This is a genomic window from Enterobacter sp. 186315 (genome assembly GCF_053290175.1).
Window position 1 is genome coordinate 57672 of the sequence record NZ_JBPTTK010000006.1, and the last position, 114573, is coordinate 172244.

General features: G+C 56.0%; 110 protein-coding genes (2 of these 110 running past the window's edge). 81 read left to right on the forward strand and 29 right to left on the reverse strand.

The features are described 5' to 3' along the window. From ACSVHP_RS08890 to ACSVHP_RS08915, 6 genes are all read left to right on the forward strand, one after another. Positions 1 to 35 carry the final stretch of a DUF2732 family protein gene (locus ACSVHP_RS08890; protein WP_447551692.1) on the forward strand. 199 nt of this gene lie to the left of the window's left edge, so only the last 35 of its 234 coding nucleotides appear in the window; the start codon falls outside the window, past its left edge; its stop codon occupies positions 33 to 35. After that, entirely contained in the window at positions 35 to 262 is a 228-nt protein-coding gene (locus ACSVHP_RS08895; protein WP_045355693.1) for a TraR/DksA family transcriptional regulator, read from the forward strand. The genes ACSVHP_RS08890 and ACSVHP_RS08895 overlap by 1 nt, the downstream gene beginning before the upstream one ends. Next, positions 259 to 1131 (forward strand): DNA adenine methylase, encoded by an 873-nt coding sequence (locus ACSVHP_RS08900; RefSeq protein WP_447551693.1) that lies wholly within the window; start codon positions 259 to 261, stop codon positions 1129 to 1131. Before ACSVHP_RS08895 ends, ACSVHP_RS08900 begins: the two co-directional genes overlap by 4 nt. A gap of 10 nt (positions 1132 to 1141) precedes the next feature. Beyond that, on the forward strand, positions 1142 to 3478 hold the full coding sequence (locus ACSVHP_RS08905; RefSeq protein ID WP_447551694.1) for a replication endonuclease: 2337 nt from the start codon (positions 1142 to 1144) through the stop codon (positions 3476 to 3478). Positions 3479 to 3863: 385 nt separating this feature from the next. Beyond that, positions 3864 to 4298: a hypothetical protein gene (locus ACSVHP_RS08910; RefSeq protein ID WP_447551695.1), complete on the forward strand. Its 435-nt coding sequence runs from the start codon at positions 3864 to 3866 to the stop codon at positions 4296 to 4298. 1 nt (position 4299) lies between these two features. After that, on the forward strand, positions 4300 to 5163 hold the full coding sequence (locus ACSVHP_RS08915) for an LPO_1073/Vpar_1526 family protein (RefSeq protein WP_447551696.1): 864 nt from the start codon (positions 4300 to 4302) through the stop codon (positions 5161 to 5163). A 22-nt stretch (positions 5164 to 5185) separates the two neighbouring features. On the opposite strand, the gene ACSVHP_RS08920 is transcribed toward ACSVHP_RS08915, so the two are convergent. Together ACSVHP_RS08920 and ACSVHP_RS08925 are read right to left on the reverse strand one after the other, a co-directional pair. Continuing rightward, positions 5186 to 6214, reverse strand: coding sequence for a phage portal protein (locus tag ACSVHP_RS08920; protein ID WP_447551697.1), 1029 nt, complete (start codon positions 6212 to 6214; stop codon positions 5186 to 5188). Continuing rightward, positions 6214 to 7980, reverse strand: coding sequence for a terminase ATPase subunit family protein (locus ACSVHP_RS08925; protein WP_447551698.1), 1767 nt, complete (start codon positions 7978 to 7980; stop codon positions 6214 to 6216). Before ACSVHP_RS08925 ends, ACSVHP_RS08920 begins: the two co-directional genes overlap by 1 nt. Before the next feature lie 140 nt (positions 7981 to 8120). On the opposite strand from ACSVHP_RS08925, the gene ACSVHP_RS08930 reads away from it, so the two are divergent. The 11 genes from ACSVHP_RS08930 to ACSVHP_RS08980 all read left to right on the forward strand — a co-directional run bounded on the left by ACSVHP_RS08930 (position 8121) and on the right by ACSVHP_RS08980 (position 13556). Continuing rightward, positions 8121 to 8954 (forward strand): GPO family capsid scaffolding protein, encoded by an 834-nt coding sequence (locus ACSVHP_RS08930; protein ID WP_251999870.1) that lies wholly within the window; start codon positions 8121 to 8123, stop codon positions 8952 to 8954. A gap of 15 nt (positions 8955 to 8969) precedes the next feature. Next, positions 8970 to 10034 carry a phage major capsid protein, P2 family gene (locus tag ACSVHP_RS08935; RefSeq protein ID WP_447551699.1) on the forward strand — a complete coding sequence of 355 codons (1065 nt, stop codon included), beginning with the start codon at positions 8970 to 8972 and terminating at the stop codon, positions 10032 to 10034. A 3-nt stretch (positions 10035 to 10037) separates the two neighbouring features. Continuing rightward, entirely contained in the window at positions 10038 to 10685 is a 648-nt protein-coding gene (gene gpM / locus ACSVHP_RS08940) for a phage terminase small subunit (protein WP_447551700.1), read from the forward strand. A 94-nt stretch (positions 10686 to 10779) separates the two neighbouring features. Beyond that, positions 10780 to 11244, forward strand: a complete 465-nt coding sequence (locus tag ACSVHP_RS08945; RefSeq protein WP_447551701.1) for a head completion/stabilization protein — start codon at positions 10780 to 10782, stop codon at positions 11242 to 11244. Continuing rightward, complete coding sequence (locus tag ACSVHP_RS08950) at positions 11244 to 11447, forward strand: tail protein X (RefSeq protein ID WP_447551702.1); 204 nt, start codon at positions 11244 to 11246, stop codon at positions 11445 to 11447. Before ACSVHP_RS08945 ends, ACSVHP_RS08950 begins: the two co-directional genes overlap by 1 nt. 3 nt (positions 11448 to 11450) lie before the next feature. Continuing rightward, positions 11451 to 11666 (forward strand): HP1 family phage holin, encoded by a 216-nt coding sequence (locus ACSVHP_RS08955; protein ID WP_214601210.1) that lies wholly within the window; start codon positions 11451 to 11453, stop codon positions 11664 to 11666. After that, the gene (locus tag ACSVHP_RS08960; protein ID WP_447551703.1) at positions 11647 to 12162 is read left to right on the forward strand and encodes a lysozyme; all 516 of its coding nucleotides are present in this window, start codon (positions 11647 to 11649) and stop codon (positions 12160 to 12162) included. Before ACSVHP_RS08955 ends, ACSVHP_RS08960 begins: the two co-directional genes overlap by 20 nt. Then, positions 12159 to 12587, forward strand: a complete 429-nt coding sequence (lysB, locus tag ACSVHP_RS08965; RefSeq protein ID WP_447551704.1) for an Rz-like lysis system protein LysB — start codon at positions 12159 to 12161, stop codon at positions 12585 to 12587. The genes ACSVHP_RS08960 and lysB overlap by 4 nt, the downstream gene beginning before the upstream one ends. Continuing rightward, positions 12472 to 12720, forward strand: coding sequence for an Rz1-like lysis system protein LysC (gene lysC / locus ACSVHP_RS08970; RefSeq protein ID WP_447551794.1), 249 nt, complete (start codon positions 12472 to 12474; stop codon positions 12718 to 12720). The genes lysB and lysC overlap by 116 nt, the downstream gene beginning before the upstream one ends. Next, a complete protein-coding gene (locus ACSVHP_RS08975; RefSeq protein WP_447551705.1) occupies positions 12683 to 13114 on the forward strand; it encodes a phage tail protein in 432 nt (143 codons plus the stop codon). Before lysC ends, ACSVHP_RS08975 begins: the two co-directional genes overlap by 38 nt. After that, positions 13107 to 13556 carry a phage virion morphogenesis protein gene (locus ACSVHP_RS08980; protein WP_447551706.1) on the forward strand — a complete coding sequence of 150 codons (450 nt, stop codon included), beginning with the start codon at positions 13107 to 13109 and terminating at the stop codon, positions 13554 to 13556. The genes ACSVHP_RS08975 and ACSVHP_RS08980 overlap by 8 nt, the downstream gene beginning before the upstream one ends. Here ACSVHP_RS08980 and ACSVHP_RS08985 read toward each other — a convergent pair. Next, on the reverse strand, positions 13542 to 14444 hold the full coding sequence (locus tag ACSVHP_RS08985; protein ID WP_447551707.1) for an FRG domain-containing protein: 903 nt from the start codon (positions 14442 to 14444) through the stop codon (positions 13542 to 13544). The genes ACSVHP_RS08980 and ACSVHP_RS08985 overlap by 15 nt on opposite strands. Positions 14445 to 14533: 89 nt before the next feature. Between ACSVHP_RS08985 and ACSVHP_RS08990 the strand changes: the two genes are divergently transcribed. From ACSVHP_RS08990 to ACSVHP_RS09055, 14 genes are all read left to right on the forward strand, one after another. Next, the gene (locus ACSVHP_RS08990; RefSeq protein WP_447551708.1) at positions 14534 to 15112 is read left to right on the forward strand and encodes a phage baseplate assembly protein V; all 579 of its coding nucleotides are present in this window, start codon (positions 14534 to 14536) and stop codon (positions 15110 to 15112) included. Then, positions 15109 to 15468, forward strand: a complete 360-nt coding sequence (locus tag ACSVHP_RS08995) for a GPW/gp25 family protein (protein ID WP_446492536.1) — start codon at positions 15109 to 15111, stop codon at positions 15466 to 15468. Before ACSVHP_RS08990 ends, ACSVHP_RS08995 begins: the two co-directional genes overlap by 4 nt. Beyond that, positions 15455 to 16363 (forward strand): baseplate assembly protein, encoded by a 909-nt coding sequence (locus tag ACSVHP_RS09000; RefSeq protein ID WP_447551795.1) that lies wholly within the window; start codon positions 15455 to 15457, stop codon positions 16361 to 16363. The genes ACSVHP_RS08995 and ACSVHP_RS09000 overlap by 14 nt, the downstream gene beginning before the upstream one ends. Further along, the gene (locus ACSVHP_RS09005) at positions 16356 to 16961 is read left to right on the forward strand and encodes a phage tail protein I (RefSeq protein WP_447551709.1); all 606 of its coding nucleotides are present in this window, start codon (positions 16356 to 16358) and stop codon (positions 16959 to 16961) included. The genes ACSVHP_RS09000 and ACSVHP_RS09005 overlap by 8 nt, the downstream gene beginning before the upstream one ends. Further along, positions 16958 to 18358, forward strand: coding sequence for a phage tail protein (locus tag ACSVHP_RS09010; protein WP_447551710.1), 1401 nt, complete (start codon positions 16958 to 16960; stop codon positions 18356 to 18358). The genes ACSVHP_RS09005 and ACSVHP_RS09010 overlap by 4 nt, the downstream gene beginning before the upstream one ends. A 2-nt stretch (positions 18359 to 18360) precedes the next feature. After that, complete coding sequence (locus ACSVHP_RS09015) at positions 18361 to 18795, forward strand: tail fiber assembly protein (protein ID WP_447551711.1); 435 nt, start codon at positions 18361 to 18363, stop codon at positions 18793 to 18795. Positions 18796 to 18926: 131 nt separating this feature from the next. Continuing rightward, positions 18927 to 20099 (forward strand): phage tail sheath protein, encoded by a 1173-nt coding sequence (locus tag ACSVHP_RS09020; RefSeq protein ID WP_447551712.1) that lies wholly within the window; start codon positions 18927 to 18929, stop codon positions 20097 to 20099. A 9-nt stretch (positions 20100 to 20108) separates the two neighbouring features. Further along, positions 20109 to 20624 (forward strand): phage major tail tube protein, encoded by a 516-nt coding sequence (locus tag ACSVHP_RS09025; protein ID WP_447551713.1) that lies wholly within the window; start codon positions 20109 to 20111, stop codon positions 20622 to 20624. A 54-nt stretch (positions 20625 to 20678) separates the two neighbouring features. Beyond that, positions 20679 to 20981, forward strand: a complete 303-nt coding sequence (locus ACSVHP_RS09030) for a phage tail assembly protein (RefSeq protein WP_063135363.1) — start codon at positions 20679 to 20681, stop codon at positions 20979 to 20981. A 14-nt stretch (positions 20982 to 20995) separates the two neighbouring features. Then, positions 20996 to 21115 carry a GpE family phage tail protein gene (locus ACSVHP_RS09035; protein ID WP_446492543.1) on the forward strand — a complete coding sequence of 40 codons (120 nt, stop codon included), beginning with the start codon at positions 20996 to 20998 and terminating at the stop codon, positions 21113 to 21115. Further along, positions 21108 to 24410, forward strand: coding sequence for a phage tail tape measure protein (locus tag ACSVHP_RS09040; protein WP_447551714.1), 3303 nt, complete (start codon positions 21108 to 21110; stop codon positions 24408 to 24410). Before ACSVHP_RS09035 ends, ACSVHP_RS09040 begins: the two co-directional genes overlap by 8 nt. Then, positions 24410 to 24895, forward strand: coding sequence for a phage tail protein (locus ACSVHP_RS09045; protein WP_045356110.1), 486 nt, complete (start codon positions 24410 to 24412; stop codon positions 24893 to 24895). Before ACSVHP_RS09040 ends, ACSVHP_RS09045 begins: the two co-directional genes overlap by 1 nt. Then, positions 24892 to 25992, forward strand: coding sequence for a phage late control D family protein (locus ACSVHP_RS09050; RefSeq protein WP_447551715.1), 1101 nt, complete (start codon positions 24892 to 24894; stop codon positions 25990 to 25992). The genes ACSVHP_RS09045 and ACSVHP_RS09050 overlap by 4 nt, the downstream gene beginning before the upstream one ends. Before the next feature lie 67 nt (positions 25993 to 26059). Beyond that, entirely contained in the window at positions 26060 to 26275 is a 216-nt protein-coding gene (locus tag ACSVHP_RS09055) for an ogr/Delta-like zinc finger family protein (protein ID WP_447551716.1), read from the forward strand. Positions 26276 to 26366: 91 nt separating this feature from the next. On the opposite strand, the gene ACSVHP_RS09060 is transcribed toward ACSVHP_RS09055, so the two are convergent. After that, positions 26367 to 26894 carry a hypothetical protein gene (locus ACSVHP_RS09060; protein WP_447551717.1) on the reverse strand — a complete coding sequence of 176 codons (528 nt, stop codon included), beginning with the start codon at positions 26892 to 26894 and terminating at the stop codon, positions 26367 to 26369. Positions 26895 to 27142: 248 nt separating this feature from the next. Next, positions 27143 to 28828, reverse strand: coding sequence for an aspartate:alanine antiporter (locus ACSVHP_RS09065; RefSeq protein ID WP_234674260.1), 1686 nt, complete (start codon positions 28826 to 28828; stop codon positions 27143 to 27145). Between the two features lie 275 nt (positions 28829 to 29103). Between ACSVHP_RS09065 and ACSVHP_RS09070 the strand changes: the two genes are divergently transcribed. Further along, on the forward strand, positions 29104 to 29478 hold the full coding sequence (locus ACSVHP_RS09070) for an inner membrane protein YbjM (protein ID WP_234674261.1): 375 nt from the start codon (positions 29104 to 29106) through the stop codon (positions 29476 to 29478). A 33-nt stretch (positions 29479 to 29511) separates the two neighbouring features. Here the strand turns inward: ACSVHP_RS09070 and ACSVHP_RS09075 are convergent, their stop codons facing one another. Further along, positions 29512 to 29781 (reverse strand): GrxA family glutaredoxin, encoded by a 270-nt coding sequence (locus ACSVHP_RS09075; protein ID WP_014069504.1) that lies wholly within the window; start codon positions 29779 to 29781, stop codon positions 29512 to 29514. Between the two features lie 187 nt (positions 29782 to 29968). Between ACSVHP_RS09075 and nfsA the strand changes: the two genes are divergently transcribed. The 20 genes from nfsA to ACSVHP_RS09175 all read left to right on the forward strand — a co-directional run bounded on the left by nfsA (position 29969) and on the right by ACSVHP_RS09175 (position 56102). Continuing rightward, entirely contained in the window at positions 29969 to 30691 is a 723-nt protein-coding gene (gene nfsA / locus ACSVHP_RS09080) for an oxygen-insensitive NADPH nitroreductase (protein ID WP_417313637.1), read from the forward strand. A gap of 51 nt (positions 30692 to 30742) precedes the next feature. Continuing rightward, complete coding sequence (rimK, locus tag ACSVHP_RS09085; protein WP_447551718.1) at positions 30743 to 31645, forward strand: 30S ribosomal protein S6--L-glutamate ligase; 903 nt, start codon at positions 30743 to 30745, stop codon at positions 31643 to 31645. A gap of 62 nt (positions 31646 to 31707) precedes the next feature. Further along, on the forward strand, positions 31708 to 32184 hold the full coding sequence (locus ACSVHP_RS09090; protein WP_234676392.1) for a YbjN domain-containing protein: 477 nt from the start codon (positions 31708 to 31710) through the stop codon (positions 32182 to 32184). 350 nt (positions 32185 to 32534) lie between these two features. Next, positions 32535 to 33647, forward strand: coding sequence for a spermidine/putrescine ABC transporter substrate-binding protein PotF (gene potF, locus ACSVHP_RS09095; protein ID WP_234676389.1), 1113 nt, complete (start codon positions 32535 to 32537; stop codon positions 33645 to 33647). A 142-nt stretch (positions 33648 to 33789) separates the two neighbouring features. Next, on the forward strand, positions 33790 to 34923 hold the full coding sequence (gene potG / locus ACSVHP_RS09100; RefSeq protein WP_447551719.1) for a putrescine ABC transporter ATP-binding subunit PotG: 1134 nt from the start codon (positions 33790 to 33792) through the stop codon (positions 34921 to 34923). A 9-nt stretch (positions 34924 to 34932) separates the two neighbouring features. Then, positions 34933 to 35886 (forward strand): putrescine ABC transporter permease PotH, encoded by a 954-nt coding sequence (gene potH, locus ACSVHP_RS09105; RefSeq protein ID WP_447551720.1) that lies wholly within the window; start codon positions 34933 to 34935, stop codon positions 35884 to 35886. Continuing rightward, the gene (gene potI / locus ACSVHP_RS09110) at positions 35883 to 36728 is read left to right on the forward strand and encodes a putrescine ABC transporter permease PotI (protein WP_022647574.1); all 846 of its coding nucleotides are present in this window, start codon (positions 35883 to 35885) and stop codon (positions 36726 to 36728) included. The genes potH and potI overlap by 4 nt, the downstream gene beginning before the upstream one ends. A gap of 42 nt (positions 36729 to 36770) precedes the next feature. Then, positions 36771 to 37268, forward strand: a complete 498-nt coding sequence (locus ACSVHP_RS09115) for a YbjO family protein (RefSeq protein WP_447551796.1) — start codon at positions 36771 to 36773, stop codon at positions 37266 to 37268. Between the two features lie 40 nt (positions 37269 to 37308). After that, positions 37309 to 38439: a 23S rRNA (uracil(747)-C(5))-methyltransferase RlmC gene (rlmC, locus tag ACSVHP_RS09120; protein ID WP_447551721.1), complete on the forward strand. Its 1131-nt coding sequence runs from the start codon at positions 37309 to 37311 to the stop codon at positions 38437 to 38439. A gap of 174 nt (positions 38440 to 38613) precedes the next feature. Then, positions 38614 to 39306 carry a response regulator transcription factor gene (locus ACSVHP_RS09125; RefSeq protein WP_234676381.1) on the forward strand — a complete coding sequence of 231 codons (693 nt, stop codon included), beginning with the start codon at positions 38614 to 38616 and terminating at the stop codon, positions 39304 to 39306. Then, on the forward strand, positions 39303 to 40772 hold the full coding sequence (locus tag ACSVHP_RS09130; protein WP_447551722.1) for a sensor histidine kinase: 1470 nt from the start codon (positions 39303 to 39305) through the stop codon (positions 40770 to 40772). Before ACSVHP_RS09125 ends, ACSVHP_RS09130 begins: the two co-directional genes overlap by 4 nt. A 538-nt stretch (positions 40773 to 41310) precedes the next feature. Next, positions 41311 to 45000 (forward strand): Ig-like domain-containing protein, encoded by a 3690-nt coding sequence (locus ACSVHP_RS09135; protein ID WP_447551723.1) that lies wholly within the window; start codon positions 41311 to 41313, stop codon positions 44998 to 45000. Positions 45001 to 45075: 75 nt separating this feature from the next. After that, entirely contained in the window at positions 45076 to 47178 is a 2103-nt protein-coding gene (locus ACSVHP_RS09140; protein ID WP_447551724.1) for a type I secretion system permease/ATPase, read from the forward strand. Further along, a complete protein-coding gene (locus ACSVHP_RS09145) occupies positions 47178 to 48422 on the forward strand; it encodes an HlyD family efflux transporter periplasmic adaptor subunit (protein ID WP_417316495.1) in 1245 nt (414 codons plus the stop codon). Before ACSVHP_RS09140 ends, ACSVHP_RS09145 begins: the two co-directional genes overlap by 1 nt. Beyond that, complete coding sequence (locus ACSVHP_RS09150; protein ID WP_447551725.1) at positions 48422 to 49927, forward strand: TolC family protein; 1506 nt, start codon at positions 48422 to 48424, stop codon at positions 49925 to 49927. Before ACSVHP_RS09145 ends, ACSVHP_RS09150 begins: the two co-directional genes overlap by 1 nt. 40 nt (positions 49928 to 49967) lie before the next feature. Beyond that, positions 49968 to 50570, forward strand: coding sequence for a LuxR C-terminal-related transcriptional regulator (locus tag ACSVHP_RS09155; RefSeq protein ID WP_447551726.1), 603 nt, complete (start codon positions 49968 to 49970; stop codon positions 50568 to 50570). A gap of 122 nt (positions 50571 to 50692) precedes the next feature. Continuing rightward, complete coding sequence (locus tag ACSVHP_RS09160) at positions 50693 to 51889, forward strand: HlyD family secretion protein (protein WP_447551727.1); 1197 nt, start codon at positions 50693 to 50695, stop codon at positions 51887 to 51889. Positions 51890 to 51900: 11 nt separating this feature from the next. After that, positions 51901 to 54066: a peptidase domain-containing ABC transporter gene (locus tag ACSVHP_RS09165; RefSeq protein WP_447551728.1), complete on the forward strand. Its 2166-nt coding sequence runs from the start codon at positions 51901 to 51903 to the stop codon at positions 54064 to 54066. Next, a complete protein-coding gene (locus ACSVHP_RS09170) occupies positions 54063 to 55613 on the forward strand; it encodes a TolC family protein (RefSeq protein WP_447551729.1) in 1551 nt (516 codons plus the stop codon). Before ACSVHP_RS09165 ends, ACSVHP_RS09170 begins: the two co-directional genes overlap by 4 nt. Positions 55614 to 55799: 186 nt before the next feature. Next, complete coding sequence (locus ACSVHP_RS09175) at positions 55800 to 56102, forward strand: hypothetical protein (protein ID WP_447551730.1); 303 nt, start codon at positions 55800 to 55802, stop codon at positions 56100 to 56102. A gap of 61 nt (positions 56103 to 56163) precedes the next feature. On the opposite strand, the gene artJ is transcribed toward ACSVHP_RS09175, so the two are convergent. The 6 genes from artJ to ACSVHP_RS09205 form a co-directional block, all read right to left on the reverse strand. Then, complete coding sequence (gene artJ, locus ACSVHP_RS09180) at positions 56164 to 56895, reverse strand: arginine ABC transporter substrate-binding protein ArtJ (RefSeq protein ID WP_447551731.1); 732 nt, start codon at positions 56893 to 56895, stop codon at positions 56164 to 56166. 179 nt (positions 56896 to 57074) lie between these two features. After that, positions 57075 to 57743, reverse strand: coding sequence for an arginine ABC transporter permease ArtM (gene artM / locus ACSVHP_RS09185; RefSeq protein ID WP_234674564.1), 669 nt, complete (start codon positions 57741 to 57743; stop codon positions 57075 to 57077). Beyond that, positions 57743 to 58459: an arginine ABC transporter permease ArtQ gene (gene artQ, locus ACSVHP_RS09190; protein ID WP_234674565.1), complete on the reverse strand. Its 717-nt coding sequence runs from the start codon at positions 58457 to 58459 to the stop codon at positions 57743 to 57745. Before artQ ends, artM begins: the two co-directional genes overlap by 1 nt. Before the next feature lie 6 nt (positions 58460 to 58465). Beyond that, on the reverse strand, positions 58466 to 59197 hold the full coding sequence (artI, locus tag ACSVHP_RS09195) for an arginine ABC transporter substrate-binding protein ArtI (RefSeq protein WP_234674566.1): 732 nt from the start codon (positions 59195 to 59197) through the stop codon (positions 58466 to 58468). A 19-nt stretch (positions 59198 to 59216) separates the two neighbouring features. After that, positions 59217 to 59945, reverse strand: coding sequence for an arginine ABC transporter ATP-binding protein ArtP (artP, locus tag ACSVHP_RS09200; protein WP_447551732.1), 729 nt, complete (start codon positions 59943 to 59945; stop codon positions 59217 to 59219). 226 nt (positions 59946 to 60171) lie between these two features. Continuing rightward, positions 60172 to 60690 (reverse strand): lipoprotein, encoded by a 519-nt coding sequence (locus tag ACSVHP_RS09205; RefSeq protein WP_447551733.1) that lies wholly within the window; start codon positions 60688 to 60690, stop codon positions 60172 to 60174. A 96-nt stretch (positions 60691 to 60786) separates the two neighbouring features. Here ACSVHP_RS09205 and ACSVHP_RS09210 point away from each other — a divergent pair, with 96 nt between their 5' ends. The 3 genes from ACSVHP_RS09210 to ACSVHP_RS09220 all read left to right on the forward strand — a co-directional run bounded on the left by ACSVHP_RS09210 (position 60787) and on the right by ACSVHP_RS09220 (position 62866). Further along, positions 60787 to 61110 carry a heavy metal-binding domain-containing protein gene (locus ACSVHP_RS09210; protein WP_006174327.1) on the forward strand — a complete coding sequence of 108 codons (324 nt, stop codon included), beginning with the start codon at positions 60787 to 60789 and terminating at the stop codon, positions 61108 to 61110. Continuing rightward, positions 61107 to 61937, forward strand: a complete 831-nt coding sequence (locus tag ACSVHP_RS09215) for an N-acetylmuramoyl-L-alanine amidase (protein ID WP_447551734.1) — start codon at positions 61107 to 61109, stop codon at positions 61935 to 61937. Before ACSVHP_RS09210 ends, ACSVHP_RS09215 begins: the two co-directional genes overlap by 4 nt. Positions 61938 to 62242: 305 nt before the next feature. Beyond that, positions 62243 to 62866 carry a helix-turn-helix domain-containing protein gene (locus ACSVHP_RS09220; protein WP_234674570.1) on the forward strand — a complete coding sequence of 208 codons (624 nt, stop codon included), beginning with the start codon at positions 62243 to 62245 and terminating at the stop codon, positions 62864 to 62866. Here the strand turns inward: ACSVHP_RS09220 and ACSVHP_RS09225 are convergent, their stop codons facing one another. Continuing rightward, entirely contained in the window at positions 62867 to 63547 is a 681-nt protein-coding gene (locus ACSVHP_RS09225; RefSeq protein ID WP_447551735.1) for a hypothetical protein, read from the reverse strand. Beyond that, positions 63547 to 65121, reverse strand: coding sequence for a peptidoglycan-binding protein (locus tag ACSVHP_RS09230; protein ID WP_447551736.1), 1575 nt, complete (start codon positions 65119 to 65121; stop codon positions 63547 to 63549). Before ACSVHP_RS09230 ends, ACSVHP_RS09225 begins: the two co-directional genes overlap by 1 nt. Positions 65122 to 65273: 152 nt before the next feature. Here ACSVHP_RS09230 and ACSVHP_RS09235 point away from each other — a divergent pair, with 152 nt between their 5' ends. From ACSVHP_RS09235 to ACSVHP_RS09310, 16 genes are all read left to right on the forward strand, one after another. Continuing rightward, positions 65274 to 65471: a hypothetical protein gene (locus ACSVHP_RS09235; RefSeq protein WP_234674573.1), complete on the forward strand. Its 198-nt coding sequence runs from the start codon at positions 65274 to 65276 to the stop codon at positions 65469 to 65471. Continuing rightward, a complete protein-coding gene (gene gspC / locus ACSVHP_RS09240; protein ID WP_417316318.1) occupies positions 65422 to 66153 on the forward strand; it encodes a type II secretion system protein GspC in 732 nt (243 codons plus the stop codon). The genes ACSVHP_RS09235 and gspC overlap by 50 nt, the downstream gene beginning before the upstream one ends. 13 nt (positions 66154 to 66166) lie before the next feature. Then, positions 66167 to 68101, forward strand: coding sequence for a type II secretion system secretin GspD (gspD, locus tag ACSVHP_RS09245; protein WP_234674575.1), 1935 nt, complete (start codon positions 66167 to 66169; stop codon positions 68099 to 68101). Between the two features lie 14 nt (positions 68102 to 68115). Beyond that, on the forward strand, positions 68116 to 69594 hold the full coding sequence (gene gspE / locus ACSVHP_RS09250) for a type II secretion system ATPase GspE (RefSeq protein ID WP_420536312.1): 1479 nt from the start codon (positions 68116 to 68118) through the stop codon (positions 69592 to 69594). After that, positions 69594 to 70802, forward strand: coding sequence for a type II secretion system inner membrane protein GspF (gene gspF, locus ACSVHP_RS09255; RefSeq protein WP_447551737.1), 1209 nt, complete (start codon positions 69594 to 69596; stop codon positions 70800 to 70802). The genes gspE and gspF overlap by 1 nt, the downstream gene beginning before the upstream one ends. A gap of 4 nt (positions 70803 to 70806) precedes the next feature. Beyond that, positions 70807 to 71256, forward strand: coding sequence for a type II secretion system major pseudopilin GspG (gene gspG / locus ACSVHP_RS09260; RefSeq protein WP_234674577.1), 450 nt, complete (start codon positions 70807 to 70809; stop codon positions 71254 to 71256). Further along, positions 71256 to 71741, forward strand: coding sequence for a type II secretion system minor pseudopilin GspH (gene gspH, locus ACSVHP_RS09265; RefSeq protein WP_234674578.1), 486 nt, complete (start codon positions 71256 to 71258; stop codon positions 71739 to 71741). The genes gspG and gspH overlap by 1 nt, the downstream gene beginning before the upstream one ends. After that, entirely contained in the window at positions 71734 to 72120 is a 387-nt protein-coding gene (gene gspI, locus ACSVHP_RS09270) for a type II secretion system minor pseudopilin GspI (RefSeq protein ID WP_447551738.1), read from the forward strand. The genes gspH and gspI overlap by 8 nt, the downstream gene beginning before the upstream one ends. After that, complete coding sequence (gene gspJ / locus ACSVHP_RS09275; RefSeq protein WP_234674580.1) at positions 72117 to 72794, forward strand: type II secretion system minor pseudopilin GspJ; 678 nt, start codon at positions 72117 to 72119, stop codon at positions 72792 to 72794. Before gspI ends, gspJ begins: the two co-directional genes overlap by 4 nt. Then, positions 72791 to 73801, forward strand: a complete 1011-nt coding sequence (gene gspK, locus ACSVHP_RS09280) for a type II secretion system minor pseudopilin GspK (RefSeq protein WP_447551739.1) — start codon at positions 72791 to 72793, stop codon at positions 73799 to 73801. Before gspJ ends, gspK begins: the two co-directional genes overlap by 4 nt. 15 nt (positions 73802 to 73816) lie before the next feature. After that, a complete protein-coding gene (gene gspL / locus ACSVHP_RS09285; RefSeq protein WP_447551740.1) occupies positions 73817 to 74962 on the forward strand; it encodes a type II secretion system protein GspL in 1146 nt (381 codons plus the stop codon). After that, the gene (gspM, locus tag ACSVHP_RS09290) at positions 74959 to 75444 is read left to right on the forward strand and encodes a type II secretion system protein GspM (protein WP_417316329.1); all 486 of its coding nucleotides are present in this window, start codon (positions 74959 to 74961) and stop codon (positions 75442 to 75444) included. The genes gspL and gspM overlap by 4 nt, the downstream gene beginning before the upstream one ends. Then, entirely contained in the window at positions 75441 to 76238 is a 798-nt protein-coding gene (locus ACSVHP_RS09295) for a prepilin peptidase (protein ID WP_234674584.1), read from the forward strand. Before gspM ends, ACSVHP_RS09295 begins: the two co-directional genes overlap by 4 nt. Positions 76239 to 76494: 256 nt before the next feature. Further along, on the forward strand, positions 76495 to 79236 hold the full coding sequence (locus ACSVHP_RS09300; RefSeq protein WP_447551741.1) for a glycosyl hydrolase family 18 protein: 2742 nt from the start codon (positions 76495 to 76497) through the stop codon (positions 79234 to 79236). 135 nt (positions 79237 to 79371) lie between these two features. Beyond that, positions 79372 to 79815, forward strand: coding sequence for a type III secretion system invasion protein IagB (gene iagB / locus ACSVHP_RS09305; RefSeq protein ID WP_234674586.1), 444 nt, complete (start codon positions 79372 to 79374; stop codon positions 79813 to 79815). Positions 79816 to 79958: 143 nt separating this feature from the next. Then, positions 79959 to 81800 (forward strand): glycoside hydrolase family 19 protein, encoded by a 1842-nt coding sequence (locus ACSVHP_RS09310; protein WP_447551742.1) that lies wholly within the window; start codon positions 79959 to 79961, stop codon positions 81798 to 81800. Positions 81801 to 81896: 96 nt separating this feature from the next. Here the strand turns inward: ACSVHP_RS09310 and ACSVHP_RS09315 are convergent, their stop codons facing one another. From ACSVHP_RS09315 to poxB, 4 genes are all read right to left on the reverse strand, one after another. Next, complete coding sequence (locus tag ACSVHP_RS09315) at positions 81897 to 82910, reverse strand: NAD-dependent epimerase/dehydratase family protein (protein ID WP_234674588.1); 1014 nt, start codon at positions 82908 to 82910, stop codon at positions 81897 to 81899. Between the two features lie 93 nt (positions 82911 to 83003). Then, the gene (locus tag ACSVHP_RS09320; RefSeq protein WP_447551743.1) at positions 83004 to 84440 is read right to left on the reverse strand and encodes a DUF2867 domain-containing protein; all 1437 of its coding nucleotides are present in this window, start codon (positions 84438 to 84440) and stop codon (positions 83004 to 83006) included. Positions 84441 to 84453: 13 nt separating this feature from the next. Then, the gene (ltaE, locus tag ACSVHP_RS09325) at positions 84454 to 85455 is read right to left on the reverse strand and encodes a low-specificity L-threonine aldolase (RefSeq protein WP_447551744.1); all 1002 of its coding nucleotides are present in this window, start codon (positions 85453 to 85455) and stop codon (positions 84454 to 84456) included. A gap of 38 nt (positions 85456 to 85493) precedes the next feature. Then, positions 85494 to 87212, reverse strand: a complete 1719-nt coding sequence (gene poxB, locus ACSVHP_RS09330) for a ubiquinone-dependent pyruvate dehydrogenase (protein ID WP_447551745.1) — start codon at positions 87210 to 87212, stop codon at positions 85494 to 85496. A 151-nt stretch (positions 87213 to 87363) separates the two neighbouring features. Between poxB and ACSVHP_RS09335 the strand changes: the two genes are divergently transcribed. Further along, positions 87364 to 87798, forward strand: coding sequence for a DoxX family protein (locus ACSVHP_RS09335; protein ID WP_234674592.1), 435 nt, complete (start codon positions 87364 to 87366; stop codon positions 87796 to 87798). A 97-nt stretch (positions 87799 to 87895) separates the two neighbouring features. Here ACSVHP_RS09335 and hcr read toward each other — a convergent pair whose 3' ends face one another. The 4 genes from hcr to aqpZ all read right to left on the reverse strand — a co-directional run bounded on the left by hcr (position 87896) and on the right by aqpZ (position 92419). Next, a complete protein-coding gene (hcr, locus tag ACSVHP_RS09340; protein ID WP_447551746.1) occupies positions 87896 to 88864 on the reverse strand; it encodes an NADH oxidoreductase in 969 nt (322 codons plus the stop codon). Between the two features lie 10 nt (positions 88865 to 88874). Further along, positions 88875 to 90527, reverse strand: a complete 1653-nt coding sequence (hcp, locus tag ACSVHP_RS09345; protein ID WP_447551747.1) for a hydroxylamine reductase — start codon at positions 90525 to 90527, stop codon at positions 88875 to 88877. A gap of 144 nt (positions 90528 to 90671) precedes the next feature. Next, entirely contained in the window at positions 90672 to 91571 is a 900-nt protein-coding gene (locus tag ACSVHP_RS09350; protein ID WP_417314871.1) for a lysine exporter LysO family protein, read from the reverse strand. A 152-nt stretch (positions 91572 to 91723) separates the two neighbouring features. Continuing rightward, the gene (gene aqpZ / locus ACSVHP_RS09355) at positions 91724 to 92419 is read right to left on the reverse strand and encodes an aquaporin Z (protein ID WP_234674596.1); all 696 of its coding nucleotides are present in this window, start codon (positions 92417 to 92419) and stop codon (positions 91724 to 91726) included. A gap of 373 nt (positions 92420 to 92792) precedes the next feature. On the opposite strand from aqpZ, the gene ACSVHP_RS09360 reads away from it, so the two are divergent. Then, positions 92793 to 94451 carry an ATP-dependent endonuclease gene (locus ACSVHP_RS09360; protein WP_447551748.1) on the forward strand — a complete coding sequence of 553 codons (1659 nt, stop codon included), beginning with the start codon at positions 92793 to 92795 and terminating at the stop codon, positions 94449 to 94451. On the opposite strand, the gene ACSVHP_RS09365 is transcribed toward ACSVHP_RS09360, so the two are convergent. Continuing rightward, complete coding sequence (locus ACSVHP_RS09365; RefSeq protein WP_447551749.1) at positions 94448 to 95404, reverse strand: VirK/YbjX family protein; 957 nt, start codon at positions 95402 to 95404, stop codon at positions 94448 to 94450. The genes ACSVHP_RS09360 and ACSVHP_RS09365 overlap by 4 nt on opposite strands. A 159-nt stretch (positions 95405 to 95563) precedes the next feature. Between ACSVHP_RS09365 and macA the strand changes: the two genes are divergently transcribed. Together macA and macB are read left to right on the forward strand one after the other, a co-directional pair. Further along, a complete protein-coding gene (gene macA, locus ACSVHP_RS09370; protein WP_447551750.1) occupies positions 95564 to 96679 on the forward strand; it encodes a macrolide transporter subunit MacA in 1116 nt (371 codons plus the stop codon). After that, complete coding sequence (macB, locus tag ACSVHP_RS09375; RefSeq protein ID WP_447551751.1) at positions 96676 to 98616, forward strand: macrolide ABC transporter ATP-binding protein/permease MacB; 1941 nt, start codon at positions 96676 to 96678, stop codon at positions 98614 to 98616. The genes macA and macB overlap by 4 nt, the downstream gene beginning before the upstream one ends. Positions 98617 to 98686: 70 nt before the next feature. On the opposite strand, the gene cspD is transcribed toward macB, so the two are convergent. Continuing rightward, on the reverse strand, positions 98687 to 98908 hold the full coding sequence (gene cspD, locus ACSVHP_RS09380) for a cold shock-like protein CspD (RefSeq protein ID WP_014069558.1): 222 nt from the start codon (positions 98906 to 98908) through the stop codon (positions 98687 to 98689). A 267-nt stretch (positions 98909 to 99175) separates the two neighbouring features. On the opposite strand from cspD, the gene clpS reads away from it, so the two are divergent. Continuing rightward, positions 99176 to 99496 (forward strand): ATP-dependent Clp protease adapter ClpS, encoded by a 321-nt coding sequence (gene clpS / locus ACSVHP_RS09385; RefSeq protein WP_417315232.1) that lies wholly within the window; start codon positions 99176 to 99178, stop codon positions 99494 to 99496. A gap of 27 nt (positions 99497 to 99523) precedes the next feature. Beyond that, positions 99524 to 101803 carry an ATP-dependent Clp protease ATP-binding subunit ClpA gene (gene clpA / locus ACSVHP_RS09390; RefSeq protein ID WP_234675599.1) on the forward strand — a complete coding sequence of 760 codons (2280 nt, stop codon included), beginning with the start codon at positions 99524 to 99526 and terminating at the stop codon, positions 101801 to 101803. A 134-nt stretch (positions 101804 to 101937) separates the two neighbouring features. On the opposite strand, the gene infA is transcribed toward clpA, so the two are convergent. The 5 genes from infA to trxB all read right to left on the reverse strand — a co-directional run bounded on the left by infA (position 101938) and on the right by trxB (position 107763). Next, complete coding sequence (gene infA, locus ACSVHP_RS09395; protein ID WP_002211347.1) at positions 101938 to 102156, reverse strand: translation initiation factor IF-1; 219 nt, start codon at positions 102154 to 102156, stop codon at positions 101938 to 101940. A gap of 286 nt (positions 102157 to 102442) precedes the next feature. After that, positions 102443 to 103147 carry a leucyl/phenylalanyl-tRNA--protein transferase gene (gene aat / locus ACSVHP_RS09400; RefSeq protein WP_234675598.1) on the reverse strand — a complete coding sequence of 235 codons (705 nt, stop codon included), beginning with the start codon at positions 103145 to 103147 and terminating at the stop codon, positions 102443 to 102445. A gap of 46 nt (positions 103148 to 103193) precedes the next feature. Next, on the reverse strand, positions 103194 to 104915 hold the full coding sequence (cydC, locus tag ACSVHP_RS09405) for a heme ABC transporter ATP-binding protein/permease CydC (protein WP_447551752.1): 1722 nt from the start codon (positions 104913 to 104915) through the stop codon (positions 103194 to 103196). Beyond that, a complete protein-coding gene (cydD, locus tag ACSVHP_RS09410; protein WP_447551753.1) occupies positions 104915 to 106681 on the reverse strand; it encodes a heme ABC transporter permease/ATP-binding protein CydD in 1767 nt (588 codons plus the stop codon). Before cydD ends, cydC begins: the two co-directional genes overlap by 1 nt. Positions 106682 to 106794: 113 nt before the next feature. Next, positions 106795 to 107763 carry a thioredoxin-disulfide reductase gene (gene trxB / locus ACSVHP_RS09415; protein ID WP_447551754.1) on the reverse strand — a complete coding sequence of 323 codons (969 nt, stop codon included), beginning with the start codon at positions 107761 to 107763 and terminating at the stop codon, positions 106795 to 106797. 542 nt (positions 107764 to 108305) lie between these two features. Here trxB and lrp point away from each other — a divergent pair. The 4 genes from lrp to rarA all read left to right on the forward strand — a co-directional run. Next, entirely contained in the window at positions 108306 to 108800 is a 495-nt protein-coding gene (gene lrp / locus ACSVHP_RS09420; protein ID WP_000228469.1) for a leucine-responsive transcriptional regulator Lrp, read from the forward strand. Positions 108801 to 108935: 135 nt separating this feature from the next. Then, positions 108936 to 112637: a DNA translocase FtsK 4TM domain-containing protein gene (locus ACSVHP_RS09425; RefSeq protein ID WP_447551755.1), complete on the forward strand. Its 3702-nt coding sequence runs from the start codon at positions 108936 to 108938 to the stop codon at positions 112635 to 112637. Between the two features lie 129 nt (positions 112638 to 112766). Further along, a complete protein-coding gene (gene lolA, locus ACSVHP_RS09430; protein WP_234673990.1) occupies positions 112767 to 113378 on the forward strand; it encodes an outer membrane lipoprotein chaperone LolA in 612 nt (203 codons plus the stop codon). Positions 113379 to 113387: 9 nt separating this feature from the next. Further along, positions 113388 to 114573: the 5' portion of a replication-associated recombination protein RarA gene (gene rarA / locus ACSVHP_RS09435; RefSeq protein ID WP_234673989.1), read on the forward strand. Its footprint extends 158 nt past the window's final position; the window shows 1186 of its 1344 coding nt (coding positions 1-1186); the start codon lies at positions 113388 to 113390; the stop codon falls past the right edge of the window.

Genomic DNA, 114573 nt, shown 5'->3' on the forward strand with positions numbered 1-114573 from the left:
AAACCATCCAGAACGAAGCACAGGAGATCCACTGATGGCTGATTCAATGGACCTTGTGCAGCAGCGCGTGGAAGAAGACCTCCAGCGCCACATCCACAACGCCCGCGCCAAAGTGCCAGGCGTTTCCCGTGTTCTCTGCATTGACTGCGACGCACCGATCCCACCAGCTCGCCGCCGCGCTATTCCCGGCGTGCAGTGCTGCATCACCTGTCAGGAAATCGCTGAACTGAAAGGCAAGCACTACAACGGAGGTGCTGTATGAGCACGATTCTGAAATGGGCGGGTAATAAAACCGCTGTCATGCCCGAGTTAATGAAGCATCTGCCTGCCGGTTCTCGCCTGGTTGAACCGTTCGCGGGTTCGTGTGCTGTAATGATGGCGACAAACTATCCTCAATATCTTGTCGCAGATATTAATGCCGACTTAATCAACCTTTACAAGAAAGCTGCCCAGCACACTGAAGAATTAATCGTATGTGCACTGGTATTTTTCAGAGAGGATAATAATGCTGAAAGCTATTATCAAAACCGTTTGCGATTCAATACCGATACGACTCTGACCGCGCTGGAGCGTGCTGCTCTGTTTTTGTATTTGAATCGTCACTGTTATCGCGGGCTGTGCCGGTACAATCTGAACGGGCAATTTAATGTTCCGTTTGGCAACTATAAAAAACCTTATTTTCCTCACGCCGAAATTCTCACCTTTGCAGAAAAGGCCCGCCGGGCCACGTTTATCTGCGCCAGCTATGACGAAACATTGGCAATGCTGCAGGCGGGTGATGTGGTGTACTGCGATCCACCTTATGACGGTACTTTTACGGCTTATCATACTGCAGGATTTACTGAGAGTGACCAGTATCACTTAGCCTCTATTCTTGAGCGTCGTTCATCTGAAGGGCATCCGGTTATTGTATCAAACAGCGATAGCTCGCTGATTAATTCCATTTATCATAATTTCACCCGTCACCGTATAACCACTAAGCGCAGCATGGGTATTGAGCCAGGTGAGGGGAAATCTGCAGACGAAATCATAGCTGTTTCTGAATGGGTTCCGCCTGTGCCTTTGTATGGACATGCCGCATCCTTCTATCAGCGCTTTAAAAAGCATGGTTTGCCACGTGGCAAAGTCTGATTGCTACGGTATGGCTTTTCCTTGGAATGCCGCAAGAAAAGCCATAAACCCATACCATGACCCGGCAGAAGTTGCGCCGGGTTCAGCACTTTCAAACCTGATCACTCTGTACGCTGCCGACAACGAGCAAGAGCAGCTGCGCCGCGAAGCGCTGAGTGATCAGGTCTGGGAGCGTTTCTTCTTCAATGAGTCTCGTGATCTTGTCCAGCGTGAAATGGAGCAGGATAATCTCATCAGCCGGGCAAAAATGGCTCGTGAGCAGCAGCGTGTTAATCCCGATCTGGTGATTATCGCTGACGTCAGCGCTGAACCGTCCCACATCAGCAAGCCATTGCTGGAACGCATTAAATACTTTCATGGCCTGGGCCGGGCAAAGGCTTATTCCCGTTATCTGCGCGAAACTATCAGACCATGCCTAGAGCGTCTGGCGCGTGTGCGTGACAGCCAGGTGTCTGCTTCCTTCCGGTTCATGGCAAGCCATGACGGTCTGGAGGGGCTGCTGGTTCTGACTGAAATGAGTCAGGACCAGGTAAAACGCCTGTCTACGCTGGTTGCGGCACACATGAGCATGTGCCTCGATGCGGCCTGCAGCGATCTGTTTGTGACTGATAACGTCAAGCCTGAGCAAATCCGCCATTCATGGGAAAAGGTAGCAGCAGAGGCCATGCGTCTTGATGTCATTCCGCCTGCCTTTGAACAGCTGCGCCGCAAGAAACGCCGTCGCAAGCCAGTGCCCTATGACCTTATTCCGGGTTCGCTGGCGCGAATGCTGTGTGCCGACTGGTGGTATCGCAAGCTGTGGCAGACGCGTTGCGAGTGGCGGGAGGAACAGCTGCGTGCTGTTTGCCTGGTCAACAAGAAAGCGTCCCCGTATGTCAGCTATGAAGCCGTGATCCACAAACGCGAGCAGCGGCGCAAATCGCTGGAGTTTTTCCAGTCGCACGAGCTGGTGAATGCCGACGGTGACACGCTGGATATGGAAGACGTGGTGAACGCCAGCAGCAGCAACCCGGCGCACCGGCGCAATGAAATGATGGCCTGTGTGAAAGGGCTGGAGCTGATCGCGGAAATGCGCGTCGACTGCGCTGTGTTCTATACCATCACCTGCCCGTCACGCTTCCACGCCACGCTCAACAACGGCAGACCTAATCCGAAGTGGACCAGCGAAACGGTCCGGCAGAGCAGTGATTATCTGGTTGATACTTTCGCCGCATTCCGCAAGGCCATGCACAAAGCCGGGCTGCGCTGGTATGGCGTGCGTGTTGCTGAGCCGCACCACGACGGCACCGTGCACTGGCATCTGCTGTGCTTCATGCGCAAGAAAGACCGCCGCACACTCACTGCGCTGCTGCGTAAATTCGCCATTCGCGAAGATCGCGCCGAGCTGGGCAACAACACCGGCCCGCGCTTCAAATCTGAGCTTATCAATCCGCGTAAAGGCACTCCGACCAGCTACATCGCCAAATATATCAGCAAGAACATCGACGGGCGCGGCCTGGCGAAAGAGATCAGCAAAGAAACCGGCAAATCACTGCGCGACAGCGCTGAGCATGTCAGCGCCTGGGCATCCCTGCACCGTGTCCAGCAGTTCCGTTTCTTCGGTATTCCAGGACGTCAGGCTTATCGCGAGTTGCGACTGCTGGCCGGGCAGGCCGCGAGAGCGCAGGGCGATAAAAAAGCCGGTGCACCGGTGCTGGAAAATCCGCGACTTGATGCGGTACTGGCTGCCGCTGATGTGGGCTGTTTTGCTACCTACATCATGAAGCAGGGCGGCGTGTTAGTTCCCCGCAAAAATCACCTTATCAGAACGGCCTACGAGCTTAACGACGAGCCGGGCACCTACGGCGATCACGGCATCCGTATCTATGGCATCTGGTCCCCGATAGTTGAGGGCAGGATCTGCACGCACGCGATGAAGTGGAAAATGGTTCGTAAGGCCGTTGATGTTCAGGAGGCGACAGCCGACCAGGGGGCAAGCGCCACTTGGACTCGTGGCAATAACTGTCCCCCTGTTGAAAAAACTTACCAGAAAGGGGGCGAATTACCGGGCAGTGAAGAGTCTGCCGCGCTGCCTGATTTCGAGAACATGAGCAAAAAAGAGCTGCGCGAGCTGACCGCGAGGTTGCGGCTGGTCAAACCGAAGCGCCGGAAAGGGTACAAACAGGAGATTACGGATCACCAGCGCCTGCAGCTCAATGCGGAGTTGCTGTCCAGAGGTTTTGACGCCAGCGAAACGGAAGTGGATCTGCTTCTGCGTGGCGGCAGCCTGCCATCTGGAGCCGGGCTGCGCCTGTTCTACCGGAACCAGCGCCTACAGGAGGATGACAAATGGCGTCAGTGGTACTGACGGCTCAGAGAAATGGCATATCTATTAATCAAAGAGTTAGCTGAGTAAAAAACTATTTCAGCTTTAAAATCATATGATGTACTGTATATATAAACAGTAATATTGGGAGGGAGTTGTGAACGATTTGTTCATGGAGTCACTTGCACTGCAGCGGATAGAACTTATGGCCCGGCTGGTTGCCAGCTCAGATTGTAGCGATGACGACAAGGAGGTTGCGATTTCGTGGCTGTCGGAGCTGACAAGCGATCTGGTTACCAGGCTGAATAAATATGGAGTAGGGCAGGATGAGAGTACGCATTAGTGATTCCGCACCATGGGAAACTCCCTCCCATATGGCATCCTGCGGTTTGAGAACGCAGTGCATGTCTATGGTGCATGGATTCGCATGATCCAAAAAGGATCGCAACGGGTCGGGGCCGCCAGAACTGGCGCGCTTTCCGGCCTGTCATGCACCTGCATGAAAACCACTACACAAAGCGGGCAGGCGTGGCGGGGATACGAGCGCGCGCAAATAGACAAAGTTGTAGTTGCACAAGCAATTAACCTTAGATATAAAAAGAATAAAATGGAGCATACCCATATGAAATTTTTGATTAAAATACTAGCTCTAATCTTACTAATTGCTTCAGGTGGCTGGTTTTGGTTTAAGCCTGGTTTCGACTCAGGAATAGCAGTCATTACCGCATTGATCATGTTATTGGGATTGTTTGTTTCAGATAAATTAAATGTTAATTCTCTGAAACAAAAAGTTTCACAAAACTCATGTGGAATACAGGCTGGAGGTAATGTCACTATCTCTACTGGAAAGGAGAAAGAATAAAATGGGAATTATCGGTAAAGATGCTAACCAATCTGTAAGTAATGGTTCGTTCGCATTACAGGCAGGTGGCAATATTCAAATCACCACTGGGTTGTCAGCAGCTGACGTGGTTCAGCTTTTTGACGTACTTTTTCAAAATCAGTTCCCTAGAATTCAGGAGATTGCAAAAGAGCAAGCAATTAGCAATCGAAGAGAGTTGGAAGCGCTTGTGATTAGCGATCTTCACAAGAACTCAGAAAAAATTATTATAGACAAGTTTAAGGATCCGGATATTCAGGCATTGTTAAATGATGCATTAATTTCTGCAGCAAGAAAGGGTAAAAAAGCACATCCGGATTTGTTATCAAAATTAATTGTAGAAAAAGTGTCTGGCGGTAACTCAGATTTGGCAGAAATTATACTAACTGAAGCTGTTAGTGTTGTTCCTAAACTCACTAAGTCTCAGGTCTCTTTGATTTGTGCGATTTTTGTCTTGAATGATGTCCATATAACAACGACTATGGGTGAGGCTATTTATACATTAGAGTCTTTCCATACCAAGCTTGAACATTATTTAGGTAGTGATTTTGATTTATCGGCTGCAAATTTAAGGCATGTTAGCTATACAGGTGCATGGATTTATAATGATTTTATGGGCCGTGAGACTGTTGAGGGTTATCTCCAAAAATATGCTTATTTTGGTGCAAGTAATGCTGGCGAAGCTAAGAAGAAACTGGGATTTATTTCTCCTGCAATATTACGCTTTCTTAATAAAATTAACGCCCCGCAAATAGGTGGCGTTAATTTGACAGGTGTAGGGCAAGCAATAGCTATCACGGCTCTTAAAGAAATAGCCCCTTTTGATTATGCCCAGTGGTTGAAGTAACAAATCATTATTGTTTATGTTTTTACTTTAAATCGTAGGATGTAAAATTCACTACATCCTCCTTCAACCAGTTATTCAGTTCCTGCAGTCGCTTCTGCAATGGCATCAGTTCATTTCTTACGAAGACGCAGCTCGCCTTCTCCACATCCCCAAACCCCCCAACATTGCTCGGCATAATTCCCATCATCTGCGGTGGAACGCGGTGAGCCGCCATCATGTCGTCCCGGCTCACGTTCTTGATATTCAGAAACTCATCTTTAGCCGCGACCTCTGACAGCGGAATGATCTGAATCCCGTCCTTTTTGCCGTTCGGCGAATACATAAACAGGTTGCGGAAGTTCCCCGGCCCTTTAGCGCTTTTCATAGCTTGGCGGATGTTGTTCACGTCCTCCTGGTTCTGCGCGGCGTCGGTCATGTACATGATGAATCCCGCATGGCTGCCGTTGATATAATACTTACGGCGGAACAGGGTGGCGGATTCGTTCAGCAGGGCGGAAGGGATAGCGGAAAGGTATTCCGGCAGGCCGTAAATTTCCTGGTTAAGATCCGGTTCCATCAGGTGAAAGATACTGCCTCTGGTGAATTCATACGGCTGCGTGGTCATGCCGTACTGCACAAACCAGTAAGTATCCAGATCCACACCGCGACGGGTGTATTTCGCCAGCGATGGCTCCAGTGAAAGAATGCCGCCGAGCCGGTTGGTGCGTTTCTCCAGATAGGCGTTACCAAACACAAGATAGTCCTGCACAAAACGGCTGAACGCCTGCTGGCTCAGCAGTGGATGCGGGATAAAGGTGCTGGTCAGAATGTTGCGCTTCACGGCAATCGGCGAGCTGTGGTGTACGGCGGCGCGGTAGGTGCGCGCGAGTCCGTCAAAACTGACCGGCGGCTCATACCAGCGGTCCATCTGCACGCATTCCACGTAATCCAGCAGCTCGCGGCGGTCCAGTACTGGGATCGGGTCGCCAAAGCTGAAGGCTTCTGCTCTTGTCGCGCCGCTGTGCTGAACGCTTTGCGCGGCTGCGGCACGGTTTTTCTTGCTCTTGCCCATCAAAAAATCTCCACAATATTGCTGGTATTGGCGGATTCGCCCTGCAGCGGTTCGTTAAACAGCGCGTGCATCGTCGCCCACGCCAGATCGGCATGGCTGGCTTCTTCACTGCGGCTGGCTTCGTAGGTTGGGCGGTTGCCGCTGGCGGTGGTGGTGCGGCGGATTGCCATAAAGGACTGCGCGATGTCGGTGTGCCCGGCGTCGAACTCCAGGCGGCGGTGGCTGATAATGTCGTACGCCTTGAGCACTAGGGCGTTTTTGACGTTGGGGTTGTAAACGAACTCGCGAACGGCAGGGAAGAACGCCTTCACATTCTCATACACACCGTGGCCGACGCCGGTGGAGTCGATGCCGATATAGGTCACGTTGTACTGCTGCGTCAGCTTTTTGATGGCGTCGGCCTGGGCGCGGAAGTCCATGCCGCGCCACTGGTGACGCTCCAGAATGCGGAACTTGCCTCCCGGCACCGTTGGCGGAGCCATGACCACGCAGCCCGCGCTGTCACCGTTCTGGGTGCCCTTCGCAGGGTCGTAGCCGATCCACACTTCGCGCCAGCCAAACGGACGCAACGCCAGCGCGTGAAAATCTGACCAGACTTCCCAGCTGTCCACCATGCACGCCTGCAGCTCGCTGAGCGGAAACACGGACGCCAGATCGTCGATAAACTCGCACATCAGCAGGTTCTGGTACTCGTCCGGGCTGTACTCCATGCGCAGCTGGTCGATGTCGAACAGGTTACACCCGCCGCGCACCGCATCTTCCACGGTGACAATCTGGCGATACTGCCCGTCCGGACACAGCAGGCCGGGGGCCAGGCTGCCGTGAGTCAGGTCGATATCCACCTTGTCCGCTTTCGCGCGGCCCCGGTTAAACAGCGCACCGGACCAGAACGGATACGCACTGTGCGTCAGGCTCGACGGCGTGGAGAAGTAGGTCTGCCGCCATTTTTTGTGAATGGCCATCCCGGATGCCACCTTGCGCAGCTCCTGGAATTTCGGTATCCAGAAGTATTCATCCAGGTACAGGTTGCCGTGGTAGCTCTGAGCCGTGCGGGCGTTGGTACCGAGGAAGTACAGGCACGCGCCGTTGCTGAGCGTCATCGGGTCGCCTTTCAGCTCCACATCGACCTCTTTAGCAAAGTCGATGATGTACTGCTTGAAGACGTGCGCCTGCGCCTTGCTGGCGGAGAGGAAAATCTGGTTGCGCCCGGTGGTGATGGCGTCAATAAGCGCCTCACGGGCAAAGAAAAAGGTCGCCCCAATCTGGCGAGACTTGAGCAGGTTGCGGATGCGGTGCCGGTTGCCTGCCTCCCACCAGTGGCGCTGGTAGGCAAACATTGAGTCGTGGAATACTGCCTGCAGCTTCTCGATCTGCTCGTCGGTGAACAGGTTCTTTTCCGGTTGCTTGCGCGGGCCTTTGTTGCGGTTCGCCACGTTGGGATTGAGGTCGGCTTCGTTGCCGCCGTCGTTGAATTTGCCGATCCGGGCGTGGCGCTCGGACTGGCGCGCCAGCAGGTCAATCTCCTTGAAGTCTTTCCCTTCTTTCTGCTCCTTCATGATGAGCTGGCAGTAGCGCGCGGCGGTGGTGAGCTGCATCTGATCCAGCGGCCCGTACTCGCCCCATTTGTCGCGCTTCTTCCAGCTGTGAACGGTTGCAACTTTCTCGCCCAGCATTTCAGCAATGCGGGCTACGCGGTATCCCTGAAAGTACAGCAGCATGGCCTGCCGACGGGGATCGAGGTCTGCGGGGGTCAGTGTCATATCCATGGCACAAGCCTACGGCCTTGACTGACCTCTTTCTCCGGCTTCGTTTTGTATGGCGAAAGGCACAAGCGCCGCGCGTTGTCTCACTCCCCCCATCCCCGCAACCATAAGGCTCCAGACAGTTTTCTAACGGAGCACAGCTCATGACAGTGAAAGCAAAGCGTTTCCGCATCGGGGTGGAAGGTGCCACCACCGACGGACGCGAAATCCAGCGTGAATGGCTGGAACAGATGGCAGCCAGCTACAACCCGACGGTCTATACCGCGCTGATTAACCTTGAGCACATCAAATCCTATTCCCCGGACAGCGCCTTTAACCGCTACGGCCAGGTGACGGCGCTGGTTGCCGAAGAAATCAAGGACGGTCCGCTTGCGGGCAAGATGGCGCTTTACGCTGACGTGGAGCCAACCACCTCCCTGGTCGAACTGGTCAAAAAGGGCCAGAAGCTGTTCACCTCAATGGAAGTCAGCCCGAAATTTGCCGATACCGGCAAAGCCTATCTTGTCGGCTTGGCTGCGACGGACGATCCGGCGAGTCTCGGTACAGAGATGCTGGCCTTCAGCGCCAGCGCCGCCCATAACCCGCTGGCGAACCGTAAGCAGAAACCGGACAACCTGTTTTCTGCCGCCGAAGAAACGCTGATCGAACTGGAAGAAATCCAGGACGACAAACCCTCCCTGTTTGCCCGCGTTACCGCGCTGTTCACCAAAAAAGAGCAGACCGACGACGCACGATTTTCCGACGTGCATCAGGCCGTGGAACTGGTCGCCACCGAGCAGCAGAACCTGAGCGAGCGCACCGCGAAATCCCTTTCTGAAAATGGCGAACGTCTGTCCGCGCTGGAATCTTCCCTGCAGGAGCAGCAGGCCGCCTTTGCCGAACTGGAGCAAAGGCTCAACCGCGAAGACAGCCGCAAGGATTACCGCCAGCGTGCTCCGGGCGGTGACGCCCCGGCAGGCACCGTGACCAATTGCTGAGGAGCAAACCAACACATGAAACAGAAAACTCGCTTTGCCTTTAATGCCTACCTGCAGCAGCTGGCGCGCCTGAACGGTGTGGCCGTGACCGAGCTTGCCAGTAAGTTCACCGTCGAACCGTCGGTATCCCAGACGCTGGAAGACGAAATTCAGCAGTCCACCGCGTTTCTGACGCTGATCAACGTGATGGGCGTGGCCGAACAGTCCGGCCAGCTGCTGGGGCTGGGCGTCGGCAGCACCATTGCAGGCACCACCGATACCACCACCAAAGAGCGCGAACCCACCGATCCAACCCTGATGGCGGACGTGGAATACAAGTGCGAGCAGACCAACTTTGACACGGTGCTGACCTACGCGAAGCTGGATCTGTGGGCGAAGTTCCAGGACTTCCAGGTGCGTATCCGCAACGCCATCGTCAAGCGCCAGGCGCTGGACCGCATCATGATCGGCTTCAACGGCGTGAAGCGCGCCAAAACGTCCAACCGTGGCGAGAACGTGCTGCTGCAGGACGTGAACAAAGGCTGGCTGCAGAAAATCCGCGAAGACGCGCCGGACAACGTGCTGGGCATTAAAACGGCAGACGACGGCACCGTAACCATCGAACCGGTGAAAGTGGGCAAGGGCGGTCTGTATGCCAATCTCGACGCGCTGGTGATGGATGCGGTCAACGAGCTTATCGATCCGATTTTCCAGGATGATGACGAGCTGGTTGTGGTCTGCGGGCGTGAGCTGTTATCCGACAAGTATTTCCCGCTGGTCAATAAGGAGCAGGAGAACAGCGAGAAAATCGCCGCCGATCTGATCATCAGCCAGAAACGCATGGGTGGCCTGCAGGCCGTGCGCGCGCCGTACTTCCCGGCAAACGCCGTGCTGATCACCCGCCTGGATAACCTGTCCATTTACTGGCAGGAAGAGACTCGCCGCCGCTCGGTTATCGACAACCCGAAACGTGACCGCATCGAAAACTTCGAGTCCGTCAACGAGGCCTACGTGGTGGAGGACTACCGCTGCGCGGCCCTGGTGGAGAACATCGAAATCGGTGATTTCAGCGCGTCAACTGCACCGGACGCCGGGGAGTAACGCATGAGCCTGAGTCCCGCACGGCAGCACCGCCTGCGCATTCAGGCTGAACAGGCCGCCCGCGAAGGCGGCAGTGTTCGCCATGCCTCGGGCTATGACCTGATGCTGCTCCAGTTGGCAGAAGATCGCCGCCGCCTTAAGGGCATCCAGTCCACGGTGAAAAAGGCGCAAATCAAGGTGGAGCTGCTGCCGAAATATTCCGCCTGGGTGGACGGCGTGCTGGCGGCCGGAGGCGCGCAGCAGGATGACGTCCTGATGTACGTGATGCTGTGGCGTATCGACGCCGGTGACTATGCCGGTGCGCTGGAAATAGGACGACATGCTCTGCGCCATGGCTGGGTGATGCCGCTCGGCAACCGCAACGTGCAGACCGTGCTGGCCGAGGAAATGGCCGATGCGGCGCAAAGCGCGATGCTGGCGGCGGCTCCTTTCGACGCCGACCTGCTGCTGCAGACGCTGGACCTGACCACAGGGCAGGATATGCCGGACCAGTCACGGGCGCGTCTGCATAAAGCCATCGGCGCGGTGCTGAGCGAGAACCATCCGGCATCGGCCCTCAATCACCTCACTCATGCGCTCCAGCTGGATTCCCGCTGCGGCGTGAAGAAAGACAAAGAGCGGCTGGAACGCAGACTGCGCAACGACCGCTGACGGAACGTGCCCCGCGCACGGGCGGCACGGGATGGCGACAGGCACTGCCTCATCAAAATCCCGTCCACCGCCCACTTATTCAGGAGAAGACCGCATGAAGTTTGTTGCGCCCGAACCGGCACCGGAACAGGCGGAGGTCATAAAAAATACGCCGTTCTGGCCGGATGTGGATGTGTCGAAGTTTCGCAGCGTGATGCGCACTGATGGCACGGTTACGCAGCCGCGCTTAAAGCAGGTGCTGCTGACCGCTATCTCCGAAGTGAACGCCGAGCTGTTCGACTTCCGCAACCGCCAGCGAATGCTGGGGTTTCAGGTACTGGCCGAGGTGCCTGCGGACGTGCTCGACGACAAAAACGAACGCATCCAGCACTACCACAACGCTGTCTATTGCTGGGCGCGCGCTGTGCTCAATGAGCGTTATCAGGACTATGACGCCACGGCGTCCGGCGTGAAACGTGGGGAAGAGCTGGCGGAGGCCAGCGGGGACCTGTGGCGGGATGCGCGCTGGGCCATCAGCCGGGTGCAGGATGCGCCGCACTGCACGGTGGAGCTTATCTGATGAAAGTGCGTGCGCACCAGTATGACACGGTGGACGCGTTGTGCTGGCGTCATTACGGGCGCACGCAAGGTGTCACGGAGCAAGTATTACGGGCCAATCCGGGGCTGGCTGAACATGGCCCTTTTTTACCGCACGGGCTGCAGGTGGAGCTGCCGGATCTCCCGACAGCGGCCACCGCGCAGACCGTCCAGCTATGGGATTGAATGATGACGCTTGAACGACTCAGCGCTTTTATCACTTACTGCATCGCCGTGCTGCTGGCATGGCTGGGCGATCTGTCGCTTAAGGATGCGTCAACGGTTGGCGGCGTGCTGATTGGTGTGCTGATGCTGGCAATCAACTGGTACTACAAACACCAGTCTTTCAAACTGCTGCGCGGCGGCAAAATTTCGCAGGGGGAATATGAATCCTTCAATCGTTAAACGCTGCCTGGTCGGGGCGGTGCTGGCTATCGCCGCCACGCTGCCCGGTTTTCAGTCGCTGCACACTTCTGTGGAGGGGCTGAAACTGATTGCCGATTATGAAGGCTGTCGCCTGCAGCCGTACCAGTGCAGCGCAGGCGTCTGGACCGACGGCATCGGCAACACGTCCGGCGTGACGCCTGGCAAAACCATCACCGAACGGCAGGCAGCTCAGGGGCTTATTACTAACGTGCTGCAGGTGGAGCGGGCGCTGGAGAAGTGCGTGGTGCCATCCGTGCCGCAAAAGGTCTATGACGCCGTGGTGTCGTTCGCCTTCAACGTCGGCACCGGCAATGCCTGCAGCTCCACGCTGGTGAAACTGCTGAACCAAAAGCGCTGGGCGGATGCCTGCCGACAGCTGCCGCGCTGGGTGTACGTAAAAGGCGTGTTTAATCAGGGGCTGGATAACCGCCGCACGCGGGAAATGGCCTGGTGCCTGAAAGGGGCAGGGGTATGACGCGCGCGCTGACGGTCATGCTCGCGTTTGTACTGGCGGCGCTGGTCTGGCAGTCGTGGCGGCTGAACACCGCCCGCCACGCCATCGAAACGCAAGGCGAACAGCTGGCGACTAAAGCGCAGGCACTGGCTAAGAAAAACAGCCAGCTGATCGGCCTGTCCATTCTGACCGAAACCAACAGCCGGGCGCAGATGCGACTTTATGCGGCGGTGGAGCAGACCACCGCGCTGCTGCGTCACCGGCAGCACCGGATTGAGGAACTGAAACGTGAAAACGAAGACTTGCGCCGCTGGGCTGACACTCCTTTGCCTGCTGACATTATCCGGCTGCGGAAACGTCCGGCCCTCACCGGAGGTGCAGCTTACCGTGAATGGCTGTCCAAGAGTGACGCCGTGCAGCCTGAACCCGTCAGCGCCGCGCACTAACGGTGACCTGAACACGATGCTGGATGAAACCGAGACCGCCTGGGCGGTCTGTGCCGACAAAGTGGACACGATTATTGCGTGTCAGGAGCGAAACAGTGAACAAGCCGCAGGCCTTACGCCGCGCCCTGAATAAGGCGGTGCCCTATGTGCACGATAACCCGGACAAACTGCATCTGTTCGTGGATAACGGTTCTCTCGTGGCAACTGGCGCGCACTCCATGTCTTGGGAATACCACTACACCCTCAACGTGGTGATCGAGGATTTCAGCGGCGACCAGAATCTGCTGATGGCCCCGGTGCTGCTGTGGCTGAAAGCCAGTCAGACGGATGCCATCAACAACCCGCAGCTGCGCGAAAAGCTGTTCACTTTTGAGGTCGATATTCTGCGCAACGACGTGTGTGATATCAGCCTGAACCTGCAGCTGACGGAGCGTGTGCTGGTCAGCTCCGATGGTGGTATCTCGACGGTTGAGGCGGAGCCAGAACCCGACGAGCCAGAAGAAATGTGGACGGTGAAACGTGGATAATCTGCACAAGGTCGATGAATGGTTGGCGGCACTGCTGGCGAATCTTGAGCCTGCTGCCCGTCAACGCATGATGCGGGAACTGGCGCAGGAACTGCGCTGGAACCAGCAACATAATATTCGGCTGCAACTCAACCCTGACGGCAGCGGCTACGAGCCGCGAAAGGTCAAAGCCAGAACTAAAAAAGGGCGAATTAAGCGGCAGATGTTTTCGAAGCTGCGCACGGCAAAGTACCTGAAAACTGCCGCCAGCGTGGATTCAGCTAGCGTGCAGTTTGCAGGAAAGGTGCAGCGGATTGCTCGGGTGCATCATTACGGTCTGCGTGATCGGGTTAGTCCTAGAGGTCCACACATTCTTTATCCAGAACGCCGTTTGTTGGGGGTATCTGATGAGATGAAATCGAACATTCGCGACTTTATAATTCAAAGATTAACCTTGCTTTAAATATACTATTTTTTCGAATTTAAGTGAGGCTTTGTCTTTATTAATTTCGTCCTGAATGGCTCGGCCTGCTCCATCAAATGTAGGGTAAATATCAGCAGCACTGTACCCTGCTTTATTTAGCAATTTAAAAGCGTTAAATACCTCCGATACAGGTAGTGTATATTTATAAAAGAGTGGGTGTGTATAATCTTCTGTTAATAGCTCAAGGCTTTGCACGGTTGCTTTTTCCCCTCTTTTCCCCAAGTGAGAATGAACTGTAAACAAACCATATTGAGCTGCAAGATGTGGACTTATTGACCCCGCGGCAGAGTGAACTTGTAGTTTTGGGTGTAAATTAATTGCGGTTTGATTAAAAGCCCAAATTGCTAGCTCGGATTCATTAATCCAAGAATTATAATTGGAAATACATGAGCTTACTGCGAAATAATATGCAATATATGGGATTTTAGACCAATCTAATAAGCGAGTGGGAACACCATGATGCTGTGCTAAAGCCATAAGATCTAAAATCTCAGGGTTAGGCCAGGATTCTGGGTTTTGAATCCACTTATCTTGATGTTCAATATCAAGATGTTGTTTCCTGAATGCCGGGCTATCTCCAGGAATGCGCATTCCAATTCTGTCACAATGTTTAACAAATGACATTAGTGATAATATTTCACTAGCAACAACATTTTGTGATTCTGGGCCAAGTTTAGTATTTAGGTATTCAGGTGCATTTCTTAAAGATGAAGGTATTAAATCCCAAGACGCATCACCTTGACCGCGAAAGATGATGTCATCTGGTAGATTCAAGTCTATTTTTTGTGTGGGTGACAATGCATCCCAAAGTTTTGATGCGCATGTAAACTTTCTAAGCTCAAATGCTGCATTTTGCCTTTCTTCCATTAGACTACCTATCCCAAAGTTGTTGTGTATCACATATCACACAATTTAGCACACTCCTTTCAATAAAGAGCTAATGGCAAAATAATGCCATGAACGCACAACTCACAGAAATCATGCGCCTTATCACCAATCTGATCCGCACCGGCACGGTGACCGAAGTGGACCGGGAAAACTGGCTGTGCCGGGTAAAGGTAGGCGAACTCGAAACCAACTGGATCAACTGGCTGACGCTGCGTGCAGGTGGTGCCCGCACATGGTGGTGCCCGTCGCCGGATGAGCAGGTGGTGGTTCTGAGCATGGGCGGCAATCTTGAAACTGCTTTTGCGCTTCCCGCTATTTATTCCAGCCAGTTTGCGCCGCCATCGGATTCCGTGGATGGCTGCGTGACGCAGTACCCGGACGGAGGCTCGTTTGAGTACGAACCCGCCTCAGGGCGTTGGCACGTCAGGGGTATCAAATCCATGGTGATTGAGGCGGCTGACCATATCACCCTCAAAACCTCTCAGTTTGTCGTAGAAGCCGACACCACGCGCATCAACAGTAACGTTGTAATCAACGGTGCAGTCACCCAGGGCGGCGGCCCGATGAGTTCCAACGGGATCGTGGTGGATGACCACGCGCACAACAAAGTTAAATCAGGCGGCGATAAGTCGGGAGGCCCGGTATGACGCTGTATATCGGTATGAGTCAGCGCAACGGCAAGACCATCACGGACACAGACCATCTTCGCCAGTCGGTACGCGATATTCTTGTTACCCCGCAGGGCAGCCGCATTGCCCGCCGGGAGTATGGTTCCCTGCTGTCCGTCCTGATTGACCAGCCGCAGAACCCGGCGCTGCGCCTACAGATCATGTCGGCGGTGTATATGGCCCTGAGCCGCTGGGAGCCACGCCTGACGCTGGACTCCATCACCATCAGCAGCAATTTTGACGGCTCCATGGTGGTTGACCTTACCGGGCTGCGTAACAACGGCGCGCCGGTTTCCCTTTCCGTATCAACAGGAGCAGACAATGGCGGTCATTGACCTTTCACAGCTCCCCGCGCCGCAGATTGTGGACGTGCCGGATTTTGAGACTCTGCTGGCCGAGCGCAAGGCTGCCTTTGTGACGCTGTATCCGGCGGATGAGCAGGCTGCCGTCACGCGCACGCTGGCGCTGGAGTCTGAACCCATCACTAAACAGCTGCAGGAAAGCACGTACCGCGAGGTACTCTTGCGCCAGCGTATCAACGAGGCCGCGCAGGCAGTCATGGTGGCGTATGCCCTCGGTGGCGATCTGGACCAACTCGCCGCCAATTACAACGTCAACCGCCTGACGGTTACGCCTGCCGATAGCGACGCGGTGCCACCGGTTGCTGCTGTGATGGAAAGCGACGACGCTCTGCGTCTACGTGTGCCTGCTGCATTTGAGGGGCTGTCGGTAGCCGGTCCGACGGCGGCGTATGAGTTTCACGCCAGAAGTGCGGACGGGCGCGTGGCGGATGCCAGTGCAACCAGCCCGGCCCCGGCGGAAGTGGTTCTGACTGTACTGAGCCGCGAGGGTGATGGTGCGGCAGAAAATGACCTGCTGGCAGTGGTCGAAAAGGCGCTGAACAACGAGAGCGTGCGACCGGTGGCGGATCGCCTGACGGTGCGTAGCGCCGAAATTATCCCGTACAGCGTGGAAGCAAACATCTTTCTCTATCCTGGACCGGAGGCTGAGCCGGTAATGGCGGCCGCAAAAGCCAGCCTGCAGAAATACATCGCCAGCCAGACACGGCTCGGACGCGATATCCGCCGCAGTGCCATCTATGCTGCGCTACATGTCGAAGGTGTGCAGCGTGTGGAGCTGGCATCCCCGATGAATGATGTGGTGCTGGACAAAACGCAGGCTGCATCCTGCACGCAGTGGAATGTGACTAACGGGGGCACGGATGAATAGCTTGCTGCCGCCTGGCTCAACACCGCTTGAGCGCCGACTGGCGCAGACCTGCAGCGGGATTTCCGATCTGCAGGTGCCGCTACGCGATTTGTGGAACCCGGCAACCTGTCCGGTCAGTTTCCTGCCGTATCTGGCGTGGGCGTTTTCTGTGGACCGCTGGGACGAGAGCTGGACGGAAAGCGTTAAGCGCCGGGTGGTGCAGGATGCGTTCTATATCCATCAGCACAAAGGGACAACCAGCGCGGTGCGTCGCGTGGTGGAGCCGTTCGGCTTCCTGATCCGCATTATCGAATGGTGGCAGACCGGCGAACAACCTGGCACGTTTCGTCTTGATATCGGCGTGCAGGACCAGGGCATCACGGAAGAAACCTATCTGGAGTTGGAGCGCCTCATCAGCGACGCCAAGCCCTGCAGCCGTCATCTGATCGGTATGTCCATCAACCTGCAGACCGGCGGGCCGTATTTCGTCGGCGCAGTCATCTACACCGGCGAAGAAATCACGATTTACCCGTATATCAACGACACCATTATTTCTGGCGGCAGCGCTTATGAAGGCGGTGCAGTCCATGTTATTGACACAATGAGAGTGAACCCATGAGCGCAAAATTTTATACCCTGCTGACGGATATCGGCGCGGCGAAACTGGCAAGCTCCGCCGCGCTCGGTGTGCCACTGAAAATTACCCAGATGGCTGTAGGGGATGGTGGCGGTGTGCTGCCAACACCAAACGCTCAACAGACAAAGCTGGTTGCCGAAAAGCGCCGCGCTGACCTCAACATGCTGTATATCGATCCGCAGAACAGCAGCCAGATTATTGCTGAACAGGTGATCCCCGAAACCGAGGGCGGTTGGTGGATTCGTGAGGTCGGTCTGTTCGATGAAACCGGCGCGCTGATTGCTGTGGGCAACTGCCCGGAGAGCTACAAGCCGCAGTTGGCGGAGGGGAGCGGTCGCACACAGACCGTGCGCGTGGTGCTGATTACCAGCAGTACCGATAGTATCACCCTGAAAATTGACCCTTCGGTTGTTCTGGCAACCCGCAAGTATGTCGATGACAAGGTGCTTGAGCTTAAGGTGTACGTGGATGACCTGATGGCGGCGCATATTGCTGCAGCTGATCCCCATACGCAGTATGCGCCAAAGGCAAGCCCGACGTTCACTGGTACGCCGAAAGCACCGACAGCGGCGGTAGGTAACAATACCACTCAGCTTGCTAACACTGCTTTTGTGCAGGCGGCGCTGGTTGCCCTGGTTGGTGGTGCGCCCGCTACACTGGACACTCTGAAAGAAATTTCAGCAGCAATCAGCAATGACCCCAATTTCAGCACCACCATTAATAACGCGCTGGCGCTGAAAGCACCACTGGCGAGCCCGGCCCTTACCGGAACGCCAACGGCACCTACTGCGTCACAGACGGTGAACAACACCCAGGTTGCCACCACGGCATTTGTTAAATCAGCCATCGCGGCGCTAGTAGCATCATCCCCGGCAGCGCTGGATACGCTGAATGAACTGGCTGCGGCGCTGGGTAACGATCCGAACTTTGCCACCACTGTGATGAATGCGCTGGCGGGAAAGCAGCCTCTGGATTCAACACTTACTGCTCTGGCGGGTAAGAACATTGCCGGACTTCTCGCCTATCTTGGTCTGACGGATATTGTGCAGTCCGGTGTAGGGACTGGCCTGCTTGGCCCGGCAGGCTATATCAAAATCCCGTTAATCATTGATGGCGGGAAACAGATATTTATTATGCAGTGGGGTTTAGTTACGGATGGCTCACAGGCAACCGTAAACTACCCGACAGCGTTCCCAACCAGGGTGGCTTTGGCTCTGGCTACCCCACTAACATCATTTACTGCCGGGGTTGCCTCCGTCTCGATGGCAAACGTGGATACTATTAGTCTGACGCAGTTAAACATCATTGTTGCCAGAACGGTGAGCGGATCGCAGGTAGCATTTCCCCGCTCTGTGTTATGGCTGGCTTTAGGATACTAACGATGAATGCATACTTTTTTAGCGCCTCTGCACCTGGGTTTTTCGCGCAGGATTTGAAAGATGTTTATGATTCTGCCGGAACCTGGCCTGACGATGCAGTGAGCATTGACAATGACACCTGGCGACAATTTATCTTCACGCAGCCCCCGGGAAAACAGCTGGGTGCGGACGCACAGGGGATGCCTGTCTGGATTGATAATCCTGAGCCTACGGCAGAAGAGCTTATAGCTGCTGCCAGTAAGGAAAAACAAGAGTGCATAGAGCAGGCGAATTTTTACATCAATAGCAGGCAGTGGCCTTCAAAGCTTTCATTGCAGCGCTTATCTGATGATGAAAAGGCGGCCTTTAATTCTTGGCTTGATTATCTTGATGCACTGGATGCCGTAGATATTTCAGCAGCGCCGAATATTCACTGGCCAGAAAAGCCCGCTGAGTAACCCGTCCCCGCAAATGCGGGGATTTTTATACCTTTCCATTGTGTCATTTTCCACACATCTTGCAGTACGTGCGCCACGCGCATATCACCCTGAACATAGGCGTATCCCATGTAAACCGGAGAGACTGCCTTATGGCTCAGGATTACCATCACGGAGTGCGCGTTGAAGAAATCAACGATGGCACCCGATCCATTACCACGGTTAGCACCGCTATCGTCGGCATGGTCTGCACCGGCGATGATGCCGATGCGTCCATGTTTCCCCTTAACAAACCGGTCCTGCTGACAGATGTACTAACCGCCAGCGGTAAAGCAGGCGAGTCCGGCACGCTGGCCCGCTCGCTGGATGCCATTGCTGACCAGGCTAAACCCTTGACTGTCGTTGTGCGCGTTGCACAGGGTGAAACCGAAGCGGAAACAACCTCCAACATTATCGGCGGCGTGACAGCCGACGGTAAAAAAACAGGCATGAAAGCACTGTTATCTGCGCAGTCCCAGCTCGGCGTTAAGCCGCGTATTCTTGGCGTGCCGGGGCACGACACGCAGGCGGTTGCCACTGAGCTGCTGAGCGTGGCGCAGAGTCTGCGCGGGTTCGCCTATCTGTCAGCCTACGGCTGCAAAACGGTAGAGGAGGCCATTGCCTACCGCGATAACTTCAGCCAGCGCGAGGGGATGCTGATCTGGCCTGATTTCATCAACTTTGACACGGTGCTTAACGCAGACGCGACTGCCTATGCATCCGCCCGTGCGCTTGGCCTGCGTGCCAAAATTGACGAGCAGACCGGCTGGCACAAAACCCTGTCCAACGTGGGTGTGAACGGCGTCACCGGCATTTCTGCTGATGTGTTCTGGGATTTGCAGGACCCGGCAACCGATGCGGGGCTGCTGAACCAGAACGATGTCACCACGCTGATCCGAAAAGACGGCTTCCGCTTCTGGGGTTCGCGCTGCCTCAGTGACGATCCGCTATTTGCCTTTGAGAACTACACTCGCACGGCGCAGGTGCTGGCTGACACCATCGCTGAAGCGCATATGTGGGCGGTGGATAAGCCGCTCAACCCTTCACTGGCCCGCGACATTATTGAAGGCATTCGCGCCAAAATTCGCAGCCTGGTGAGCCTGGGTTACCTCATTGGCGGTGACTGCTGGCTGGATGAGTCCGTGAATGATAAGGACACGCTCAAGGCCGGGAAGCTGCTGATCGATTACGACTACACGCCAGTACCACCGCTGGAAAATCTGCTGCTTCGCCAGCGTATCACCGATCAGTATCTGATTAATTTCGCCAGCCAGGTCAGCGCATAAGGGGGCAGCATGGCTTTACCACGCAAGTTAAAACACCTGAACCTGTTCAATGACGGGAACAACTGGCAGGGGATCATTGAATCTCTGACCCTGCCTAAATTCGGCCGAAAGTTTGAAAAGTATCGCGGCGGCGGTATGCCCGGTTCGGCGGATGTTGATCTGGGGCTGGATGATGGCGCGCTGGACACGGAATTTTCAATCGGTGGCACCGAACTGCTGTTATTCAAGCAGATGGGAAAAGCCACCGTCGATGGTATCCAGCTGCGTTTCACCGGCTCCATTCAGCGTGACGATACCGGCGAAGTGCAGGCCGTGGAGCTGGTTGTGCGCGGGCGACATAAAGAAGTCGATTCCGGCGAATGGAAAACCGGAGAGAGCAACACCACAAAAGTCAGCAGCACCAACAGCTACGCGAAGCTGACCATCAACGGCGAAGTGCTCTATGAGGTTGATGTAACCAACATGATTGAAATCGTTGATGGCGTGGACCTGATGGAAGAGCACCGCAACGCCCTGGGCCTCTGATCTACTTTAAAGGCGCGGGCAGCCGCGCCAGTCCATTATTAACAGGAAATGACAATGAGCGAACAACTGACTGAAAAAACCGTACAGCTGGACACCCCAATCAAGCGTGGTAAAACCGAAATTGCCGAAATTGTGCTGCGCAAGCCGCAGTCCGGCGCGCTGCGTGGCACCCGCCTGCAGGCGATCATGGATATGGACGTCGGCGCGATGATGACGATTATTCCCCGCATCTCCACGCCCGCGTTGACCGCTCAGGAGATGGCAGAACTGGACCCTGCCGATCTCACCGCATTGTCTGTAGAGGTGGTGACTTTTTTGTTGAAGAAGTCGGTGCTTGCCGGTTTGCCGACAGCCTGACGGTAGAAGATCTGGTGGCTGATATCGCCACCATTTTTCACTGGCCGCCGTCCGTCACTGACATTATGCCTCTGACTGAAGTGCTGGAGTGGCGGCACAAAGCGATACAGAGAAGCGGGGCCAGCGATGAGTGATAACAACCTGCGCCTGCAGGTAATTCTAAATGCGGTTGATAAGCTCACCCGTCCATTCCGAACAGCGCAGGCCAGTTCAAAAGAGCTGGCTACCGCCATTCAGCAAAGCCGCGCAAGATTAAAAGAACTGGACGCCCAGGCGGGTCGTATTGATGGCTTCCGCAAGGCAAGCGCGCAGCTGGCCGTCACCGGCAACAGTCTTAAAGCCGCACGCGAAGAAGCGGCGAAGCTTGCCACGCAGTTCTCGGCCACTAACCGCCCGACGGCGGCACAGGCTCGTCTGCTTGAGCAGGCAAAAAACCGCGTTAACGAGCTGCAGAGCAAATACAACGGCCTGCGTCAGTCGGTACAGCGTCAGCGTCTTGCGCTCAATGAGGCCGGACTGGACACCAAAAAGCTGAGCAGTGCGCAGCGGGAGCTGCGGCAGAATACCGACGAAACCCGGCAGGCGCTGGACCGACAGCAGAAATCCCTTAAGCGCCTGGGCGAGCAGCAGGCCCGAATGAACGCCATCCGCGATCAGTATTCGCGGCGCCTTGAGGTGCGGGATCGTATCGCGGGCGCCGGAGCAACGACTACTGCCGCCGGGCTGGCGATGGGCGCGCCGGTGATGGCTGCCGTTAAAAGCTATGCCAGCATGGAAGATGCGATGAAAGGCGTGGCAAAGCAGGTTAACGGGCTGCGGGACGACAACGGCAACCGCACAAAACAGTTTTACGACATGCAGGATGCCATCAAGGCCGCCAGTGAACAGCTGCCGATGGAGAATGGCGCCATCGACTATGCCGCGCTGGTTGAAGGTGGCGCCCGCATGGGCGTGACAAACCAGAACGATTCTTACGAAGACCAGAAGCGTGACCTGCTGGCCTTTGCATCCACTGCAGCAAAGGCCGCAACGGCATTCGAGCTGCCCGCTGATGAGCTGGCGGAGGGGCTGGGGAAAATCGCGCAGCTGTATAAAGTGCCGACCCGCAATATTGAACAGCTTGGCGATGCCCTGAATTACCTGGACGATAACGCCATGTCTAAGGGCGGCGATATCATCAATGTGCTGCAGCGCATGGGGGGCGTGGCAGACCGGCTTGATTTCCGAAAGGCTGCCGCGCTGGGTTCCACCTTCCTGTCTCTGGGCGCCGCGCCTGAAATCGCCGCCAGCGCATCAAATGCGATGGTGCGCGAACTGTCGATTGCGACCATGCAGAGCAAGCGGTTCATGGAAGGTATGGATCTGCTTAAACTCAATCCAGAAGAGATTGAAAAGCAGATGACAAAGGACGCAATGGGAACCATTCAGCGCGTGCTGGAGAAGGTCAACAAGCTGCCGCAGGATAAACGCCTGTCCGCCATGACGATGATATTTGGCAAAGAGTTTGGCGATGATGCAGCGAAGCTTGCAAACAACCTGCCGGAGCTGCAGCGACAGCTGAAACTCACCTCAGGCACTGAGGCTAACGGCTCCATGCAGAAAGAATCCGATATCAATAAGGATTCACTTTCCGCGCAGTGGTTGCTTGTTAAAACGGGCGCGCAGAACGCTTTCAGTAGCCTGGGGGAAACACTGCGCCAGCCGCTGATGGATATCATGGGGTACGTCAAAAACGTGACCGGGGCACTGCGTCGATGGGTTGAGGCTAACCCGCAGCTGGCGGGCACTCTGATGAAAGTGGCGGCGGCCACTGCCGCGATCACCGTTGTGCTCGGCACGCTGGCTGTGGCCGTGGCTGCCGTGCTGGGGCCACTGGCGGTGATCCGTTTAGGCCTGTCCGTACTGGGTGTAAAAACACTCCCGTCCGTTATGTCTGCAGTGACCCGCACCGGCGGCGCGCTGTCCTGGCTGGTAAATGCGCAGCTTTCCCTGTTGCGCCGTGGCATGGCGGCATCCAGCAGTAGCGCCGGATTGCTGGCATCTCCCCTTAACTCCCTTCGCCGTTCTGCCGGGCTGGCTGGCAATGCGCTGAAAGCGCTGGCCGGTGCTCCGGTTGCTGTCCTTCGCAGCGGAATGTCTGGTATTCGCAACATTATCGGCATGGTAATGAATCCGCTGGCCGCGTTGCGCGGGGGGTTATCCGCAGCCGGTGGCGTGCTTCGTTTTCTGGCGTCCGGCCCGCTGGCCCTCCTTCGCGTCGCGCTGTACGGGATTTCTGGATTGCTGGGCGCCCTGCTTAGTCCGATAGGGCTGGTTGTGGCGGCTCTGGCTGGCGTGGCGCTGGTTGTCTGGAAATACTGGCAGCCGATAAGCGCATTTTTAGGCGGAGTGGTTGAAGGGTTCAAAGCTGCAGCTGCGCCTGTCAGTGCGGCTTTTGAGCCACTGCAGCCTGTTTTCCAGTGGATAGGTGACAAGGTCCAGGCGTTGTGGGGCTGGTTTACTGATCTGCTGACGCCGGTTAAGTCCACATCTGCAGAGCTGCAAAGCGCGGCATCGATGGGGCGGCAGTTTGGCGAAGTGCTGGCAGAAGGGCTGAACATGGTTATGCACCCGCTTGATTCGCTTAAATCGGGCGTGTCCTGGCTGCTTGAAAAACTCGGCATTGTCAGCAAGGAGGCGGCCAAAGCGAAGCTTCCTGAGAAGGTCACGCGGCAGCAGCCAGCCACTGTAAACACAGACGGTAAAGTGGTGCTGCCGCCTGGCGGATTCCCGACGATGGGTTTTGCTGGCATGTACGACAGCGGCGGTACCATTCCGCGCGGCCAGTTCGGCATCGTGGGCGAGAATGGCCCTGAGATTGTTAACGGGCCTGCCAATGTCACCGGCAGGAAACGGACTGCTGACCTGGCAAGGGTGGCGGCAACTCTCAATCCTTCCCGAACGGAGCCAGCCAGCCCGGAGCAACGGCCTGAAAGCAGGTTAATACTGCCTCCTGAGATTGTTAACGCCCCGGTAAAACTTCCAGGTCGGGATCGTGCTGCGGAGCTGGCTGATATCGCTGCAGCTGTCATGCCAGCACCGGCCATTACGGAAATTACGGATAGGAGGGCTGACCCGATGGCTATGCGCCAGAAGATGTTCGCTTCCGTCGTCGCTGGGGTAATGGGCCTGGCGGCTGCCCCGGCAGAAGCCGCACCACTTCATCCGCACAGTGTACCTGTCAGGACGCAACCGGCGCCGTCGGCAAAGGCAGAGAGACAACCGCAGGTCATTAAGTACGAGATAAGCGCGCCAATTCATATCGTCGCCCAGCCAGGGCAAAGCGCACAGGATATCGCCCGCGAGGTGGCCCGGCAGCTTGATGAGCGAGAGCGCAGGGCCAGGGCAAAAACACGCAGTAATTTCAGTGATCGAGGGGGTTACGAATAATGATGATGGTGCTGGGGTTGTACGTATTCATGCTGCGAACCGTACCCTATCAGGAGCTGCAGTATCAGCGCAGCTGGCGGCACGCAGCAAACAGCCGGGTTAACCGGCGCCCGTCAACGCAGTTTCTTGGGCCGGATAACGATTCGCTTACTCTGTCCGGCGTCCTGCTGCCGGAGATAACCGGCGGCAGGCTATCTTTACTGGCGCTGGAGCAGATGGCGGAGCTGGGGAAAGCCTGGCCTTTGATTGAGGGGAGCGGGACGATTTACGGCATGTTTGTGATCGAGAGTCTGAGCCAGACAAAAACAGAATTTTTTGAGAGCGGTATGCCCCGGCGCATCGAATTTTCGCTGAGCCTGAAACGGGTGGATGAATCGCTGTCTGATATGTTTGGCAGCCTCAGCGATCAGCTCAGTAATTTGCAGGACTCCGCCACCGCTGCGATAGGCAATATGAAAAATACGGTTGGGGGGTTACTGCAGTGAATTTCAGCTCTGATCTCCTGAACCTGAACAGCAAAACCCCCGGTTTCAGCATCATCATTGAAGGTAAAGATGTGACTACCGTGCTGGATGCGCGCCTGATGAGTCTGACGCTGACCGATAACCGGGGCTTTGAAGCGGACCAGCTTGATCTGGAACTGGACGACTCGGACGGGCAAATCGTTCTGCCACGTCGGGGGGCCATTATTCAGTTTGCGCTGGGGTGGAAAGGTCAGCCGCTTTTTCCGAAAGGGGCCTTTACTGTCGATGAGATTGAGCACAGCGGCGCGCCTGACCGTCTCACAATTCGCGCGCGTAGCGCAGATTTCCGTGAAACCCTTAACACGCGGCGTGAAAAGTCCTGGCACCAGACAACGGTGGGCGAAGTCGTGAAGGAAATCGCGGCCAGGCATAAATTAAAGATGGCGCTGGGCCAGGACCTGATGGATAAGCCTGTGGATCATCTTGACCAGACTAACGAGAGCGATGCGAGTTTCCTGATGAAGCTGGCGCGGCAGTATGGAGCGATAGCCTCAGTTAAGGACGGCAATCTGTTGTTTATCCGTCAGGGGCAGGGCAGAACGGCAAGCGGTAAGCCGCTGCCGGTTATCACCATAACCCGCCAGGCCGGTGACGGTCATCGTTTTACCCTGGCCGATCGCGATGCCTATACGGGGGTAATTGCCAGCTGGCTGCATACCCGTGAGCCAAAGAAAAAAGAGACAGCAAAGGTTAAGCGCCGTCGAAAAAAAACCACTGCGGCAAAGGAGCCGGAAGCAAAACAGGGAGATTACCTGGTTGGAACGGATGAAAACGTGCTGGTACTCAACAGAACTTATGCGAACCGCAGTAATGCAGAGCGAGCGGCAAAGATGCAGTGGGAACGCCTGCAGCGCGGGGTTGCAACATTCTCCCTGCAGCTCGCAGAAGGCCGTGCAGATCTCTACACTGAAATGCCGGTGACGGTTAGCGGCTTCAAGCAGCCTATTGATGATGCGGAATGGACCATCACCACGCTAACGCATACCGTCAGCCCGGATAACGGATTTACGACCAGTCTGGATCTCGAAGTGAAAATAGATGAGTTCGAAATTGAATGATTAGTTCCAAATTGAGAACAATGATGTATCATTATTGCGAACTGGTTAAGAGTGAGGGCTAAACGAAATGATGAATTGTCCGATGTGTGGTCAGGCCGCGCATACACGCAGTAGCTTTCAGGTTTCCAGTGAAACCAAAGAACGATACAACCAGTGCACCAACATTGAGTGTGGGCATACGTTCGTGACGCATGAGACTTTCGTGCGATCTGTTTGCCGTCCGCAAAAAATCAGCGCCGCGCCGCCTCATCCCAAAGGTATGCAGGAGCAATTTGCTTACTGAAACAGACCTGCAGCTGGCGGGTTTTTTATAGTGACATCTCATAGATTCTTCCACTGGCAACATCTTGGCAAAGCGTCTGCTGTGTTGGAACCTATCGAACCTGACTCTTGCAACCGATTAACCCATAGGTAGTAAAACGTGGAAGACCTAATTCCCATGATATAGTCGGGTTGAATTTATGATCGTGGAGATAGAAAAAATCTAGTGTGTCGTCTTTTTCTCGGTAGGTGATTTTTGCAACACCAACGGGTATCCGATGAGACTCAACACCAGTATGTAGTGTCAATATTGCCGTTCCCCTATGGGTCAAATTACCAGCTATATGAAATGTTATTACATCTAAATCTCTATGGTGAGTATTGCAGTTGATTACTTCACCAACAAGTTTACCTGCATTGTCAATTTCATTGATGCGTATAACTAATGAGGGTTCAGGGAAACCATGACATACACCCAGATTGTTCCAACTTTTGCCTACTAAAATATTCGAATATCTTTCCCTTCGTAACCTTCTGGCTTCTCTGAGTTGCGGTAAGAAAAAAATAAGTGCGGGAATACCAAAAAGGATAGTCGCTGCAGTCCCGATGATTGTGATTATGTCACTAGAGGATAAAGTCATGTTCTTTCGTATGCTCTGTCGCCATTTTGTCGCCACTCTTGGAAAGAATGGATGATAAGTCATTATTTAAACTGGGATAATCTATCAGGCAACAAAAAACCCATCAACCTTGAACCAAAACGGCGGGGTTGATGGGCTCCACAAATTGGGGACATCAAAGAAAAGCAGTGGCACTAGTTATGACTGCCCCCTGCGTAAAAAGTTCTGCGCATATCAAAAATTTTTTCCGACATGCGCAAACTTGAGACTTATCCGAGTCCAGGCCAGATGATGATGATAAGCGTACCCGCAAGGGTCAGCAGGACGTTGGCGATGGCGTAGGTGCCCGCATAGCCCAGCGCGGGAATGTTGCTGCGCGCGGTGTCACTGATTATTTCCATTGCCGGTGCGCAGGTACGTGCGCCCATCATCGCGCCGAACAGCAGCGCGCGGTTCATGCGCAGCACGTAGGCGCCGAACAGGAAGCAGATCACTACCGGCACCAGGCTCACGATCAGGCCGGAGACCAGCATCTGCCAGCCAACGGCGCCGAGGCTGTGGCCGATGCCGCTCCCGGCGCTTAAGCCTACGCCCGCCATAAACACCATCAGGCCAAACTCTTTCACCATGTTGAGCGCGCCCTGCGGGATATAGCCGAAGGTGGGGTGGTTGGCACGCAGGAAGCCGAGCATGATCCCGGCGAACAGCAGTCCGGCGGCGTTACCGATGCCGAAGCTAAAGTTGCTGAACTGGAAGGTGATCATCCCGATCATCAGGCCGACAATAAAGAAGGCGCAGAAGGCCAGCAGATCGGTGACCTGGCTGTGAATCGAGATAAAGCCGATGCGGTCGGCCACGGTTTTCACGCGACGCGCGTCGCCGCTCACCTGTAACACGTCGCCCTTGTTCAGCACCACGTTATCGTCGATTGGCATTTCAATCTGGCTGCGGATCACGCGGTTCAGGAAGCAGCCGTGGTCGGTCAGCTTCAGCTGCGCGAGGCGGCGGCCCACGGCGTTATGGTTTTTCACCACGATCTCTTCGGTGACGATACGCATGTCGAGCAGGTCGCGGTCGAACACCTCTTTGCCGTTACGGAAGCTCGGGTCGAGACGCGCGTGGGCATCGGGATAGCCCACCAGCGCGATATCATCGCCCATCTGCAATACCGCGTCGCCGTCCGGGTTCGCCAGAATACCGTTGCGTCGAATACGTTCGATGTAACAGCCGGTCTGGCGATAGATACCCAGCTCGCGCAGGTTTTTGCCATCTGCCCACGCCACCAGCTCCGGTCCAACGCGGTAGGCGCGGATAACGGGCAGATAGACTTTGCGCTTGCTGTCGGTGTCCAGGCCGCGCTCGCGGGCAATCTGCTGCGCGCTGGTCTGGAGATCCTGGTGCTGAAGTTTTGGCAGATAACGCGCGCCGACGATCAGGCTCACCAGACCAATCAGGTAGGTCAGGGCGTAGCCCAGGCTCAGGTGGTCGAGGGCGGTGGAAAGCGTTTCACCCGCCATGCCGGCATGGCGAAGCGTATCTCCCGCGCCTACCAGCACCGGGGTAGAGGTCATAGAGCCTGCGAGCATACCGGCCGTTAAGCCGATATCCCAGCCAAACAGTTTACCCAGCCCTAACGCAATCAGCAGCGCGCTGCCGACCATCACCAGCGCCAACATCAGGTAATTTTTGCCGTCGCGGAAAAAAATTGAAAAAAAGTTCGGACCTGCTTCCACGCCAACACAAAAAATAAACAGCATGAAGCCTAAGTTGAGCGCGTCCGTGTTAATGCTGAAATGTTGCTGACCTAATAATAATGAAACGACCAAAACACCAATCGAATTACCAAGTTGAACTGAACCCAGGCGTAATTTGCCCAGACAAAGGCCCAGTGCCAGTACCACAAATAATAACAGGATGTAATTCCCGTTTAACAAGTCTGCGACGTTTATATTCACGGAGGCTAACTTCTTGTTTACCAGTAAGTTGTTGAATGAAGAGGTTTTTTGGGCTACTGTTTTAGGGCGTCAGGGAAAATTCTTATGCTCCCGTACTCCCTAATTAATTCCGTATAACAATAACCGCTGGCTAGTTTAATCGCATTGGCTATCAACGGCTACCTATTATCGCGCGCCTGCGTGCGGGCTTTGGCAAGGATTGCCACTCTGCTTTATCTGACTGGGCGTCCACAGGACGAAAGTGTAATTGATAGAGAATAAGTCAGGAGGATGGTTTGAACATCAAGCATAACTGGGCCGGGGTGATCAGCTGTTTTTTGCTGTTCATCGTCGTGTGCCTGGTATTAGCCTTTAATGTGAAAGGGGCATTCAGAGCGGAAGGCCACGCCGAGCTGGGTTTGCTGTTTTTCATCTTTCCGGGGGCCGCCGCCAGCTTTCTCTCTCGCGGAGATGAGGTGGTCAAACCCCTGATTGGCGCGATGCTGGCAGCACCGCTGTGTCTGCTGCTGTTACGGCTGCTGTTTGTGACATCAAGAAGTTTCTGGCAGGAGATGGCGTGGTTGCTAAGCGCCGTGTTCTGGTGTGCCCTGGGAGCGCTCTGTTTCTTATTTATCCGGGCGCTTATCGAACGGGTCCGGCGGCACAAATAAAAACGCCCTCAGGCGAGGGCGCTTCGTTACGCATTACTGAGCGGCAAACAGGCCCAGGTTTTCTTTCGCGTAGGCTTCAAAATCAGTGCAGCCGCCGATGTGCTTCTGGTCGAGGAAAATCTGCGGTACGGTTTCAACCGGCTTACCCACGGTTTTTTCCAGATCGGCTTTGCTGATCCCTTCCGCGTGGATATCCACGTAGCGGAAGTTAAAATCATCACGCTCTTCGGTCAGCTTCTCAGCCAGCTCTTTTGCACGTACGCAGTAAGGGCACCCTGGACGACCAAAAATCACTGCAAACATTTCTCTCTCCTCGAAAAAACAAGCCTGACGGCGAATGACAGCTATAGTGCCTTATAACCTGTAGTGATGAAAAGAAGGTTTCGCCTGTCACTTTAATATCTTCGGGCTATGTTTCGCCAATTACAGGCCGCGCATCATTGCCTATACTGGCTGCCATACCGCGTAAAGAGAGTTAGAGAGAGACAAGATGACGCCAACCATTGATCTACTGCGTTCCCACCGTTCCATTCGCCATTACACCGACCAACCCATTACCAAAGAGCAGCGTGAAGCGATTCTGGACAGCGCGCGAGGCACGTCCAGCTCCAGCTTTTTACAGTGCAGCTCCATTATTCGTATCACCGACACCGCCATGCGCGAGCAGCTGGTGACGCTGACCGGTGGGCAGAAACACGTGGCGCAGGCCGCCGAGTTCTGGGTATTTTGCGCCGACTTTAACCGCCATCTGCAAATCTGCCCGGAGGCCGAGCTGGGTCTGGCGGAACAGCTGCTGCTGGGCGTGGTGGATACCGCGCTGATGGCGCAAAACGCCTTCACGGCGGCGGAGTCCTTAGGGCTTGGCGGCGTCTATATCGGCGGGCTGCGTAATAACATTGAGAGCGTAACCGAGCTGCTGAAGCTGCCAAAACACGTTCTGCCGCTGTTTGGCCTGTGCCTCGGCTGGCCTGCGGATAACCCGGATCTGAAGCCGCGTATTCCTGCCGCCATGCTGGTACACGAAAATCACTATCAGCCGGTCGATCAGGCTGTGCTGGATCAATACGACGAAGAGCTGGCGAACTATTATTTGACGCGCGACAGCAATAACCGTCGCGATACCTGGACTGACCATATTCGTCGCACCATCATCAAAGAGAACCGCCCGTTTATTCTCGACTATTTGCATAAGCAGGGCTGGGCGACGAGATAGTCCTTTCTGTATGATACGCAGGCTTTTTCCATGTCTTTAGAGAGGTGCAGGGTGAAAATCGCCATTTTGTCCCGGGATGGAACGCTCTATTCATGCAAACGCCTGCGAGAAGCGGCGGTCAAACGCGGTCATCAGATTGAGATCCTCGATCCGATGTCCTGCTATATGAACATCGATCCTGCGGCATCGTCGATTCATTACAAAGGCCGCCGACTGCCGCACTTCGATGCGGTGATCCCCCGCATCGGCTCCCAGATCACCTATTACGGCACCGCGGCGCTGCGCCAGTTTGAAATGCTGGGCAGCTATCCCCTGAATGAATCCGTCGCTATCTCCCGCGCCCGGGACAAGCTGCGCTCCCTACAGCTGCTGGCCCGTCAGGGGCTGGATCTGCCCGTCACCGGTATTGCTCATTCGCCGGACGACACCAGCGATCTGATCGACATGGTGGGCGGCGCGCCGCTGGTGATCAAGCTGGTGGAAGGCACCCAGGGCATCGGCGTGGTGCTGGCCGAAACGCGCCAGGCGGCGGAAAGCGTGATTGACGCGTTTCGCGGCCTCAACGCTCATATTCTGGTGCAGGAATATATAGAAGAGGCGAAAGGGCGGGACATCCGCTGTTTCGTGGTGGGCGATGAAGTTGTGGCGGCCATTGAGCGCCAGGCGAAAGAGGGCGATTTTCGCTCTAACCTGCACCGGGGCGGCGTGGCGCGTATCGCGGAAATTAGCGATCGCGAGCGTGCGATGGCGGTAAAAGCGGCGCAGACCTTAGGGCTGGACGTGGCGGGTGTCGATCTGCTGCGGGCCACGCGCGGGCCGCTGGTGATGGAGGTTAACGCCTCGCCGGGGCTGGAAGGGGTTGAGAAAACCACGGGCGTTGATATCGCCGGTAAAATGATCGCGTGGATTGAGCGCCACGCGACGCCGGGCTTTTGCCTGAAAACGGGCGGTTAAATGGATAAGTGCGCACTTTTTGCGTAATCTGGACAACGTTTATTTTAAGAGGCTTTATTGCTATGGAATTACAGGTCGTACCCACCCTGGATACGTTACGTCAATGGCTCGACGATGCAGGTATCACCTACTTTGAGTGCGACTCTTGTCAGGCGCTGCATCTGCCGCACATGCAAAATTTCGACGGCATTTTCGATGCCAAAATCGATCTGATCAACGACGTCATTCTTTTTTCCGCCCTCGCGGAAGTGAAACCCTCTGCGCTGCTGGCGCTGGCCTCGGATCTCTCGGCGATTAACGCCAGTTCTTTGACGGTGAAAGCGTTTCTCGACATACAGGACGATAACCTGCCGAAGCTGGTGGTTTGCCAGTCTTTATTCTCCGGTGCGGGCGTCTCCTTCAAGCAGTTTTCCTGGTTCATGCGCCTCAGCGAAGAGCAGATCTCAATGGTCATGATGGAAGCCAGCGCGCATCACCTGTTGTTCAGCAATGAAGACGAAGCAGAAAATAACGAAGCATCGGCCAATTTTCTTCACTGAGGCTGTCTGACTTTTGCGCAGTCGCTGCCAGAGCGGCTGCATAACACCCTCTTTTATGCTGCATTTAACCTTTTCTTAAAGAATTATTCACCTCACTCCGGGCCATTTCGGCTTATCACATAGACGTTACGTGCATAAAAAATTGATAAAAGGCGTTTTTTCGTCTGGGCTATAGCCGGGGACACAGGCTACAGTTATTCTTGCGAAGCTTAAAAAAGCGAGCGGATCCTGGCGGAAAAATTCTTTTTTCACCTTTCGGTCAGAGCGACAAAATATGCATGATTTTTGCATATCTCCAGATTGCACAGTTTTAGTTCGTTTGTTAACGAGCTTTCAGAAGGAATAAAGATATGATCGCCTTGAATAAAAAGTGGTTATCGGGTCTGGTTGCGGGTGCTCTGATGGCTGTTTCTGTCGGCACGCTCGCTGCGGAACAAAAAACGCTGCACGTCTATAACTGGTCTGACTATATTGCGCCGGATACGGTGGCTAATTTTGAAAAAGAGACCGGCATCAAAGTCGTCTACGACGTGTTCGATTCGAACGAAGTGCTCGAAGGCAAACTGATGGCTGGCAGCACCGGCTTCGACCTGGTGGTGCCTTCCGCAAGCTTCCTGGAGCGTCAGCTGACCGCCGGGGTCTTCCAGCCGCTGGATAAAAGTAAACTCCCGAACTGGAAAAACCTCGACCCGGAAGTGTTAAAGCTGGTCGCGAAGCACGATCCGGACAACAAATACGCCATGCCTTACCTGTGGGCGACCACCGGGATTGGCTATAACGTCGATAAGGTCAAAGCGGTGCTCGGTAAAGACGTCAAGCTGGACAGCTGGGACGTGGTGCTGAAGCCGGAAAACCTTGAGAAGCTGAAAAGCTGCGGCGTCTCCTTCCTCGATGCGCCAGAAGAGATTTTCGCCACCGTGCTGAACTATCTGGGCAAAGATCCGAACAGCAGCAAAGCCGACGATTACACCGGGCCAGCGACCGATCTGCTGCTGAAGCTGCGTCCAAACATTCGCTATTTTCACTCCTCTCAGTACATCAACGACCTGGCAAACGGCGACATCTGCGTGGCGATCGGCTGGGCAGGCGACGTATGGCAGGCGGCTAACCGCGCGAAAGAGGCGAAAAACGGCGTGAACGTTTCTTACTTCATTCCGAAAGAGGGGGCGCTGGCCTTCTTCGACGTCTTCGCCATGCCTGCGGATGCGAAGAACAAAGACGAGGCCTATCAGTTCCTGAACTACCTGATGCGTCCGGAAGTGATTGCGCACATCAGCGATCACGTTTACTACGCCAACGGTAACAAGGCCTCCGTGCCGATGGTAAGCGAAGAGATCCGCAATAACCCGGCTATCTATCCGCCAGCGGACGTGTTCGCCAAGCTGTTCACCCTGAAAGTGCAGGATCCAAAAATTGACCGCGTGCGTACCCGTGCGTGGACCAAGGTGAAAAGCGGTAAATAACGGCGTCTGGAATTGTTGCCCGGTGGCCCATTGCTCACCGGGCCGACAAAATCCGTAGGCCGGGCAATCTCCAGGACCGCCCGGCGATGCGCACCCTGACGGTGCGTTTGCACCAGTTTTGATCTCTACCGGAGAGCACCCCGTGAATGACGCTACCCCCCGCCCGCAGGCGAAAGTCCGTAAAGCGCTGACCCCGCTTCTTGAAATCCGCAACCTCACCAAATCCTTTGACGGCCAACATGCCGTGGATGACGTCAGCCTGACGATCTACAAAGGTGAGATTTTTGCGCTGCTTGGCGCATCGGGCTGTGGTAAATCGACCCTGCTGCGAATGCTGGCCGGTTTTGAACAGCCCAGCGCCGGGCAGATCGTGCTGGACGGCGTTGACCTCTCCAGCGTGCCGCCTTATCAGCGTCCCATTAACATGATGTTCCAGTCCTACGCCCTGTTCCCGCACATGACGGTTGAGCAGAACATCGCGTTTGGGCTCAAGCAGGACAAGCTGCCTAAGGCAGAAATTACCGCCCGCGTGGCCGAAATGCTGAGCCTGGTGCATATGCAGGAGTTCGCGAAGCGTAAACCGCATCAGCTCTCCGGCGGCCAGCGTCAGCGCGTGGCGCTGGCGCGAAGCCTCGCCAAACGCCCGAAACTGCTGCTGCTCGACGAACCGATGGGCGCGCTGGATAAAAAGCTGCGCGACCGGATGCAGCTTGAAGTGGTGGATATCCTGGAGCGCGTGGGGGTGACCTGCGTGATGGTGACCCACGACCAGGAAGAGGCGATGACCATGGCCGGGCGTATCGCCATCATGAACCGCGGCAAGTTCGTGCAGATTGGCGAGCCGGAAGAGATCTACGAGCATCCGACCACCCGCTACAGCGCGGAATTTATCGGCTCGGTGAACGTCTTTGAAGGGCTTCTGAAAGATCGTCAGGAGGACGGCCTGGTGATCGAATCGCCGGGGCTGGTGCATCCGCTGAAGGTCGACACCGATAATTCGGTGGTGGATAACGTGCCGGTATACGTGGCCCTGCGCCCGGAAAAAATCATGCTCTGCGACGAGCCGCCGGCCGATGGCTATAACTTTGCCGTGGGCGAAGTAGTACACATTGCCTATCTGGGCGACCTGTCCATCTACCACGTCCGCCTGAAAAGCGGCCAGATGCTCAGCGCTCAGTTGCAGAATGAACATCGCTATCGCAAAGGGCAGCCGACCTGGGGCGACGAAGTGCGTCTGTGCTGGGACGCGGACAGCTGCGTCGTGCTGACGGTATAAGGAGCGATCATGAGCACATTAGAACCTCCTGCCCGCGTTAAGGCACCGGGCGGTTTCGCACGCTGGCTGGCGCGGATGAACATGCGTCACGGGCGCAAGCTGGTGATCGCCATGCCTTATATCTGGCTGATCCTGCTGTTTCTGCTGCCGTTCCTGATTGTTTTCAAAATCAGCCTCGCGGAGATGGCCCGGGCGATCCCGCCTTATACCGATCTCCTGGAGTGGGCGGACGGGCAGCTGACCCTGACGCTGAACCTCGGGAACTTCCTGCAACTGACCGACGATCCGCTCTATGTCGAGGCGTACTTACAGTCGTTGCAGGTGGCGGCGATCTCGACGTTCTGCTGCCTGATGATGGGGTATCCGCTGGCGTGGGCGGTGGCGCACAGCAAGCCGTCGACGCGCAACATCCTGCTGCTGCTGGTGATCCTGCCGTCCTGGACCTCGTTCCTGATCCGCGTCTACGCCTGGATGGGGATCCTCAAAAATAACGGCATACTGAATAACTTCCTGCTCTGGCTCGGGGTTATCGATCAGCCGCTGACGATTTTGCACACCAATCTGGCGGTCTACATCGGCATTGTGTACGCCTATCTGCCGTTTATGGTGCTGCCGATTTACACCGCGCTGACGCGTATCGACTACTCCCTGGTGGAGGCTTCTCTCGATCTTGGCGCGCGTCCGCTAAAAACCTTCTTTAGCGTCATCGTGCCGCTGACCAAAGGGGGCATTATCGCAGGCTCGATGCTGGTGTTTATTCCGGCGGTGGGGGAGTTCGTGATCCCGGAACTGCTCGGGGGGCCGGACAGCATCATGATCGGTCGCGTGCTGTGGCAGGAATTCTTCAATAACCGCGACTGGCCGGTGGCCTCGGCGGTGGCGATCGTGATGTTGCTGCTGCTGATCGTGCCGATCATGTGGTTCCACAAGCATCAGCAGAAGCAGATGGGAGGTAACGGATGAACAATTTACCGGTAGTACGCTCTCCGTGGCGGATCCTGATCCTGATTATCGGCTTTACCTTCCTGTATGCGCCGATGCTGATGCTGGTCATTTACTCCTTCAACAGCTCGAAGCTGGTGACGGTGTGGGCGGGCTGGTCAACGCGCTGGTACAGCGAACTGTTCCACGACGACGCGATGATGAGCGCCGTCGGCCTGAGCCTGACCATCGCGGCGCTGGCGGCAACCATGGCCTGCGTGCTGGGAACCATCGCCGCGCTGGTGATGGTGCGCTTCGGGCGTTTTCGCGGGGCGAACGGCTTTGCGTTTATGATCACCGCGCCGCTGGTGATGCCCGATGTGATCACCGGCCTGTCGCTGCTGCTGCTGTTCGTGGCGCTGGCGCACGCCATCGGCTGGCCGGCGGATCGCGGGATGTTGACCATCTGGCTGGCGCACGTCACCTTCTGTACCGCTTATGTGGCGGTGGTGATCTCCTCGCGCCTGCGCGAGCTGGATCGCTCCATTGAAGAGGCGGCGATGGATCTGGGGGCAACGCCGCTGAAGGTCTTCTTTATTATTACGCTGCCAATGATCATGCCCGCGGTGATCTCCGGCTGGCTGCTGGCGTTTACCCTGTCGCTGGACGATCTGGTTATCGCGAGCTTTGTCTCCGGGCCGGGGGCGACGACGCTGCCGATGCTGGTCTTCTCCAGCGTGCGCATGGGGGTGAACCCGGAAATCAATGCCCTGGCCTCGATCATCCTCGGCGTGGTCGGAATTGTCGGATTTATCGCCTGGTATTTGATGGCGCGCGCGGAAAAACAACGCGTTCGTGATATCCAACGTGCAAGACGCGGCTGAAGCATTTAAAATTTCCTGTGAAGTGCCGCGCATGTCGCGGCACTGTTTTTCAGGGAAGTAAAAACAGTGGGATTCTTTCAAAAAACACGTCTTTCGCACGCTCGTCCGAACGTTCCTGCGCTGGTGCAGGTGGCGGCGCTCGCCATTATTATGATCCGCTGTCTGGACGTGCTGATGCTGCTGAACACCCTGGGCGCGCGCGGCATCGGTGAGTTTATCCACCGCAGCGTACAGACATGGAACCTGACGCTGGTCTTTCTCAGCAGCCTGGTGCTGGTCTTCATCGAGATTTACTGCGCCTTTTCGCTGGTGAAAGGGCGTAACTGGGCGCGCTGGATCTATCTTCTGACCCAGGTTACGGCGGCCAGCTATCTGTGGGCGGCCTCGCTGGGCTACGGTTATCCGGAGCTGTTCAGCATTGCGGGGGGATCGAAACGCGAGATTTTCCAGTCGCTGGTGATGCAGAAGCTGCCGGATATGCTGGTGCTTTGTCTGCTCTTCGTTCCGGCTTCCAGTCAGAGGTTCTTTCGTCTGCAATAATGTATATAATCGCTGCCCTCTTTAGTCTTGAGGTTTTCATATGCAGTGCGCACTCTATGATGCGGGTCGCTGTCGCTCCTGTCAGTGGATAGAACAGCCGATCTCTCAACAGCTCTCCGCCAAAATGACCGACCTGCGCCAGCTGCTGGCTGACCAGGCGGTGGGCGAGTGGTGCGCACCCGTCAGCGGCCCGGAGCAGGCTTTTCGTAATAAAGCCAAAATGGTGGTCAGCGGCAGCGTCGAAAAACCGCTGCTCGGCATGCTGCACCGCGACGGCACCCCAGAAGATCTCACCGACTGCCCGCTTTATCCCGCCTCCTTTGAGCCGGTGTTTGCCGCCCTTAAGCCGTTTATCGCCCGCGCGGGGTTAACGCCCTACAACGTGGCGCGCAGGCGCGGCGAGCTGAAATACCTGCTGCTTACCGAAAGCCAGCGCGATGGCGGCATGATGCTGCGTTTTGTCCTGCGCTCGGAGGCGAAGCTGGAACAGCTGCGCGCGGCGCTGCCGTGGCTTATGCAGCAGCTTCCGCAGCTGAAGGTCATTACCGCCAATATTCAGCCGGTGCATATGGCGATCATGGAAGGGGTGAAAGAGATTTTCTTCACCGGGCAGCACGCGCTGGCTGAAACCTTCAATGACGTGCCGCTGTGGATCCGCCCGCAGAGCTTCTTCCAGACCAACCCGACGGTCGCCAGCGCGCTGTACGCCACCGCCCGCGACTGGGTGCGCAGCCTGAACATTCATCACATGTGGGATCTGTTCTGCGGCGTCGGCGGTTTTGGGCTGCACTGCGCCACGCCGCAGATGCAGCTTACGGGCATTGAGATTTCCGCCGAGGCCATTGCCTGCGCGAAGCAGTCTGCCGCCGAGCTGGGGTTAACCAATCTGCACTTTCAGGCGCTGGACTCCACGCAGTTTGCCACCGGGCAGGGCGCGGTGCCGGAGCTGGTGCTGGTTAACCCGCCGCGTCGCGGCATCGGCAAGGCGCTGTGCGACTACCTGAGCCAGATGGCGCCGGAGTACATCGTCTATTCCAGCTGCAACGCGCAGACCATGGCGAAAGACATCGCCCATCTGCCGGGCTATCGCGTTGAACGCTTGCAGCTTTTCGATATGTTCCCGCATACCGCGCATTACGAAGTGTTGACGTTGCTGGTGAAAACGCGCTAATCCTCAACATCGCCCGGTGGCGCTGCGCTTACCGGGCCTACGGGTTCGGCCAGGCCGGGTAAGGCGTAGCCGCCACCCGGCACGTACCCCGCCGAATGTTCAACAAAATGTGAACTCTTCCCGCCGACAAAATCAGGTAAGCTTAAGCCATAAGAACTGAATTAAGGCTGACTCATGAAGCAGATCCTGCTGGTGGAAGATGACCGCGACATCGCGGCGCTTTTACGCCTCAACCTGGAAGACGAAGGCTATGCCATCACCCACGAGCCTGACGGGGGGAACGCGCTGCTCCTCCTTGAACAACAGCCCTGGGACGCGGTGATCCTCGATTTGATGCTCCCCGGCGTCGACGGTCTGGAGATTTGCCGCCGCATCCGTCAGATGACCCGCTATCTGCCCGTCATTATTATCAGCGCCCGCAGCAGTGAAACCGACCGCATTACCGGGCTGGAAACCGGGGCGGACGACTACCTCGCCAAGCCTTTCTCCGTGCAGGAGTTGATCGCCCGCATTAAAGCGCTGTTCCGCCGCCAGCAGGCGATGGGGCAGGCGCAGGTCAGCGGCCAGATTCAGGCGCACGGCCTGACCCTCGATCCGCTGAGCCGCAGCGTGCGTCTGCACGGGCAGGAGGTGGATCTCACGCCGCGAGAATTCGAACTGCTCTACTTTTTTGCCCGCCACCCCGGCGAGGTGTTCTCGCGTCTGGCGCTGCTGGAGCAGGTGTGGGGCTATCAGCACGAAGGCTACGAACACACGGTCAACACCCACATCAACCGCCTGCGGATCAAGATTGAAAAAGACGCGGCCGAGCCGGAGATCATCCGTACCGTCTGGGGCAAAGGCTACAAGTTTGCGGAGCCGTCATGATGCGACGTTTTAGCCTGAGCCAGCGCCTGACGCTGCTGTTCGTTCTGCTCCTGCTGCTCTGCGCGGCGGTGGCCTGCATGGTGCAGATGTACAGCAGCCAGCAGTACGGCAACGCGATGGTGCAGCGCCTCTCCAGCGGCCTGGCGCAGCAGATTGTGCAGCGCGAGCCAATCCTCGACGCCGGGGGCAGGGTCGATCGCAGCACGCTCAAACCGCTTTTTGACCGGCTGATGACCTTTAATCCGAGCGTGGAGCTGTACGTGATCTCCCCGGACGGCGAGATCCTGGCGGACGCCGCGCCGCCGGGCCATATTCAGCGTCAGAAAATCAGCATTGCCCCGGTGCAGGCGTTCCTAGGCGGGGCGGCGTTGCCGGTGTTTGGCGACGATCCGCGCAGTCAAAATCACAAGGTCTTTAGCGCCGTTCCCCTGCGTCAGGAGGGCGAGCTGCGCGGCTATCTGTACATTATTTTGCAGGGGGAAGAGTCGAACGCGCTGGCGGAGATGGCCTGGCATAAAGCCCTGTGGAGCACCGCCCTGTGGTCGCTGCTGCTGGTGGCGCTGTTTGGCCTGCTGGCGGGACTGGGCGTCTGGTTCTGGGTGGCGCGTCCGGTCAAACGCCTGACGAACGAGGTTGCCGGGCTGGAGCAGGACAGCATCAGCGCCATTAAACGGCTGGCGGCCGAGCCGCTGGCCGCGGATTCGGGCGATGAGGTGGCGACCCTGCGCAACACCTTTATCGAGCTGGCGCGCAAAATTACCTCCCAGTGGAACGAGCTGGCGGACAGCGATCGCCAGCGCCGGGAGTTTATCGCCAATATCTCCCACGACCTGCGCACGCCGCTCACCTCGCTGCTCGGCTATCTTGAAACGCTGTCGCTTAAAGCCTCCACGCTGACCGCGCAGGAGCATCAGCAATATCTGGCGGTGGCCCTGCGCCAGGGGCAAAAGGTGCGTCACCTCTCCCAGCAGCTGTTCGAACTGGCGCGTCTGGAACACGGCGGCATCAGGCCCCAGCGCGAGCGTTTTGTGATGGCGGAGCTGATCTCCGACGTGGCGCAAAAATTTGAGCTGACCGCGCGCACCCGGGAGCTAAGCCTGCATATTGACGTGCCCGGCCCCTTGCCGCTGGTCAACGCCGACGTGTCGATGATTGAGCGGGTGGTCACCAACCTGCTGGATAACGCCATGCGCCACACGCCGGCGGGCGGCGAGGTGCGGCTGGCGGTCTGGCAGGAGAGCGACAGGCTACAGGTCGAAGTCGCCGACAGCGGCACGGGCATTGAGGCATCGCTGCGTGACGCGTTATTCCAGCGCCCCTCAGCCCTGAGCCAGCAGGCGTCAAAAGAAAACCGTGGCGGGCTGGGATTATTAATCGTCAAAAGAATGCTGGAATTACACGGAGGAGGAATAAAACTGATGGATTCGGTCGGCGGGGCGCGTTTTCAGTTTTTTGTTCCCTTATAAGTCCGGAATAAGACTTTCTGGTCGGTGGTCTGAGGAGTAATATGGCTGGATGTTAGCCTTATAATAAAATTAAGACCACCGCTTTATAATGCTAACGGGTGATTACTTTGATTTGAAAGTATTATCGTGAAGGAATGTAAAACAGATGTGAAATAGATTATGGTTGACGATATAACATAACCTCATTACTCTGATTTATATTCTTTTCAATATGAATCACAATTCAGCGAAAATTCTTAAAGTTTTATCCACCATTCCATAACCCCTTATCTATCAATAATTTGTTTTTTAAATTTATGACTTATTAAGTATAAGTGATGCCATTTATTTCATAAATTTAATTATATTACACCCGTCGAATCGTTGAATCCGCCTCGCAATAAGTGATACTTAACTCCTGAAGAATTTAATATTAGATTCCCGAGGCCCTTATGGCCTCTAATTTAGTTTCTTCAAAACAGCTCTTGCAACGGTGTTAGCCCGGTGTTTTTAACAGCATGGATCCGGGTCTATTTTTAGAAAATATGGAAATTAAAAAATGACAATCAAATTATCAGTTCAGCAGGCAGGGCAGAAAGCCCATAATGTCGCGTTGTCGGGTATCACTAATTCAACAATTGTGCAGGCTACACCGGGCGCACGATTCGCGATAGACAGTAAGCCAGGCGATATTACTTCGATGATTCGTCAGGGCGACAAGCTTATTATTAATACTTCCGATGGTAAGGCCATCCAGGTAGACCATTTCTTTGGTGCCGCTGGCAAGGATATGAAGTCCCTGACCATTGACGATAGCAGCGCCGCGGGCAAGAAATATGTGCTTGGCGATGAGAAGATCTATCAGGACGGCCAGAGCGTAACCTCTTATTCTCCGGAACAGCTGCGTCAGGTTGTGTCGGGTAACGAATATTATGCTCAGCAGGCGACGAAGGGTGAATCCGAGGTCGATCCGTTATGGGTGGCGCTTGGCCTGGGCGGCGTTGCGCTGGTGGGGGGAACCATCGCGTTACTGAATAACGACGACGACGATGACGATCACAGCAGCAAAAAGAGCAGCGACGACAACGGCAAGAGCGGTGACAAGGGCGGCGACAATACCAGCGGTGGCGACAACGGTAACAACGGCGGCAACAACAGCGACGTATTGCCGAGCGCGTTGACCATGGATGTCACCAACGGCAGCACCCTGCGCGGCACCACCGACACCGCTAACGCCACCGTCATGGTGGATACCACCGGTGACGGCAAACCAAACTACACGATTGTCAGCGACGAGAAAGGCAACTGGTCCGTCGATTGCGCACCGGATCTGGCGGATAAACAGCAGGTGACGGCCTGGGTTATCGACGCTAACGGCAATAAAATCGACACCACGATGGTGGTTGATTACCACGCGCCGGAGCTGGCTTCGCTGGCAATTGATGATTCCCTGCACGGCCTGTCCGGCGTAACCGATCCAAACTCTGTGGTATCGCTGGATATCAACGGCGACGGAAAAGCGGACTACGTGGTGAAATCCGATGCGAAGGGCAACTACCGTTTCGATCTGGGTGACGCATCACTGGTTCCAGGCACGTCTGCGCTGGTGGTGACCGATACTGCCGGTAACACCACGTCCCTGACCCTGCCGGTGAATACGGCGCCCGTTATCCTTGGCTTCAGCGAAACGCCGGACGGCACCATCAATCTGAGCAACACGACCTCGTTAACCTCTGCCACGCTGCACGGTATGGGCGAACCGGGTTCGGAAGTGCAGATTTCCAACAACGGCGTCGCGCTGGCAAAAGCCACCGTTGCGCAGGACGGTACATGGCAGGTTTCCCTGGATAATCTGCCGAAGGGTGACAACCACTTTACGGCGAACTCCGTAAATACGGTGCAGGGTAAAGCCTCCACTGACAGCAACGGTCGTTCGGTCACCATCAGCTACACCACCAGTGATGACGTTAACGTGCTGGCAGCAGACACCACGCGCCACATCGTTCAGACTGATGCGGGCCTGAACACCACCCAGACCATCACTCGCGCGATGCCGGACGGCGGTTATCTGATTGCCTGGGCGCAGCCGGAAAACGCGGCCTCTCAGTTCTACGACATCAAAGTCAACATCTATAACGCCAACGGCAGCATCATCAACACGATGACCATCGGCCAGCAAGGCACCATGGATGGCTATGCCAACGTCGACGGTCTGGAAAAGCTGAACAACTTTGACGTGGCGGTCTCCCCGGTTGACGGCGCTATCACCGTCTTCTATGCGCAAGGCACTAAAGGCGACCTGGATTACACCGGTACCTCTGCCGTGTACGAGCGTTTCAGCTCAGACGGTAACGCGCTGACCGACGGTCCGCAGCTGGTTGCCAGCAGCAAAGAGATCGGCGGTCTGGGCGGCCTGCTGGATGCAACCATTGGTGACGGTCTGTCGGATTTGATCACCGGAGCTATCGACTGCATCTGGAACCCGATCGAATCGCTGCTTCAGCCGCTGGCGGGCTTTATCAACGTGGATATCAAAGGTCTGGCGGATCAGTTTGTTCACGGGCTGTCCAACTGCATCGCCAGCGTACTGTATGGCGCAGGCACCTTCGGCGCGAACATCGTGCAGATGGAAGACGGTTCAGTGGTCTTTGTCGGTACCCGTTACGCAGAGTGTCTGGATACCGCTACCTTAGTCGATCGGATGGACGTTAAAGGTTTCATCACCGAATTCTTCACCAATATCGGCCTGATTGGTCAGGGCAACTTCGTGTCTGACCTGGTTGAACCGTGCTTTAACGCCGTGATGAATCTGCTTGTTAGCCCAATTGAGTCCATCGCGGATTCCGTTCTTGAGTGGGTCGACCTGAATCTTGGCGCTGATGGCGCTCAGGTCTGGAATACAGAATTTACCCCGAGCGAGAATGGCAGCCTGGTACAGAGCACTGAGTTCCAGTACGTTCAGGGTCGCAACAAAGATTCTGGTATGAACGAGAACGGCTTCATTTCAGGCAGCGACAAAAACGGTCTGTTCAGCAAAATGGCCGAGTGGGTATTTGGTTCTGATGCCGAAGATGTAGGCGCGTCTGTTGGCCTGAACGGGACTCAGGTGAGCGAAAGCACCTATGCCGTCATTTGGCAGAAAACCGGCACCAACACCCAGCTGGATAGCGATACCCAGCCGAAAGCCGTTATGGCGCTGGTTGATGCGAAAACGGGTAAACACATTACCAGTGAGATCACGCTTACGGAGAACGGCGTAGTACCGAAGATTGTCACCCTGGCAGACGGTACATTGCTGGCAACGTGGGTCGGCGTGGGCCCTCAGGACGGCGGTGACATCTACTCTCAGCGTCTGGCCGTCAGCAACAATGCCTTCGTGGCGCTCTCCCCGGCGGTGGTGGTGAACACCCTGACGGAAGGGACGCAGGGCCTGATCGGCGGCACTTTCAAAGAAGCTTACGACCTCGTTGCGCTGAACAACGGCGGCTATATCGTGACCTGGACCTCTACCGATGCGGATGGCACTCAGCATCTGCAAGGTCAGCTGTTCGATATGACCGGCGTTAAAATCGGCAATGAGATCCAGCTGGATTCCGGCGCGGGCAACACCATCAACGATTCCAGCATTACCGCATTGTCGGATGGTGGCTACGTGGTGAACTGGAGCGAAAGCAACGACGCGGCACACACCAGCACCGTGATGTACACCGTGTTCAACCAGGACGGCTCCGTGCGTTCTCTGGGCGAAGAGAATCCGATCGTTGACGGCAGCAGCGTCACGCTGGCAAACGACGTTCGTACCTATGCGGGTACTGACGATGCGGACGTGGTTGATGCACATCTGGCAAGCGCCACGGTGAACAGCGGTGCGGGCGATGACCGCGTCATCGTGGACGCCACGCTGGTGCAGTCCGTTGACGGCGGTGCGGGTCACGATACGGTGGTGTTCAGCAACGCGGGCACCATTGGTCATGAAACCCTGGAGAAATTGCATAATGTCGACACTATCGATCTGAATGCCTCCAACGGGGCGAATACCCTGACCCTCAGTTATGAGGACGTGGTCAACGTGTCGAACACCAACAAGCTGTTTATTTCCGGCGGCAAAAATGATTCAGTCGATTTAGATCAGAATCACTGGACCCAGACCGCAACCGGCAATAAAGATGGACAATCCTACAACCTGTATACCTATGATGACGATCATCATACGCAGCTGTGGATCCAGAATAATATTCAAATTGTTTAATTAGTAAGTCCCGGGAGGGCAGGTGATGTTATCTGCCCCTCCCTTATTTCTGTGATTGCAAACGGTATTCATGCGATGCTTTTAACACGATGGAGCGAAGGGCTGGTCATTGCCGCCCGCGAGTTGGGACTTAATGCCAGTAAAGAAAACCTGGAGCATTTAACCCGACAGGATAAGGACAGTCATCACGCATTTGAAGCGATGGTGAAATATCTTGGTCTGCAATGCGAATATAGCCATTTAGATATAGCCCAGCTACCCGCACAATTATTTCCCTTGTGTGTTCCTTTAAAAAATGAACAAATGCTGGTGGTTCATCATCTGGCCGGCGAAAACGCCGTCGTCACTTACGCCAGCGCGCCGGGCGTAAAAGTTAATCTGCCTCTGACTGAACTGAATAGCAAAAAAGAAGAAGGATACTGGATCGTTCAGCGGCAGCTCGCGTCTTTTGGCCGCAAATTACACGCCTGGTTAAATACCGATAATGAACGCTGGCTGTGGAAACTGATCCGCAAAGATTTACGTTATTATCTGTTAATCACCGTCGGTGCATTATTTGGCAATGTATTAACCCTCGCGGGTTCCCTTTTTTCCATGCAGGTCTATGACCGGGTTATTCCCGCGCAGTCGTTTACCTCGCTGTGGGTGTTATTCAGCGGCGTCGTGATTGCCTTAGTCTGCGACATGCTGCTGCGTATGGCGCGCAGTCGCCTGGCCGATGCCATCGGTAAGCGTGCCGATATTCATATGTCCGCGCTGTTTTATTCCCGCGCGCTCAGCATTAAAAACAGCGCCCGCCCGGATTCCACCGGCAGCTTTATTGCCCAGATCCGCGAAATTGAGAACGTGCGTGAACTGCTCACCTCAACGACGGTTCTCGCCATCGTGGATATGCCGTTCATTATCCTCTTCCTGGTGCTGATCTGGTCGATTGGCGGCTGGCTGGTGATCCCAACGCTGCTGGCGATCCCGCTGATTGTGATCCCGGGGATCGTTATCCAGTGGCCGCTCGCCAAACTCTCCCGTAAAGGAATGCAGGAGAGCGCCCAGCGTAACGCCATGCTGGTGGAAACCATTCAGGGGCTGGAAGATATCAAGCTGACCCAGTCGGAAGACCGCTTCCTCGGCATGTGGAACCACTGTATTGGCTCCGCCTCACAAATTTCTCTGGAGCAGCGTCACTGGAGCTATTTGCTCAGTAACTGGTGCCAGTTTATTCAGCAGGCCGTATATGCCTGCGTCATTGCCCTTGGTGTCTATCTGGTTATTGACAATAGTATTACCACTGGTACGCTCGTGGGCTGTTCAATTCTTTCCTCACGCGCTGTTGGCCCGTTAGGCCAAATTGCCAGCGTATTAACCCGCTGGCAGCATGCCCGTATTTCTATTAAGGGGCTGAATGAATTCCTGTCTCGTCCGTTAGAGCAGCGTGCTTTTAATGAAGTCTCACATCTGGCCAATATTCGCGGCGAATATTCCCTGACCGAGGCGAAATTCCGTTTTTCCAGTCATGCCAAATGGGCGATTGATATTGCCAGATTGAATATAAAGCCCGGTGAAAAAGTCGGTATCCTGGGCACCATCGGTGCGGGTAAATCCACGCTGCTGCGCGTCCTGTCGGGAATGGCGGATTCAGCAGAAGGGGAAATTACCCTCGACGGCGTGGCGATGAATAATCTCTCCGTGAATGATTTGCGTTCTGGGGTGGCCTATTTACAGCAGGACGCCCAGCTTTTCTGGGGAACGGTTCGCGATAACATTCTGCTGGGGAATCCACGCGCCTCCGCCGAGGATATTGTGAAATACCTGAACATTTCCGGTGCCGCCGGGGTGCTGAAAAATGAACACGGTCTGGATCTGCCGATCGCGGAAGGCGGCAAAGGGCTGTCGGGGGGACAGCGTCAGGCGCTATTGCTGGCGCGAACCTTAATTCGCAACAGCAACGTGCTGCTGCTCGATGAGCCAACGGCGTCGATGGATGAAAATACCGAGCGCCATGTCGTAAACGCGTTGCAGGCGCACTGTGAAAATAAAACGCTGGTGGTTGTTACCCATCGCCAGGCGCCGCTGCAAATGGTGGATCGTATTATCGTTATGGACCAGGGAAAGGTTATTATTGATGGACCAAAAGCTCTGGTACTTGAGAAATTAAACGCCGGTAAAAGGATGGTGGCGTGATGTTTTCATCGCAAAACGTGCTTCAGGACAAATACCAGGGGCAAATAAAAAACAGCATCGTCGTGGTTATATGTATTGTTATTACCCTTGTTGTACTGCTTATCTGGGCAACGCAGGCACGCCTTGACGAGGTCACGACCGGGCAGGGAAAAGTCATTACCTGGAGCCGTTCGCAGGTTATTCAGTCCCGTGACGGCGGGGTGATCCGCTCCCTTCTGGTGCGCGAGGGCGATAGCGTTAACGTCGGTCAAAAAATCGCGGTGCTGGACTCCACCCGTTTTCAGGCGGGATTCGATGAGGTGGGCTCCCAGGTGAAAGCGCTGGCCGTAGCGGTTGCGCGCTTGCAGTCCGAAATCAGCGGCATTAACGGCAAGCCGGTTCGACCGGACTACATCGGCATGTTGCGGAAGTACAACGCGACCAAAGACGCAGGCGCGCTGACCGACGCGGAGATCGCCGCAGAGAACAAAGACATCATCGAACATGAGTCCTCTTTGTACCAGCTGCGTCAGAAGGCGTTGACCGACTCCCTGAACGGGATGCAGCAGAGCCGCAAGCTCGCGCAAAATGAACTGGATATGATCCTGCCGCTAGTGGCGAAAGGGGCGGTATCTCAGGTTGAGGCGTTGCGTTTACGCCGTGAAGTCACCGACCAGGTGAACAAAATCAACGAAACTAAAAACCAGTGGTACGAGCAAAGCAAAGAAGATCTGGTAAAGCATAAAACCGAGCTGGACTCGCTTTTTTATCAGCTCTTACAGCGCGGCGATCAGCTGTCAGGCACTGATATTTACTCTCCGGTAAAAGGCGTGGTGAAAGATGTTCGGGTGACAACGGTGGGGGGCGTGCTGGAGCCGGGCGGTAAATTACTGGAGGTTGTCCCTTCTGAAGATCAGCTATTAATTCAGGTCAAGATCAATCCACGCGACATTGCTTTTATTCATCCCGGACAGCAGGCCGTTGTTAAAATCAGCGCGTATGAATCCTCTATTTATGGAACCATGAAAGCGGTGGTGGAGCGCATATCGCCAGATACCATTGCCGATGAAAACAATCGCGATCAGTATTTCTACCAGATATATATTCGAACCGATGCCGCCTCGTTAGTGACCAAAGACGGCAAATCGCATGAAATAGTCCCAGGGATGTTAGCGGTGGTGGATATTACGACCGGGCAAAAAACCGTCTTCGACTATATTGTAAAACCGCTGAATAAAGCCAAAGAAGCTTTAAGGGAACGATAATGAAATACCATAAACTGTCTCTGATGGGGCTGCTGATCGGATTATGCATAAATAACGCCCAGGGTGAAACGCTGAACGACGCGTTGCGGATGGGCATGGCGCGCTCGCCGTCGCTGCAATATTACCTGAGCCAGATTGCCAGCAGCGAGAGCAGCATTAACCAGGCGCGCAGCGGCTGGCTGCCGAATATTAACGTGTCGGCGGGTACCCAGGCGGTGGGGAAAGAGTCTTCCGAAGGAAATAATAAATATGCGGTAAGCGTCAAGCAGACTATTTTTGATTTTGGTCGAACCGGCGACAAAGTGGATAACGCGAAGTTTGGTAAAGGCACGCAGATCTGGAAGGCTATTGATGATGCGGAAACCATCTCGTCGAAGGTCGCCGAGAGCTACTTCAATATCCAGAAGGGCCGCAAGCTGCTGGAAAACAACAGGGCTCAGATGAAAGAGCACCGCCGCATTCTGGAAGTGGCAACCGCCCGCGCCGATGGCGGAATGGATAACCAGGGCGACGTGGGGCAGGTTAAAGTCCGAATTAAAGGGCTGGAAGCCAGCGCGGAAGATATTCACGCGCAGCTGATGGCGGCGATCAAAGAGTATGAAATCCTGGTGGGAAAAGCACCGGGAACGCTGGAAGAGACCGACATGACGTTTCTCGATCGCGAGCTGGAAAAAGATCTTCGCGAGCAGGTGAGCCTGTCGCCGCAGATCCGCTCTATGCAAATGGAGCAGGCCGCCGCCAGCGCCCAGTACAAGTACATGAAGAAGAACTGGCTGCCGCAGCTGTCGGTGTCGGTCTCGCAGGGTAAAACCTCCATCTATAACGAAAACGACACCCAGGTGATGCTCAACGTCACCAGTAACCTGTTTGACGGCGGGAACTCTTATTTCCAGGCCGAAGGTGCGGCGAAGCAGGTGGAGACTGCGCGCTGGAACGTGCAAAAAACCATTGATGATAACGCCACCAGCGTGGCCCAGCTGTTCCAGGAGGCGATAGGTTTTCGCCAGCAGGCCGGGATTTTTGCTGCCCGTTCAGTGCAATCCCAGCGGGTCATGGAGCTTTATAACGATCAGTACCGCGTGAACCGCCGGTCGGTGATTGATTTGCTTAACGCCGCCCAGGAATATTTTCAGACCATCGATAACCGGATTACGTCGATTGCGAATCACAACACGACGCTTATCCGCGCGCTGGCGAAGCTGGGGAAAATCAACCAGGCGTTTGGCGTTGAAACGGGCATTGCCCGTGACGACGAGATTGAATCTACGCTGAATGAGATGCCGGAAATCACCTCAACGTCGCCTGAGGTTAATTCCCCTGTCACGATCGCGTTTCAGGAGCGCGTACAGAATAGCGGCCCGGCAGCCGACTCGCAGGTTGCCAGCCCGTTACCGAAGCCAGGAGTGCAGGAAAGCATGGTTTCTGCCTCCAGCCCGGAACCGGATAATCAGACTACCGGCAGTGACGCCGCTGATATTCCGGATCCACTAGCATTGTTGAAATAACAATGTCATTACATGTTTACCAAAAGGATGAGTAATAGACATGTCTAACACTAAAATATTTGTATACACTGCCAATAAATTTATGCTCTACACCATCAATGAGGTGTTAAAAAATAATTTTAGCTGTGAAGTTATTTGCGACACCCCACCGAAAAGTCACTTTGAGACTATTTTTAATAACAAGGCATCAGATATTATTCTTTTTGATTCAGACATGCTCTTTGACAATAACGTCAGAGATACCCTCAATGCCCGAACGACACTGAAGGCGATCGCGTTAGTCAACGGAGAGGTTGATTATGGCCTGCGGCATATTATCAGCGGCTATGCGGATGCCATGATCGACAATACCTATGATGTCGATATTATTGTGCTGATCGTCACGTCGGTGATGAAGGGCTTCCAGTGTATGCCGCTGTCGCGCATGAATAACAATATGCTGGGGGCGCAACTGTCGCAGCTGACCCAGCGCGAGCAAGAAGTGCTTCATTATGTCTCACAGGGCGTTTCAAACAAATCGATCGCTGACTTTTTAGGCGTAAGCTATAAAACGGTGTGTGTCCATCGATATAATATTGCCTATAAATTGAAATTAAAGAAATTACCTGACCCTTCCTGTTTGAAGTCATTCAGACAATCCTGATCATTGTCTGTTTTTAATATGAATTAATAGTTGTTTATACAGCATCACACGTTGAAAAAATCATGAAATTTTTCCGTCAGGAAGTGTTGGAAGGCCGAAAAAATCATTGGCTCGGGGAAGTGATGATTGCATCTCCGCCATCATTACGCATTAGCGCATATGTGGCGATTGCGATGGTTATTTCCCTGATATTGTTTATCTGTTTCTTTTCTTATACCAAAAAGCAGCAGGTGGCGGGCGTTTTAATGCCCGATAAGGGCGTGATTAAAATATTCAGCCCGCAGGCCGGGCTTATCGACAAAGTTTTTGTTAAAGAGGGTGACGCCGTTAAAGAGGGTGATCCCCTTTTTGTTATCTCTAACGACCGCTCTTCGCAGGGCCATGACACCACGCAGGAGAGCATCAGCGAACAGATCCGCACCCGGACAAAGCTGCTGCACAGTACCTTAAGCCAGCTTGACTCCGCCTGGATCGCCGACAAAAGCACGGCGGAACGCCAGCTTCAGCAGCTCGCCAAACAGGTTGCGCTCCAGGAGAGCCAGGAGCGCAACCAGCAGCAGCTGGCGCAGCTTTTACAGAGCCGGGTGAAGCAGTATCAGTCGCTGTGGGAGAAAGAGTACGTTTCGCTTGAACAGTTGCAGCGCGTCAAAGAGGAGAGTCTTCGACAAAACGGCACGCTGGAGGCCAGCCGCAACGAGCTGATCAACACCCGCAAAGAGAGGCTGCACCGCGCGAACGAGCTGAAGCAACTCGAGAGCAACTACCTTACGCAGCGTAACGACATTCAGAGCAAAATCGCCTCCGCCGGGCAGGAGTTAACCGAAAGCGAGCTGAAGCGCGAAATCATTATTCGCGCCACCACGCGCGGCACGGTGACGGCGTTAACCGCCGCCGTCGGGCAATACTTCGACGGCCATGCGCCGCTGCTGAGCATTATTCCGGAAGGATCAACCCTGCTGGCCTATCTCTACGCGCCGGGCTACGCGGTGGGCTTTATCAAACCGAACAGCGACGTCTGGCTGCGCTATCCCGCCTGGCCGTGGCAAAAATTTGGTCAATACCACGGCACGGTGGTCAGCGTGTCTAAAGTCGCGCTGACCCAGCGTGAAATTGAACTCTTTGAAAGCAAGGACAGCGGCGAACTGCTTTACCGCATTGTGGTGCGACCGGACAGCAACGTCGTCAACGTCTACGGCGAAAAAATGCCGTTGCAGGCCGGGATGCAGCTCGAGGCCGACGTGGTGCGCGACAGTCGGCGGCTTTACGAATGGATATTTGAACCGCTGCTGAAGATATCACCAGCGGCGCAAGGGAAGTAAAGGATTCAGGGATGTCAGAGAAAGTACAGTCAATTAACTACGGCTTCAGACGCCACAAGCTGCCGGTCATTTTGCAGACCGAGGCGGCGGAGTGCGGCCTGGCCTGCATGAGCATGATCTCCGCGTGGCACAACCACGCGCTGGATCTCAGCGAGCTGCGCCGCGAGCACGGCGTGTCGCAAAAAGGGTTAACGCTCACGCAGCTTATTCAGGTTGCGCGTCGATGCGGATACACCACGCGCTCGCTTCGCCTGGAGATGGACGATCTTAAAAAGCTGCGCCTGCCCTGTATTCTCCACTGGGACATGACGCATTTTGTGGTGCTGAAAGAGGTGGGGGCAAAGCGCTGCGTTATTCACGATCCGGCGATCGGGCAGCGGGCGCTGTCGATGGACGATGTCTCCGCATCGTTTACCGGCGTGGCGCTGGAGCTCACGCCGGATGAAACCTTTGTCACCGCGCCCGCGCCGCCAAAGGTGAAGATTAGCCAGCTGATTGGCCGCATCATCGGCCTGAAGTCCAGCGTCACCTACGTGGTGATGCTGGCGCTGGCCATTGAGTTGATTAGCCTGCTGCTGCCGCTGTTTTCCCAGTGGACCATCGATGACGTGATCGTGTCCAGCGACCGGCATCTGCTGGTTATCCTGATGATTGGCTATGCGATGACCCTGATTATCAAACAGGTGATGTCGACGATCCGCGCCTGGGTGATGATGTTCATCACCACCTCAGTGCGCGTTCAGTGGCAGGGCAGCGTGTTCCGCCATCTGATCAATCTGCCGGTGAGTTTCTTCGAGCGCCGTCATCTGGGGGATCTGGTGTCGCGCTTTGGTGCCGTCGACGCCATTCAGGGCACGCTCTCATCGTCGTTCCTCGTCGCCGTGCTCGACGGGATATTGAGCATCGTGACGCTGGTGATGATGGTGCTGTACAGCGGCTGGCTGACCCTGATCCCCTGCACGGTGATTGTGCTGTATGCGGTGGGACGCTTTATCTGGTATCTGCCGCTGCGGAATGCCTCTCAGGAGGAAATTATCCACGCCGCGAAGCAGAACTCGCATTTCCTTGAAACGATGCGCGGGATTAAAACTCTCCAGCTTTTCCAGAAGAACGGCCAGCGTGCGGACGAATGGCTGACGCTGCTGGTTAACCAGCTCAACGCGAGCGTGCGCACGCAGAAGCTTCAGATCCTTTATCAGCAGCTTAACGGCATGTTGTTTGCCGCTGACAGCCTGCTGGTGCTGGGCATTGGGGCGTCGATGGTTATCGACCAGACCTTTACCGTCGGCCTGCTGATGGCGTTTATCTCTTATAAGGGCCAGTTCCTGGAGCGCGTCGCCAACCTGATCGACAACGCCTTTGCGCTGAAAATGCTGTCCATCCAGACCGAGCGTCTGGCGGACATCGTGCTGACCGAACCGGAGCAGCCTGCGCTTAACAGCCCCGACGCGGCGCCTGCGAGCGGAGCGCCGGAGCTGACCTTTAGCCATATCACCTTCCAGTACGCGCCGCAGGAGCCGGAGGTGTTGCACGACGTGTCCTTTACGGTGAAGGCGGGGGAGTGCGTGGCAATTGCCGGGGCATCGGGCGGCGGCAAAACCACGCTTGGGCAGCTTGCGCTCGGCTGCCTGACCCCCACGCAGGGCGAGATCCTCATCAATAACGTGCCGCTGTCGCGCTTTGGCCTGGAACGCCTGCGCGCCATGAGCGCGGCGGTATTGCAGGATGACGTGCTGTTTGCGGGCACTATTCTTGAAAACATCACCTTCTTCGATCGGCGCTGTGACAGGGAGCTGGTGACGCAGTGCGCGCAGATCGCCGCGATCCATTCCGACATTATGGCAATGCCGATGCAGTACAACACCATGGTTGGCGATATGGGCGCCGCGCTGTCGGGCGGGCAGAAGCAGCGCCTGTTCCTTGCGCGTGCGCTGTACCATAAGCCGCGCTTTTTGCTGCTGGATGAAGCGACCAGCAGTTTAGACGTCATGCTCGAACAGCACGTCAGCGAAGCGCTCAGGCGCCTCAACATGACGCGCCTGATTATTGCCCATCGCCCGCAGACGCTGATGATGGTTGACCGGGTGATCGTGATCGACAACGGCCGGGTGGTGGCTGAAAAGCTGCCCGGCGACTTATTTCCAGGTTTAAGAGCAACTGAAGGGGCACAGGGATGAAAGTACGCTTCTGCACAGGGGTTAGCGCGTTGACGCTATGTGCGGCAATGAGTGTGAAGGCGCAGGATAATTTGCAGGCGCTGCTGGGCGAGGCGATACCGCCCGCGCCAGCCGCGAGCGCGCCGGCCAAATCATTCACCACGTCACCCGATACGCTGGCGTTGCTCGATAAACTGCTGCTGGAAGAGAGCGACATCGCGACGACCGCTGCGCGTAAGCCGATGACCCTGCCGTCGGCCGTCAGGCCGCCTGCGGATTTCTTCAGCCCGGACGCTGAGGCGATGTGCGACACGACGGCCGCCACGACGCTGCGCAACTTTAATCAGGCGCTGTCGCTTGCCATCTGCCAGGATCCCCAGATGCGGATCCTGGCGCTAAATTTAAAACGCTATCTGCTGGATTATAAAATAAGCCAGTCGGCGTGGATGCCTGAAATAAATTTGCTGTTCAATACCGGTAGCGAAACCAGTCAATACGATCTGGCGGGGCGGGACAATTATCGTACTAACGATCGCACCACGAATACCGGCGTGGAGCTAAGCTGGCTGTTATTTGATTTTGGCAAACGCGAGGCGGCGATCGGTGAGAAGAAAAACATCTGGCTTAGCAATCAATATCAGACCCTGTCGAAATTTCAGGACTATATTATCGGCTTTGCACAAACCTATTATCAGGTAATAGCAAAGAAAACCATTATGATTGCGGCCAAAGACAACGAAAAGGTGGCGCGTAAAACCTGGGAGATCACCCAGAATAAATACCGCAGCGGGGTCGGCGTGCTGGGCGATGCGTTGCAGGCAGAGAACATGCTGCTTTCTGCAACGCAAAACCGGATGCAAAAAGAGGGGGAGTATGAGGTGGCGCTGGGAAAGCTCGCCAGCGCGCTCAACCTGCCGCTCAGCAGCCGGTTGCAGCCTGACGATCTCTTTATCCTTCCGGGCAGCAGCCAGATGATGGCGCTACAGCCGCTGCTGGATGAGGCCTCCGCCAGACACCCGCTGGTGCTTGCCGCGCAGAAAAATATCGAGGCGGCAGAGCAGCAGGTCAATCAGGCGCAGCGGGATTTTCTGCCGTCCGTGACGCTGCGGGCGGGAGCCAACAAAGGCCACTCCTCCGTTGATGAAGCCCAGTACGTGCCGGTGAATCGCACCGATACGATGTACGTCGGGCTGAACGTGTCCGTGCCGCTGTTTTCCGGGTTTCGCCGCTACAACCAGCTCCAGGCGGCGCATGTTCAGCTTGCCTGGTCGCAGCAGGATTACCAGAACACGCTTAAGGATATCGGCCTGAATACGTGGAACGCCTGGCAGGGGCTGAACACCGTCAACCGAAGCCTGGAGGTGATTGCCCAGCGCCTCAAAACCGCGCGCCGCGCCTATGAAATTGCCAATGGCCGCTATCTGACGGGAGTGGGGACGATTATTGAACTGCTTAATACCCAGCAGCAGTTATCCAATGCCGAGATAGATGAGGCGAATATCAAGATGGACTGGTATCTTCAGCGCTTAAGCCTATTAGCCTCCGTCGGTAAGCTTTCTTTAATGTAAGTTTTAGACTCTAAATTTATAACCTGGATGTAGGGTAATATTATTTTATTTTGCAGGTGGGAATATAAGCCCTCACTAAATTTATTTATTTTTATGTTCAGGGCGCAATTATTTTATTGGATAATTAGCGCGTGGCTTTTAGATGCGTTATGTCTCAGCACGGTTATTTAAACAAGGAGAAGTTATATGTACGAAATGAATGAAGCTGAAATCGAGATGGTAAACGGCGGCATTTTCTCGAAATCATTAAGTGATTCAATCAACGGCGCGATTTATGGTCTGGGTGCAGGTTTTGCAACCGGTCTGGCAATGGGTGGTATTAACACCAAATCTGCGGGTCTGGGCTTTGGCGTGGCCGCGCAGGGCGTTGGCGCACTGATCGGTGCGGCGGTAGGGGCAATCGAAGGTACGATCGGTGGCTTCATCTACGGCCGTGACGATATCTCTAAATGGGTTGATGGCTACACCAGCCGCATTGCCGTGGGCTGATTGCTCTGCTAAGACTATAAAAAAAGCTGCCGAGGCAGCTTTTTTTTATGGCGCAGAACCCTTACTGCGGGAACCACTGGTCGCTGATTTTCTTATACGTACCGTCGGCTTTAATCGCTTTCAGCGCGCCGTTAAGTTTTTCCAGCAGCGCTTTATTGTCCGGGCGTACCGCAATGCCCAGACCGGTGCCGAAGTACTGCGGATCGGTCACTTTCTCGGTCGCCGTGCCCAGCTGCGGGTTGGTTTTCAGCCATTCGTTCACCACGGCGGTATCGCCAAAGACGCCATCAATACGGCCGTTTTTCAGGTCGATAATCGCATTCTGATAGCTGTCGTAGGCCACGGTTTTCACTTCCGGGTGTTTGTCCTGAAGGTATTTCTGGTGGGTGGTGCCGTTTTCCATCCCGATGCGTTTGCCTTTCAACTGGTCAAAGCTGGTGTACGCGCCTTTCTTCGCAATCACGACCGCCGAGTTGGCGTAGTACGGGTCGGTGAACGATACCTGCTTGCTGCGCTCAGGCGTGATGTCCATGCCGGAGATCACCGCGTCGTATTTTTTGAATTTTAAGGACGGGATCAGGCTGTCGAACGCGTGGTTGGTGAAAGTACAGTCGGCCTGCATCTGTTTGCACAGCGCTTTCGCCAGATCGATATCAAAACCGACGATCTGATTGCTGGCATCCAGCGACTCAAACGGTGGGTAGGTGGCTGAAACGCCGAAATTGATTTTGTCTGCGGCAGTTGCGCCAGCGGCGAAGGTTGCCAGTAATGCGGCCAGAACTAACTTTTTCATTTTGAAGCTCCCGTCTGTCAATCTTGTCATGATGCGCCGTGTCTGCGGCATTGACGTACAATGCCAGTGATTGAATTTATATGCAATAAAAACGATTAAATATTGTTTATGGAATAAAAAAAAGCGGGCAACACATCAGGTTGCCCGCTTTCAGAGTACAGTTTTATGCACTTGTTTGATTAATTTCTGCGCTCAAAGGCCAGCGCTTTACGCTCAATCAGGCGCATCATCAGGGTTAGCAGGCCGTTCACCACCAGATAGACCACGCCGGCCGCGCCGAACACCATCACGTCGTAGGTACGCCCGTAGAGCAGCTGCCCGTGGCCCATGACTTCCATCAGCGTGATGGTATAGGCCAGAGAGGTACTCTTGAACACCAGCACCACTTCGTTGGAGTAAGAGGAGAGCGCGCGTTTAAAGGCGTAAGGCAGCAGGATCGCCAGCGTGTCTTTCTTGCTCATCCCCAGCGCACCGCAGGACTGCCACTGTCCTTCCGGGATCGCGCGGATGGCACCGTGGAACAGCTGCGTGGTATAGGCGGCACTGTTAAGGGACAGCGCAATCAGGGCGCACAGCCACGGCTCGGAGAGCAGATGCCAGATGACCGGATACTCTTGCAGCGTCGGAAACTGGCCCGGCCCGTAGTAGATCAGGAAGATCTGCACCAGCAACGGCGTACCGGTAAACAGGGTGATGTACGCGCGCACGATCCACACCAGCACCGGCGTTTTCAGCGTCAGGATGATGGTAAAGATGAGCGCCAGAACAAGCGCCACGATGATAGACGCCACGGTCAGCGTCAGGCTGGTGTGCAGCCCTTTCATCAGCTCGGGTAAATAGTCCAGCATCAGCCTGGTCTCCGTTCAAAACGCGTTGCGCGCAGGTCAATACGCTTGAGGATGTATTGGCTCAGCAACGTGATCACCAGGTAGATAGCCGCCGCCACGATATACCAGGTAAACGGCTCCTGGGTACGGGTGGCGATGCTTTTGGTTTGCAGCATCAAATCGTTCACGCTGATCAGGCTCACCAGCGCGGTATCTTTCAGCAGCACCAGCCACTGGTTACCCAGCCCCGGCAGCGCGTGTCGCCACATCTGCGGCATCACGAGGCGAAAGAAGATAGCCGTTTTCGATAAACCTAACGCCTGGCCGGATTCCCACTGCCCCTGAGGCACCGCTTTCAGCGCGCCGCGCAGGGTTTGCGAAGCGTAGGCGGAGTAGAGCAGGGAGAGGGCGATCACGCCGCACAGGAACGGGCTGACGTCAAAATTTTCAATCTGCATCTGTACCGGGATCTGCACCACACCCAGATTAAGGGTGAAGCCGTCCGACAGCATCAGCAGCAGCTGTGACGAGCCGAAATAGATAAACAGGACCACCAGGATCTCCGGTAGTCCACGCAGCACGGTGACCAGCGCCGAGCCTGCCCATGCGACGGGGCGCCATTTGGCTGACTCCCACACCGCAAAGAACATTGCCAGCACGAGGCCGATAACCAGTGCGCAAACGGCAAGGCCGACGGTCATCCCGGCGGCGCTTGCTAAAGGAAAAATTTCATTCATCAGGAATTACTTCTGGAACCATTTTTTGTAGATGGTTTCGTAGGTGCCGTCTTTTTTCACCTTCTCGAGAGCGGCGTTGAATTTCTGCTGCAATTCAGTGTTGCCCTGACGAACGGCGATACCCAGGCCTGTGCCGAAGTAGTCTTTATCTGTCACCTTGTCGCCCACGGCCGCCAGCTTGTCGTTCGCTTTCAGCCACTCGGTGACTACCGCGGTATCACCAAACACGCCGTCGATACGACCGTTTTGCAGATCCAGCTTCGCGTTCTGGTAGCTGTCATACGGAACGGTGGTGATTTCCGGATGTTTATCCATGATGAATTTCTGGTGCGTAGTGCCGTTCTGAACGCCCACTTTCTTGCCTTTCAGCTGGTCAACGGCGGTGAATTTGCCTTTCTGGCCGATGAACAGCGCGGAGTTATCGTAGTAAGGCGTGGTGAACAGCACCTGCTTTTCACGCTCGGGGGTGATGTCCATACCGGCCATTACCGCGTCAATGCGGCGGAACTTCAGGCTTGGGATCAGGCTGTCGAACGCCTGGTTGCTGAAGGTACAGGTCGCGTCGATCTCTTTACACAGGGCGTTAGCCAGATCCACGTCGAAGCCGACAATCTTGTTGTTAGCATCGATAGATTCAAACGGAGGATAAGACGCTTCGGTCGCGAAACGAATGGTCTGGGCTGCGGTAGCGGAAAGGCTGACGCTGGCAAGCAGTGCGGCGATCAATACTTTTTTCATTATCATTTCCCCTGGCAAATCAGTGAGACAAGTAGTTTTTGAAGGCGTCGGTTTGCGGCTGGATAAAGCAGCTCGCATCACCTTGCTCGACGATATAACCGTTTTCCATGTAGACCACGCGGCTGGCGGTTTTCCGCGCCACTTCGACTTCATGGGTCACGATCACCTGCGTAATGTTGGTTTCCGCCAGTTCACGGATGATGCTCACGATCTGGGCGGTAATTTCCGGATCCAGTGCGGCAGTCGGTTCATCGAACAGCAGAACGGCCGGTTCCATCATCAGCGCGCGGGCAATGGCCACACGCTGCTGCTGACCACCGGACAGGTGCAGCGGATAACGATCGCTGTAAGGCTTGAGGCGCAGACGCTCAAGCAGCTTTTCCGCACGCGCCATCGCCTGCTCTTTGCTTAAGCCGAGCACGCGGCAGGGCGCTTCAATCAGGTTTTGCACCACGGTCAGGTGCGGCCACAGGTTGTACTGCTGGAAAACCATGCCGACGTTTTGACGCAGCTCGCGAATGGCTTTATCTGACGGGGTTTTCTCGAAATTAAAATGGTTACCGGCAATTGCCAGCGTGCCCGAACGGGGCATTTCAAGCAGGTTAAGAACGCGCAGAAGGGAGCTTTTACCCGCGCCGCTTGGGCCGAGCAAAACCAGCGTTTCGCCCTCAGGGCAGCTTAGCGTGATGTCGAACAGCGCCTGGTGTGCGCCGTAGAAGCAGTTAATGCCGTTTAGTTGAATACTCATCGGGGCAGTCTTTACTCATCCAGGCAATCTATAGCAATTGAGGCCGCAGATAGTACCGTTGACAGAATAGTTATGCAATATTTCTGCGTTAAAAGTTAAATATAACCCGTATTACCCTCTAAACATAGCACAAAATAGCGGAGCCTAATGGCGGCGAGAATAAATGTCGGCATTCCGCCAGAAATGCCGGACATTTTACGGGGTTAACATTTATTCAGGTGATGATTCAGCGGTTCTCAATGGACTGGCGGAGCGTGCCCGCCGGGGCGTGGACGCTGTCGCCGATGTAGCGCACATCGTCAACGGCCCAGCATTGCCCTTCGCGGATCATCAGCACTTCATCCTGCCAGGTTTGGGTGCCCTGGGTCAGCTTCACGCGCAGCGGAATGTTCCGCGCATCGGTATTAGGAATAGTAGAGGCGCTGGAGACTTCCGCGCCGTCCGGAACCGTGGTGCGGCTGGAGAACGGATCGGATTTCAGCAGGGCGTTATGCTGCGGATCGCGTGACGCATCGTTAAGCAGTTTTGCCAGACCATCGCTCAGGTAGGGGCGCAGCGCGGTCAGATCGTTATTCTTGTGCTGAATACGATAATCGTAGAACTGTTGCGCCACGGTATCCGGGCCGCCCTCTATGCAGGGGCCGCTGCGGGTACCGATATCCTTAAAGGCTGGCGTGACCGGCGTAGTGCAGGCGCTGAGCACCAGCGCGCATGGCACTAAAAGCGTTAAAGCAGAGTAGCGCATGTTGATTTCCTTATTTATTAACTATCCTTTCAATCATAGCGTAACGACCCGATAATGCAGTGCCTAAGGCATTGAACGCTAAAGAAGGAGAGAACCATGCAGTTTTCAACAACCCCAACCCTGGAAGGACAGCCGATTACCGAGTATTGCGGCGTGGTCACCGGCGAGGCCATTCTCGGCGCGAACATCTTCCGCGACTTTTTCGCCGGTATTCGCGACATCGTCGGCGGCCGTTCCGGCGCGTACGAGAAAGAGTTACGCAAAGCGCGGGAAATCGCCTTTAAAGAGCTGGGCGAGCAGGCGAAGGCGCTGGGCGCGGATGCGGTTGTCGGTATTGATATCGATTATGAAACCGTGGGTAAAGACGCCAGTATGCTGATGGTCAGCGTGAGCGGCACGGCGGTGAAAACGCGTCGATGAAGCGTCTGTTATCTCCCCTCCTGCTGGCGCTGCTGCTGGCAGGGTGCGCCACGGAAAAAGGCATTGTCGATAAAGGCGCGTATGAACTGGATACCCGCCATCAGGCGCAGGCGGCGTATCCGCGTATAAAGGTGCTGGTTATCCACTACACCGCCGATGATTTTGACAGCTCGCTGGCGACGCTCACCGACAAAAACGTCAGCTCACACTATCTGATCCCCGCCATTCCTCCTTCGCCCGAGGGCAAACCGCGCATCTGGCAGCTGGTGCCGGAGAGCGAGCTGGCGTGGCACGCCGGGATCAGCTTCTGGCGCGGCACTAACCGTATCAATGACACCTCTATTGGCATTGAGCTGGAAAACCGGGGCTGGCAGAAAGCGGGCGCAACGAAGTACTTCGCGCCGTTTGAACCGGCACAAATTTCGGCGCTGGTGCCGCTCGCTAAAGACATCATCGCCCGCTACAACATCCGGCCCGAGAACGTGGTGGCCCATGCGGATATCGCGCCCCAGCGTAAAGACGATCCCGGCCCGCTGTTTCCGTGGCGCGCGCTGGCGCAGCAGGGCATCGGCGCCTGGCCCGATCCCGCTCGCGTGAGCTTTTATCTGAACGGTCGCCCGCCTTATCAGCCGGTGGAGACCGCCGCGCTCCTCGATCTGTTATCCCGCTACGGCTATGAGATCCCGGCTTCCGCGACGCCGCAGCAGCAGAAAAGAGTCATTACCGCCTTCCAGATGCATTTCCGCCCGCAGCGCTGGGATGGCGTAGCCGATGCCGAAACCCAGGCTATCGCCGAGGCTTTGCTTGAAAAATACGGGCAGGGGTGATCCTTCGGGATCCCCCGAATCTTAGACCTTTCTCATGCTTTTCGCAGACTTATCTAAGTCTAAATCTTAACATTTAGTAGATTAATCTTAGGTTCAATCTCAATTCTTTTTTACTAAATTGACTTAAAATTACCCGCGATTAATATAGACACATAGCTTGCTAATTAATAACAGCAGTGAATGGCAAAGGTAAGTTTCTCATTCCTGTTAATAGCACAATAAATTTAAACTGATTGTTGGTTATTACGTTTCCAACAAGGGTTTCTACACTTTAAAAAAATTAATCATCTTAGGCGGGTATAACAATGTTAAGCATCTACGGTAAAAAACTGCGTCCTCATAGTGAAATGGAAGCGATTATTTCTGCAACCTCAGGTTATGAAGAAAAAACCTTAAAGAAATGGCAGAAAATCTCTACGTCGGATTCCGAATATATTCATATAATCGTCAGCGGTGAAGTTGAATTCCGCCGCGAGTCTGACGAACTTTGCATGTTTACGCTGCAAGGCCAGTGCATTTTCGGTTTGTCCGCTATCTTCTATAACTCTTCTCACATGTACGGTCTGGTGCGTGCAGCCACCGTGGTACGTGCCATCAGGAAAGATGAGTTCTGCCGCCTGATGACCGAAAAAAACCTCTGGGCTGAGCTGAGCAAAGTTCTCTCCTGGTATATCTGCATGTTAAGCAAACGTGACGATGTGCTGGTCGCCCGTAGCGCTTACTCGGTGGTTCGCGAATTTTTATTAGAAATTAACGAACTGATTGTTAATCATCAGCGTGATATTAACGTGTACGATTATATTCAGGAATACACCAACCTGGCCCGTAGCACCATTATTAAAATTCTCTCCGATCTGAAAAAAGGGCAATATATTGTGGTGGAAAAGGGTCGACTCCTTAACCTGACAACCTTGCCAGAGAAATATTAATTATTCCAGCCGATCCCCTTTCTCACTGAAAGGGGATTTTTTTACGTCCTGATGAACCCATTTTTGTTGTGAATTATCCTGCGTTTCGTCAACGGGCGGCGCGGGCATTTTTCCCTGCGCGAAATCTTTCTGTTGTTCTTTTAAAGCCTGCTCAAAGAGTGCCTTAAGTGACGCATCGTCGTTAGTATCCCTCTCTTCCGTGCTGTTATCGCTTGCCGCTGCGTGCGCCTCGGTGCCGGGTAAGGTATCGCGCGACGTGTCGTGCGGGACCTCTTGTTGAATATCGCGAGGCATATCGCCATCCGGTGCCTGCTGCCAGTCGGCGTCGGCGTCATTAATGGGCAAATCCTGCATCGGCGGTAAACTTTCCTGTACAGAAGGTCGCACCGGCGCCGGTTTGGGCTGCGGATGCGGGAACGGTTTGCTCACATACACGTAATGCATATCTGAAAGCTGGGTTTCCGGTTTTGCGACGCTCACTTTTACCTGCGGCGGCGGTGCAGGGTGGCGCATATTCCAGTAAACGTGGGCGTAAACCCCGGCAACAAGCATGGCGCACAGGCCTGCCATCCATAAAAGAAGAATGCCGAAGATTTTTTGCAGGCTGGGGAGGCGGTATGAAAACCACACCGCTTCTCCCGTCGCATAGCTGCGCTGAGCCGCGAGACATATCGTGGACATTATGAATTTTTCTCCTGCGTTTTCGCGTCAGCTGACGTGTGTGATGCCTGGAGCAATACGCTCGGCGTGGAGTTGGTTTCACGCATCAGCTGCATCAGGGTGTCTTCGCCCGGGATCCCATCCACGTGCAGATCCATTTTTTGCTGGAACTCACGGGTGCGTTTCATCATCTCCGCCGTCCAGGTCTGGGCGTGCGTTTCCGGCTGGGACAGGGCCTGGCTCAGCTGCTGGTCGAGCCAGGTTAAATCTTTGCTGCCGCTTGCGGCGCTAATTTCATCTTTACCGTCCGGCGTCAGGCGGTGCAGCTGCGTGTAGCTGCCGGTGGCATGTTGGTTAAACCATTTGCGGCTGACCTGCCAGGTGCGGTTGTTCAACAGCAGATCGAGTGAATCCGTTCCCACGCGGGCTACCACGGCATAGTTAAGATGGTTGCCGGTTTTTAGCTCACCGATCCACGGATAGCCCTCTTTCGCCAGTGCGTCGAGCGAGGCGTTACCCTGTTTACACATCAGGTTCACCTTCGCCGCGTTCTGACACAGGGCATCGTCCGCCGACGCATCGTATCCCCACATCTCATAAAGCTGATGCATGGCGTCAGGCTGGTTGACCATCTCATCGTCGATGGCAGGCACTGCCGGGGCTTTCACCTTCGGCGTCTGGTGGTGCCAGCTCGCCGGAACCGGCAGCGGCACGGGCAGCTTCGCGTTGATGGCCGAGGTCATGTACCAGCCGCAGGCGGCAAACAGCACGGAGGCAAACAGCCCGACGGTTGCCAGACCCTTGCCGCGTTTTTTCGCAGGCAACGCTTCACCGGCCGCCAGGCGTAAATGACGTGGTCCCACCATCGGGGCACGTTCGGTCCACGTGGCGAGAAGTGACAGATGCGCCAGCTCGTTGAATTTGCAGACGTGGCCTTTGGTCAGCGCGTGCATTTTGCGCACGCGGGCCGGAGCCATCGGGGATTTATCCGCGCCGTGTTCTTCACACTGCGCCTGCACGTAGTTGAGATATTCACGGCAGGTCAACGCGCGCAGCGTGTGGCGCGTGTGGACATATTCCTGAAGGCCGGACTGCGTCATCAACGCCGCGTCCTGATCCGCGTCACCCATCAGCACAATGGATAAGGCGAAATCCAGCTCCTGGGCACGCGTCAGCAGCATGGCCAGCACGTCGCGACAGTTCTCTTTCATCGCTTCGACGTGCGAAATCACCAGCACTTTACGGTTGCTCTTACGGGAAGAGGCGTCCTGCCACTGACGCAGCACAGCGTCAACGGCCTGAATGCGGGAATGACTCTCTTTCGTGCCGGGGTTGAGCTTGTAGAGCAGGCTGCTGGCGCTCAGTTTTGGAAATGCATTAATCGCCAGCACCGCCAGGCTATTGGCTTTCAATGCATCGCTAAACTGACCGAGCAGCTGCGCGTCGTGGCAAAAGAGTCCTGTAATACCCGCCTGCTGTGTTTTCTCTTTAAGCAGGTTGAACACATCCTGGTGATAAGGCACGAAAAAATCACCCGATGGACGGGTGACCTTTCTGAATGGCGGAGTTTTGAAATTAAAGTGACTCTGATACATAACGACTTACCGGCTCTTCTCATGACTTGCGATGGGGCGAAAAGTAAGGGAAAGCGCGATCCTGGTCAATTTGCATTCAGGGTAAAAATAACCTGTCAGCCAGCCCTAACATCACGTTTTTTAACGGTCAACTATTTTCTTTATGAAAGTTAATGGCGAAGCAAGTGGTCGATAAAGCGCCGAATATTTACTATTTGCAGCACAAATTGGCGCAGCACGACGCTGCTTATTTTCGGTTTGCTAAAGGCCAGATGAATAATGAGGTTCTCATTTCTTTCCCGGTTGATTACGCCCTGCATAATGTTTGTATTGCTGATTTTTTGTGGGCAGCAAGGGTATGTGATCTTTAAAGATTATAAAAAAGTCTCAACCAAATTGGCGAACGCTGATAAGAAGCCACAAAAAAGCCGCCGTACTGATAATAACTTCGGTTTATTTACCGCCGCAGTACGTCAGAGCAATCAGCCCGCTGCGGTAAAAGCGCCGCTGGCCGCAGAAATTGAAGGTATTGTCAGCAGTGACGAGGCCTGGCTCTCCTTTGCCGTGATTAAGACGCCCGGCGGGCAGAAGAGCTACCGCGAGGGGGAAAGCCTGAGCGGATTTAACGATGCCTATATAGAGGAAATTAATCAGGACAACGTCGTGGTTAATTATGAAGGCACCGAGCAGGTATTAGCCTTAAAAAAACCGGATTATTTCAGGGGCGGCGTTGAAAGCGGCCCGGTAACCAAATCGACGAAAGATGCGGGCGCTGACAGTCTGCATCTTGATGATTATCTGGTGTTAAAGCCGTTAATCGAAAAAGGCCAACTGGAAGGCTATAACCTCAACCCAAGGAACGCCTCGTCATTCTACAGCCATTCAGGGCTTCAGAAAGATGATGTGGTGGTAAAAATCAACGCTGTCGATATGACCGAAGCAGCACAGGCGAAAAGTATTATCGCCAACTGGTCAAAAATGAAAGAAGCGGAGGTCGTCGTAAGACGCCACGCTCACCTGGAAAATATTCGGGTTAATGTTCTAAACAATTAACAAGTGTACAAACATGAAGAAATTTCCTTGGGCATGCGTGGCGCTGACGGCATTGTCGTTATATTCCAGTTCGCTGTTAGCAGCTAACTTTAGCGCCAGTTTTAAAAATACCGATATTCGCGAATTTATTGATACGGTCGGACGTAACCTGAATAAAACCATTCTGGTCGATCCTTCCGTTCAGGGCACGGTGTCGGTCAGAACCTATAACGTGTTGTCGGAAGACGAATATTATCAGTTCTTCCTGAGCGTACTGGATCTGTACGGTCTGTCGGTTATTCCGATGGACAACGGTATGGTGAAGGTGGTGCGTTCAAGCACGGCGCGCACGGCGGGCGTGCCCGTTGCCGACAGCAAAAACCCGGGCAAGGGCGATGAGATCATCACCCGCGTCGTGCGCATGGAAAACGTGCCCGTGCGCGAACTGGCCCCGCTGCTGCGTCAGCTGAACGATGCGTCCGGTATCGGTAACGTGGTGCATTTCGAGCCGTCTAACGTGCTGCTGTTAACCGGTAAAGCCTCGGTGATTAACCGCCTGGTGGATCTGGTTGAGCGCGTGGACCGTTCCGGGATGCAGCGTCGTGAGATTGTGCCGCTGCGCTTTGCGTCCGCCAAAGAGCTCTCGGATATGTTGAATAACCTCAATAACGAAGAGCAGAAAGGGCAAAACGCGCCGCAGCTGGCGACCAAAGTGGTGGCCGACGACGAAACCAATAGCCTTGTTATCAGCGGCACGGCAGACGCGCGCGCGCGTACCCGTACGCTTATCGGCCAGCTGGATCGCGAGCAGAATAATGAAGGGAACACCCGCGTGTTCTACCTCAAGTATGCCAACGCCAGCAAGGTGGTTCCGGTGCTGACCGGCATTGGCGAGCAGCTGAAAGACAAGCCGGGCGTGGCTAAAAGCAAAACCGCCAGCCCAAGCTCCGACCTGAACATTACCGCTGACGAGTCCACCAACTCACTGGTTATCACCGCCCAGCCAAACGTTATGAACTCGCTGGAGAAGGTGATCGACAAGCTCGATATCCGTCGTCCGCAGGTGCTGGTTGAAGCGATTATCGCGGAAGTTCAGGACGGCAACGGCCTCGACCTCGGCGTGCAGTGGACCGGTAAACACGGTGGCGTACAGTTTGGCTCAACCGGCTTACCGATAAGCCAGGTGAAAGCGGGCCTGAACAAAGGCGCAAGCTTTACCGGCCTGGCGACCGGCTTCTTTAACGGTGATTTCGGTGCGCTGATGACCGCGCTCTCTACCGGCGGCAAGAACGACATTCTTTCGACCCCAAGCGTGGTAACGCTGGATAACAAAGAAGCCTCCTTCAACGTGGGTCAGGATGTTCCGGTTCTTTCCGGCTCCCAGACCACCAGCGGCGACAACGTGTTTAACTCGGTTGAGCGTAAAACCGTGGGGACCAAGCTGAAAATCGTTCCGCAGATCAACGACGGGGACATGATCCACCTGAAGATCGAGCAGGAAGTGTCCAGCGTTGACGCCAGCGCCACCGAAGATGCGAGCCTCGGCCCGACCTTCAACACCCGTACCATCAATAACGAAGTGATGGTACACAGCGGCCAGACCGTGGTGCTCGGCGGGTTAATGGAAAACGTCACCAAGCAGAACGTGTCGAAAGTCCCGCTGCTGGGCGACATTCCGCTGGTGGGACAGCTGTTCCGCTACACCTCGCAGGATACGTCCAAGCGCAACCTGATGGTGTTTATCCACACCACCGTTCTGCGTGACGACGATAACTACAGCGCGGCGTCCAAAGAGCGTTACGACCAGATGCGCGCGCGCCAGCAGCAGCGTCTTGAAGAGAAGAAGCTCGGCATCGTGGAGCCTACTGATAACGCCGTGCTACCGGCATTTCCGGGCACAACCAGCAGCGTTGCGCCGGTGAAAACCAGCACCACGTCTGCGGCGACCCGCAATCCGTTTAAAGAATAGGGCGGGGGCGTAACGTGAACGAACTGAGTAAATATCTGTGCAGCAGTAGCTACGCAAAGGACAACGGTATCCTGTTTTACAACGACGAGGTGTACGTCCGCGAAGACGTCCCGGCGTTTGCTCTGCTGGAGATGCGCCGGGTTCTGGAGCGTTCTTTCGTTCCCGTCACCCTGACGCCCGAGGCGTTTGACGAGATGCTGGGGAAAATCTGGCAGCAGAACAGCGGCGTTTCTCAGCAGCTGGTTGACGACATGGATGCGGATATCGATCTGATGGCGTTAACCGAGGAGATCCCCGACAACGAGGATCTGCTGGATAACGACGAAAACTCGCCGGTGATCCGCCTGATCAACGCCATTCTTGGCGAAGCGGTAAAAGACGGCGCCTCGGATATTCACATTGAGACCTTCGAGCGCACCCTGAGCATCCGTTTTCGCGTGGACGGCGTGCTGCGCCCGGTGCTGCAACCGGCGCGTAAGCTCGCGCCGCTGCTGGTCTCGCGTATTAAGGTGATGTCAAAACTCGACATCGCGGAAAAGCGCCTGCCGCAGGATGGACGTATTTCACTGCGCATTGGCCGCAAAGCGATTGACGTGCGTGTGTCCACCATTCCGTCGCAGTATGGCGAACGCGTGGTCATGCGTTTGCTCGATAAAAGTAATCTCAAGCCGGATATCAACAAGCTCGGCCTGATTGACGAAGAGCTGGAAAAACTCAAAGGGCTGATAGACCGCCCGCACGGCATTATCCTGGTCACCGGGCCAACGGGTTCCGGTAAAAGTACCACCCTGTACGCCATTCTGTCGGCGCTGAACGGCCACGAACGCAACATCCTGACCGTTGAAGACCCGATTGAATATGAGCTGGAAGGGGTGGGACAGACGCAGGTTAACCCGCGCGTGGACATGACCTTTGCCCGCGGGCTGCGCGCCATTTTGCGTCAGGACCCGGACGTGGTGATGATCGGTGAAATCCGTGACGGCGAGACTGCGCAGATTGCCGTGCAGGCGTCACTGACCGGTCACCTGGTCATGTCTACGCTGCACACCAACAGCGCCGCCGGGGCGATTACGCGTCTGCGCGATATGGGGCTGGAGTCATTCTTAATTGGTTCATCGCTGCTCGGCGTCATTGCCCAGCGTCTGGTTCGTCGCCTGTGTCCGCACTGCCGCACAACCAGTCCGTTGGACGACAATGAAAAGGTGCTGTTCAGCTTTATGGACGCGCCGCCGAAGGCGATTTATCGCGCGGTCGGGTGTGAACACTGCCGCCAGAGCGGCTATCAGGGGCGTGCGGGTATTCATGAATTTCTGGTGGTCGACAGCACCATGCGTCGCGCCATTCATGAAGATAAAGACGAAATGTCCATCGAAACGCAGCTCTTTAAGCAGGCGTACAGCCTGCGTGAAAACGGCCTGCTGAAGGTGATTAGCGGCGTGACCTCTCTTGAAGAGGTGATGCGCGTCACCGCCGAGCGCGGAGGGGACGAGTAATGGCCTTCTACGCATGGACGGCGACGGACGCGGCGGGGAAAACCCGGCGCGGCACCTTGCAGGCCGAAGGGCAAAAGCAGGTTCGCCAGACGCTGCGCGAGCAAAAGCTGATGCCGGTCAGCATCACCGAAACCCGTGAAAAAGCGGTGGCGGGGAAAGCCGCCACCGGGGCGAAGCTCTCCACGCCGGTGCTGTCAATGTTTACCCGCCAGCTCTCGACGCTGGTGAACGCCGCGCTGTCGCTGGAAAGCGCGCTGAAGGCGATTTCCAAACAGACGGAAGACAAAAAGCTGGCGGCGATGGTGGTGGAGATCCGCGAAAAGGTAGTGGAAGGGCATACGCTTTTCGACGCTTTTAGCCAGTTTCCACGCACCTTCGACAAGCTCTACTGCACGCTGGTGATGGCCGGGGAGAAAACCGGCCACCTGGGCGACGTGCTGGAGAAGCTGGCGGAGTACAACGAGCAGCGTCAGAAGATGAAAAGCAAGCTGACGCAGGCGATGGTCTACCCGATCACCCTGACGGTGGTCGCCATCGCGGTGATCAGCATTCTGCTGGTCGCGGTGGTACCGCAGGTTATCGAGCAGTTTACCCACATGAAGCAGCAGCTGCCCATCACCACCCGCACCCTGATCGCGGTGAGTGATTTCTTGCAGGCTTACGGGATCTACATCGCCGGGGCACTGGCGGGGGCGATTGTCGGCTTCAAAACCTGGGTCAGAAACAGCAAAAACCGTTTTCGCTGGAACAGCTGGCTGGTGAACGGTTCACCGATCAAAAAGCTGGTTTGCGCCATCAACAGCGCCCGCTATATCCGCACGCTCAGCATTTTGCAGGCGAGTAGCGTGCCGCTGCTGGAAGGGATGTATATCGCGATGGACGGTATCGACAATCTCTATGCCCGGCAGGTGCTGGAGCAGGCGGCCGATACCGTGCGTCAGGGGGCGTCTTTATATGCCGCGCTGGAACAGGCGAAATTATTCCCGCCGACCATGCTGTATATGATTGCCTCGGGCGAAGAGAGCGGTGAATTAGGCAACTTAATGGATCGCGCCGCTGAAAACCAGGAATCGGCTTTACAACATCGAATTACTTTAACGCTGTCGGTATTTGAACCGGCGCTGGTGGTATCCATGGCAACGATTGTTTTATTCATCGTGCTGTCAATATTACAACCGCTTCTGCAACTTAATAATATGGTAGGTTAAATCAATGGCTATAAAACGTAAAAACCTGGCTCGCCAGGCGGGCTTCACTTTGCTCGAATTAATGGTGGTAATTGTTATTCTCGGCGTGCTCGCCAGTATGGTTGTGCCGAATTTAATGGGCAACAAAGAGAAAGCCGACGCCCAGAAAGCGACCAGCGATATTGTCGCCCTCGAAGGCTCTCTGGATATGTATAAGCTGGATAACCACCGTTATCCGACCACCGAGCAGGGCTTGCAGGCGCTGGTAACCAAGCCTGAAATCGCGCCAATCCCGAACGGCTACCGCGCGGACGGCTACATTCGCCGCCTGCCGCAGGATCCGTGGGGCAGCGACTATCTGATGGTCAGCCCGGGTGAACACGGTGCGGTGGATGTCTTTTCCGCTGGCCCGGACGGCGAAGCGAATACCGCCGATGACATCACTAACTGGTCCCTCGATAAAAACGCGAAATAATGAAAAAGCAACGCGGCTTTACATTGCTGGAAATTATCCTGGCGCTGGTGATATTTGCCAGCTGCGCCATGATGGTGGTCTCAACAATTCCCTCGCGTAGCGGTGCGGATATATTTGGCCAGCAGTTAAAAGCCCTTGTGGATTATGGTTCAGACCGTGCAGTGATGGACGGAAATATCGTCGGGTTAGTGATTAGCACGGATAAATATCAGCTGGTGACGCTCAAGAGCATTAACGGTGAGCGTCGCTGGGTGCCATTATCCGCCGGGCGAATTAATACCAAAGGCGATTTTCCTGAAGAGATGCACGTCTCGCTCTCTCCGCAGCGGCTGGCCGCCACCACGGACGCCGAGCCGCAAATCGTCTTTTTACCGGATGGCGAGATTGGCCGCTTCACGCTGACGTTGCAAAGCTACGACAAACAACACCATTTCCGCGTGGTGTCGCAGGGCGCGGCCCCCGTTTCGGTAGAGAACGATGACTAAACGCAAGGTGAAGCAAAAGGGGATGACGCTGCTGGAGGTGATGGTGGCGCTGGTGATCTTCTCCACCGCCGCGCTGGCGCTGATGAACTCCGTCTCCCTGAACGTGCGTTTTACCCACGGCCTTGGCGAAACGCTCCAGGCCAGCTGGGTGGCGGAAAACCTGCTGGCGGAAGCGAAGCTCAGCAAAAGCGACTTCTCCGACGCCGACGAGCAGGGAACAGAAACCATGGGCGGGCGCGCCTGGAACTGGCACAAGCAGCGGGTCAAAACCGCCGGTAACGTCTGGGCCAGCGAAGTGCGCGTCTATGCAGAGGGCGACGAAAGCCAGCCGGTCATCGCCCTGCAAATCATTCCGCCAGCAGAGAAGGTGAGCAAGTGAAAAAGACGCGACGCCAGCGTGGCTTTACCCTGCTGGAGATCATGATCGCCCTGACCATTTTTGCGGTGATCAGCACCCTGGCCTGGCAGATCCTGGACGGCGCGATGCGCACCAGCTCTGCCACTGATGCCAGTGCGGCGAAGCTTAATCAGGTGCAGCGCGCCTGGAGCCTGATGGAGCGTGACTTCTTCCAGCTTCAGGCCCGCGCGCCGCGCAATGAATCGGACGTCTTTGTCCAGACCGACGACGCCATCGAGATGACCACGCTGAACGGCGTGAGCGGCAGCGTCCAGCTGGAGCGCGTGCGCTGGCGGCTGGAAGAGGGGCGTCTGTATCGCGATATCTGGCCCGCCATTGATGGCCCGGAAAACGTGAAGCCCGAAGAGGTGCCGATCGTAAACGACGTGAAGAGCATCGCGTGGCGCTTTTACAGCAAGGGCTGGCAGAAAAGCTGGACCGACAGCAGCCACCAGCCTGACGGCGTGGAAGCCTTGCTGACGATGGAAAACGGCGATACCTGGCGCTGGGTGTTTACCACACCAGGAGACATGCCCGCCGTGACGGTGGCCGCGCCGCCGGAGAAAAAAGAGGCTGACCCGGCACAGGCTAACCCTGCCGCCGCCGGTTCGCCGCCCGCGCAGGCGCCCCAGGCCGCGCCAGGAGCACAGCCATGAGCCGAACAGATAAACAGAAGGGCGTTGCCCTGCTGGTGGTGCTGATCCTGCTGGTCATGATGTCGGCGCTGGCCGCCAAAATCAGCCAGCAGTTTTGCCGGAACCTGCAAAAAACGCACTACCAGGTGAGCCAGCAGCAGCTGCGCTGGGCGATGCAGGCGCAGGAAAAAGCGGTGAAAGATCGGCTGCAAACCGAGGCCAGCGGCGACAGCAAAGCCCTTGCGCCGGACGGCGACTGGCATCAGCCGCTGGAAACCCAGGGCGATAACTACACCGTGGTAAGCCAGGTCGAAGATGCGCAGAACTGCTTTAACGTGAACAACCTGCTGGCGGCGGATCCCGCGCCCCAGACGCAGGACGCCACGGCAGTGGTGGAAAAACCGCGTAAAGAGCGCATCGTCGAGCAGATCCTGACCGACAGCGGCGTAAGCCAGGCCACCGCCGAAGAGGTCTATTTGCAGCTGGTGGATTACCTTGACGGGGACGCCACCACCGCAAAAGAGGGCGCGGAGAGCGATGCCTATGTAGGCGTTGTCCCGGCGCGCCAGCCTGCGAACCAGATGATGCGCAATATTGCCGAAATCAAGCTGCTGCCCGCCTTCCCGGCGGAGGCGTACGCCAAAGCGAGCAAGCTGCTGTGCGCGCTGCCGGACGCGGCCAGCAAGATTGACGTCAATACCATTAAGCCCGAACAGGCCGGGGTGCTGGCGGCGATCTTCCCGGGAAAACTGACGGAAGATGACGCGAAACGCCTGATTGACTCACGCCCCGAGGCGGGCTGGGAAAGCCTGGAAGCGTTCAGCAAGCTGCTGGAACAGAACTTCCCGCAGCTCAAAGATGATTTACCCCTGGTGGCCGAACAGCTGGCCATCAACAGCCGATATTTCCGCGTTGACTATACCGGCAACACTGACGATTTAACGCTGCTTGTGGTCAGCCAGCTTCAGGTGAATAACGAAGCCGGTGAGATCGTGACGTGGCAGCGTCGTTACCGAATGATTGAATAACAAAAGTCGATATCTATGAAACAGGTGCTTTTTATTCGTCCCGACAGCCGCGAGGACGGGAAATTATGGTGGTGCGAGTCCGGTAGTCAGCAGGTTGCCTCGCTGGAGAATATCGCGGAACTCAGCACGCTGGCTGAACATGCTCTGGCGTCGCGGGTTTGCCTGCTGATCCCGGCAAGCGAAACGATCTTCCGTCACTTCACGCTGCCGAAAAAGGGCATGGCCTCCCAGACGACGGCCTTCTCCTGGATGGCGGAAGAGACGCTGATTGGCGACGTGGACAACCTTCACTGGACGGTGCTCAACAAAAAAGGGCGCGAGGTGGACGCCGTGGCGATTGACGCCGGGCGCCTGCGCCAGTGGTTAGACCGCTTCGCCGACGCCGGGCTGACCGTGATCCAGGCCGTACCCGACGCCTGGCTGCTGCCGGTATCGGCGGGCGGCAGCACCCTGGTCCCGCTTGAAGAGAGCTACTGGCTGCGCCTGTCTCCGGCCTCGGCGTGTGAGGTGGATAGCACCCTGCTGCCGCTGCTGATGCAGAAAACCGGCGAGGGTGAAGTGTGCTGCTACGGCGACGTGCCTGCGGGCATTGAGGTGGATGAAACGCTTGCGTGGCAGCACCCGCTGGTGCTCATTCAGCCCCAGTGGCAGGCGAGCCGCGTCAATCTGCTGCACGGCGCGTTCAGCACCCGAGGCGAGAATAACGGGCTGACGAAAGGGCTGAAGGTGGCGATGGTGGCCGCAGGTCTTCTGTCGCTGGGCCTGCTGATCGGCCCGCGCGGCGCAATGGCGTGGATGCTGGTGCAGCAGGAAAACCAGGTTCAGCAGGAGATCATGCAGGTCTACCAGCACCATTTCCCGAGTATGCGCCAGCAAACCAACATCAAATATCACTTCGGTCAGAACATGAAGAAACAGCCTAAAGGGATTTTCCTGCAAATCGACGAGCTGGAAAAAGCTAAGCAGGCGGTTCCGGCGATGGAAATCAGCCAGATGGAATACGATGCGACGCAAAACGCGCTGACCCTCAGCGTCAGCGCGCAAAACCAGCAGGCGCTCCAGGCGTTTGTGAATCAGACCAGCCCAAACTTTGACTTCACGGTACAGCCTGTTTCAAAAGAGGCTCCGTTCACCGCCATCGTGACAGGGAAACATAAATGAAAGAGAGAATCGCGCAGCTGAAAGCGCGTTACCAACATTACAGCGCCAGAGAAAAAGTGATTTTAAAAATATGCGCAGCGTCGATGTGCTGCGCGGTAGTTTATTACGCAGGAGTGATCCCTTTGGATAATATGATTCAAAGCAGTAAGACAACGCTGGCACGCCAGAAAGAAACGCTGAACTGGATGCGCACGGAAATAGATAAAAATCATCTCCAGATGCTTCGTGTTAAAACGGATAACCCGCGCAGCGTCATTGAAAATAGCGCCCACGAAATTAATTTATCCCTGACGGACGTGCGTCAGGAGGGGCAGACCCTGTCGTTCGTGGTCGGACGCGTAAACGTGTATGAATTAAAAAACTGGCTGCGTGAAATCAACCAGACCTCCGGGGTGCGTCTGCAAAAGATGAACCTTACGCCCGTTGACCATATCAGCGATGTGAAAGCGGAAATTCAGCTGACCTGGAAGACGTTAGCATGAACACGCTCGCACTGATTCGGGAGGTGTACCCGGTTGGGTTCCCCATGATGAGTGCGGTGTTAGGTGCGATAACCGGCAGCTTTCTGGGCGTGGTGGCAGAGCGAGTCCCGCCGATGGTGATGGAAGAGGAGGGATGCGGCAACCTGCTTTTTCCCGGCTCCCACTGCCCGGTGTGTCAGCATTCACTCTCCGCCTGGGAGAACATCCCGCTGCTCAGCTGGCTGGTGCTGCGCGGGCGTTGTCGCCAGTGCCGTACGGCTATCCCTCTTCAGGTCTTCCTGATTGAGCTTTTCACCGCGATCTTCTTCGGCATCACCGCCTGGTGCGTGCCGGGCATTGAAACTCTGTTCTCTCTCTGGCTGCTGGCGGCTTTCCTGCTGCCGCTGGCCATGATTGACTGGAAACACCAGCTCCTGCCCGACTGCCTGACGCAGCCGCTGCTGTGGGCCGGGCTGCTTATTCACGCGCTGGGCAGCGCGCTGTCGCTTCGCGATGCGCTGTTCGGCGCCGTGGCGGGCTACCTTTCGCTCTGGCTTCTCTACTGGGGCTTTCGCCTGACTACCGGTCGCGAAGGGCTGGGCTACGGCGATTTTAAGCTGCTGGCGGCGCTGGGCGCCTGGTGCGGCTGGCAGGCATTACCGTCTATCGAATTAATTGCTGCCCTTTGCGGCATTATGGGTTATCTGGCATCAGGTAATTTAAATAAAAATAACCAAACTATCTCTTTCGGTCCTTATTTATCTTTGGCAGGCATTGTTGTTTTCATTATGCAGGCCTTTGCTGTCACATTCTGAATATTTGGGTCAAGTTTTTTATCGCTTTTTTTCGACAGGGAAATGAAATGAGCGGTGGGAACCTTCCATGTAATATTATCGACAGAAGCCAGACGGAATATGAGCTTGTGTCTTTAAATGGAGGAATGCCACACGACAAAGGTTTTTATTACGGGTCACAAAGTATTTTCTAGATTGAGTCTTTAAAACTTATTCCATGAACTCAAGGAAGTCATGGGTATTAATCGTTCACGTTGAAATTTATCAGGAAATAAAAATGAATTTTATGAAGCCTAAATATCTGGCGCTGTTTATTGCTGCGGCCACAAGCTCAGCATTTGCAGCAGCACCAGGTACGCCGTCTATTTCTTCCGGCAATGACAAATTTGCGCTGGTGGAAGTTGACCAGGCAGCCCAGGACTACAACAACCTTGTTAAAGTTCACAACGATGGTGTGGATGTGAAGGTGGAGTGGAACGTCTGGAGCGGTGATGCCCCAACGTCTGCAAAAGTCCTGCTGGACGGCCAGACCGTCTGGACCGGTGCGGGTAGCGCAGCGGGCTCTGCGACCTTTAAAGTGAAGAAAGGCGGTCGTTATCAGGAGCAGGTTGAACTCTGTAACGACAGCGGCTGCTCTAAGAGCGCCAGCAAGCTGATTATCGTTGCCGATACCGACGGTAGCCACCTGCTGCCGATGAACACCACGCTGCACGAAAACAACAAAACCTTCTCCAAACACACCGACAAAGTTGTGGGTGCTTACTTCCCTGAGTGGGGCGTATACGACCGTAACTTCTCTGCGGATAAAATCCCGGTAGCGAACCTTAACCACCTGCTGTACGGCTTCATTCCAATCTGTGGCGGCGACGGCATCAACGACAGCGCAAAATCTTCTGGCGCGCTTGAGTCTCTGAAACGCGCCTGTGCGGGCCGTCAGGACTACACCGTGGCTATCCACGATCCGTGGGCTGCGCTGCAAAAACCTCAGTCCGGCGTGTCCAACTGGGACGACCCGTACAAAGGTAACTACGGTCAGCTGATGGCAATGAAAAAAGCCCATCCGGACCTGAAAATTCTGCCTTCCGTTGGCGGCTGGACTCTGTCCGACCCGTTCTTCCAGATGGACAACAAAGTGCTGCGTGACCGCTTCGTTGCCTCTGTTAAAGACTTCCTGAAAACCTGGAAAGTGTTCGACGGCGTGGATATCGACTGGGAATTCCCGGGCGGCGGCGGTGAGAACGCTAAGCTGGGTAACCCGGCTACCGATAAAGCCACCTACACCGCGCTGATGCACGACCTGCGCGCCATGCTCAACGAACTGTCTGCTGAAACAGGCCGTACCTATGAGCTGACCACCGCGATCGGCGCCGGTAAAGACAAGATTGAAGACGTGGACTACGGCACTGCACAGCAGTACATCGACCACATCTTCCTGATGAGCTACGACTACTACGGTGCGTGGAGCAACACGGATCTCGGCCACCAGGCTGCGCTGTACGGTGCCTCCTGGAAACCAGACACCAACTACACCACCGACAACGCGGTGAAAGCGATGCTGGAGCAGGGCGTACAGCCAGGCAAAGTGGTCGTCGGTGCAGCGATGTACGGCCGCGGCTGGACTGGCGTTCACGGTTATACCGGCGACAATCCATTCACCGGCACCGCGACAGGCGCAATCCCGGGCTCATGGGAACCAGGCATCCTGGATTATCGCGATATCGTGAACAAAATGCTGGGCAAACCAGGCTGGGAATACAAGTACGACACCGCAGCAGAAGCGCCGTACCTGTTCAACAAGTCTACCGGCGAGCTGATCAGCTACGACAACGCCCGTTCTGTTGAAGCGAAAGGCAAATACGTGCTGAACAAAAACCTCGGTGGTCTGTTCGCATGGTCTATCGAATCTGACAACGGCGACATCCTGAACGCGATGAACGAAAGCCTGCTGGGCGGCAGCTCAACGCCGGTTGACCCGGTTGTGACCAACCACGCGCCGGTGGCATCCGCGACCGATATGACCGTGACTGGCCCGGCTACCGTGACGCTGGACGGCTCTGCGTCTTCCGACCAGGACGGCGATGCGCTGACCTACAAATGGACTCAGATTTCCGGTACATCCGTCACCCTGACCAACAGCACCAAAGCGAAGGCTTCCTTCAGCGTTCCTGCTGTAGTGAGCAACCAGACGCTGGTGTTCCGTCTGACCGTGACCGACGCAAAAGGTCTGAGCAACGCCATCGACGTGCAGGTGGTTAACAAAGCCCCTAAAGCGAACCAGGCACCTGTTATCAATGCGATGGACGCAGTAACCGTTGAATCCGGTGAAGCGATCTCTCTGCACGCACAGGCTTCCGATCCGGATGGCGACGCGCTGACCTACAGCTGGAGCGTACCGGCTGACATGAACGCGACCGGCACCGACAGCGCAAACGTGCGTATTACCGCGCCAGAAGTGAGCAATGCATCTACCTACACGCTGAGCGTGATCGTGTCTGACGGTAAAACCAGCGTGCAGTCTAACGTGCAGGTCACGGTGAATCCGAAAGAAGCGGCAGCGCCGGTTGATGAAGACACCAACCCGTCTGACGAAGGCAACACCCCATCTGACGAAGGCAATACCCCGGCTGACGAGGGTAACACCCCGGCAGACGAAGGTAATACCCCGTCCGACGAAGGGACTGCAACAGGCAGCTGTGACGCCCCGGTTGACGCTAACGCCAGCAAATTCGCTGCGTGGAGTGCAAACACCATCTACAACAACGGCGATACCGTAAGCTTCGACCACCTGGTGTGGAAAGCGAAGTACTGGACTCAGGGCAACCAGCCGGCATTCGGCGAAGGCGCATGGGAACTGGTCAGCCAGGTGAAATTCAACTGGCGCGCTGAGATGGTTTATAACGGCGGCGACACCACCACCTTCGAAGGTAACGTATACCGCGCGAAATGGTGGACGCAGGGTGACAAACCAGGCAACAGCGATGTATGGGTGAAAGAAGGCAAGTCAGCAGACTGCAAATAATCTTCTGAACCTTTACGGGTGTGATATCCGCCCGTAATCCTTGACCGCACCCCGCTTCGGGTGCGGTCAATAACTAAAAAAAGAACGGTAGTGCGCAAGGAGAGAATGGGATAAATCAGTTAGCAGGTATATTAAATGAAACGCCTCATCTTTTTATTGTTAATTATTAGTCAAAGTGCGATGGCAAACTGCTGGGATAAAGCCGCGCATTATTACCATATCGATCCTTACCTGTTATTTGCAATTGCAAAGGTGGAATCGGGCATGAATCCCCACGCGGTGGGCTGGAATCACGATGGTTCACGCGATGTCGGGTTAATGCAAATTAACAGCTCCCACTTTAGTGAATTAGAACGCCACGGTATTGATGAATATCGCTTAATGACCGAACCCTGCACCTCCATTATGGTCGGCGCATCAATATTATCCAATATGATTAAAGTCTATGGCTATAACTGGGAGGCGGTCGGGGCCTATAACGCCGGACTGAAAAAAGAGAATTATCCGCAGCGTATGGTGTATGCCCATAAGGTGTGGACGAAGTACCAGCAAATTAAATCACGGCAGGCTTACGAATAGTGATTTTTATTTTTTGAAGAGTACCAGGAGGTGTTCTTCAGAAAGTGAAAAAAGAACCGCTTTCTCAGGTTTATGTATTAAAGGAATAATACATAAGCCGGGAATGCATTAACCATTGTTGCTTATAAACAGGATTATTTGAAATGACGAAAAGGACATTGCTGAGCATTCTCGTAGCGGGGGCATGTGTTGCACCGTTTATGGCTCAGGCTGCGACGTTGCAGGCGACCAGCAGCGAACCTTACACCATGAAAGCCAGCGATCTGGCGAAAAAGGAACAAGAGCTTACCAATTTCCCGCTGATGAAATCAGTGAAAGACACGATCCGCACGCTGGATAACGCCGCCGTTGAGCAGATCGAGCCAGGTAAAGCCTCTAACCCGGATAACGTGAAGCGCGTTGAAGGGATCCTGAAAGAGAGCGACTGGGAATATCTGTTCCCGCTGCGCGCGAAAGACTATAGCTACAGCAACTTCCTGAAGGCGGTGGGTAAATTCCCGGCGCTGTGCGACACCTATAAAGACGGCCGCAACAGCGAAGCGATCTGCCGTAAAGAGCTGGCAACCATGTTTGCCCACTTTGCGCAGGAAACCGGCGGCCACGAAAGCTGGCGTCCGGAAGCCGAATGGCGTCAGGCGCTGGTTTATATCCGCGAAATGGGCTGGAGCGAAGGCCAGAAGGGCGGCTATAACGGCGAATGTAACCCAAGCGTATGGCAGGGTCAGACCTGGCCTTGCGGTAAAGATAAAGACGGCGATTTCCTGAGCTACTTCGGTCGCGGCGCTAAGCAGTTGTCCTACAACTACAACTACGGCCCGTTCTCTGAAGCCATGTTCGGCGACGTAAAAGTGCTGCTCGAAAAACCCGAGCTGGTGGCTGACACCTGGCTGAACCTGGCGAGTGCAATCTTCTTCTTCGCCTATCCACAGCCGCCAAAACCAAGCATGTTGCAGGTTATCGACGGTACCTGGCAGCCAAACGATCACGATAAAGCGAACGGCCTGGTCCCTGGCTTCGGCGTGACCACCCAGATCATCAACGGCGGCGTTGAGTGCGGCGGCCCGACTGAAATTGCACAGTCTCAGAACCGTATCAAGTACTACAAAGAGTTCGCCAACTACCTGAAAGTGCCTGTTCCGGCTGACGAAGTGCTTGGCTGCGCCAACATGAAACAGTTCGATGAAGGCGGCGCCGGCTCCCTGAAAATTTACTGGGAACAGGACTGGGGATGGAGCGGTGATACGCCAGACGGTAAGACCTACTCTTGCCAGCTGGTGGGCTACCAGACGCCATTCAGCGCCTTTAAAGAGGGTGACTACACCAAGTGCGTTCAGAAGTTCTATAACGTGAACATCGTGAACGACGACGGTTCAGCGACGACCCCGGATGAAACCCCCGTCACGCCAACCCCAACGCCTTCTGAAGATGAAACGCCGGTCACGCCAACGCCTGACGAAACGCCGACCCCGGTACCGGACGAAACGCCAGCCGTGGTTAACCATGCGCCAGTGGCACAGATCGCCGGTCCAATCGGTGCGGTAGAAGCCGGTGCGCAGGTTTCCCTGAGCGCGGAAGGCTCTACTGACGAAGACGGCAACAAGCTGACCTACACCTGGCGTTCCCAGGACGGCCAGACCGTGGCGGGCGAAGATAAAGCGGTTGTCAGCTTTAACGCGCCAGAATCTGCGACTGCACAGCAGTATGAAATCAGCCTGACCGTTAGCGATGGCGAACTGAGCAGCACCACCACCTACCTGCTGAACGTGAAAGCGAAAGCGGCGACCCCATCTCAGGATGAAGGCACCTCTGGCAACTACGCGGCATGGAGTGCGAACAGCAAGTACAACGCGGGCGATATCGTGAACAACCACGGTAAACTGTTCCAGTGCAAACCGTTCCCATACAGCGGCTGGTGTAATAATGCCCCGGCATACTATGAACCAGGTGCAGGCCTGGCATGGGCTGACGCCTGGACGGCATTATAAAAAGCAAACGGCAACCTTCGGGTTGCCGTTTTAGTCTTTACTCCCTCTCCCTGTGGGAGAGGGTTAGGGTGAGGGCATCAGGCCGCACCCGTCTGATTATCGATGCAATTTCCCGTGATCCCGCAACCACGCCGCCGTGCGCACAATCCCGTCGTCGAGCGTCACAATCGGTTTATACCCCAGCTCATTCTCCGCGCGTGAAATATCCAGCGTAAAATCAAAGTTAAGCTTCGATACCCCGTAGTGCGTCAGCGCAGGCTCTTTGGCCGATTTGTTGCCAAAGCGCTCCATGCTGCGGGCGATCATATCCAGCATCGGATACGGCACGGAGCGAATGCGGCACTGGATCTGCAACTCGTCAATCAGCCGCTGCACAATGCTGCGCAGGGTGCAGGGTTCACCGTTGGTAATGTTATAGGCGCGCCCGGATACAAGATGGTCGCAGTCGGCCTGGCTTGCCAGCCACATGGCGTGAACCGCGTTCTCGTAATAGGTCATATCCACCAGCGCATCGCCGCCGCGCGGCAGCAGCACGCTTTTGTAGTGGTGCATCATCTGCGCCAGGCGCGGGATAAATACCTTGTCGTGCGGCCCGAACAGGCTCTGCGGGCGCAGGACGGTAAAGCGCGTGTGCGGGTTGGACTGCGCGAGCAGATCGATCACCTCTTCGCTGGCGGCTTTGCTGCGGGCAAACTCACAGGCAAACCGCGCCGGACGGAAATCTTCCTGAATATCACGATGGTGGTGATAATCGAAATAGAGCGAAGGGGAGGAGATATGAATAAAGTTGCGCACGCCCCAGGCGACGGCCCACTCCCCAAGACGGCGGGTGGCGCGGACGTTTGCCAGATCAAACGCTTCCTGAGTGCCCCACGGGGAGGTAAAACTGGAGCAGTGCCACAGCGTATCGATTCCGGCGAGCATCACTTTTGCCTGCGAGGAGACCAGCTCGGTCAGGTCGGCATGGACAAACTCTGCGCCCATTTTTTGCAGCAGTTTACCCATCGCCTCGTTGCGACCGGTAGCCCTGACGCTAATGCCTTTATTGCGCAGAAACTCGACCGCGTTTCGGCCCAAGCCGCTGGTCGCACCGGTAACCAGTACCTTCATATCGATCCACTGTGTTGAAAAAGAATTTCGTGCGCATTCTTCCGTGAATTACGCGCTTATGCAATGGGAAAGGTGAAAGAATAAGAGTTTTATTTAGAACTTATTTTCATGTTGTTCAGCAAGCTGCGCGATGCGTTTTGCCATCCCGCGGAAGATAAACAGGTGCGCGGGGATCATAAATAGCCAGTAGAACAGACCCGGCATTCCGTGCGGATGCCACCACGCGCGAACGTCCAGCTCCCGGTGGTCACCCTTGTCTTTCAGCGTAAAACAGAGCCGCCCCAGCCCCGGCGCTTTCATGCCAAACAGCAGCGCCAGCTGCTTTTGCGGCTCCACGATAATGACCTTCCAGCTGTCGACGCTATCGCCCACCTTCAGATAGGGATGCGCAGGGCGACCTTTCGCAAGCCGATGCCCCACCAGCAGATCCATCGCGCCGCGCGTCTGCCAGAGGATATTGCCAAAGAAGTAACGCTCTTTGCCGCCGATCTGGTTCACCACGTCCCATAACGACTCAAGGCTTGCCTGCGTTTTAACGGTGCAGCCCGCCTGCTTCGGGTAATAGCCGTATTCCGGACGCCAGCGGGCAAACGCCTGCGCGTCGTAGCCCCAGTCGCTGGAGTTCACCAGCTTCTCCTCTTCTTTCAGCGTCTGGCGTACCGCATCGTCAAAGCGGATCAGCGGCTGCGGGATCAGCGCGCGCAGCTCGCGATCGTCGGCCAGCAGATCGTGCTTCAGCCCCTGGATCAGCGCTTTTGCGGTGGTGGGCGGCACGGAGGTGATCACGTTCAAAAACCACACCGAGATCCAGCGTGTGGGGAAGGGGACGGGGATCAGCCAGCGTCGACGCCCGCTCACCCGCATAAAATGTTCAAACTGCTCCTGATAGCTCAGTACCTCCGGGCCCGCCGCCTCCAGCACGCGATGCTCTTCAGCCGGATGATTCAGCAGCTCCACCAGATAGTGCAGCAGGTTTTCCAGCGCAATCGGCGTGGTGCGCGAACGTACCCAGCGCGGCGGCGTGAGCACCGGCAGGTTGTAGACCATATCGCGCATCACCTCGAAGGCGGCAGATCCCGCGCCAACGATGATCCCGGCACGCAGTTCGGTGACTGGAATATTGGCGGTGCGCAGGGTTTCTGCGGTCAGCTGGCGCGCGCGCAGATGGTCAGACTGTTCGTGCTCGGGAGCCTGTAGCGAGCTTAAAAAAATCACCTGCTTTACAGGCGATTGCAGCAGGGCGTCGCGCACGTTCATCGCCACCTGACGCTCGTGGGCGATAAAATCGCCGCCTTCGCCCATGCTGTGAACCAGGTAGTAAAGCGTATCCACCCCGTCCAGCAGCGCGGATAAACGCTGCGGCCAGTTGAGATCCACGCTGTGACAGGTGACGTTGGGAAGCTCCAGCTTTTGCAGACGCTCAACGCTGCGTGCCGCCGCCAGAACCTGATGCCCGCGCTGACTGAGCGCCGTTGTCAGGTGCTGACCAATATACCCGCTGGCGCCAAGCACCAGAATTCGTTGCGGCACGTTACGCTCCTTATTAACGCTGTAAAAATGCCTGCCAGTGGCTAACCACCTCGGCAAGCTGCTCGCGGCTGACGTCCAGATGCATCACCAGACGCACAACCGGCGAGGCGTTGATCAGCACGCCACGCGACTTCATGAATTCACCAAGCGAAGCGGCGTGGTCGTCGCCAACGCGCACAAACAGCATGTTGGTGTCGTGACGCATCACGTCCGCGCCAATTTCACGCAGCTGCGCGGCCATCCAGGCGGCGTTGTCGTGATCCTCTTTCAGGCGCGCAACGTTGTTTTTCAGCGCGTACAGCCCGGCAGCCGCCAGAATTCCCGCCTGACGCATTCCGCCGCCGGTCATTTTACGCCAGCGGTTGGCGCGCTTGATGTAGTCCGCGTTGCCCACCAGCAGCGAGCCAACGGGCGTGCCTAAGCCTTTTGAGAGACAAATGGTGAACGAGTCGCAGTATTGCGTGATTTCTTTCAGCTCGCAGCCATACTCCACCACGGCGTTAAAGATGCGCGCGCCGTCGACGTGCAGCCCCAGATGGCGCTCGCGTGTGAACGCCCACGCCGCCTTCAGGTAGTCGCGTGGCAGCACTTTACCGTTGTGGGTGTTTTCCAGACTCAGGAGTTTTGTTCGTGCGAAGTGAATGTCGTCGGCCTTAATTTTTGCCGCGACTTTATCCAGCGGCAGGGAGCCATCCGCAGCGGCATCGATCGGCTGCGGCTGAATGCTGCCGAGCACCGCCGCGCCGCCCGCTTCGTAGAGGTAGTTATGTGCGCCCTGGCCGACGATATACTCTTCGCCGCGCTCGCAGTGGCTGAGCAGCGCCACCAGGTTCGCCTGGGTGCCAGTCGGCAGGAACAGGGCGTCTTCTTTACCGCTGAGTTCTGCGGCATAACGCTGAAGCTCGTTGACCGTCGGGTCATCGCCGTAAACGTCGTCCCCGACCGGGGCGGCCATCATCTCTTCGAGCATGGCGCGACTCGGGCGGGTAACGGTATCACTACGCAGGTCTATCATGGCAAGTCCTTAAGTTTTAAAAGGCATTGCCAGATGTTTTACCTGAGCCAGTTGGTTTTTGCCAGTTCGATCACCTCGTCGCCGCGACCGCTGATGATGGCGCGCAGCATATACAGGCTAAAGCCTTTGGCCTGCTCCAGCTTGATCTGCGGCGGGATCGCCAGCTCATCTTTGGCGACCACCACGTCGACCAGCACCGGGCCGTCGATGGAGAAGGCGCGCTGGAGCGCTTCGTCGACGTCAGAGGCTTTCTCCACGCGAATACCCGTGATGCCGCAGGCTTCGGCAATGCGGGCGAAGTTGGTGTCGTGCAGCTCGGTGCCGTCGGTCAAATAGCCCCCGGCCTTCATCTCCATCGCCACAAAGCCGAGCACGCTGTTGTTGAAGACCACGATTTTAACCGGCAGCTTCATCTGCACCACCGACAGGAAATCCCCCATCAGCATGCTGAACCCGCCGTCGCCGCACATCGCCACCACCTGACGTTCAGGCGCGGTGGCTTTCGCACCCAGCGCCTGCGGCATGGCGTTTGCCATCGAGCCGTGGTTAAACGATCCGAGCAGGCGGCGTTTGCCGTTCATTTTCAGGTAGCGCGCCGCCCAGACCGTTGGCGTGCCGACATCGCAGGTAAAGATGGCGTCGTCATCGGCGAAGTGGCTGATCTGCTGCGCCAGATATTGCGGGTGAATGGCTTTGTCGCTCGGTTTGGCGAGATCGTCCAGCCCTTTGCGCGCGTCGCGGTAGTCGCTGAGCGCTTTATCGAGGAACTTACGGTCGGTCTTCTCTTCCAGCAGCGGGAGCAGGGCGGCGAGGGTGGATTTGATATCGCCGATCAGCGCAACGTCCACCTTGCTGTGGGCACCAATGCTGCCGGGGTTAATGTCGATCTGGATGATTTTTGCGTCCGTAGGGTAGAAGGCGCGATACGGGAACTGGGTGCCGAGTAAAACGACGGTATCGGCGTTCATCAGGGTGTGAAAACCGGAGGAGAACCCGATAAGCCCGGTCATGCCCACGTCGTAAGGGTTATCGTATTCGACGTGCTCTTTCCCGCGCAGGGCGTGAACGATGGGCGCTTTAATTTTTCCGGCAAATTCCACCAGCTCTTTATGCGCGCCTGCACAGCCGCTGCCGCACATCAGGGCGATATTGCTGGAGTAGCGCAGCAGCTGCGCCAGCTTTTTCAGCTCCTCTTCAGCAGGCGTTACCACCGGCTGCGGGGCATGATACCAGTGGGTGCTGGCGCTTTCCGGCGCGGCCTGGAGCGCCACGTCGCCAGGGATCACCACCACCGAAACGCCGCGATTCAAAATCGCTTTACGCATCGCAATCGCCAGCACCTGTGGGATCTGCTCCGGGGATGAAACCAGCTCGCAATAGTGGCTGCACTCGCGGAACAGCTCCTGAGGATGGGTTTCCTGAAAATAGCCGCTGCCGATTTCTGATGACGGAATGTGCGCGGCGATGGCCAGCACCGGAACGTGGTTGCGATGGCAGTCAAACAGACCGTTAATCAAATGCAGGTTTCCCGGCCCGCACGAGCCTGCGCACACGGCAAGCTCGCCCGTCAGCTGCGCTTCTGCGCCTGCGGCAAAGGCGGCGACCTCTTCATGACGCGTCGGCATCCATTCGATGGTTTTCATTTTATTCAGGCTATCGCTTAAGCCGTTGAGGGAATCGCCGGTGACGCCCCAGATACGTTTTACGCCAGCCTGTTCAAGCGTTTTCGCGATGTATGCCGCTACGGTTTGTTTCATGGTTGTCCATCTCCGATTTGTGATAACGCTTACAAGCTTAGATGAAAGTCCCCGTATTGCCCGTTTTACCCCTCTGATAAATGGCGCTTTTCATTCTCAACTATTCGGCATAATCTGGTGAAACCTCGGGTAAAAACAGGAATAATTTCAAATGGTTAAATCAATGTTAATTGCTGTTAATAAAAAGCTAGCGTGCGACGATCTTGGCAAACTCTTGTTACGACTTGCCGTCGGCGGACTGATGCTGTTTCACGGATTACACAAGCTTTTCGGCGGCGTGGGGTTTATCAGCGGAATGCTGGTGGCAAAAGGATTACCGGGCTTTATTGCCTACGGCGTATTGATCGGTGAAGTGGTGGCACCCATCCTGATTATCGTCGGCCTCTTCACCCGCCCGGCGGCGCTGGTGCTGGCCTTCACGATGGTCGTGGCGTGGCTGATGGTGGGAACCGGCAAAACCTTCGCGCTGGACGCGGTCGGCGCATGGGCCATCGAAAGCCTGGTCTATTTCTTTATTGGCTCGCTCGCCGTGGCGTTTTTAGGCGCAGGCCGTTACGCGCTGGGCAAAGATCCTGCGTGGCGATAGGGCAAAAAAGCCCGGTGGCGCTAATGCTTACCGGGCCTACGGCCTGCATGAACAATGTAGGCCGGGTAAACGCAGTGCCACCCGGCAACAGGCGACATCACGCCAGAACAAGATCCCCCTGCGGATGACAGGAGCACGCCAGCACGTAACCGTCGGCGATTTCCGCATCCGTTAGCGTCATGGTGCTGGTCACGGTGTAGTCACCGGAGACCACTTTCGTTTTACAGCATCCGCAGACGCCCGCGCGGCAGGCCGCCACGACCGGCACCTTGTTGCTTTCCAGCGCTTCCAGCAGCGTGGTCCCGACGCGACCAAAGAAGGTCTGCGCGGGCTGCATTTTGGTGAACTTAATCCCGCTGGTCGCCGCTTCCGCCACGGGGGTGAAAAACTTCTCTTTGTAGAAGCGGGTCACGCCGAGCGCTTTTACTTCCTGCTCCACGATATCCATATACGGCGCCGGGCCGCAGGTCATCACCGTGCGTGAGGCGATATCCGGCACGCTTTGCAGCAGCTCGCGGCTCAGGCGACCGGAGACAAAACCGTGCGTTGCGTTGTGCTCCGCCACCAGCGTCACCGGATACTTGCGCCATTCGTCGGCAAAGATCACATCTTCCGGTGAACGCACGCTGAAAATTACCTGCACGTCCGCCTGGGGGCGGTTTTTAGCCAGCCAGCGACGCATCGACATCACCGGGGTCACGCCGCAGCCCGCCGCCAGCAGCAGGAACTTATCGTCAGTCTTGTCATCACAGGTGAAATCACCCTGCGCGTCAGACAGCCAGATATAGTCCCCGCGCTTCACGTCGCGCGTCAGCCACTGGGAGCCCGCACCGTCATCAATGCGGCGGACGGTGAGCGTAATGTACTCGCTCACGCCGGGCGTTGAGGAGATCGTATAGGCGCGCAGGGTCTCCGCCGAGTTGCGCACGCTGACCAGCGCATACTGGCCCGCGCGGTACGGATAATAGTCATGGCACAGCAGCGACAGCGTCCACACATCCGGCGTTTCCTGATGGATGTGGTGAACCTGCATCCGCCACGGACATTGTGAGGTTGGCATCGTCATGAATAGCTCCTTACGCGCTCAGCAGCTGCTGCATATCTTCTTCAACGGTGGTCACGGAACGCAGACCAAACTTCTCGTTCAGCACGGCGAGCAGGTCAGGCGTCAGGAAGCCAGGCGCGGTCGGGCCGGTAACGATGTTGGTCACGCCGAGCGAGAGCAGGGTCAACAGGATCACAATCGCTTTCTGCTCGAACCAGGAGAGCACCAGAGAGAGCGGCAGGTCGTTCACGCCGCAGCCCAGTTTTTCGGCCAGGGTGACGGCCAGAATGATGGCGGAGTAGGCGTCGTTACACTGACCCGCATCCACCAGACGCGGCAGACCTTCGATGTCGCCGAAGTCGAGCTTGTTGAAACGGTATTTACCGCAGGCCAGGGTCAGGATCAGGCAATCCTGCGGCACGCTTGTGGCGAAATCGGTGAAGTAGTTACGCTCGCCGCGCGCGCCGTCGCAGCCGCCGATCAGGAAGATGTGGCGCAGTTTTTCACGGCTCACCAGATCAATCAGGGAATCCGCCGCGCCGAGCAGCGTTTCACGACCAAAACCAACGGTAATGAGATGCGGGATCTCGCTGTACGGGAAGCCCGCCATCTGCTGCGCCTGGGCAATTACCGGACCGAAATCGTCGCCTTCGAGGTGGCTCACGCCCGGCCAGCCGACGATGCTGCGGGTCCAGATACGATCGTCATACGCGCCCACGGTCGGGTCGATGATGCAGTTAGAGGTCATCACAATCGGGCCAGGGAAGCGGGCGAACTCAACCTGCTGGTTCTGCCAGCCGCTGCCGTAGTTTCCGATCAGATGTTTGAATTTACGCAGTTCAGGATAGCCGTGCGCGGGCAGCATTTCGCCGTGGGTATAAACGTTAACGCCGGTGCCTTCGGTCTGCTTCAGCAGGTTATAGAGATCTTTCAGGTCGTGACCGGAAATCAGGATGCACTTGCCTTCGGTCGCCTTCACGTTCACCTGCGTCGGGGTCGGGTGGCCGTAGGTGCTGGTTTCACCTGCATCCAGGATGCTCATCACCCTGAAGTTCATCTGGCCGATTTCCATTGAGCACTCGAGCAGCGCGTTCATGTCGGAAGGCCAAGTGCCGAGCCACGCCATGATTTTGTGGTACTGGGTGTAGATGTCGTTGTCGTACTGACCCAGCACGTGCGCGTGTTCCATATAGGCCGCCGCGCCTTTCAGGCCGTACAGGCACAGCAGGCGCAGGCCGAGAATGTTCTCGCCAATCGCCGCTTTGTCTTTATTCGGGGTAAATTCTGCCGCCTGGCGCTGTAAATCGCCCAGATCGTCGCTCACCAGCTGAAGTTCCGCCATTGGGTTATCAACGCGCGCGCCGGCATCGGCGTTCAGACACTGGGCTTTCAGCGCTTCGCGCAGGGCGATGGCTTCGCGGGCGTAACCGACGATGCGCGGGGAGTCGAAGTTAACGTTGGTCAGCGTAGAGAAGAAGGCGCGCGGCGCGAAGCTGTCAACGTAGTGGTCAATAATCCCGTATTCGCGAGCCTTAAATGCCCAGGCGGAAAGCCCCTGCAAGGCGGCAATCAGCAGATCCTGGAGATCTGAAGTCTCTGCCGTTTTGCCGCACATCCCCTGCGCGTAAGAGCAGCCGTTGCCTGCCGGGGTACGGATAGTTTGTTCACATTGCACACAGAACATAGTCACACCTGTTAAAGTTATATTTAAAATACATGTTTAAGGTTATGCCTGTGACTACACGGAGAAAAGTGCTTTCTGCTACAAACTAAAGGGAGATTGATTTAGCGCAATTTTGGCGGCAGGAGCCCTACCGCCAGCGGGGTATTATGCGGAGAAAAACGCCATCATAATCGGCACCAGCAGGCTTAAAATAAAGCCGTGGACGATAGCGGCGGGCACCATTTCAAGGCCGCCTGAACGCTGTAGCACCGGTAGGGTGAAGTCCATCGAGGTGGCGCCGCACAGCCCCAGCGCGGTAGAACGGCTGCGCTGCACCAGCCCCGGGATCAGCATAATCGCCAGCAGCTCGCGCCCCAGATCGTTAAAGAAGGCCGCGCTGCCAATCACCGGGCCGAACGATTCCGTCATCAAAATACCGGACAGGGAATACCAGCCAAAACCGGACGCCATCGCCAGCCCGGTTTTCAGCGGCAGGTCGAGAATAAAGGCGTTAATTACGCCGGCCACCATTGAGCTGGCGACCACCACCACGGCAACGATCATTCCCCGACGATTAAGGACAATCTGCTTCAGCGTCATGCCATTGTTTCGCAGCTGAATACCGATCAGGAACAGCAGGAAGATCAGGGTATATTCGCTCGCTTCTGTCGCGTGCTGCAAAAATGCCCAACCGGTCAGTCCCAGTAGAAAACCGAGTACCACCACGCCGCACAGTTTTAATGACTCCAGCGCCATCGCAATACGCGAGGGGAGTTTTTCCTGATGATGATGATTTTTCCACGGAATAGTGCGTTCGAGCCACAACAGTGCGGCAATATTGCACAGCATAATAACCACAATAGTGACCGCAGAATAATGCAGGATGGCCAATAAATTGGACGCCAGATTATCCAGAAACGCCAGGCTAATCCCCATAAAGAAAAGAATGACGTAAACAATCCAGCTGAGAAAACGATTGATGAGTCTTAATGCAGATTCACGACGCAGTGGAATAAGGTAGCCCACGATCAGGGGCAGCAGAATAATGAGGAGTCCTGAAAACATGAACAGCCGTTCCTTTTGAGTATCTGTTAAGCGCCCAAGACACTACCCAATAAAGGCTGTCAGGTAAAGCGACATAAAAAAGCCGGGTGGCGGCTACGCCTTACCCGGCTAGTATGTACAGCCCTCTCCCACAGGGAGAGGAGGGAAAATCGTTAATCGCGTTTTTCCAGCAGGGTGCGGTAAAGCACGCCGCCCAGAATACCGCCGATAATTGGCATCACCCAGAACAGCCACAGCTGCTGCAATGCCCAGCCGCCCTGGAAGATAGCCACCGCGGTGCTACGCGCCGGGTTAACGGAGGTATTGGTGACAGGGATAGAGATCAGGTGAATAAGGGTCAGCGCCAGGCCGATAGCAATAGGCGCAAAGCCTGCCGGGGCGTGTTTGTCGGTTGCGCCGTGGATCACCAGCAGGAAGCCTGCGGTCAGCACAATTTCAATCACGATAGCAGAGAGCATGGAATAACCGCCGGGGGAGTGCTCGCCGAAGCCGTTTGATGCAAACCCGCTGGCCGCTGCGTCAAATCCTGCTTTACCGCTGGCAATCACATACAGAATGCCCGCTGCAATAATGCCGCCCACAACCTGCGCAATAATATAGCCAATGACCTCTTTAGCCGGGAAACGACCGCCAGCCCATAAGCCTAACGTTACCGCCGGGTTAAAATGGCCGCCGGAAATATGGCCGACGGCAAACGCCATTGTTAATACCGTTAAACCAAATGCCAGAGCGACACCGGCAAAACCAATACCGAGCTCCGGGAACGCTGCCGCTAAAACGGCGCTGCCGCAACCACCAAATACCAGCCAGAATGTACCAAAACATTCGGCCGCTAATTTTCTAAACATAACCACCTCAATCATAAAATTCCGCACGCGTCCTGCGCACGGGCTTTATCGCCATAAAGGGATGACGACTCAAAGAGCCATTATTTTAAAAACCAATAACATCCCTTCGCCACTTAAATAAATTCGATAAATTTGATTTAAGGCAATGTGATGTCATTCCTTGTTCAGACCGGAGGTAAAAAAAGCATAGTCCAGTTTGCGGACGCGAGTATCTTGTTCAATATCGGTTATTTCAAACGAAACTTAGGCTCTGAATTCTTAATTTATCGTCTGGCCTCGGAATTTTCGTGGTGTCTCCCGGTGTTATGTCGTGCCGCCTCCCGCTATACTCCTGATAACTTGAAGGAAAAAGTGGCCATTGCGCGGGGGATTTATGCTTCTCGAACGTGTGGAAATTGTCGGATTTCGCGGTATCAACCGCCTGTCGCTGATGCTTGAGCAGAACAACGTTCTGATAGGCGAAAACGCCTGGGGTAAGTCCAGCCTGCTGGATGCGCTGACCCTTTTATTATCACCCGAAGATGACCTGTACCACTTTGTGCGCGACGACTTCTGGTTTCCGCCGGGAGATGTCCAGGGGCGTGAAAAACACCTGCACATTATTCTCACCTTTCGCGAGGCCGAGCCCGGGCGTCACCGGGTGCGCCGTTTCCGCCCCATGTCGCCGTGCTGGGTGCCCTGCGAAGACGACTATCACCGCATCTTCTACCGTCTGGAAGGGGAGCTGGGCGACAACGACAGCGTACTGACCCTGCGCGAGTTTCTCGATGAAAAGGGCAACCCGATCGCGCTGGAGAACATCGACGAGCTGGCATCCCATCTTATCCGCCTCTCCCCGGTGCTGCGCCTGCGCGACGCCCGCTTTATGCGCCGCATCCGTAACGGCACGGTGCCCACCGCGCCGGATGTTGAAGTCACCGCGCGCGAGCTGGATTTCCTCGCCCGCGAGCTGGTTTCCCGTCCGCAAAATTTAACCGACGGCCAGATCCGCCAGGGGCTGTCGGCCATGGTACAACTGCTTGAGCACTACTTTTCCGAGCAGGGCACGTCGCAGTCCCGGCACCGTCTGATGCGCCGCCGTTCCCACGATGAACAGCGAAGCTGGCGCTATCTCGACATCATCAACAGGATGATCGACAAGCCCGGCGGGCGCAGCCATCGGGTGATCCTGCTGGGGTTATTTTCCACGCTGTTGCAGGCCAAAGGCACCGTCCGGCTGGATCGGGATGCGCGCCCGCTGCTGCTGGTGGAAGATCCCGAAACCCGCCTGCACCCCATTATGCTTTCCGTGGCCTGGCATCTGCTGAATTTGCTGCCCCTGCAACGGATCGCTACCACCAACTCAGGTGAACTGCTCTCGTTAACGCCCGTCGAGTATGTCTGTCGGCTGGTGCGTGAATCGTCGCGCGTGACCGCCTATCGGCTGGGGCCGGGCGGACTAAGCGCGGAAGATGGGCGTCGCATTGCCTTTCATATCCGCTTTAACCGCGCCTCGTCGCTCTTTGCCCGCTGCTGGCTGCTGGTGGAGGGGGAAACCGAAACCTGGGTCATCAACGAGCTGGCGCGCCAGTGCGGACACCATTTTGACGCCGAGGGGATCAAGGTCATCGAGTTCGCGCAGTCGGGATTAAAACCGCTGATCAAATTCGCGCGCCGGATGGGCATCGAGTGGCACGTGCTGGTAGACGGCGACGAGGCGGGCAAGAAATATGCCTCAACGGTGCGCGGTCTGCTGAACAACGTGCGGGAAGAGGAGCGGGACCATTTGACCACGCTTCCGGCGATGGATATGGAACACTTTATGTATCGCCATGGATTTGACGACGTTTTCCACCGCGTGGCGATGATCCCCGTGGATGTGCCGATGAACATGCGCCGGGTGATCGCCAAAGCCATTCATCGTTCGTCGAAACCCGATCTCGCGATAGAAGTGGCCACGGAAGCGGCGCGACGGGGCGTGGAGTCCGTGCCGGGGCTGCTGCGCAAAATGTTCTCCCGCGTGCTGTGGCTGGCGCGCGGGAGGGCCGATTAGCTGCGGGTGGCGAGGGTAGTCTGGTTTGCCAGGCTATCCAGCAGCTCATAGCGACGGCGATATTCGGAGCGTTTTTTGCTCGCGATCTCTTCCATCGGCTTGCGCGGCATGGTCAGCGGTAACGCAAAGTTGCCGTTGTCCTGCTTTTCACCGCCGATAGAGAGCCAGAAGCTGTCGTAATCCGCCAGCAGTTTTCCCTCTTTTTTCTTGCGATAGCGCCAGCTGCGGTAGATGTGGGTGCCGTTACTCACCGCAACGATTTGCTCCACCGGGAAAGCGCTTCCCAGCGTCATGGCGGTCTCAACCAGCAGGCGTTTCGGGAACAGGCCGTGGCAGGCTTTGGTCGCCCCCTGGATCAGCTCGTGCGGGACGTGCGCTTTTGCCCCTTGCAGGCCGCCGATAAACAGCGTCGATTTACCTTCAAACTGGCACAGCGTAAAGGTCATTTCAGCCAGCACAACGTTCTGACGATCGCAAAAGGCGAGCGTCGCCTCACCTTCTTTATCGAGGAAGGCGTCGGCGCACAGGCGGATAGTGTACTGCTGCTCATCTTTGCCGGTCAGGGTCGCAAGAATAACGCCCGGCTTCGAAAGATAGCCGTTCAGCAGCGTCGCCGGAAGCTGACGGCTCATGGTCTGGTAGTGCCAGTTGAGCGAGTCGAGCGCCTGCTGGCGCGGCATATTCACCGTCAGCCACGGGCGATGCAGGCGGCACGGCAGGCCCGGCTGCACCTGAAGCATTTGCAGCAGACGCGGCTGTTTTGCCAGCTGGGTCAGCAGGCGCGCGGTGCTGAAAGGCGTCGCCAGCGAACGTAACATGAACTTACGTCGATAAGAGGGGTTTTGCCACGCAAGCCCCGGCGTGAGTTTGCCGAAGGCCAGGTTTGTGAAAAGCTGCCAGCCGGATTTTGGCTGCGGCTGGTGGGAATAGGGCGTGTCGACGATGGAAGACATGATAGTTCTCGCTTCTTTTGGCTGATCTTTATTTCAACAGGCGATTTATCAACATCTCGTAAACAATTTATGACGATTACAGGAAACAGGGCTTTCGTTGAGGAGTGGTTTAGATAGAATCAACCGTTATGATTGCCAGAACATTTATTTGGAATTTTTATGAAGCTTAAGGGAAAACGCAGAAAGCTGTTTCTGCTGCTGGCGGTAGTGGTGTTAGTGGGCGGATTCTGGCTGTGGCAGGTGCTGAACGCGCCGGTGCCGCAGTATCAAACCCTGATCGTCCGTCCGGGTGAACTGCAACAGAACGTTCTGGCGACGGGGAAACTTGACGCCCTGCGTAAGGTTGACGTGGGCGCGCAGGTCAGCGGTCAGCTGAAAACGCTGTCGGTCGAAATCGGCGACAAGGTCAAGAAAGGCCAGCTGCTGGGGGTTATCGATCCCGAGCAGGCGGAAAACCAGATCCGCGAAGTGGAGGCGACCCTGATGGAGCTGCGCGCCCAGCGTGCGCAGGCGCAGGCGGAGCGCAACCTTGCTCAGGTGACGCTGACCCGTCAGCAGGCGCTGGCGAAAACCCAGGCGATCTCGAAGCAGGATCTGGATACCGCGGCAACCCAGCTGGCGGTCAAACAGGCGCAGATCGGCACCATCGATGCGCAAATCAAGCGTAATCAGGCCTCGCTGGATACGGCGAAAACCAACCTTGACTACACGCGCATCGTGGCGCCGATGGCCGGGGAAGTGACCCAGATCACCACCCTTCAGGGCCAGACGGTGATTGCCGCACAGCAGGCGCCGAACATCCTGACGCTGGCGGATATGAGCACCATGCTGGTGAAAGCCCAGGTGTCCGAAGCCGACGTCATTCACCTGAAACCGGGGCAAAACGCCTGGTTTACCGTGCTCGGCGATCCGCAAACCCGCTATGAAGGCGTGCTGAAAGACATTCTGCCCACGCCGGAAAAGGTCAACGACGCTATCTTCTATTACGCGCGTTTCGAAGTGCCTAACCCGCAGGGCGTGCTGCGTCTGGACATGACCGCGCAGGTCCACATCCAGCTGACGGGCGTGAAAAACGTGCTCACCATTCCGCTCTCCGCATTAGGGGAATCGGCCGGTGACGGGCGCTACAAGGTTAAAGTGCTGCGCAACGGCGAAACCCGCGAGCGTGAGGTCTCGATTGGCGCGCGCAACGACACCGACGTGGTGATCGCTAAAGGGCTGGAAGAGGGCGAAGAGGTGGTCATCGGCGAAAGCCTGCCCGGAGCCGCTAAATGACGGCCCTGCTTGAGCTGAATAACATTCGCCGCAGCTATCCGTCAGGCGACGGTCCGGTTGAGGTGCTCAAGGGGATCACCCTGAGCGTGCAGGCGGGCGAGATGGTGGCGATTGTCGGCGCCTCGGGTTCCGGTAAATCGACCCTGATGAACATTCTCGGCTGCCTGGATAAACCCACCAGCGGCAGCTACCGGGTGGCGGGAACGGACGTTTCGACGCTGGACGGCGACGCGCTGGCGAAGCTTCGCCGCGAGCACTTCGGCTTTATCTTCCAGCGTTACCATCTGCTTTCTCACCTGAGCGCGGCGCAGAACGTCGAGGTTCCGGCGGTCTATGCGGGCGTGGAGCGCAAACAGCGCCTTGAGCGCGCCCAGGCGCTGTTAACCCGTCTGGGGCTGGCGGAACGCGTGGACTATCAGCCTTCGCAGCTTTCCGGCGGCCAGCAGCAGCGCGTCAGTATTGCCCGCGCGCTGATGAACGGCGGGCAGGTGATTTTGGCGGATGAACCCACCGGGGCGCTCGACAGCCATTCGGGCGAAGAGGTCATGGCGATCCTGCACCAGCTGCGCGAACAGGGGCACACGGTCATTATCGTCACCCACGACCCGCTGGTGGCGGCCCAGGCTGAACGGATAATCGAGATCCACGACGGCGAGCTGGTCAGCAACCCGCCAGCGAAACTGGCCGCCGCGCAGCCCCTCAAACAGACCTTGCCGCAAAGTTCCGGCTGGGGGCAGTTTGCCAGCGGCTTTCGTGAAGCGCTGACCATGGCCTGGCTGGCGATGGCGGCCAACAAAATGCGCACCCTGCTGACCATGCTCGGCATCATCATCGGCATCGCCTCGGTGGTGTCCATTGTGGTGGTGGGCGATGCGGCGAAACAGATGGTGCTGGCGGATATTCGCGCCATCGGCACCAACACCATCGACGTCTATCCCGGCAAAGATTTCGGCGACGACGAGCCGCAGTATCAGCAGGCGCTGAAATATGACGATCTGGTGGCTATCCAGCGCCAGCCCTGGGTCAATTCCGCTACGCCTGCGGTGTCGCAAAACCTGCGCCTTCGCTACGGCAATATTGACGTTGCGGCGAGCGCGAACGGGGTCAGCGGCGACTACTTTAACGTCTACGGCATGACCTTCAGCCAGGGGGCGACCTTCAACGCCGAACAGCTGGCGGGCAGGGCGCAGGTGGTGGTGCTGGACGCTAACTCGCGCAGGCAGCTGTTCCCGAATAAGACCAACGTGGTGGGCGAAGTGGTTCTGGTGGGCAACATGCCTGCAACGGTGATTGGCGTGGCGGAAGAGAAGCAGTCGATGTTTGGCAGCAGCAAGATCCTGCGCGTCTGGCTGCCCTACACCACGATTTCCGGGCGGATCATGGGGCAGTCCTGGCTGAACTCCATCACCGTTCGCGTCAAAGAGGGCTACGACAGCGCACAGGCGGAGCAGCAGCTGGAGCGATTGCTCACCCTGCGCCACGGGAAGAAGGATTTCTTCACCTGGAATATGGACGGCCTCTTGAAAACGGCGGAAAAGACCACACGTACTTTACAGCTCTTCCTGACGCTGGTGGCGGTGATTTCGTTAGTCGTCGGCGGGATTGGGGTGATGAATATCATGCTGGTGTCGGTCACGGAACGCACGCGGGAGATTGGCATCCGTATGGCGGTGGGCGCCAGAGCAAGCGACGTGTTGCAGCAGTTTTTAATTGAAGCGGTGCTGGTGTGTCTGGTGGGGGGCGCGATGGGGATAGCCCTGTCGATGATGATCGCCTTTGCCCTGCGGCTCTTTTTACCCGGCTGGGAAATCGGCTTCTCGCCGGTGGCGATCCTCACCGCATTTTTGTGTTCGACCTTTACCGGCATCCTGTTTGGCTGGCTCCCGGCACGCAATGCCGCGCGGCTGGATCCGGTCGATGCGCTGGCGCGGGAATAACCCCAAAATAAAAATGCCAGCCGATCGGGCTGGCATTTTGACTGCGGGATGTACACAATGAATCAGAGGGCTACGCAACCACTTCTGCTTCGATGGGCACGATAACGCTGGCATGATTGCCCTTCGGCCCCTGGTGAACATCGAACCGGACAGACTGCCCGGCCTTAAGCGTTCTGTAACCATCCATCTGAATGGTGGAGTAGTGAGCGAAGATATCCTCGCCGCCGCCTTCAGGGCAGATGAAACCAAACCCTTTGGCGTTGTTGAACCACTTAACAGTACCCATTTCCATGCTTCGACATCCTTCGTAAATCTTATAAATTAAGATGGAATGAACCGGTGGTGGAGTGGGGGCTGTTCAAAACCTCGCCATCTCACGCTTGTACAATTTAGATAAACGAAAGAAGCCGTCAAGCGTTTGGCGCTGGAGTTGGGACAATAATCAACCAAAATTTGAAGCAGTTAACGCTATTGCAACGGTTTGTGACGGACATCGCGGATGACAGTAATAGATGATTGTTATCTAACATCTGAGGTAGATTCAAAGTGATTATGCAAAATGGGTAAGAGTAAAGACTGGCTAGATTTTGACCAGCTGGTGGAAGATGAAGTGCGCGACGCGCTAAAACCGCCATCCATGTATAAAGTTATGTTAATGAACGATGATTACACGCCGATGGAATTTGTTATTGACGTGCTACAAAAGTTCTTTTCTTATGATGTAGAACGTGCAACGCAACTGATGCTTACCGTTCATTATCGAGGCAAAGCGATCTGCGGCATCTTTACTGCCGAAGTCGCCGAAACCAAAGTGGCGATGGTGAACGACTATGCAAGGGAGAACGAGCATCCGTTGCTGTGTACGCTGGAAAAGGCCTGATAAGGCATAAAATTGGGGGAGGTGCCTATGCTCAATCAAGAACTGGAACTCAGTTTAAACATGGCTTTCGCCAGAGCGCGTGAGCACCGACATGAGTTTATGACCGTCGAGCACCTGCTGCTCGCACTGCTTAGCAACCCGTCCGCCCGAGAAGCGCTGGAAGCCTGCTCCGTGGATCTGGTCGCGCTTCGTCAGGAACTCGAAGCCTTCATCGAACAAACCACACCGGTGCTGCCTGCCAGTGAAGAAGAGCGCGACACGCAGCCGACGCTCAGCTTCCAGCGTGTATTACAGCGCGCGGTATTCCATGTCCAGTCATCCGGTCGCAGCGAAGTGACCGGCGCAAACGTACTGGTCGCCATCTTCAGCGAGCAGGAGTCACAGGCTGCCTATCTGCTGCGCAAACACGAAGTCAGCCGACTCGACGTGGTCAACTTCATCTCTCACGGAACGCGAAAAGACGAGTCTAACCAGGCTTCGGATTCCAGCAATCAGGTCAATAACAATGAAGAGCAAGCAGGCGGGGAGGATCGTATGGAAAACTTCACCACCAACCTTAATCAGCTTGCTCGCGTGGGCGGTATCGATCCGCTGATTGGCCGCGATAAAGAGCTGGAGCGCGCGATCCAGGTGCTGTGCCGTCGCCGCAAGAATAACCCGCTGCTGGTGGGTGAATCGGGCGTGGGTAAAACCGCGATTGCCGAAGGCCTTGCCTGGCGTATCGTGCAGGGCGACGTGCCGGAAGTGATTGCCGATTGCACCATCTACTCGCTGGATATCGGCTCTCTGCTGGCGGGCACCAAATACCGTGGCGATTTCGAAAAACGCTTCAAGGCGCTGCTGAAACAGCTGGAGCAGGACACCAACAGTATTCTGTTCATCGATGAAATCCACACCATCATCGGGGCAGGTGCCGCGTCCGGCGGCCAGGTGGATGCCGCAAACCTGATTAAACCGCTGCTCTCCAGCGGCAAGATCCGCGTGATGGGCTCCACGACCTACCAGGAGTTCAGCAATATCTTCGAGAAAGATCGCGCGCTGGCGCGTCGTTTCCAGAAAATCGATGTGACCGAACCGTCCGTCGACGAAACGGTGCAGATCATTAACGGCCTGAAAACCAAGTACGAAGCGCACCACGACGTGCGTTACACCGCGAAAGCGGTGCGTGCGGCGGTGGAGCTGGCGGTGAAATACATCAACGATCGTCATCTGCCGGATAAGGCGATTGACGTTATTGATGAAGCGGGCGCGCGCGCGCGTCTGATGCCGGCCAGCAAGCGTAAGAAAACCGTTAACGTGGCGGATATCGAGTCCGTGGTGGCCCGTATCGCGCGTATCCCTGAGAAGAGCGTTTCTCAGAGCGACCGCGACACGCTGCGCACGCTGGGCAATCGCCTGAAAATGCTGGTCTTTGGCCAGGATAAAGCCATCGAGGCCTTAACCGAGGCAATCAAGATGGCGCGCGCCGGACTGGGGCATGACCACAAGCCTGTCGGCTCCTTCCTGTTCGCCGGGCCAACCGGTGTCGGGAAAACCGAGGTCACGGTTCAGCTCTCCAAAGCGCTCGGCATTGAGCTGCTGCGTTTTGATATGTCCGAGTATATGGAGCGCCACACCGTCAGCCGACTGATCGGTGCGCCTCCGGGATACGTGGGCTTTGACCAGGGCGGCCTGCTCACCGACGCGGTGATCAAGCATCCGCACGCGGTACTGCTGCTCGATGAAATCGAGAAGGCACACCCGGACGTGTTCAACATCCTGCTTCAGGTGATGGACAACGGGACGCTGACCGATAACAACGGGCGCAAGGCGGACTTCCGCAACGTGGTGCTGGTGATGACCACCAACGCCGGGGTACGTGAAACCGAGCGTAAATCCATCGGCCTGATCCACCAGGATAACAGCACCGATGCGATGGAAGAGATCAAAAAGATCTTTACGCCGGAGTTCCGTAACCGTCTGGACAACATTATCTGGTTCGATCATCTCTCTACCGAGGTGATCCATCAGGTGGTGGATAAGTTCATCGTCGAGTTGCAGGTTCAGCTGGATCAGAAAGGCGTGTCGCTGGAAGTCAGCCAGGAGGCCCGCAACTGGCTGGCCGAGAAAGGCTACGACCGTGCGATGGGTGCGCGTCCGATGGCGCGCGTGATTCAGGACAACCTGAAAAAACCGCTGGCGAACGAGCTGCTGTTTGGCTCGCTGGTAGACGGCGGTCAGGTAACGGTAGCGCTGGATCAGGCGAAGAACGAACTGACGTACGATTTCCAGAGCGCGGCGAAGCATAAGCCGGAAGCGGCTCACTGAGTTAAACGTTAGTTTTAAAAACCGGGCAAATGCCCGGTTTTTTTATGCCTGCTCAGAATTAAAGCCACAAATAAAAAAAGGCCGGGATAATCCCGACCTTTTAAATATTCATCTGCCATTACAGGCGAAAACAATTAGCGACTACGGAAGACAATGCGGCCTTTGCTCAGGTCGTACGGGGTCAGTTCAACAGTCACTTTGTCGCCCGTTAAAATGCGGATATAGTTTTTGCGCATTTTACCGGAGATGTGCGCAGTTACCACGTGACCGTTTTCCAGTTCTACGCGAAACATGGTGTTAGGCAACGTATCAAGTACGGTACCCTGCATTTCAATATTGTCTTCTTTGGCCATCTAATCCTCTGGGGTATCACTACCAAGTTTTGAATCGGCAAGATAATGCCGAAATTCCTCAATTAAGTAAAGAATTGCGCGTTTAAAACGCAGCAAAACAGTTTCGGCGCATTGCCCAAGCGTCACGGTTTAACCGCACGAGAAGCGCATTCGTAAAGGGGAAACGACTAGAAAACGTCAGGACGTTATCTGAAGCGAAGAAATCCCAAACGGCGGCGGGGCAACAGGCAGAAGCTACTCTGCGGCGTAATTATAACACCCTCATAAAAAATATGCGGTAAAACATTTAGGCATTGGGCATAAAGAGCGTTCTGGGTATCCAAAAGTCGCGCGGGAGCTTCTCCTGACGACAACGCTCCAGATGGCTGATGTAGTCACGCCGGGCGATTTCAACTGCCCCAAGCGAGGCGGTGTGCTCGTTAAGAACCTGACAATCCAGCAGCTGGCCGCCACGAGCGGCGAATTCCTGACAAAAAACCAGCAGCGCGGTTTTTGACGCGTTAACCGCGCGGGAGAACATTGATTCACCGCAGAACAGCGCGCCTTGCGCCACGCCGTACATGCCGCCGACCAGTTCGCTCTTGTCCCACACCTCTATGGAGTGCGCGTATCCAAGCTCATGCAGCTGGTGGTAAGCGGTGATGATATCGCGGGTGATCCAGGTGCCTTCATGACGATCGCCAGCGCACCCTTCAATGACCCGATCAAACGCGTGATTGAGCGTCACGCGGTAGGGGGATTTGCTGTGAAAACGCTTCATGCTGCGGCTCAGGTGAAACTGCGTCGGCCACAACACGGCGCGGGGATCGGGCGACCACCATAAGATCGGATCGCCGGGTGAAAACCAGGGGAAGATGCCGCGCTGGTAAGCCATCAACAGCCGGGCAGGGCTGAGGTCGCCGCCCAGCGCCAGCAGCCCGTTAGGCTCACGCAGCGCCCCCTCCGGGGAAGGGAACGCAATATTATGACGAGAAAGCTGGACCAGGCGCATGACAGCAAAACTCCAGTACGCGAGTAAGGAACGCTACAAATATAGTCTACAGACGCTGTTTAAACTGGTAGTAGCGACCTTGTTTCGCTAACAGTTCTGCGTGACTACCTTGCTCAATAATGTGTCCATTGTCCATCACAATTATCTTGTCGAAATTCGCCAGCCCGCGCAGGCGGTGCGTCACCATCAGCACCGTTTTACCGGCCATTACGTTCGCCAGTAAATCAAGGATTTGGCTCTCGGTGGTCGCGTCCAGTCCTTCCGTCGGTTCGTCCAGCAGCATCAGCGGCGCGTCATGCAAGAGGGCGCGCGCGATCGCCAGGCGGCGGAGTTCCCCCCCCGACAGCTGACGCCCCCCTTCACCGAGCCAGCTGTTCAGCCCGTCATCCTCAAGCAGCTTGTGCAGCCCGACCTGTTCGAGCACGGCGCAAAGCGCGTCATCGCTCGCCTGCGGTTTGGCGAGCAGCAGGTTATCCCGAAGCGTAGCGCTAAACAGATGCACGCGCTGCGGTACAACGCTGACCGTTTTACGCAACGCCTGCTCGCTAAAGGCGTTCAGCGGCGTGTCGTTGAAGACGATTTCACCCTGCTGGGGATCCCATGCGCGGGTTAACAGCTGTAAAAGCGTGGATTTCCCGCAGCCCGTGCGGCCCAGGATCGCAACGCGCTGGCCAGCAGAAACCGAAAGCGTGATCCCATCCAGCGCGTTTTGCGCCTGCTTGTCATAGGCAAACACCACGTTGCGGAGCGACAGTGAAACCTGCTCAGGCACGGGCGTTTGCGTTTCAGAGAACTTCACCTCGGGCTCTTGCTCAGCAATCTGTGTGATGCGTAAAGCCGACGCGATAACCTGTCCGAGATGCTGGAATGCCCCGGTCACGGGGGCCAGCGCTTCAAACGCGGCCAGCGCGCAGAAGACAAACAGCGCAATAAGCGCGCCGGGCTGGGTATCCCCCCCCACGCCGCCAGAGGCCATCCAGAGCATTGCGATGACGGCAAATCCGCCGATCAGCATCATCAGCGCCTGTGAAAACGCCGTCAGCTCAGACTGTCTGCGCTGGGCTTCATGCCAGTTCAGCTCGGTACTTTCCATACGGGCGCGGTAACGCTGGCTGGCACCGAAAATGGTGAGTTCAGCCTGGCCCTGTAGCCACGAGGTCAACTGCTGACGATACTCCCCGCGCAGACGCGTGAGGTTTTCCCCGGTCGGCTTACCGGCACGGTAAAACAGCGGTGGCAGCAGGAAAAGCGTCAGCAGCATGATGCCGCCGAGGGTAAGTGCAATCGTCACATCGAGCATACACAGCCCGAGCGTGACCACCACAATGACGACAAACGCCCCGGTGAGCGGCGAAATGACGCGCAGATAAAGGTGATCCAGCGTATCAACATCCGCAACAACACGGTTAAGCAGTTCACCCTGACGAAAACGCGCCAGCCCGGCAGGGGAGAGGGGCAGCAGTTTGCTGAAGGTGTAAATACGCAGGTGCTGAAGCACGCGGAACGTCGCATCGTGGCTGACCAGACGCTCAAAATAACGCCCGGCGGTACGGGTTATCGCCGCACCGCGTACGCCAGCGGCCGGGAGCATATAGTTAAAGCTGTACAACCCGGCGGTGCCAACCACAGCCGAAGCCGATAAAAACCAGCCCGAAAGCGTCAGTAACCCAATGCTGGCAAGCAGCGTGATGATGGCCAGCACAATGCCTAGCGTCAGCATCCACTTGTGGCGTTTATAAAGGGCAAGATAAGGCAGCAGGGCGCGCATCAGATGTCCTCCTGACGACTGGCCAGCAGGGAGGCAAACGGCCCCTGCGCGGCAACGAGAGAGGCGTAATCGCCTTGCTCGACAATATGACCATTCTCCATGACCCAAATCCGATCCCAGTCGGCGATCCCTTGGAGCTGGTGGGTCACCATCAGCGTGGTTTGCTTCAGCGAGGCGGCGTTCAGCGCATCCATCACGCGTTGTTCGCTGTGGGCATCCAGGCTTGCGGCGGGTTCATCCAGCAGCATGAGCTGACACGGGTTAAGCAGGGCGCGCGCCACGGCAACACGCTGGGCCTGGCCGACGGATAAACCTGCCGCCTGGTCGCCTACGACGGTATCCACGCCCTGTGGAAGCAGCGGTAAAAACTCGCTAACCCAGGCGCGGTCAAGCACCGATTGCAGCTCGTCGTCGCGGGCATTAGGGCGGGCAAGCAGCACGTTTTCACGAAGGGTAGCAGCAGGCAGCTGCGGGTTTTGACCCACCCAGCTGAGCTGCTTACGCCACGCGTCCGGATCAAGCTCGCGCAGTTCAACGTTGCTGATGCGCAGGCTGCCGGTATAGGCCATAAAGCCGGACAGGGCGTTAAGCAGCGAGCTTTTGCCCGAACCGCTGGTCCCGACCAGAACGACGCGCTGTCCCGCTTCCAGCCTGAAGTTCAGCGGCCCCGCCAGCACCTTGCCTTCGGGCGATACCACAGAGAAATCGACGGCTTCAACGGTGACGGGTTCGTTAGTGTTCAGCGTCACGTCGCCGCGTTCCGGATGGGCGAGCGGCGTTTCAAGGAAGGTTTTCAGGCTGTCGGCAGCGCCAACGGCCTGCGCCTTCGCATGATAGAAGGTTCCCAGATCGCGCAGCGGCTGGAAGAACTCCGGCGCCAGTACCAGGGCCAGGAACCCTGCCGACAGCGTGACGCCTGTGCCGTAATGGCCGAAATCAAGTTCACCCAGATAGGAAAAACCAAAGTAAACCGCCACGACCGCAATCGACAGCGAGGTAAAGAATTCGAGCACGCCGGAGGAGAGGAAGGCCAGACGCAATACTTCCATCGTGCGCTGGCGGAAATCCTGCGAGGCGAGGCGAATATTTTCGGTTTCAGCCTCACCGCGTCCGAAGATACGTAAGGTTTCCATCCCGCGAAGGCGGTCGAGGAAATGCCCGCTCAGGCGGCCCAGCGCCAGGAAGTTACGGCGATTCGCATCCGCTGCGCCCATACCCACCATCGCCATAAACAGCGGAATGAGCGGGGCAGTGCAGAGCAGGATCAGCGCCGCAACCCAGTTTGACGGGAAAATCGTGGCAACAATCAGAAGCGGCACGCACACGGCCAGCGCCATCTGCGGAATATAGCGGGCATAATAATCATGCATATCATCGATTTGTTCGAGGATAAGCGTGGCCCAGCTCCCGGCAGGCTTCCCCTGGATCCAGGCCGGACCGGCCTCGTGCAGGCGGTCAAGAACCTGACGGCGGACTTCATAGCGAATGTGCTGTCCGGCGTGAAACCCTACGCGCTCGCGCAGCCAGACGACCCAGGCGCGCAGGATGAAAATCAGGATCATTACGATAAACGGCAGCAGAAGCGCTTCGCGCGGGATGTTCTCCATGATCATATGATTGAGAATGCGGGCCAGCAGCCATGCCTGGGCAACAATCAACAGACCGCTGATAAGCCCCAGAAGACGGGAAATATTCAGCCAGCGGCGGGAAAGAACGCTTTGCTGTTTCAGCCAGCGTGTTAACTCTTGTTGACGGGTTTTTTCCATTGCGTACTTTGCAGGTGACGTTATTAGAATTGGGCTGCGCAATGGTACAACGGGGAGACAATAAAGGCGACTTATCGCCGCCTTAATTTACGTTTGTTACTGACTTGTAAAGATTATTTACTTTGCTCGGCCAGTCCGTCCAGATAGCGCTCAGCATCCAGCGCGGCCATACAGCCGGTGCCTGCGGAGGTGATCGCCTGACGATAAATGTGGTCCATCACGTCACCGGCAGCGAAAACGCCAGGAATGCTGGTCTGGGTCGCGTTGCCGTGAATACCGGACTGCACCTTAATGTAGCCGTTTTCCAGCTCCAGCTGACCGTCAAAGATAGCGGTGTTCGGGCTGTGACCGATAGCCACGAACAGACCCGCCACTTCCAGTGATTCCACGTTGTCGGTGTTCTGGGTATCGCGAAGACGCAGACCCGCAACGCCCATCTGATCGCCCGTCACCTCTTCCAGCGTGCGGTTGGTGTGCAGCACGATGTTGCCGCTCGCCACTTTATCCATCAGACGTTTGATCAGGATCTTCTCCGCACGGAAGGTATCGCGACGGTGAATCAGGTGAACTTCAGACGCGATGTTCGCCAGATAGAGCGCCTCTTCTACTGCCGTGTTGCCGCCGCCAATTACCGCCACTTTCTGGTTACGGTAGAAGAAACCATCGCAGGTTGCGCAGGCAGAAACGCCGCGGCCCTTGAACGCTTCTTCAGACGGCAGGCCGAGATAACGCGCGGAGGCACCGGTGGCGATAATCAGCGCGTCGCAGGTGTATTCGCCGCTGTCGCCCGTCAGACGGAACGGACGGTTTTGCAGGTCAACCTTATTAATGTGGTCGAAGAGAATTTCGGTTTCGAATTTGGCCGCATGTTCATGCATACGTTCCATCAGCAGCGGCCCGGTCAGGTCGTTTGGATCCCCTGGCCAGTTTTCGACTTCGGTGGTGGTGGTCAGCTGACCGCCTTTTTCCATGCCGGTAATCAGTACCGGATGCAGATTAGCGCGTGCAGCATAGACCGCCGCGGTATATCCCGCAGGTCCAGAACCAAGAATTAGCAGCTTACTGTGTTTGGCCGTGCCCATGAGATCCCCATTGTTGTTGGCAGACATTGGGCTGGATTGTAGGGAATTTGTTGCCGTAAAAAAAGAGCGCAGCAGTTTTGATATCAATATGTGCAATAGACACGGGCGATGGATTAGGCGTTTTAGCATAACGCTTTCTACTGAAAACCGGTTGTTTATAAGGCAATAAAATGAGGATTTACGACCTGCCGTAATGAATATCTGGCATGTTGTACTAAAAAACGATGTTTTGCTTTGACAATCCCCTGCGCTTTTGCGAAAACATTCAAGGAAGAAAAAAAACGCATTACGCGTGTGCCGCATAGGTATGCACGTAAATGCCATTTTTACCGGGTCAGTGAAATCTACGCATGGCGTGGACAGACGCCATACGTGATGTCGGTGACTGCCTTTCGGCAACGGTCTTCTTACCATCGAACCCGAGTCCGCATCGCGTAAATTACATAAACAGTCGATGCGATGAATAACGGGTACAGGCTCTGAACAGTGATGTGCACAGGGTCCAGGCAGGAGTAGGGAAGGAATACAGAGAGACAATAATAATGGTAGATAGCAAGAAGCGCCCTGGCAAAGATCTCGACCGTATCGATCGTAACATTCTTAATGAATTGCAAAAGGATGGGCGTATTTCCAACGTCGAGCTTTCAAAACGTGTGGGACTTTCCCCGACGCCATGCCTTGAGCGTGTGCGCCGACTGGAAAGACAGGGTTTTATTCAGGGCTATACGGCTCTGCTGAACCCGCATTATCTGGATGCCTCACTTCTGGTATTTGTTGAGATTACTCTGAATCGTGGTGCGCCAGATGTGTTTGAGCAATTTAACGCCGCTGTACAAAAACTTGAAGAAATTCAAGAGTGTCATCTGGTTTCCGGCGATTTCGACTACCTGTTGAAAACCCGTGTGCCTGATATGTCCGCCTACCGTAAGCTGCTGGGTGAAACCCTGCTGCGTCTGCCAGGCGTGAACGACACCCGTACTTATGTGGTGATGGAAGAGGTCAAACAGAGCAATCGTCTGGTTATTAAGACGCGCTAACACGGAACAGGTGCAAAATCAGCGTAGTTTGATTACACTCCTGTTAATCCATACAGCAACAGTGCCGGGGATACCCGGCGCTGTTGTCCGTTTTAGCAAACAGGCAGGAAATGCCTGATACCTGGAGAGCCTTTCTTGAGCCAGGAATATACTGAAGACAAAGAAGTCACATTATCGAAGCTAAGCAGCGGACGTCGGCTCCTTGAGGCGTTGCTGATTGTTATTGCCCTTTTTGCCGTCTGGCTGATGGCAGCCTTACTCAGTTTCAATCCCTCAGATCCCAGCTGGTCACAAACCGCATGGCATGAGCCTATCCATAATTTAGGCGGCGTTCCCGGCGCCTGGCTTGCGGACACTCTCTTTTTCATTTTCGGTGTGATGGCCTACACCATTCCCGTCATTATTATTGGCGGATGCTGGTTCGCCTGGCGACATCGACAAAACGATGACTACATCGATTACTTTGCGGTTTCGCTGCGTCTGATAGGCGCGCTGGCGCTGATCCTCACGTCATGCGGCCTGGCGGCGATTAACGCCGATGATATCTGGTACTTCGCCTCGGGTGGGGTGATCGGCAGCCTGCTGAGTTCCGCGTTGCAGCCGATGCTGCACAGCAGCGGCGGCACGCTGACGCTGCTCTGCATCTGGGCTGCTGGCCTGACGCTGTTCACCGGCTGGTCATGGGTGAGTATCGCCGAGAAGATCGGCAGCTTTATCCTTACGCTTTTAACCTTCGCCAGCAATCGTACCCGTCGCGATGACACCTGGGTCGATGAAGACGAGTATGAGGACGAATACGAAGACGACGACGAAGCCCCCGTGCAGCGTCGTGAATCCCGTCGTGCTCGCATTCTGCGCGGTGCGCTGGCACGCCGTCAGCGTGTAGCCGAGAAATTCGCCAACCCGCTTGGGCGCAAAACCGATGCCGCGCTCTTCTCGGGCAAACGCATGGACGAAGAGGAACAGGTGGAATACCGCGCGGCCGGTGCCTCCGTGGATCCTGATGATGTCCTCTTCTCCGGTAACCGCGCGATGCCGGGCGATTTCGACGAATACGATCCGCTGTTAAACGGTCATTCGGTCACCGAACCGGTTGCCGCCGCCGCTGCTGCTACAACGGCAGCCCAGGTTTATGCCGCGCCCGCTGAAGCGGTAATGCCTTCTGCGCAGGTGCCCGCACCGGAGTCTGCTATCCAGCAGCCTCAGGTCGACTGGCAGACCGCGCCTGGCGTGCATACGCCGGAGCCTGTTATTGCCCCTGAACCGGAAAGCTACGTGCCGGTGCAGCAGGAACAATGGCAGCAGCCTTATCAGCCGGAGCCTGCGTACGAACCGCAGAGCCATCCACAGTACGAGCAACCGGTCGCACAGCCGTATCAGGAATATGTTCCTGAGCCCGTTGAACCGGAGCAGCCGTACGTAGAGCCTGAACCAGAAGTGGTCGAGGAAACGAAAGCGACGCGTCCTCCAATGTATTACTTCGAAGAGGTGGAAGAGCGCCGTGCCCGCGAGCGCGAGCAGCTTGCTGCCTGGTATCAGCCCGTACCGGAGCCGGTGCAGGAACCTGTTATCAAAACGCCTTCTGTGTCTGTTCCGCCTGTTGATCCCACACCGGCCGTGGCGCCTGTGGCTGAAAGCGTGAAGCAGGCGACGGCTGCGGCAGCCGCAGCGGCACCGGTCTTTAGCCTCGCCACCAGCGGTGCGCCGCGCCCTCAGGTAAAAGAAGGGATTGGCCCAACGCTACCGCGCCCTAATCGCGTTCGCGTGCCGACGCGCCGCGAGCTTGCCTCCTACGGCATCAAGCTGCCTTCCCAGCGTATGGCAGAGGAGAAGGCGCGTGAGGCCGGGTATGAGGACGAGGCGGAAGAACTTCATCAGGATGAACTCGCTCGCCAGTTTGCGGCGCAACAGCAGCAACGCTATGGCGAAGAGCAGCATCATGACGTTCAGCTGCATCATGCTCAGGTTGATGAAGACGACGCGGCCGAGGCCGAGCTGGCCCGTCAGTTCGCGGCAACGCAGCAGCAGCGCTATTCCGGTGAGCAGCCTGCGGGCGCAAGCCCGTTCTCGCTGTCTGATTTCGAATTCTCGCCAATGAAAGATCTGGTTGATGATGGCCCAAGCGAGCCGTTATTCACCCCGAGCGTGATGCCGGAAGCGGAACCCGTTCGTCAGCAGCCAGCGCCTCAGGCCTACGCACAGCCACAGCAGCAACAGCCTGTTCAGCAGACTTACGCGCAACCGCAGCAGCCTCAACAGCCGCCGCAGTTCCAGCAGCCACCGGCTCAGCCGCAGGAAAGCCTTATCCACCCGCTGCTGATGCGAAATGGTGACAGCCGTCCGCTTCAGCGACCAAGCACGCCGCTGCCGTCGCTGGATCTGCTAACGCCGCCGCCGTCAGAAGTCGAGCCGGTAGATACTTTTGCGCTGGAGCAAATGGCGCGTCTGGTTGAAGCCCGTCTGGCCGATTTCCGTATTAAAGCGGATGTTGTGAACTACTCTCCAGGTCCGGTAATCACGCGTTTCGAGCTGAACCTTGCGCCGGGCGTAAAAGCCGCGCGTATTTCAAACCTGTCCCGTGACCTGGCGCGTTCCCTGTCTACGGTAGCGGTGCGTGTGGTAGAGGTCATTCCTGGCAAACCTTATGTCGGCCTCGAGCTGCCGAATAAGAAACGCCAGACCGTCTACCTGCGTGAAGTGCTGGATAACGCCAAGTTCCGCGAAAATCCATCCCCGCTTACCGTGGTGCTGGGTAAGGATATTGCAGGCGACCCTGTGGTTGCCGATCTCGCGAAAATGCCGCACCTGCTGGTTGCGGGTACGACCGGCTCAGGTAAATCGGTCGGCGTGAACGCCATGATCCTGAGTATGCTCTATAAAGCACAGCCGGAAGATGTGCGTTTCATCATGATCGACCCGAAAATGCTGGAACTCTCCGTCTACGAAGGTATCCCGCATCTGCTTACGGAAGTGGTTACCGACATGAAAGATGCTGCCAACGCCCTGCGCTGGAGCGTCAACGAGATGGAGCGTCGCTATAAGCTGATGTCGGCGCTTGGCGTGCGTAACCTTGCCGGTTATAACGAGAAAATTGCCGAAGCGGTGCGTATGGGGCGTCCGATTCCGGATCCTTACTGGAAGCCGGGTGACAGCATGGATGCCCAGCATCCGGTACTGGAAAAACTGCCTTACATCGTTGTGCTGGTGGATGAATTCGCCGACCTGATGATGACCGTTGGTAAGAAGGTTGAAGAGCTGATTGCGCGTCTGGCACAGAAAGCCCGTGCGGCAGGTATTCACCTTGTGCTGGCGACGCAGCGTCCGTCTGTGGACGTTATTACCGGCCTGATTAAAGCGAACATCCCTACCCGTATCGCCTTTACCGTATCGAGCAAAATTGACTCCCGTACTATTCTCGACCAGGGCGGTGCAGAGTCGCTGCTGGGGATGGGTGATATGCTCTACTCCGGCCCGAACTCAACTTCGCCGGTGCGTGTTCACGGTGCGTTTGTTCGCGATGAAGAAGTTCACGCAGTCGTTCAGGACTGGAAAGCGCGCGGTCGTCCACAGTACGTCGACGGCATCACCAGCGACACCGAAAGCGAAGGTGGCGGCGGTGGGTTTGACGGTGGCGAAGAGCTGGATCCGTTATTCGATCAGGCGGTTAACTTTGTCACTGAAAAACGTAAAGCGTCCATTTCCGGCGTTCAGCGTCAGTTCCGTATCGGCTATAACCGTGCGGCGCGCATCATTGAGCAGATGGAAGCCCAGGGTATCGTGAGCGAACAAGGTCATAACGGTAACCGCGAAGTGCTTGCGCCACCGCCGTTTGAATAACCTTTCAGCGATTGCAAAGTTGGGTAAAACAACAAAAATTAAGCATTTTCTTCTGTCGCCTGCCTTCGGGCAGGTCCAGAATAGAAAACGGAACCCCCATATTGGGACGACGTATTTTAAGGAATAACAATGAAAAAATTCGCCATCGCCTGTGCATTACTGACCAGCTTTGTTGCCAGCAGCGTCTGGGCTGATGCAGCCAGCGACCTTAAAAGCCGACTGGATAAAGTAAGCAGCTTCCACGCGAGCTTCACGCAGAAAGTGACCGACGGTAGCGGCAACGCGGTGCAGGAAGGTCAGGGGGATTTGTGGGTTAAACGCCCAAATCTGTTTAACTGGCACATGACGCAGCCGGATGAAAGCATCCTGGTGTCTGACGGTAAAACGCTGTGGTTCTTCAACCCGTTCGTTGAGCAGGCCACTGCGACCTGGCTGAAAGATGCCACCAGCAACACTCCGTTTATGCTGATTGCCCGCAACCAGTCCAGCGACTGGCAGCAGTACAACATCAAACAAAACGGTGATGAATTTGTCCTGACGCCGAAGAGCGGCAACGGCAATCTGAAGCAGTTCACCATCAACGTGAGCAGCAACGGGACCATTAATCAGTTCGGTGCGGTTGAGCAAGACGACCAGCGCAGCAGCTATCAGCTGAAGACTCAGCAAAACGGCGCCGTTGACGCATCGAAATTCACCTTTACCCCGCCGCAGGGCGTAACGGTGGACGACCAACGTAAGTAAGAGGCGTGAGTGAGCAACCTGTCGCTCGATTTTTCAGATAACGCGTTTCAACCTCTGGCCGCTCGTATGCGGCCAGAAAATTTAGCGCAGTACATCGGTCAGCAACATCTGCTGGCTGCGGGTAAGCCCTTGCCGCGCGCCATTGAGGCCGGGCATCTGCACTCCATGATCCTTTGGGGGCCACCCGGTACCGGTAAAACCACCCTTGCCGAAGTCATTGCCCGCTACGCGAATGCCGACGTAGAACGTATTTCAGCGGTGACGTCGGGCGTAAAGGAGATCCGCGAAGCGATTGAACGTGCGCGTCAGAATCGCAATGCCGGACGCCGAACCATCCTGTTCGTTGATGAAGTCCACCGTTTCAATAAGAGCCAGCAGGATGCCTTCCTGCCGCATATTGAAGACGGCACGATCTTTTTTATCGGTGCGACGACCGAAAATCCCTCTTTTGAACTCAATTCCGCACTGCTGTCCCGCGCGCGCGTGTACTTACTCAAATCGCTGACCACTGAGGATATCGAAAAGGTCCTCACTCAGGCGATGGAGGATAAGGCGCGGGGATACGGTGGGCAGGATATCGTTCTGCCGGACGAAACCCGTCTTGCCATTGCCGAACTGGTGAATGGCGATGCGCGTCGGGCGCTTAACACGCTGGAAATGATGGCCGACATGGCTGAAATTGATGCGTCGGGCAAGCGGGTGCTGAAACCGGAACTGCTCACCGAGATTGCCGGGGAGCGGAGCGCGCGCTTTGATAACAAAGGCGACCGCTTTTACGACCTGATCTCCGCGCTGCACAAATCCGTTCGCGGCAGCGCACCCGATGCCGCACTCTACTGGTATGCGCGCATCATCAGCGCGGGTGGCGACCCTCTGTACGTCGCGCGCCGCTGTCTGGCGATTGCGTCAGAAGACGTAGGCAATGCCGATCCGCGCGCGATGCAGGTGGCAATTTCTGCCTGGGATTGTTTTACCCGCGTGGGGCCGGCGGAGGGCGAGCGAGCTATCGCTCAGGCGATTGTCTACCTGGCCTGTGCGCCAAAAAGTAACGCTGTTTATACCGCCTTTAAAGCGGCGATGGCCGATGCGCGTGAACGCCCGGATTACGACGTACCGGTCCACTTGCGTAATGCGCCGACCAAACTGATGAAAGAGATGGGCTATGGGCAGGAATATCGCTATGCCCATGATGAGC

What these genes read in the sequence shown, in the direction of transcription:
- ACSVHP_RS08985 (WP_447551707.1), bottom strand. Translation starts at nt 14,444, where the DNA reads ATGGAAGAAAGGCAAAATGCAGCATTTGAGCTTAGAAAGTTTACATGC.
- ACSVHP_RS09135 (WP_447551723.1), top strand. Translation starts at nt 41,311, where the DNA reads ATGACAATCAAATTATCAGTTCAGCAGGCAGGGCAGAAAGCCCATAAT.
- cydC (WP_447551752.1), bottom strand. Translation starts at nt 104,915, where the DNA reads ATGCGCGCCCTGCTGCCTTATCTTGCCCTTTATAAACGCCACAAGTGG.
- ACSVHP_RS08945 (WP_447551701.1), top strand. Translation starts at nt 10,780, where the DNA reads ATGAAGTTTGTTGCGCCCGAACCGGCACCGGAACAGGCGGAGGTCATA.
- ACSVHP_RS08910 (WP_447551695.1), top strand. Translation starts at nt 3,864, where the DNA reads ATGATCCAAAAAGGATCGCAACGGGTCGGGGCCGCCAGAACTGGCGCG.
- potH (WP_447551720.1), top strand. Translation starts at nt 34,933, where the DNA reads ATGAGCACATTAGAACCTCCTGCCCGCGTTAAGGCACCGGGCGGTTTC.
- infA (WP_002211347.1), bottom strand. Translation starts at nt 102,156, where the DNA reads ATGGCCAAAGAAGACAATATTGAAATGCAGGGTACCGTACTTGATACG.
- ACSVHP_RS08895 (WP_045355693.1), top strand. Translation starts at nt 35, where the DNA reads ATGGCTGATTCAATGGACCTTGTGCAGCAGCGCGTGGAAGAAGACCTC.
- ACSVHP_RS08925 (WP_447551698.1), bottom strand. Translation starts at nt 7,980, where the DNA reads ATGGATATGACACTGACCCCCGCAGACCTCGATCCCCGTCGGCAGGCC.
- ltaE (WP_447551744.1), bottom strand. Translation starts at nt 85,455, where the DNA reads ATGATAGACCTGCGTAGTGATACCGTTACCCGCCCGAGTCGCGCCATG.
- artJ (WP_447551731.1), bottom strand. Translation starts at nt 56,895, where the DNA reads ATGAAAAAGTTAGTTCTGGCCGCATTACTGGCAACCTTCGCCGCTGGC.
- ACSVHP_RS08920 (WP_447551697.1), bottom strand. Translation starts at nt 6,214, where the DNA reads ATGGGCAAGAGCAAGAAAAACCGTGCCGCAGCCGCGCAAAGCGTTCAG.
- artI (WP_234674566.1), bottom strand. Translation starts at nt 59,197, where the DNA reads ATGAAAAAAGTATTGATCGCCGCACTGCTTGCCAGCGTCAGCCTTTCC.
- potI (WP_022647574.1), top strand. Translation starts at nt 35,883, where the DNA reads ATGAACAATTTACCGGTAGTACGCTCTCCGTGGCGGATCCTGATCCTG.
- ACSVHP_RS09015 (WP_447551711.1), top strand. Translation starts at nt 18,361, where the DNA reads ATGAATGCATACTTTTTTAGCGCCTCTGCACCTGGGTTTTTCGCGCAG.
- ACSVHP_RS09220 (WP_234674570.1), top strand. Translation starts at nt 62,243, where the DNA reads ATGTTAAGCATCTACGGTAAAAAACTGCGTCCTCATAGTGAAATGGAA.
- ACSVHP_RS09025 (WP_447551713.1), top strand. Translation starts at nt 20,109, where the DNA reads ATGGCTTTACCACGCAAGTTAAAACACCTGAACCTGTTCAATGACGGG.
- ACSVHP_RS09020 (WP_447551712.1), top strand. Translation starts at nt 18,927, where the DNA reads ATGGCTCAGGATTACCATCACGGAGTGCGCGTTGAAGAAATCAACGAT.
- ACSVHP_RS09350 (WP_417314871.1), bottom strand. Translation starts at nt 91,571, where the DNA reads ATGTTTTCAGGACTCCTCATTATTCTGCTGCCCCTGATCGTGGGCTAC.
- iagB (WP_234674586.1), top strand. Translation starts at nt 79,372, where the DNA reads ATGAAACGCCTCATCTTTTTATTGTTAATTATTAGTCAAAGTGCGATG.
- ACSVHP_RS08960 (WP_447551703.1), top strand. Translation starts at nt 11,647, where the DNA reads ATGAATCCTTCAATCGTTAAACGCTGCCTGGTCGGGGCGGTGCTGGCT.
- ACSVHP_RS09295 (WP_234674584.1), top strand. Translation starts at nt 75,441, where the DNA reads ATGAACACGCTCGCACTGATTCGGGAGGTGTACCCGGTTGGGTTCCCC.
- ACSVHP_RS09315 (WP_234674588.1), bottom strand. Translation starts at nt 82,910, where the DNA reads ATGAAGGTACTGGTTACCGGTGCGACCAGCGGCTTGGGCCGAAACGCG.
- ACSVHP_RS08915 (WP_447551696.1), top strand. Translation starts at nt 4,300, where the DNA reads ATGGGAATTATCGGTAAAGATGCTAACCAATCTGTAAGTAATGGTTCG.
- ACSVHP_RS09225 (WP_447551735.1), bottom strand. Translation starts at nt 63,547, where the DNA reads ATGTCCACGATATGTCTCGCGGCTCAGCGCAGCTATGCGACGGGAGAA.
- ACSVHP_RS09045 (WP_045356110.1), top strand. Translation starts at nt 24,410, where the DNA reads ATGATGATGGTGCTGGGGTTGTACGTATTCATGCTGCGAACCGTACCC.
- gspI (WP_447551738.1), top strand. Translation starts at nt 71,734, where the DNA reads ATGACTAAACGCAAGGTGAAGCAAAAGGGGATGACGCTGCTGGAGGTG.
- ACSVHP_RS09165 (WP_447551728.1), top strand. Translation starts at nt 51,901, where the DNA reads ATGTCAGAGAAAGTACAGTCAATTAACTACGGCTTCAGACGCCACAAG.
- ACSVHP_RS09215 (WP_447551734.1), top strand. Translation starts at nt 61,107, where the DNA reads ATGAAGCGTCTGTTATCTCCCCTCCTGCTGGCGCTGCTGCTGGCAGGG.
- ACSVHP_RS08935 (WP_447551699.1), top strand. Translation starts at nt 8,970, where the DNA reads ATGAAACAGAAAACTCGCTTTGCCTTTAATGCCTACCTGCAGCAGCTG.
- ACSVHP_RS08900 (WP_447551693.1), top strand. Translation starts at nt 259, where the DNA reads ATGAGCACGATTCTGAAATGGGCGGGTAATAAAACCGCTGTCATGCCC.
- ACSVHP_RS09075 (WP_014069504.1), bottom strand. Translation starts at nt 29,781, where the DNA reads ATGTTTGCAGTGATTTTTGGTCGTCCAGGGTGCCCTTACTGCGTACGT.
- clpS (WP_417315232.1), top strand. Translation starts at nt 99,176, where the DNA reads ATGGGTAAGAGTAAAGACTGGCTAGATTTTGACCAGCTGGTGGAAGAT.
- trxB (WP_447551754.1), bottom strand. Translation starts at nt 107,763, where the DNA reads ATGGGCACGGCCAAACACAGTAAGCTGCTAATTCTTGGTTCTGGACCT.
- ACSVHP_RS09235 (WP_234674573.1), top strand. Translation starts at nt 65,274, where the DNA reads ATGGCGAAGCAAGTGGTCGATAAAGCGCCGAATATTTACTATTTGCAG.
- lysB (WP_447551704.1), top strand. Translation starts at nt 12,159, where the DNA reads ATGACGCGCGCGCTGACGGTCATGCTCGCGTTTGTACTGGCGGCGCTG.
- ACSVHP_RS09000 (WP_447551795.1), top strand. Translation starts at nt 15,455, where the DNA reads ATGGCGGTCATTGACCTTTCACAGCTCCCCGCGCCGCAGATTGTGGAC.
- ACSVHP_RS09160 (WP_447551727.1), top strand. Translation starts at nt 50,693, where the DNA reads ATGATTGCATCTCCGCCATCATTACGCATTAGCGCATATGTGGCGATT.
- artM (WP_234674564.1), bottom strand. Translation starts at nt 57,743, where the DNA reads ATGCTGGACTATTTACCCGAGCTGATGAAAGGGCTGCACACCAGCCTG.
- macA (WP_447551750.1), top strand. Translation starts at nt 95,564, where the DNA reads ATGAAGCTTAAGGGAAAACGCAGAAAGCTGTTTCTGCTGCTGGCGGTA.
- ACSVHP_RS09205 (WP_447551733.1), bottom strand. Translation starts at nt 60,690, where the DNA reads ATGCGCTACTCTGCTTTAACGCTTTTAGTGCCATGCGCGCTGGTGCTC.
- hcr (WP_447551746.1), bottom strand. Translation starts at nt 88,864, where the DNA reads ATGACGATGCCAACCTCACAATGTCCGTGGCGGATGCAGGTTCACCAC.
- ACSVHP_RS08995 (WP_446492536.1), top strand. Translation starts at nt 15,109, where the DNA reads ATGACGCTGTATATCGGTATGAGTCAGCGCAACGGCAAGACCATCACG.
- ACSVHP_RS09300 (WP_447551741.1), top strand. Translation starts at nt 76,495, where the DNA reads ATGAATTTTATGAAGCCTAAATATCTGGCGCTGTTTATTGCTGCGGCC.
- lolA (WP_234673990.1), top strand. Translation starts at nt 112,767, where the DNA reads ATGAAAAAATTCGCCATCGCCTGTGCATTACTGACCAGCTTTGTTGCC.
- ACSVHP_RS08930 (WP_251999870.1), top strand. Translation starts at nt 8,121, where the DNA reads ATGACAGTGAAAGCAAAGCGTTTCCGCATCGGGGTGGAAGGTGCCACC.
- ACSVHP_RS09140 (WP_447551724.1), top strand. Translation starts at nt 45,076, where the DNA reads ATGCTTTTAACACGATGGAGCGAAGGGCTGGTCATTGCCGCCCGCGAG.
- ACSVHP_RS09365 (WP_447551749.1), bottom strand. Translation starts at nt 95,404, where the DNA reads ATGTCTTCCATCGTCGACACGCCCTATTCCCACCAGCCGCAGCCAAAA.
- gspD (WP_234674575.1), top strand. Translation starts at nt 66,167, where the DNA reads ATGAAGAAATTTCCTTGGGCATGCGTGGCGCTGACGGCATTGTCGTTA.
- ACSVHP_RS09130 (WP_447551722.1), top strand. Translation starts at nt 39,303, where the DNA reads ATGATGCGACGTTTTAGCCTGAGCCAGCGCCTGACGCTGCTGTTCGTT.
- ACSVHP_RS09210 (WP_006174327.1), top strand. Translation starts at nt 60,787, where the DNA reads ATGCAGTTTTCAACAACCCCAACCCTGGAAGGACAGCCGATTACCGAG.
- cspD (WP_014069558.1), bottom strand. Translation starts at nt 98,908, where the DNA reads ATGGAAATGGGTACTGTTAAGTGGTTCAACAACGCCAAAGGGTTTGGT.
- aqpZ (WP_234674596.1), bottom strand. Translation starts at nt 92,419, where the DNA reads ATGTTTAGAAAATTAGCGGCCGAATGTTTTGGTACATTCTGGCTGGTA.
- ACSVHP_RS09030 (WP_063135363.1), top strand. Translation starts at nt 20,679, where the DNA reads ATGAGCGAACAACTGACTGAAAAAACCGTACAGCTGGACACCCCAATC.
- ACSVHP_RS09125 (WP_234676381.1), top strand. Translation starts at nt 38,614, where the DNA reads ATGAAGCAGATCCTGCTGGTGGAAGATGACCGCGACATCGCGGCGCTT.
- ACSVHP_RS09310 (WP_447551742.1), top strand. Translation starts at nt 79,959, where the DNA reads ATGACGAAAAGGACATTGCTGAGCATTCTCGTAGCGGGGGCATGTGTT.
- ACSVHP_RS08905 (WP_447551694.1), top strand. Translation starts at nt 1,142, where the DNA reads ATGGCTTTTCCTTGGAATGCCGCAAGAAAAGCCATAAACCCATACCAT.
- gspK (WP_447551739.1), top strand. Translation starts at nt 72,791, where the DNA reads ATGAGCCGAACAGATAAACAGAAGGGCGTTGCCCTGCTGGTGGTGCTG.
- ACSVHP_RS09060 (WP_447551717.1), bottom strand. Translation starts at nt 26,894, where the DNA reads ATGACTTTATCCTCTAGTGACATAATCACAATCATCGGGACTGCAGCG.
- ACSVHP_RS09335 (WP_234674592.1), top strand. Translation starts at nt 87,364, where the DNA reads ATGGTTAAATCAATGTTAATTGCTGTTAATAAAAAGCTAGCGTGCGAC.
- nfsA (WP_417313637.1), top strand. Translation starts at nt 29,969, where the DNA reads ATGACGCCAACCATTGATCTACTGCGTTCCCACCGTTCCATTCGCCAT.
- poxB (WP_447551745.1), bottom strand. Translation starts at nt 87,212, where the DNA reads ATGAAACAAACCGTAGCGGCATACATCGCGAAAACGCTTGAACAGGCT.
- rlmC (WP_447551721.1), top strand. Translation starts at nt 37,309, where the DNA reads ATGCAGTGCGCACTCTATGATGCGGGTCGCTGTCGCTCCTGTCAGTGG.
- ACSVHP_RS09155 (WP_447551726.1), top strand. Translation starts at nt 49,968, where the DNA reads ATGTCTAACACTAAAATATTTGTATACACTGCCAATAAATTTATGCTC.
- gpM (WP_447551700.1), top strand. Translation starts at nt 10,038, where the DNA reads ATGAGCCTGAGTCCCGCACGGCAGCACCGCCTGCGCATTCAGGCTGAA.
- ACSVHP_RS09175 (WP_447551730.1), top strand. Translation starts at nt 55,800, where the DNA reads ATGTACGAAATGAATGAAGCTGAAATCGAGATGGTAAACGGCGGCATT.
- gspG (WP_234674577.1), top strand. Translation starts at nt 70,807, where the DNA reads ATGGCTATAAAACGTAAAAACCTGGCTCGCCAGGCGGGCTTCACTTTG.
- hcp (WP_447551747.1), bottom strand. Translation starts at nt 90,527, where the DNA reads ATGTTCTGTGTGCAATGTGAACAAACTATCCGTACCCCGGCAGGCAAC.
- gspL (WP_447551740.1), top strand. Translation starts at nt 73,817, where the DNA reads ATGAAACAGGTGCTTTTTATTCGTCCCGACAGCCGCGAGGACGGGAAA.
- cydD (WP_447551753.1), bottom strand. Translation starts at nt 106,681, where the DNA reads ATGGAAAAAACCCGTCAACAAGAGTTAACACGCTGGCTGAAACAGCAA.
- ACSVHP_RS09055 (WP_447551716.1), top strand. Translation starts at nt 26,060, where the DNA reads ATGATGAATTGTCCGATGTGTGGTCAGGCCGCGCATACACGCAGTAGC.
- ACSVHP_RS08990 (WP_447551708.1), top strand. Translation starts at nt 14,534, where the DNA reads ATGAACGCACAACTCACAGAAATCATGCGCCTTATCACCAATCTGATC.
- ACSVHP_RS08950 (WP_447551702.1), top strand. Translation starts at nt 11,244, where the DNA reads ATGAAAGTGCGTGCGCACCAGTATGACACGGTGGACGCGTTGTGCTGG.
- ACSVHP_RS09010 (WP_447551710.1), top strand. Translation starts at nt 16,958, where the DNA reads ATGAGCGCAAAATTTTATACCCTGCTGACGGATATCGGCGCGGCGAAA.
- gspM (WP_417316329.1), top strand. Translation starts at nt 74,959, where the DNA reads ATGAAAGAGAGAATCGCGCAGCTGAAAGCGCGTTACCAACATTACAGC.
- artQ (WP_234674565.1), bottom strand. Translation starts at nt 58,459, where the DNA reads ATGAATGAAATTTTTCCTTTAGCAAGCGCCGCCGGGATGACCGTCGGC.
- ACSVHP_RS09360 (WP_447551748.1), top strand. Translation starts at nt 92,793, where the DNA reads ATGCTTCTCGAACGTGTGGAAATTGTCGGATTTCGCGGTATCAACCGC.
- ACSVHP_RS08955 (WP_214601210.1), top strand. Translation starts at nt 11,451, where the DNA reads ATGACGCTTGAACGACTCAGCGCTTTTATCACTTACTGCATCGCCGTG.
- ACSVHP_RS09230 (WP_447551736.1), bottom strand. Translation starts at nt 65,121, where the DNA reads ATGTATCAGAGTCACTTTAATTTCAAAACTCCGCCATTCAGAAAGGTC.
- gspF (WP_447551737.1), top strand. Translation starts at nt 69,594, where the DNA reads ATGGCCTTCTACGCATGGACGGCGACGGACGCGGCGGGGAAAACCCGG.
- gspC (WP_417316318.1), top strand. Translation starts at nt 65,422, where the DNA reads ATGTTTGTATTGCTGATTTTTTGTGGGCAGCAAGGGTATGTGATCTTT.
- ACSVHP_RS09145 (WP_417316495.1), top strand. Translation starts at nt 47,178, where the DNA reads ATGTTTTCATCGCAAAACGTGCTTCAGGACAAATACCAGGGGCAAATA.
- artP (WP_447551732.1), bottom strand. Translation starts at nt 59,945, where the DNA reads ATGAGTATTCAACTAAACGGCATTAACTGCTTCTACGGCGCACACCAG.
- ACSVHP_RS09170 (WP_447551729.1), top strand. Translation starts at nt 54,063, where the DNA reads ATGAAAGTACGCTTCTGCACAGGGGTTAGCGCGTTGACGCTATGTGCG.
- ACSVHP_RS09090 (WP_234676392.1), top strand. Translation starts at nt 31,708, where the DNA reads ATGGAATTACAGGTCGTACCCACCCTGGATACGTTACGTCAATGGCTC.
- gspH (WP_234674578.1), top strand. Translation starts at nt 71,256, where the DNA reads ATGAAAAAGCAACGCGGCTTTACATTGCTGGAAATTATCCTGGCGCTG.
- clpA (WP_234675599.1), top strand. Translation starts at nt 99,524, where the DNA reads ATGCTCAATCAAGAACTGGAACTCAGTTTAAACATGGCTTTCGCCAGA.
- ACSVHP_RS09005 (WP_447551709.1), top strand. Translation starts at nt 16,356, where the DNA reads ATGAATAGCTTGCTGCCGCCTGGCTCAACACCGCTTGAGCGCCGACTG.
- macB (WP_447551751.1), top strand. Translation starts at nt 96,676, where the DNA reads ATGACGGCCCTGCTTGAGCTGAATAACATTCGCCGCAGCTATCCGTCA.
- potF (WP_234676389.1), top strand. Translation starts at nt 32,535, where the DNA reads ATGATCGCCTTGAATAAAAAGTGGTTATCGGGTCTGGTTGCGGGTGCT.
- lrp (WP_000228469.1), top strand. Translation starts at nt 108,306, where the DNA reads ATGGTAGATAGCAAGAAGCGCCCTGGCAAAGATCTCGACCGTATCGAT.
- ACSVHP_RS09150 (WP_447551725.1), top strand. Translation starts at nt 48,422, where the DNA reads ATGAAATACCATAAACTGTCTCTGATGGGGCTGCTGATCGGATTATGC.
- ACSVHP_RS09040 (WP_447551714.1), top strand. Translation starts at nt 21,108, where the DNA reads ATGAGTGATAACAACCTGCGCCTGCAGGTAATTCTAAATGCGGTTGAT.
- aat (WP_234675598.1), bottom strand. Translation starts at nt 103,147, where the DNA reads ATGCGCCTGGTCCAGCTTTCTCGTCATAATATTGCGTTCCCTTCCCCG.